The organism is Sulfitobacter sp. W002 (assembly GCF_025142135.1).
In the GTDB taxonomy this organism is placed as follows: Bacteria; Pseudomonadota; Alphaproteobacteria; order Rhodobacterales; family Rhodobacteraceae; genus Sulfitobacter; species Sulfitobacter profundi.
On record NZ_CP081126.1, the window covers coordinates 1,166,152 to 1,255,000 of the forward strand.

Sequence of the window (88,849 nt, forward strand, 5' to 3'; positions counted from 1 at the left end):
ACTAAAATAATCGGATTAAGTAGCCGTTATAAGAGCCCGGTATTTTGGCCGGGGTATGAACGACTTTACGCCGAAACCGTCCAAGCCACCGCGCGTCGGAAGCCCGGATGTCAATGGAAAGGAGCCCGCCCCCGTGAGGACACCCGTGACCACGCCCGAGCCAATGGCCCATGCCCGGCTACAGACGCAATCCAACAACAGCTGGCGCGATATCGCGCTTGGTAGCAACGATACTGCGCCCTGCGATGGCTTTGGCCTTGAGCACCTCATCGATCTGCAACGCGCCCGCCAGATGGGGGACGCAGGATGAGCCTGATGCAAAAGCTGCCCGATCCCTTGCCCGCAGGCCAACCGGTCGAAGACGCCGTGCATGATGCGCGTGCCTTGGTGCCCAATGGCTCGACGGCCAATATTGTGCTGGACGGCCAAACCTATACGCTGCGCATCACACGGGCAGGGAAATTGATCCTGACGAAATAGGCCGCGCGGCTGCCCAACTGCGGCGCGGAACGCCTAAGGCGCGGCTGCGGCTTGCCCTCACGCCACGGCGTCTTTACTGACGCGCCATGCCCGGCCTTTTCGCCTTTTCCGTCCTTCGCCGCTGACATGCTGGCCCTGCTGAGCCTGTTCTTCGCGGCGCTGCTGGCGGCGACGCTGATACCCGCGCAATCCGAAGCGGTGCTTTTGGGGCTGATGTGGTCGGGTGCCCATGCCACGGCGCTGTTGTGGCTGGTGGCGACGCTGGGGAATGTGCTGGGCTCGCTGCTGAACTGGCTGCTGGGGCGCTACCTCAGCCATTTTGCCGATCACCGCTGGTTTCCCTTCTCGGCGCGGCAGATGGGGCGGGCCTCTGGCTGGTATCAACGCTGGGGGTATTGGAGCCTGCTGGCCAGTTGGGTGCCGATCATCGGCGATCCGCTGACCTTGGCTGCGGGCATGATGCGCGAACCGCTTTGGCGCTTTTTGCTGATTGTCACCCTTGCCAAAGGCGGGCGCTATCTGGTGCTGATCCTGCTCGCGCGCGGGGGTCTGTGACGCTTAGAGCGGGGTGATCCCTTCGAGGGGCGGCAGCGGGTTGGGCGTGGTCACAAGGGCCGGGCGGCGCTTTTCGTAAAAGGCATTGCCGCCTGCGGTCACCACGTAATGCATGTTGTTGTAATTGGCATTGTACCACGCGGCGTGGAAGAATTTCGCGCGGGTGACCTTGGGGTGACGCTCACCTTGAAGCACCGCCAGCGCGGTGGCGCGGGCCAGCGGGGCCCCGCGATCGCTCATCGGTTTCGTCATCACGCCCGGTGCGAACTGATTGCGCTGGCCGACCACCCCGCAGACCGTATCGGGGAAGGCTTCGGAATGGACTCGGTTCAACACCACCGTGCCCACGGCGACCATCCCGTCGCGGCTGGAGCGGTTGGATTCGAAATACATCGCCCGCGCCATACACTCCACCTCACCCACCGGGACCGCGACCACTTCGGTCTGCTTACCGCCACAAGCGGCGAGCAGGCCAAGGCCCAGCATCAAAGCGGCGGTGCGGATTTTCGGGGGCTGAACGCGCATGGGCGGCCTTTCTGGGTGAGGGGGCAGGTGGCGGGCAATTTTCCAGCAAACGCGGGGCGAGGCAAGACCCGCGCCCCGGCTCAGGCGGTTTCTCTCCGGGTGGGGCGCGCGGGGGCGCTTGGGCTGACGATTGATCTAGTGTAATGCTTGATAAAACAGTCATGAACCCAGCAGGGCCGTTCTTATGAAAGTCACCTACCGGGATGTGAAAACCGACATCCTGTCAAAGATCACCAAGGGGGAATGGCCTCTGGGCAGTCTTGTGCCCAATGAAGTCGATCTGGCCGAGACCTATGGCTGCGCCCGCGCGACGGTCAACCGTGCCATGCGCGAATTGGCCGACGAAGGGTTTATCGAACGCCGCCGCAAAGCCGGGACGCGGGTGCGCATGGCCCCGGTGCGGCAGGCGCGCTTCGACATTCCGCTGGTCCGGGCCGAGATCGAAGAGAAGGGCGCTGATTATCGCTATTCGCTGGTCAGCCACGCGGTCGAGCCTGCGCCGGACTGGCTGCGCGCGCGGCTGAAACTGACCGCAGGCAGCGAGGCGCTGCATCTGGTCTGTATGCATTACGCCGATGGCGATCCCTATCAATACGAGGATCGTTGGATCAACCTTGCGACCTTGCCGCAGGCACGAGAAGAGGATTTCGCAGAGGTGGGGCCAAACGAATGGCTGATCTCGGCAATACCTTTTTCGGATGTTGAGATCAGCCTCTCCGCCGGTTTGGCCGATCAGCGGCTGAGTGAGTATCTCGGCTGCGCTTTGGGCGATCCGGTTTTCACGGTAGAGCGGTCAACTTGGTGGGAGGGGCAGGCGGTGACCTATGTGCGCCTGTCCCATCGCCCCGGTCACCGGCTGACGACCCGCTATTGATGCGCCGCCGCCCGAGGGCAGCGGCACATGGCGCTCAAAGGATGCCCGGCAGGTTCAGCCCATGTTCGCGCGCGCAATCAAGCGCCGCGTCATAGCCCGCATCCGCATGGCGCATCACGCCCGTCGCCGGATCGTTCCACAGCACCCGTTCGATGCGACGGTCGGCGTCTTCGGACCCGTCACAGCAGATCACCATGCCGGAGTGCTGCGAAAAGCCCATGCCGACCCCGCCACCGTGGTGCAGAGATACCCATGTCGCGCCCGAGGCGGTGTTCAAAAGCGCGTTCAGCAGCGGCCAATCCGACACGGCATCCGAGCCGTCTTTCATCGCCTCCGTCTCGCGGTTGGGCGAGGCGACGGAACCACTGTCGAGGTGGTCGCGCCCGATCACAATGGGCGCGCTTAGCTCGCCAGTGCGGACCATCTCGTTGAAGGCGAGACCGAGCTTGTGGCGCACGCCGAGACCCACCCAGCAGATCCGTGCGGGCAGACCTTGGAAGGAAATACGCTCGCGGGCCATGTCGAGCCAGTTGTGCAGGTGCGTATCTTCGGAGAGGATTTCCTTCACCTTGGCATCGGTCTTGTAAATATCCTCCGGATCGCCCGACAGCGCCGCCCAGCGGAACGGCCCCACACCCCGGCAGAACAGCGGACGAATGTAGGCAGGGACAAAGCCGGGGAAATCAAAGGCGTTCTCTAACCCTTCCTCCAGCGCCATCTGGCGGATGTTGTTGCCATAGTCGACCGTGGGGATGCCCGCCGCGTGAAAATCGACCATCGCTTTGACTTGTACCTTCATTGAGGCGCGGGCGGCGCGTTCGACCGCCTTGGGGGCACTCTCGCGTTTCTTGCGCCACTCGGCCATGCTCCAACCCTGCGGCAGATAACCGTTCACCGGGTCATGGGCGCTGGTCTGATCGGTGACGATATCGGGGCGCACGCCGCGTTTCACCAGTTCGGGAAAGACATCGGCGGCATTGCCCAAGAGGGCCACGGATTTCGCTTCTCCAGCAGCGGTCCAACGCTCGATCATTGCCAGCGCTTCGTCGAGCGTTTCGGCTTTTTCATCGACGTATTTTGTGCGCAGACGGAAATCGATGCTGTCGGGATTGCACTCCACCGCGAGGCAACAAGCCCCGGCCATCACCGCCGCCAAAGGCTGGGCACCGCCCATGCCGCCAAGCCCGCCGGTGAGGATCCATTTGCCGGTCAGATCGCCGCCATAATGCTGGCGGCCCGCCTCGACAAATGTCTCATAGGTGCCCTGCACGATGCCTTGGGAGCCGATGTAGATCCACGAGCCCGCGGTCATCTGGCCGTACATCGCCAGACCCTTTTTATCGAGCTCGTTGAAGTGGTCCCAATTTGCCCAATGCGGCACGAGGTTGGAGTTGGCGATCAGCACGCGCGGGGCGTCTTTGTGGGTCTTGAATACACCGACAGGCTTGCCCGATTGCACCAGCAGCGTTTGGTCGTCTTCGAGCGCGCGGAGCGAGGCGCCGATCTGGTCATAGTCCTTCCACGTCCGTGCCGCACGGCCGATGCCACCATAGACGACCAGCTCATGCGGGTTCTCGGCCACGTCCGGGTGCAGGTTGTTCATCAGCATCCGCAGGGGCGCTTCGGTGAGCCAGCTTTTCGCCGAAAGCTCGGTGCCGGTGGCGGGATAGATGTCACGGGTGTTCTTGCGCGGATCGCTCATGATGTGCCTTTCAGGGTCGGGGCCATCGCGGCCAGAGTTGTCAGGATGTCGGTCAGATGGGCGCGCAGTCGCGCGGCCTTGTCAGGGTCATAGGGCCAGGGCGGGGCTTCGGCGCTGAGGTAGCTGCTCTGCGCCAGTTCCATCTGGATTGCGTGAAGCCCTTCGGCGGGGCGGCCATAGTGCCGGGTGGTCCAGCCGCCTTTGAAACGCCCGTTGGTGACGGAGGTATAGCCGGGCGCGGTGGCGCAGATATCCGCGACGGCGGCTGCGATTTCGGGCGCGCAGGTGGTGCCGAGGTTCGTGCCGATGTTGAAATCGGGCAGGGGGCCGTCAAACAGGAAAGGGATCAGCGAGCGGATCGAGTGGCAGTCATAGAGGATCGCCACGCCATGCAACGCGCGGACGCGGGCCAGTTCCGCCTCAAGCGCCGCGTGATAGGGCGTGTGGAATGTCTCGCGGCGGGTCTCGATCTCGGCGTCGTCGGGCGGAGTTGTCCAGATGTCCTGCCCGTCGAAATCGGTCAGCGGCACCAGCCCGGTGGTGTTTTGGCCGGGGTAGAGCGATGCGCCCGAAGGGTCGCGGTTGGCGTCGATCACATAGCGGTGAAAGGTCGCGCGCACGGTGGTCGCGCCGGGCAGCAACCCTTGGTAAAGCCGGTGAATATGCCAGTCGGTATCCGCCAATTCGCGCCCACGCGGGTTCAGATCGCGGCGCACCGTGTCGGGCAGATCGGTGCCGGTATGCGGCAGGCCAAGCACGATGGGGCTCTCGCCGCGGGTGATCTCTACCGGGGTCATGTGGAAAGCTCCGGCATGTCGAGGGAGGCCGCGCGGGTGATCTCGCCTTCGGCCACCATCTGTGCCGCGCGTTCCAGATCGGGGGCGAGGTAGCGGTCCTCATCCAGCGTCGCGACATCCTTGCGCACCCGTGTCACCACACGCTGCAAGGTCTCGCTGGTCGTCAGCGGCGCGCGGAAGTCGATGCCCTGCGCGGCGCAGAGCAACTCGACCCCCAAGATACGGTTGAGGTTGTCGATCATCCGCCCCAGCCGCCGCGCGCCGTGGGCGGCCATGCTGACGTGATCCTCTTGGTTGGCCGAGGTCGGCGTGCTGTCGGTGACACAAGGATTGGCGAGGTGTTTGTTCTCGCTCATCAGGGCGGCGGTGGTGACTTCGGCGATCATATAGCCGCTGTTGAGGCCGGGGTTTGGCGTGAGGAAGGGCGGCAGGTTGAAGCTGAGCACCGGGTCGACGATCAGCGCCACGCGGCGCTGCGCGATGGCGCCGATCTCGGCCACGGCCAATGCGATCATATCGGCGGCAAAACCCACCGGCTCGGCATGGAAATTCCCGCCTGAGACGATCAGGTCCGCGCCGACCAGCACCAGCGGGTTGTCGGTGGCGGCGTTGGCTTCGACCTCAAGCGTGCGGGCGGCCATGCGCAGCACGTCCATCGCGGCCCCGGTCACCTGCGGCTGGCAACGGATGCAATAGGGGTCTTGCACGCGGGCGTCATTCGCCACATGGCTTTCGCGGATTTCCGAGCCGTCGAGAAGGGCGCGCATCGTCTCGCCCGCCTCGATCTGGCCCCGATGGCCGCGCAGGGCGTGGATTTCGGGTTGCAGCGGCGCGGTGGAGCCCATGATCGCGTCCGTCGACAGGGCCGATATCACCAACGCCGAGTTTGCCGCCCGCCATGCGTCAAACAGCCCCGCCAGCGCGAAGGCGGTCGAAAACTGCGTGCCGTTGATCAGCGCCAGCCCTTCTTTGGGGCCGAACTCCAGCGGGGTGAGACCAGCGGCGGCCAGTGCCGCGCCGCCCGGCATGACGCGGCCCTCAATTTCCGCCTCGCCGTGGCCCATCATCGCGGCGGCCATATGGGCCAAGGGGGCCAGATCGCCCGAGGCACCGACCGATCCTTGCGCCGGGATCACCGGGGTCACGCCACGCTCCAGCATGGCTTCGATAAGACCTACGACCTCAAGCCGCACGCCCGAGGCGCCGCGCCCAAGGCTCAGAAGTTTGAGCGCCATCAAGAGCCGCGCATGGCCGCGCGGGATCGCCGGGCCGACGCCGCAGCAATGCGACAGGATCAGGTTGCGTTGCAGGGTGGCCGTGTCATCTGAGGCGATCTTGACCGAGGCGAGCTTGCCGAAACCGGTGTTCACGCCGTAGACGGCATCCTCGCCCGCCACCGCTTTGGCAATGCGCGCATGGGCCAGTTCAATCGCTGGGCGGCAGGCGGGGTCGAGCCTCACCGATGCCTCTTCGCGGTAGATGCGGGCCAGATCGTCCAAGGTGGCCGCGCCGGGGGTGAGGGTCAGGGTGGTCACGATTGGCCTCCGAAAATGCGAGAGTGAAGCGGGTTGAAGCCGATGCGATAGGCAAGCTCGGCAGGGTGTTTGATATCCCAAACGGCGAGGTCGGCGCGCAGGCCGGGGCGGATCATGCCGCAGCCGTCCAGCCCAAGCGCGCGGGCGGCATGTTGCGTGGCACCGCGCAGCGCCTCTTCGGGCGTCATGCGGAACAGGGTGCAGCCCATGTTGAGCGTCAGCAGCAGGGAGTTCAGCGGCGACGACCCGGGGTTGATATCCGTCGCCAGCGCCATCGGCACGCCGTGTTTGCGCAGCAGATCAATCGGGGGCGCTTGGGTTTCGCGCAGGGTATAAAACGCGCCGGGGAGGATGACGGCGACGGTGCCCGCCTTGGCCATCGCTTTCACGCCGTCCTCGTCGAGGTATTCGATATGATCCGCCGACAGCGCGCCATAGGAGGCCGCGAGTTTCGCGCCGCCAAGGTTCGACAGTTGCTCGGCATGGAGTTTCACCGGCAGCCCCAATTCCCGCGCCACGTCGAAAACGCGGGCGATCTGGGCAGGCTGAAAGGCGATGCCCTCGCAGAACCCGTCGACCGCATCGACCAGCCCCTCGGCATGGGCGGCGCGCAGGGCGGGGAGGCAGACTTCGTCGATATAGGCGTCAGCGCGGCCTGCGTATTCGGCTGGCGTGGCGTGCGCACCGAGGAAGGTCGTCCGCACTCGGATCGGGCGCTGCTGGCCCACGGCGCGTGCGGTGCGGAGCATGCGCAGCTCGGTGTCGATATCCAGACCGTAACCGGATTTGATCTCGATCCCCGTGACGCCTTCGGCGATCAACACATCGACGCGGCGCAGGGCATCCGCCAGCAGGTCGGCTTCACTGGCGGCGCGGGTGGCGGTGACGGTTGAAACGATGCCGCCCCCGGCGCGGGCGACTTCTTCGTAGCTGGCTCCTTCGAGGCGCATCTCGAATTCCCGCGCGCGGTCGCCGCCGTGGACAATATGGGTGTGGCAGTCGATCAGACCGGGGGTGACGAGGCGGTGGCCGAGCGATTCTGTCGGCTGGTCGCGGTAGGTGCGTGGCAGATGAGCGCGTGGGCCGACCCATGCGATCTGGCTCCCGGCAATCGCAATCGCTGCATTCTCAATCATTCCATAGGGTTCTGCGCCGTCTAGGGTCGCGGCGGTGAGGTCGATCAAGACCCGTTCGTGCTCTGCCATCTCTATCGCCTCCTCCTAAGGTTTCACTTTTCTAACGCGGTTTTAATTGTTATATGTCTATACATAAAAAACCGAAAGGCCGTCAAATGATTTTCGCAAAACACGCAAAACTGCCGCAGGGCTGGGCGCGGGACGTTCGGATTACGGTTGCCGAGGGCCGCATCACGGCGGTGCAGACCGGACAAACGCCGCATCCTGACGACAGCCGCGTCGAGACCCTGCTGCCCGCGCTCGCCAACCTGCACAGCCACAGCTTTCAACGCGCCATGGCTGGGATGACCGAGGGGCGGATGGCGGGGAAAGACAGTTTCTGGACCTGGCGCGACCTGATGTACCGCTTTACCGCCCATCTCACGCCCGCGCATATTGAGGCCATCGCCGCCTTTGTTTTCCTTGAGATGCAAGAGACGGGTTTTGCCAGCGTGGGCGAGTTTCATTACCTGCATCACCAGCCCGGCGGCACGCCCTATGATGATCTGGGGGAGCTTTCGACCCGGATCGCGGCGGCGGCGGCGGAGACGGGGATCGGGCTAACGCATTTGCCGGTGCTCTATACCTACGGCGGCGCGGGGCAGGTGCCCTTGCAGGCGGGTCAGGCGCGTTTTGGCAATGGGGTGGCGCAGTTCAACGCGCTGGTGGAGCGGGCGAAACGGGCGGTGGCTGATCTCCCCCCAGACTGCCGGGTGGGCATCGCGCCGCATTCGCTGCGCGCCACAGCCCCGGCGGAATTGGCCGAGGTGCTGGCCGCGCATCCCGAGGTGCCGACCCATATCCACATCGCCGAACAGCCCAAGGAGGTCGCAGACATCTCGGACTGGCTCGGCGCGCGGCCGGTGGACTGGTTGCTGGCGAACGCTGAGGTGAACGAGAACTGGTGCCTGATCCATGCGACCCACATGACCGAAGCAGAGACGGCGGCCATGGCCCGCACCGGCGCGGTCGCGGGGCTCTGCCCGGTGACGGAGGCGAACTTGGGCGATGGGCCGTTCAACGGGCCGGGCTACCTCGCTGCTGGGGGGCAGTTTGGCATTGGGTCGGATTCCAACGTGTTGATTTCATTGACCGAAGAGTTGCGCACTTTGGAGTACTCCCAACGCCTGCGCGATCTGGCGCGCAACGTGATGGTGCCGGGCGAAGGCTCGGTCGGGGAGACGCTTTATATCGGGGCCGCGCGCGGTGGTGCGCAGGCGCTTGGCCGGGGAGCGGGCGAGATTGCAGTGGGCGCATGGGCCGATCTGATGGCGATCGACAGCCAAGACCCGGCGCTTTGTGCGCTGCGGCCCGCGCAACTGCTCGACGGTCTGGTCTTTGCCGCGAAGGATCGGGTGGTGACGGATCTGTGGTCGGCGGGGCGTCATGCGGTGACGGGCGGGCGGCACCGGCAGCGTGACCGGATCGTGGCGGGCTACCGGCGCGCCATGGCAGAGTTGACGGCGCTTTTGTGAAACCTTCCAGCTTCCGGGAACTTTGCCGCGGCCTGCCGGGTTTGCCCCCTAACAAGGGCCGCGCGCGGCGTGGTGTTGCGCGGCATAGCCCGAAGCCAGCGAAAGGGAGCGGATCATGAGTCCACCAGACACAAATCTGAAAAAGCAGGAAAGCCGTCACAAGTGGCCGCTGATCGGCATGGCGATTGTCGTGATCTTTGGCATCGGCATCATTGTCTTTTGGACGGGCGAGGAAGTCGCCACCGCCCCCGGCACCGAAGACGAGGTGATCGTCGACGATGGCACCGCGATTGAGGGCGATGATACGGCAACCGTGCCTGTCGCACCCGATTGACCCCCAGCCAACAGCATTGACCGCCAAGACCCGGAAGCCACTGCTTCCGGGTTTTTTGTTGTTTGCCTTGGTCGCGCGGGCGGGCCATCTTGCACCGGAAACAAGGGTAACGGGGCAGACATATGTGGTATCTTGTAGGGGACATCGGCGGCACCAACCTGCGGCTTGCGGCGGTGGACCCGGCGGGCGCGGTGGTGCGGCGGTGCACGCATCGCACCGATGGGCTGACCACATTGCCAGACGCCTGTGCGGCGCTTTGTAGCGAGATGGGCGGCGCGCCCGAGGGGGTCGCGGTGGCGGTGGCCGGGGTTGTTGTCGATGGGCAAGTGCGCATGACCAACGCCGCGCGCAGCGTCTCGCGCGATAATCTGGCGCGGGCCTGTGATGTGGCCTCCTGCAAGGTGCTGTTGCTCAATGATTTCGAGGCGGCGGCCTGGTCCTTGGCCACGCTGGACGCGGCCAAGGTGAGCTTTCTTCAGGGCGGCCCTGCGCCGCAACCGGGCGCGCGGGTGATCATCGGACCGGGGACGGGCTTGGGCGTGGGGTCTTTGGTCTGGCAAGGGGCGCGGCCCACGGCGGTGCCGGGCGAAGGCGGGCATCTGCGGCTCACCCCCCATAGCGCCGAGGAAGTGGCCTATTTCGAAGCCCTGATCGCGCTTTGGCCCGAGGTCCAGATGGGCGACGCGCTGGCGGTCGAGGCCGAGGCGATCCTGTCGGGCACCGGCATCCCCTATTGGTACCGCGCCATCGCAACCGCACGCGGCGAGGCGGCGCATCTGGAGGGGGCGGCGGCGATCTTTGCCGCGGCCAAGGCTGAGGAGGACGCGAGTGCCTGCCGGGCGGTGGCCTTGATGGCGCGATATCTTGGCGGAGTCGCGGGGGATTTGGGGCTGGTCTTGGGCGCGCGCGGTGGGGTTTTCATCACGGGGGGGGTGGCGCAGCAGAACCCTTGGATGTTGGATAATGCTTTCCTCGCGGCCTTCAACGCGGGCGGGCGGCACAGCAAATGGCGCGCGGCGCTCCCCTTGGGCCTGTGCAATGACCCCGACTTTGGCCTCATGGGGGCGCGCAACTGTCTGTTTGTGCAGCACGATCGCCCCCTGCCGGATTGACAGCAGGCTCCGCGCCCCCATGATCGCCGCAGCAGCCGGAGTGCCCTATGTCCAACCTCAATGATCCGAAACGCCAGTTCTTGGCCAACCTGTTCGACACCGCCGTCGCCGCCGCCGATCCGCGGCTGATCTTGAAAGACAGGCTGCCGCCGCCCCCCAAGGGCCGCACGGTGGTGATCGGCGCGGGCAAAGGGGCGGCGCAATTGGCGCAGGCGTTCGAGGCGCTCTGGCCGCATCCCTATGATGGTGTCGTGGTCACCCGCTATGGCTATGGTGCGCCCTGTGAGCGCATCAAGGTGTTGGAGGCCGCCCATCCGGTGCCCGATCAGGCCGGGATCGAGGCCGCCCGCGCCTTGCAGGATGCGCTGCGCGGGCTGGGGCCGGAGGATCAGGTGATCGCGCTAATCTGCGGCGGCGGGTCGTCGCTTTTGCCCGCCCCACCCGAGGGGCTGACGCTAGAGGATTTGCAGGCGTTGAACTCGGCGCTTCTGGCCTCAGGCGCGCCAATCTCGGTGATGAATGACATCCGCAAACAGTTCAGCACGGTGAACGGCGGGCGTCTGGCGGAACTGGCCTATCCCGCGCAGGTGGTGAGCCTTGTCGTCTCGGATGTGCCGGGGGATGATCCGGGGGCCGTGGCCTCTGGCCCTACGGTGCCGGGGCGACGGGCCGCGGCGGAGGTGTTGGAGGAGGTGGCCGCGCGGGGGCTGGAACTGCCGCCCCGTTGCATGGGTTTTCTGCAAAAGGCCGCGCAGCAGCCTGCGCAAGACGCGCCCAGCAAGACAGCCACGCATGTTATTGCTTCTGCGGGTCTGTCCCTCAGCGCGGCGGCCAAGGCGGCACAGGCGCGGGGGGTGACCGCATGGATACTGTCGGACGCGATCGAAGGCGAGGCGCGCGAGGTGGCGCTGGTGCATGCCGCACTCACCCGGCAGGCGCAACAAAGCGGTTTCCCGCATCCCGCGCCGCTGGTGCTGCTCTCAGGCGGAGAGACGACGGTCACCCTGCGCCACAAGGGGCGCGGCGGGCGCAACAGTGAATTCGCGCTGTCCTTGGCGCTGGCGCTCGACGGGCAAGAAGGCATCACCGCCTTGGCGGCGGACACCGACGGCATCGACGGGTCAGAGGATAACGCGGGCGCATTCGTCGCGCCGGGCACGGCGGGCGCGATGCGCGCGGCAGGGGTGGACCCGCGCCGCGCCTTGCAACACAACGATGCCTACGGCGCGTTTGCGGCGGTAGACGCCCTGTTTCACACCGGCCCCACCGGGACCAATGTGAATGATTTCCGCGCCCTGCTGATCGGCGATCTACCCGAAAGCTGAGCCGGTTCTGCGCCAGCCTAGGTGCGGTCGAAGACAATCACGTTGCGTTTCGCAGCGCCGGTCTTGGTGTCGGCAATCGCCTCGTTGATCTGATCCAGCCGCCAGCGCCCGGAGATCAGGCTGTCGAGTTGCAAGCGGCCCTGAAGGTAAAGGTCGACCATCCACGGGATATCGCGCTGGATCACCACGTCGCCCATTTTGGAGCCGACCATACCTTGCCCCAAGGCGGCTAGGACCACCGGCTCATAGCTGGCCTCGGCCCCGCTGTGGGGCATGCCGACCATGATCACCCGGCCCCCGGCCGCAAGGTAGCGCGGCGCGGTTTCATAGGCGGGGATCGCGCCGACGGTGACGATCACGGCATCCGCCCCGCGCCCCATGGCCTTGAAGGCCGTGCGCCACGGTTTTTCCTCGGTCGCGAGCACGGTGTCGGTCGCGCCGAATTCGCGGGCGATGGCGAGCTTTTCTTCGGTCATGTCCACCGCCACGATCCGCCGTGCGCCCGCGATGCGCGCCCCTTGGATGGCATTAAGGCCGACCCCGCCCGCGCCGATCACCACCACATCTTGGCCTGCGCGCAGGCCCGCTGCATTGACCACGGCGCCCACGCCGGTGATCACGCCGCAGGCGATCAGACAGGCGGCGTCTTTGGGGATGTCATGCGAGATTTTCACGGCCTGCGAGCGGTCGACCACCACTTTTTCGGCGAAACCGCCGGTGTTCATGGCTTGAAAAAGCGGTGCCCCCTCTGCGGTCTGAAGCGGCCCTTCGGGCGCTTGCGGTGTTTCGCAGATCGTCGGCTGACCCGAGGCACAGTTGGGGCAGCTGCCGCAGGCGCGGATCAGGGTGACCACCACGCTGTCGCCCTCGACCAGCCCCTGTACATTCGGCCCCACGGCGCTGACCCGACCTGCGGCCTCATGGCCATAGACGGCAGGCAGGGTGCCGCCCCAGCCGCCTTCGGCAAACAGGATGTCGGAGTGGCAGATCGCCACGGCATCCAAGGTCACTTCGACCTCGCCGGATTGTGGTGCCTGCAGGCGGATGTCTTCGACGCTCAGCGGGCTGTCAAAGGCATGGCAGACGGCGGCTTTGATGGTTTGCAATGGCCTGTCCCTTTCACTTGGTTTTCGCCAGCCTGACGCGGAAGGGCCGGTGGCGCAAGGCGGGGAATGGGCCTAATGCGGCGAAGTGCCGGTTTGTGACGTGAGGGGAGGGCGGCTGGCAAAGATCACCAGCCCGCCGAGGGTCAGAAACAGCGCCAGCAGGAAGGGCGCGCCGGGCAGGTAGAGCGCGGTATCGGGGGCCGTGAAATACGCAAAGACCGCGGTCATCGCCAAGGGAGAGATGATCATCGCCAGCGCGGTGGAGGAACTGAGCGCGCCGTGCAGCTCGCCTTGGGCATCGGCGCTGACGCGGGCCGACATGATGCCTTGAAGCGCGGGGGGGATGACCCCGGCAAGGGCGGCAAGCGGGGTCATGATCAGCGCCCAGGTGCCTGAGGTCAGCACAGTCAGCGCGGCAAAGGCGGCAAGGGCAAAGACATGGCCCAAGATCACGGTGGCACGCGCGCCCAAGCGGCGGATCACGGGGCCGATCAAGGCGCCTTGGACAAGCGCCATCTGCACGCCAAAAAGACCCAGCGACAGGCCGATCATCGTGGGGGACCAGCCAAATCGCTCAACCCCGAAATATGCCCAGACCGCCGGATAGGCGGCAAAGCCCACGTGGTAGATGAAATAGACCGCCAGAAGCCTGCCGATCTCGGGCAGGCGGCCAAGGGCACGCAGCGCACCCAGCGGATTGGCCCGCCGCCAATCAAAGGCGCGGCGTTGCGTCTGGGGCAGGGTTTCGCGCAGCACAGCCCAGCCGAGGGCCGCATTGCCCGCCGCCAGCACCGCCGCCGCCCAAAACGGCGCGCGGGTGCCATATTCGCCCAAGATGCCGCCCATCAGCGGCCCCAGAACAAAGCCCGCGCCAAAGGCTGCGCCGATCAGTCCGAAACGCGCCGCGCGGTCCTGCGCCGGAGAGATGTCGGCCATATAGGCCGAGGCCGTGGCATGGGTTGCCGCCGTCACACCGCCCACCAGCCGCCCGATCAGCAGCAGCCAGACGCTGCCCGCCAGTGCCATGACGCCGTAATCCACCGTCATCACGACCAGCGCCAGCAGCAAGACCGGACGGCGGCCAAAACGGTCGGACAGGCCACCCAAAACCGGGCCGAAAAGGAATTGCATCGCGGCAAACCCCGTGGCCAGCACGCCGCCCCAAAGGGCTGCATCACTCAGCCCCCCGCCGCGCACTTCGCGGATCAGGTCGGGCATCACGGGCAGGATCAGACCGACGCCCATGGCATCGATCATCACCGTCACAAGAATAAAGATCAGCGGCAGCGGCATCCGGTCAGATGTGGTCCGCGTGAGGGGCAAAGGCAAGGGCGCCCGGTGCAAGGTGACGCGGCTGCGCATCGGTCCGGGTGCGGTTGGGGCCAGTCAGCTGGGCGCGATTGGCCTGCCCGTCGCGGAAAGCCGGGGTGTCGTGATCGCATGGTGCCATGCTCAGCCCTGCGCCTTGGGAATATGCCCGACGTTGGCGAGGAATTCGTTCAGCACGTCGGCGTATTCTTGCGGCTGCTCGACACAAGGCAGGTGCCCCGCGCGGCGGATCAGTTTGAATTTTGAGGCGGGGATCAGGTCCATCAACTCGCGCACCAGATCGGGCGGGGTGGAGCCGTCCTCGGACCCTGCGATGCCAAGCGCGGGCAGGCGCAGGCCGGAGGTGGGGGTCATGAAATCGCTGTGCGAAATCGCCGCCGAACAGCCCGCATAGCCCGCGTCGGGCTGGCGGGTGAGCATGTTGCGCCAGAGCGCCAATTCCGGCGTGGCGCGGAATTGTGCGGAGAACCAGCGCTCCATCACCGCGTCGGCGAGGCTTTCGATGCCGCCCTGTTCCACGGCGGCGATGCGCGTGTCCCAGATGTCGCGGTTGCCGATCTTGGTGGCGGTGTTGCTCAGCACCAGCGCGCGGATCATGTCGAGCCGTTTGACAGCCAGCCCCTGCGCGATCATGCCGCCAATCGAGAGCCCGACAAAAACGCAGTTGCGCACCTGCAGGTGATCGAGCAGCCGTTCGGTATCGGTAATCAGCGACCCCATCGAATAGGGTGCGGGCGGGCAGAACGAGAGGCCATGGCCGCGTTTATCAAAACGGATGATGCGCAGACCGGGGGCGAGGAGCGGTAGGATCGGATCCCACAGGCGCATGTCGGTGCCGAGCGAATTGGCAAAGACCACAGGCGCGCCGTTTTCGGGGCCCTCGACGCGGTAGTGAAGTTGGACGTCACCGGTGTCGAATATCTGCATGGGTGGTCTCCTGTGAGCGGCGGTGGTGGCCAGCATATCGCGCGAGGGGCGCAGGTCAAAGGCGGGACAGATCAAAAATGCCCCCTAGACCGGCCCTGCCCTTGTCTTTACCCCAACGTCTGCAGCGCCCGCGCGAACATATCCGCATCCACGTTCCCGCCAGAAATAGTGACGATCACATCGTCGCCCTCAATCTCAGCCCCACGGAACAGTGCCGCCGCCAGCGCCACGGCACCGCCCGGCTCGGCCACGACCTTCAGCCGGTTAAAGGCATGGCCCATCGCCTGCAGCGCCTCGTCGTCGCTCACCACCAGCCCCGGCCCGACAAGCCGTTGCATGATCGGAAAGGTCAGCTCGCCCGGCGCGGGTGTGACGATGGCGTCGCATATTGATCCCAAGGCGCTCGGATTTTGCTCGATCTTGCCAGAGGCCAGCGACCGGGCCGCATCGTCAAAGCCTTCCGGCTCTGCCGGGCGCACGCGAAAGCCGGGGGCCTCGGCCTCCAACGCCAAGGCGATGCCAGAGGTCAGGCCACCGCCGCCGCAGCAGACGATGACTTCGGCAGAGTTGATCCCCGTCTCGGCTGCCTGCTGCGCAATCTCCAGCCCCGTAGTGCCTTGGCCCGCGATCACCTGCGGCTCGTCATAGGGTTTGATCAGCGTGAGGCCGCGTTCTTCGGCCAGTTGCGCGCCAATTTCTTCGCGACTCTCATTCGCGCGGTCATAGAGCACGACCTCGGCCCCATAGGCGCGGGTGTTGGCGATTTTCAGGCGCGGGCTGTCTTTGGGCATGACGATCACGGCGGGGGCACCGTGCATTTTCGACGCCAGCGCCACGCCCTGCGCGTGGTTGCCGCTGGAATAGGCGATGACACCCTTCGCCCGCGCGTCAGGATCCAGCGATGACAGGGCCGACCACGCGCCGCGAAACTTGAAACTGCCGGTATGTTGCAGGCACTCTGGCTTGACCCAAATGCGACGGCCCGCGATCTCGTCCAGAAAGGGCGAGTTCAACAGGGGCGTTCGGCGCACATGGCCCTCTGCCCGGGCGGCGGCGGCGCGGATCATATCGATGTTCATTGCAATTGTCCTATCCATTCGTGCAGCGCGGCCAGCGCCTCGGGTTCATCGAGAAACGGCACATGGCCACGATCCGGCACTTCGGCCACGATCATATCCGGCCGTCGCGCCTGCATCTGCATCAGCGTTTCGCGGCTGAGCAGGGTCGAATTGGCCCCCCGGATCGCGGCCAGCGGCATGCCCTGAAGCGCGTCGAAAAACGGCCAGAGGTCGGGCGTCGGCTGCCCCGCTGTGGCGATGGCATCGCGCAGATGCGGGTCATAGGTGATTTTCAGCCCGCCGTCGGTGGCTGTGTAATGGCGCTGCACCTCTTCCAGCCAACGGCTTTCCGGCACGCCGCGAAATTCGGGAAAGGCCCGGGCCATGGCGGCGGCGGCCTCTTCATAGGTCTTGGCGGCGGGGTTGCGGCCCAGATATCCCATGATGAACTCGATCCCCTTGGCGTCCAGCTCCGGCCCGACATCATTCAGCGCCACGCCCAGCAGGTGATCATGGGCGATCATCGCCAGCCCCATCGCATTGAGCCCGCCGCGCGAGGTGCCGATGATGGCGACCTTGCCCAACCCCAGATGCGCCAGCAGTTCCAGCACATCGCGGCATTCCACCGGCAGCGTGTAGTTCTGCCAATTCTTGTCGAAATCCGAACGCCCTCGGCCCCGGTAGTCCATGCGGATCAGGCGGTGATCGGCCAAATGGGGGGCTAGAAAATCGAAATCCGCGCCGGTGCGGGTGAGGCCAGCGAGACAAAGTATGGGCAGCCCGTCGCCCTCATCCGTATAATGCAGGGACAGCCCGTCGGAGGTGGTGAACCGCGCCATCAGAGGCCGGCCAATGCAGGGATGCCGCTGAGGTCTCGCAACTGATGCGCCGGTTTCCATGGCAGTCGGTCCACCGGATCGCCGCCCCGGTTCACCCATGCGGTCGTGAAACCATAGCCCGTCGCCGCTGCTGCATCCCAGCCGTTGGAGGAGACGAACAGCACCTCGTCCTTGGCGCAGCCGTAGTGCTGCCCGACAAGATCATAGACCGATACATGGGGTTTGAAGACCCCGACACTTTCGACCGAGAGCGACACATCCAAAAGGTCACTGATCCCCGCAGATTGCACCGCCCCGTCCAGCATCGCGGGCGAGCCGTTGGATAAGATCGCGGTGTTCAGGCCGCCGTCTTTCAGCGCGCGCAGCATGGCGGGAACCTCCGCAAAAGCCTGAAGCTCCCAATAAAGCGCTAAGAGGCGCTCGCGTAGGGCAGGGTCGTCAGCGACGCCCATCTTCTCCAACGACCAGTCCAGACCCTCTTGGGTGACCTGCCAGAAATCGTCATGCGCCCCGGTCACGGCGCGCAGCCATGAATACTGCAACTGCTTGAGGCGCCAGTGTTCTGCCAGCTGCGGCCAAGTCTCGGCGATGGCGGCAAAGGCGGGCTCCCGCGCGGCCTCGCGGGCGGCGGCGGCCACGTCGAACAGGGTTCCGTAAGCGTCGAAAACGCAGGTGGTGATGGGCATCTGACAGGCTCTCCCTTTCCGTGTCGCGGCAGAGTGGCACGCGGGCGCAGCGGCGGAAAGGGGCGAATTCCCCAATCGGCCGGGACTGGGGGTTTACTCTCGGGGTCACAATCTTCATGCTGTCGCGGAATTTGGAGCACCCGCGCAGATACGCGGCCTCCTTCCCTTTTTCCCCTGACAAATTGGAGACGACAATGGCTGAGGTCAAATCCGGCGACACAGTACAGATTCACTATACCGGCACGCTGCAGGACGGCACCACATTTGACAGTTCCGAGGGTCGTGACCCGCTGGAGTTCGTTGTGGGTTCGGGTCAGATCATCCCCGGCCTCGACAGCGCGCTGCCCGGCATGACCGAAGGCGACAAGAAGGTCGTTCAAGTGCCCAGCGAAGAAGCTTATGGCCCGGTGAACCCCGAGATGCGCCAATCGGTGCCGCGCGAAGGCATCCCGGCGGACATCCCGCTTGATCCCGGCACGCAGTTGCAGATGCAGACCCCCGAAGGTCAGGCGCTGCCGGTGACCGTGGTGGAAGTGGACGAGACCACCGTGACCCTCGACGCCAACCACCCGCTGGCGGGCAAAGACCTGCAGTTCGACATCGAACTGGTCAAGATCGCCTAAGCGATCTGACACTGCCCGCCGGGGGGATGTCTCCCCGGTGGGCCTACAAGGCGCGATGTGCGTCTTTTTCCCCTCGCACCGCAGCGCGCAGGCGCTTATGCAGGGGCCATGGATACCCCAGATACATTCGAGATTTTCCTTGTCTGCCCGCCCGGGCTTGAGAATTTGCTCTGCGCCGAGGCGCAGGAAAAAGGTTTTGCCGACGCGCAGGCGCAGCCCGGCGGCGTAACCGTGCAGGGCGGCTGGCCCGAGGTCTGGCGCGCGAACCTAGAGCTGCGCGGCGCGGGCCGGGTGCTGGCGCGGATCGGCGGGTTTATGGCCTTCCATCTGGCGCAGTTGGACAAGCGCTGCCGCAAGTTTCCCTTTGGTGACGTGCTGCGCGCCGATGTGCCGGTGAAGGTGCAGGTGACGTGCAAGGCGTCGAAGATTTACCATGCCGGGGCGGCGCAGCAGCGGGTTGAGACGGCGCTGCGTGAAAGCCACGGGATTACGGTTGATGCGGAGGCGGCCTTGGTCTTGAAGGTGCGCATCCACGACAATGCGGTGATGTTCAGCCTCGATACCTCCGGCGAGGCGTTGCACAAGCGCGGCCACAAGGAAGCGGTGGGCAAGGCGCCGATGCGCGAGAATATGGCAGCGCTAATGCTACGGTCATGTGGGTACAGGCCGGGAGAGCCGGTGGTGGATCCAATGTGCGGCTCGGGGACGTTTCTGATCGAAGCGGCAGAGATTGCGGCGGGGGTGAAACCGGGGCGCAGCCGAAGCTTTGCCTTTGAGGACTTGGCGAGTTTTGATGCTGGGGTTTGGGAGGAGATGCGCGGCGGCGGGGATGTAACGGTACCTACGGCGCGGTTCTACGGCTCGGATCGGGACGCGGGCGCGATCCGCATGAGCACCGCCAATGCCGAGCGGGCGGGTGTGGGTGCGTGGTGTCATTTCGCCTGCCACGGGGCAGGGGAGGTGCAGCCGCCCGAAGGCCCGCCGGGTTTGGTGATCGTGAATCCGCCTTATGGGGGGCGGATCGGGAATAAGAAGCTGCTTTATCCTTTGTATGGGACGCTGGGTGAGACGCTGAAGACGCGGTTCCGCGGCTGGCGTGTGGGGCTGGTGACGTCAGAGCCGCCTCTGGCGCGGGCGACAGGGCTGCCGTGGAAGCCGCAGGGGTCAGCGATTGCGCATGGCGGGATGAAGATATGGCTCTGGCAAACGGATGCGCTGCGGTAAAGACTAAGGGCCAGCGCCTGCCCGTGGGGTGGCGATTGCAGCGGTGATCCGTGCCACTTTATGGTGCAGCGGTAACACGCCCTCGCGAAGGCGCGCCCAGTCTTGCCAAATCGCCTCCCCGTGGGGACGGGCAGGCGATGGCCCGGCGCCTACGGCTTGATTCCGGGCCGAGGATGTCAAAACCCTTTAAAGATGATCCGCCTGCGGCATCCCCAACACGTGGAAACCACCATCAACGCGGACAATCTCCCCCGTCGTACAGGCCCCCGCATCCGACGCCAGATAAACCGCCGTGCCACCAACCGCTTCCAACGTCGCATTCGACCGCAGCGGCGCATTCTGATCCGTGTGCTTATAGGTCTTGCGCGCGCCGCCAATCGCAGCCCCTGCCAGCGTCTTCATCGGCCCCGGTGAAATCGCGTTCACGCGGATCCCCTCCGGCCCCAGATCATTCGCCAGATAGCGCGTGGCACTTTCCAACGCCGCCTTGGCCACGCCCATGACGTTGTAATTCGGCGTTACGCGGTTCGACCCCATGTAGGTCAGCGTCAGCAACGTGCCGCCATTCTCAACCATCAGCGGATGCGCCCGGCGCGCCACGTCGATGAAGGAATAGGCCGAGATATCCATCGAGTTCTTGAAGTTCGCCCGGCTGGTGTTCAAGAACCGCCCCGTCAACTCGGATTTGTCCGAGAAAGCAATGGCATGCACGACGAAGTCAATCGTCGGCCAGCGCGCGCCCAGTTCCTCAAACGCCCGGTCGAGCGAGGCGTCATCGGTCACATCGACATCGACCATGAAGTCGGACCCGACACTCTGCGCCAGCGGCTCAAGACGCTTGCCAAAGGCCTCGCCCTGATAGGTAAAGGCCAGTTCGGCCCCGGCCTCGGCCATCGCCTTGGCGATGCCCCAAGCGATGGACCGTTCATTGGCCACACCCATGATAAGGCCGCGTTTTCCTGCAAGCATTCCTGACATATCGCGCCCTCAGCCCTTATACTTTGACAGGATCATCGACCCGTTGGTGCCACCAAACCCGAAGGAGTTGGTCATCACGGAATCGAGGCCCGCGTTATCGACGCGCTCCAGCGCGATTTCCGACGGATCAAGCGCCGGGTCGAGGTTTTGCACGTTGATCGAGCGGGCGATGAAATCATTGTCGAGCATCAGCAGGCTAAAGATCGCCTCCAGCGCGCCCGCCGCGCCCTGCGCGTGGCCGGTCATCGACTTGGTCGAGCTGACCGGAGGCGTGCTGCCCTGGCCGAAGACGCGACGAACCGCTTCGATCTCGCCCACATCGCCGACGGGGGTGGAGGTGCCATGCGCGTTGATATAGCCGACCTTGCGGCCCTCGGGCAGCGTGTCGAGCGCCAGACGCATGGCACGCTCGCCGCCTTCGCCGGAAGGGGCCACCATGTCGTGGCCGTCGCTGGTGGCGGCATAGCCGGTCACTTCGGCATAGATTTTCGCGCCGCGCGCCAGCGCGTGGTCGAGGTCTTCGAGCACCAGCATGCCGCCGCCGCCGGAGATCACGAAACCATCGCGGTCGGCGTCGAAAGCGCGGCTCGCGGTCTCGGGCGCGTCGTTGTACTTGGACGACATCGCGCCCATCGCGTCAAAGAGGCACGACAGCGTCCAGTCCAACTCTTCGCCGCCACCGGCAAACATCACGTCTTGCTTGCCCAGCATGATCTGCTCAGCCGCGTTGCCGATGCAATGCAGCGAGGTGGAGCAGGCGGAGGTGATGGAATAGTTAATGCCCTTGATCTTGAAAGCGGTCGAAAGGTTCGCACTGACAGTCGAAGACATGCATTTCGGCACCGCGAAGGGCCCGATACGCTTGGTCGCCCCGGTGTCTTTCACAATGTTATGCGCGGCGAACATGGCGGAGGTCGATGGCCCGCCGGAGCCTGCCACCAGACCGGTGCGCGGGTTGCTGATCTGGCTCTCATCCAGACCCGCATCTTTGATCGCCTGATCCATCGCGACATAGGCATAGCCCGCGCCCGGCCCCATGAAGCGCAGGGTACGCTTGTCGATGTGATCGGCCAGATTGATCTTGAGCGTGCCGGCGACGCGGCTGCGGAACCCGTGTTCGGCCATCTCCGGGCTGGCTTCGATCCCGGATGTGCCGTTCTTGAGTGCTTCGAGCACTTCTTCGGCGTTATTTCCGATGGATGAGACAATCCCCAACCCTGTGACGACGACGCGGCGCATGCGCAGCACTCCTTTGTTTTATCAGCCCCGGTGTATGACAGCACGGCGGGATGGCGCAAGCGGTTTGCCGAAACCACCCGGGCGGAAGTTGCCGGTCAAGGTTCTGTGATGGAACGCGCGATGGACGGGCAGTGTTTGCCCAGCGAGACATAAAGGAGAACAGAATGCCCGAGATCAAGACGGTAAACCCCGCCACCGAAGAGGTACTGAACACCTACAACGTCATGTCCGAAGCCGAGGCGCTCCGCGCGGTCGAAGCCACGCATGAGGCCTTTAAGGATTGGCGTAAGCTCTCCCATACTGAACGCGCCCCCTATTTGAAAAAGATCGCCGAAAAGCTGCGCGATAATAAAAAGGAACTGGCCGAGTTGATGACCCGCGAAGTGGGTAAGCTCTATCAAGACAGCCTTGACGAAGTTGACCTCTGCGCCGCGATCTTCGACTGGACCGCCGATGCGGGCCCGGAAAAGCTCAAAGACGAGACCCGCGAGTTGATGGATGGCAAGAAAAACGGCGTGGTGACCTATCAGCCGATTGGCGTGATCTATTCGGTTCAGCCGTGGAACTTCCCTTTTTACCAGCCGGTCCGCGTTCTGGCGGCAAACCTGATGGCAGGCAATGGCAACGTGTTGAAACACGCCCAAATTTGTACCGGCAGCGCGCTGCGTCTCAAAGAAATCTGCGAAGAGGCGGGCCTGCCGAACGACCTGTTTAACGTCGTCATTATCGACCATGACACCAGCGACAAGCTGATCGCCCATGATCTGGTACGCGGCGTGACCATGACTGGGTCAGACAAAGCGGGCAGCCATATTGGTTCGCTGGCGGCAAAGCATCTCAAGAAATCGGTGCTGGAGCTGGGCTCGAACGATGCCTTTATCGTGTTGGATGATGCAGATATCGACACGGCGGTGAAATTCTCTGCTGCTGGCCGGATCTACAACAATGGCCAGACCTGCATCTCGGCGAAACGCTTTATCGTGACCGACAAGAATTACGATGCCTTCGTGAAAGCCTTTGTCGAGCAGATGAAATCGATCGAGATGGGCGACCCGATGGACAAGAGCACCGGCCTAGGACCGCTGTCGAGCCAAGAGCAGTTCGAGACGGTGCGCGATCAAGTCAAGGAAAGCGTCGAAAAGGGCTGCGAACTGCTCTGTGGCGGCGAAGTGCCTGACCGCACGGGGGCTTACTATCCATCGACCGTGTTGGGCAATGTGAAGCCCGGCTCGCCTGCCTATGACGATGAAATCTTTGGCCCCGTGGCTTCGGTGATCCGCGCCAAGGATGACGAAGATGCGATGCGTATTGCCAATGACAGCCGCTATGGTCTCGGCGGCGGTATCTTCTCGAAAGACGAGGACCGCGCGTTGGAGTTGGCCCGAGCCGAGTTTGACACTGGGATGATCCGGATCAACGGGTTTGGTTTGGCTGATCCAAATATGCCCTTCGGCGGGGTCAAGAACTCCGGTTATGGCCGCGAACATGGCGGCTTTGGCATGAGCGAATTTGTCAACGCCAAGGCGATTTTTCTGCCGTCCTAAGTGGTAAAAGGCGGGCGGTGCTGTACGTCGCTCGCCGATTTGAACGATAGATTGCAAGAGGTTCTAGATGACTATGAAAGTACTTGTCGCCGGTGCGACCGGCAAAACCGGGCGTTTGCTCGTCAGTGAATTGAAAGACCGGGGGGCCGAGCCCATCGCGCTGGTGCGCGACAGTTCAGACACTTCGGTTCTGCCTGAGGGCACCGAGCAGCGGAAGGGTGATTTGACCAATCTGCAGTCGGGCGTCTGCGACGGCGTCGATGCGGTGGTCTTTGCTGCCGGGTCTGGCGGGAGCACAGGGCCCGAGATGACCGAGAAGGTTGACCGCGAGGGCGCGCAACATCTGGTCGATCTGGCGCGCGAGGCGGGTGTTGAGCGTTTCGTCATGCTGAGCTCCGTCGGTGCCGACAATCCGCCGGAAGACCATGAGATGACCCATTACCTGAAGGCGAAGCAGGCGGCAGACGCGCACCTGCAAGCCTCTGGGCTGACCCATTCGATCCTGCGGCCCGTTGCGTTGACCGATGACCCAAAGACCAATGGGATCAATCTGGGCGAAGGGGTGGACCAAAAAGGCGAAGCGCATCGCGCCGATGTCGCCGCCGTATTGGCCGAGGCGGCAGTGACCGGGCGCCACGATGGCAAGGTGCAAGAGATGCAGACGCTTTGAATGGGTGACGCAAACGCAAAAGGGGGCCACGCGGGCCCCCTTTTTCTTGTAGGAATGTCGCCTCGGCTCAGCTTTCGCTCAGCGCGACTTTCATGTCTTTTACCTGATAGATCACCTCGCCATCGGCTTCGACGACGCCATCGGCCACGCCCATGGTCAGGCGGCGGGTCTGGATCGCCTTGGTGAAATCGATTTTGTAGGTCAGCATCTTGCGCTCAGGGCGTACCATGCCCGTCAGCTTCACTTCGCCCACACCAAGCGCATAGCCGCGCCCCTGCCAGCCGCGCCAGCCGAGGTTGAAACCGGTCAGTTGCCACAGACCATCAAGGCCCAGACAGCCGGGCATGATCGGGTTACCGGGGAAGTGACATTCGAAAAACCACAGGTCGGGCGTGATGTCGAACTCGGCGGTGATATGGCCCTTGCCATGGGCGCCGCCATCGGCCGAGACATCGGTGATCCGGTCCATCATGAGCATCGGCGGGGCGGGAAGCTGTGCGTTCCCGGGGCCGAAAAGCTCACCGCGGGCGCATTTCAGCAGATCTTCCTTGTCGAAACTCGTGGGGTAGTCGGCCATCCTGCGGCTCTCCTGCTGCTCTGTTATAACATCGGCCCCGTTTAACATCGCGTTCCGGCATGCTGCAAGGCCCGCGCGCGGGGGGCTGCGACGATTGGCTTGAGGTTTTCAATTGAAAACCGGGGATTTCCTCCTTTATATGACCCTGAAAGGCAGGGAACTGATGTCCGAACAGGAACAAGAGGTCGGAACGCGCTGGCTGGCTCAGGCCGGGCTGCGCCCTACGCGCCAACGTGTCACGCTGGCGAGCCTTTTGGTGGGCGATGGCCAAGACCGCCATGTCACCGCCGAAAGCCTGTTCGAGGCCGCAAAGGGGCAGGGCGATGCCGTCTCTCTTGCCACCGTCTACAACACTTTGCGCGCCTTTTGCGACGCGGGGCTGTTGCAGGAAGTGACCGTGGATGGCTCGAAAAGCTATTTCGACACCAACACGCACGACCACCCGCATTTCTTTTGGGAAGACGACAGCAAGCTGACCGACGCGCCCTCTGAGCAATTGGTGATCGCGCAGCTTCCCGATGCGCCCGATGGGGCCGAGATTGCCTCGGTCGATGTGGTGATCCGCCTGCGCCGGAAATCCTGAACGGGCGGGGCACGCCCCGCCGCGTGAGCGATCAGCCGCGTTTGCGCAGCACCAGAAACGTCATCATGCCCATTGGCGGCAAGGCGCGTTCGTCTTCGACCTGCAGCGCGTCTTGTTGCAACACGGTCTCCATCTCGAAATCTGAATGCCAGCCAAGCGTATTGGCGAAGGGGGCCGAGACCTTTTCAAGAAAGCCTAGCACGCCGGTGGTCCGCATGAAGTGGTTGGCGATGACCACCTGACCGCCGGGTTTGAGCACGCGGGCGATCTCTTCCATGACGCGCTCAGGTTCGGGCACGACCGACAGCACATGCATGGCGGCGATGGTGTCGAAGCTGGCGTCGGGGAAATCAAGGGCGCGCGCATCCATCTGGCGCAGGTCTGTCACATGTTTCACCCCTTCCCGCGTCACGCGCTGGCGGGCCTTGGCGAGCATTTCATCGCTGAAATCAATGCCGGTGACCGATAGATGCGGCGCGTAGTGGGGCAGGGAGAGGCCCGTGCCAACGCCGACTTCCAGCACCGAGCCCGCGCCCTTGTTGATATGGGCGACCACATGGCGGCGACCACCGCTGGTCAGCGCGCCAAAGGTTTTGTCATAGATCGGCGCCCAGCGGGCATACGAAGTCTCGACCGCCTTGATATCCATCTTAAATCCTTTTGGTTTTATTCGTTTTCTTCGCCCGCAATAGGCCCCAGATCACCATGCCGATATAGGCCACACAGAGCACAACAAGCGTGGTCCACGCATAGGTCGCCAGTGCGGCGGCAAAAATCGCCACGCCCACCAGCAGATATTTCACATGGCGCCGCGAGACTTTGGTGGTTTTGAACGACCATGTGGGGATGCGGCTGATCATCAAAAATCCGATCAGCACCATATGCAGGCAGATCAGCCAATCCGGCACGATGGGCCGGTTGTGAAAGGCAAAAGAGGCGGTCATCGGCAGCAGCACCAGCAACGCACCGGCAGGCGAGGGGATGCCGGTAAAGAACGACCCGCTTTCACCCACCGCGTCGCCGTTCTTGGCCTTTTCGGCTTCGGCTTTGTCGTTCACGTTGAACCGCGCCAGCCGCACCACGCAGCAGACCGCATAGATCAGCACGGAAATCCACGCCGCGCTGCGCATGTCTTGCAGCGCCCAGAAATAGAGGATCAGTGGCGGGGCCACCCCGAAGTTCAGGAAATCGGCCAGCGAATCCAGTTCCGCGCCCATCGGGCTGGAAGAGCGCAAGAGCCGCGCGAGCCGTCCGTCCAACCCATCGAGCACACAGGCCAGCAAGATCAGCTGTACCGCCAGCACATAGTTGCCCTGCACCCCAAAACGGATCGCCGAAAGCCCTGCGCAAATCGCGGTGATCGTCAGAGCGTTCGGCAGAAGCTGGATCAGCGCAAGGTCTGCGCCGGTCTTTTCAGAAGGGGGGCGCATGGAGGCTTTCCTAAAGTGGGGCGGTGTCGATCACCGGTTGTTTCAACTCGGCCAGCACGGTTTCCCCGGCGACCATGGTCTGCCCAATGCGCACCATCGGGTCGACGCCTTCGGGCAAGTAGACATCTAGCCGAGAGCCGAAGCGGATCAAGCCAAAGCGTTCGCCGGTTTCCAGCCCGTCGCCGGATTTGACGAAACAAACGATGCGCCGCGCCACAAGGCCCGCGATTTGCACCACGGCCAGATCGCGCCCGTCGTCCATGCGGATGCACAGGCTGTTACGCTCATTATCGGCGCTGGCCTTGTCGAGCGAGGCGTTGAAGAATTTGCCCGGGCGGTAGGCCACGGCCTGCACCTTGCCCGCAACGGGGGCGCGGTTGATGTGGCAGTTGAACACGCTCATGAAGACGCTGACGCGGGTCAGCGGCACATCCGGCATGCCCAGTTCAGCGGGCGGCACGGCAGGTTCAATGAGCGAAACGATGCCGTCGGCAGGGCTGACGATCAGGTCGGGCCTATCCGGCGTGACACGCTCTGGGTCGCGGAAAAAGTAGTAGCACCAGATGGTGAGACCGACGCCGATCCAGCCCAGCACCTCTTCGATGGCGAAGAGCACCAGTGTGACGGCGGCGAAGATCGCCACGAATTTGATGCCCTCGCGGTGCATCGGTTTGATGAATGTGTCGAGCAAGTTGACGGACATCGGACCCTCCCGTTCAGGCTGTCATCCGTCATAGGTGCATGGCGGGTGAGTGCAAGGAGGTTTTGGGCAGGCGCGGGTTTTGGGCGGTTGCGAGCTGAACGGTGAGAGCACCGGATACAGGCGGCGTCCTGTCCGAGCGTCGAAAAGGTTAGCTGCCATGCGCTGAGGGTGTCGCCCTCCCTGGTGGGCGATGAGCGGTCGCGTGGTGTGGGGCGGTCATTCTGGACCCTGACTGGTCCGTCTGCCCAAACGTTGCAAGATCGCCCTCCGGGGGGAGGGAGGGCGATGCCCGGTGTGCCACCGGGCGGGACAGTTTGAATAGAACGCGGCTCCAATCGGCGCCTTTAGAACCGGCGGCTCCCGCTCAAAACCACTGCCCCGGCTCCATCAGACCCAAATCCATCAACTGCCGGGAATGCCACTCGAACGGTTCGGAATTATGCCACTGGAATGTCGGGATATCATAACGGCTGCCGGGATTGCTTTTCAGTGCCTTGGCCGTGCGGAAAGAGCAGACCGCCGCGGTGACATTGTGGTGCCATTCGCAGGCGTAGGTATTGTATTCCTCGTCGTCGAACGTGTGATCGCCGCGCAGCAGCAGCCCCGGTTTGGCGCGAAACAGCGGGATGCGGTCGATCTTGCGGCTCTGCGGTGGCACATGTTCCTCAAACCGCCAACGCAGCCCGCCAAAGAAATCAAGCTGCCGTTCCTTGGGATGCCCCTGCCGCGATGGATCCTTGCGCGCCAGCGCGTAATAGCCCGAGCGGTCCAGATGCGCCTGATCGAGTGAGACGGCATCGGGATGCCTTTGGAGGTCCAGCGCATAGAGGTCGACCACATAGGCCAGCATGGCATCGCGCCGCTCTTTTCCGTGAAAGGCCAGCAATTCCTTGACGTTGCGCGTCTCGCTGAAGGGGTGGAATAGATATTCGGCGTTGTAGCAGTAATAAAGCCATTGCCCCGGCACCGCGGCGATCATGCGGTTCACGGCCCCTTCCAGCGCGGCTTCGGCGGTGGTGTCATAGTCCACCCGCAGCACGCTTTCCTGCAAGTCGCGGGGCAGGTCAAAAGCGGGGGGCATCAGCGCCACCACACTGTCAAAGCCCGCTTGCTGGTGGTGGCGCAGGGTGGTGTCGACCTCGACCTCATCCTCGACCAAGATCATGGCGATGGGGCCTGCCTCCAGCGCCGGGCGGGCCTCTTTGATAAGATGATCTAGATCGCGATACCGCATAGGCCCCCGCTGGTATTTCCGTGCCGCAAGGTCGGTCAATTCCGGGTCCATTGCAAGACGCGGCCACCGCTGTTAGACGACGCCATCTGCCCGAAATCCGTCAAAACCCTTGGATGCCCGCCATGACACAACCGAAAAAGCTGTTCATCAAGACCTATGGTTGCCAGATGAACGTCTATGACAGCGAACGCATGGCCGAGAGCCTTGGCGGTCAGGGCTATGTCACGACCGACCGGGCCGATGACGCGGATATGATCCTGCTCAACACCTGCCACATCCGCGAAAAGGCCGCAGAGAAGGTCTATTCCGAACTGGGCCGCCTGAAGCCGTTGAAAGACGCGCGCCCCGATCTGAAGATCGGCGTGGCGGGCTGCGTGGCCCAAGCCGAGGGCGAAGAGATCATGCGCCGCCAGCCGGCTGTCGATCTGGTGGTTGGCCCGCAAAGCTATCACCGTCTGCCAGAGATGGAGGCGAAGGTGCAGAGCGGGCAGAGCGCGCTCGACACCGATTTCCCGGCAGAAGACAAATTCGACCACCTCAAGGGCCGCCCTAAGATGAAACGCGCGCCCGCGGCCTTCCTCACCGTGCAAGAGGGCTGCGACAAGTTCTGCGCCTTCTGCGTGGTGCCCTATACGCGGGGGGCCGAAGTTTCTCGCCCCGCCGAGAAGGTGCTGGAAGAGGCCCGCGATCTGGTCGAACGCGGCGTGCGCGAAGTCACCCTGCTGGGCCAGAACGTCAATGCCTACCACGGCGGTATGACGCTGGCCGGTCTGATCCGCGCGCTGGCCAAGGTCGACGGGTTGGAGCGTATCCGCTACACCACCAGCCACCCCAACGACATGGGCGACGATCTGATTGCGGCCCATGGTGAGGTGCCCGAGCTGATGCCCTACCTGCACCTGCCGGTACAGTCGGGCAGCGATCACATTCTGAAACGGATGAACCGCAGCCACACCGCCGAAAGCTATCTGAAGCTGCTCGAACGCATCCGCGAGGCGCGGCCTGATATCGTGCTATCGGGCGATTTCATCGTCGGCTTCCCCGAGGAAAGCGATGCCGACTTTGAGGCGACGATGGAGCTCGTCCGGCAGGTGCGCTACGGCTATGCCTATTCGTTCAAATATTCCACCCGCCCCGGCACCCCGGCGGCCGAACGCCCGCTGGTCGATGCAGCCGTGGCCGACGATCGTTTGCAGCGCCTGCAAGGGTTAATCACCCAGCACCAACGAGAAATCCAGCAGTCAATGGTGGGGCGCGAGGTGTCGGTTCTGGTGGAGAAGAAGGGCCGTTTGCCCGGTCAGATGCTTGGCAAGTCAGAGTATCTGCACGCGGTTCATATCGAGAACTGCACGGCGCAGATAGGTGACATCCAGCACGTAAGGGTCACCGAAGCCAAGACGAACTCTTTGGCAGCTGTCTTGGTCTAACGGGCCGCCACTAGGGCCGTTGCGGGTGCGCGTCGCCGCGCACCCTTGGCTTGTCAGTAGTTGTGTTTGCGGTGCGATGCGGCATCCGCAAAGATCCGCTTCATCGTCGCTTTCAGCCCCTCAGGGTTGCCGACGAGTGTGTGATCCCGGCAGACCCGTTCGGCCACGGCATGGGCGGTGGCAAAGTCATAGCCGACGGCCACGAGGCTATCCACGAAGACCGAGTTTGGCCGGTCCCAGATCACATCATTCCACGGGCCGCGGTAGCAGCTGACGTGGATCACATTGCCCGTTGGATGCGCCTTGCCTTGGTTGTGGTAGGCGTATTTCACACCCCCGGCAAAAGTAGGCATGGCAAGCAGGCCGGTGACGGCGGTGGCGAGTAGCATTTTCATCATGAGTTGGTCCCCCAGTTATCATTGCAGCAATCAAGATCGGCAAAGCCGCGCGAAGTCCCACCCTCGCGATCCGATGGATAGAGGTTTAGGTCTAAAGGTGCGCGTTTCAAGAAGATTCGAAGGCACTGTCAGGGGGTTGAGAACAATCTCGAGGGCTTGCCGGGGATTGTCGCCAAGGCATAGGCAATAGGGTAATTTTGGCCTTTCCGGTGAACAGAAAACGGCCGCCGCAGTCATCGATTTCACCGTTATTGCGCGAAGGATTCGTTGTAATCGGTCAAGGCTCGGCCACAAAATGTTGATTTCACAGCTTCACAGCAGGGCAGTTTTTACCTAACCTAACCCTATACTAATAAGGCGCGGGTCCGGGGAGGGGTCGCATTTGCCAAAAATAAGAACCAATATTTAGAATAGGACAAAAGCTGTGGGACCCACTATTTCCAAAGCACTGCGCGCCATGGCCAGCCTGACGATGGCGGCGGCGCTGACTGTGGCCAGCACGTCGGCCGATGCGCAGACACCCTCGCAACAGGGCCGTGACAAGGGCGTCTACACGCCGACCATCTGGGTCGATCCCGATGGCTGTGAACATTGGGTCATGGATGACGGGGCCGAGGGGTATATGACCCCGCATACGACCCGTCAGGGTATCCCGGTATGCCGCCGTGGCGATGTCTGCGGTGTGATGGAGGCGGACCAGTTCTTTGCCACCGACAAATACAACATCTCCGCTCAGGGTCGCGCGCGTTTGGCGAATTTCTTCCAGTCGACCGGGGCGGTGTCTTACATCATCACCGGCCATACTGACAGCCGTGCCTCGGATGCCTATAACATGCGTCTGTCCTACAACCGCGCAAACTCGGTGGCGCGTGTCGCCAACCAAGTCGGGGCCAAGATCGCCGATGTGCGTGGCTACGGCGAACGGATGCCCGCCGTGCCGAACAATTCCGCTGCGAACATGGCCAAAAACCGCCGTGTCGAAATTATCTGCATTCGCTGAAGGGACCATAAAAGTGATTAAGACGAAACTTCTCATGGTCACCGCCTGTGCCGTCGGCCTGTCGGCCTGTACCGATTACGAAGGCAGTCTGGGCCGGGGGTATCCTTCGGACAAGACCGTTGACCGCGGCATCGACACAAAGCACCTCAGCACCCTTCAAGCGGGCATCTGGGTTGATCCAAACGGCTGCGACCACTGGATCATCGATGACGGGGTCGAGGGCTATCTCTCGGCGCGGCTTGATAAATTCGGCAAGCCGGTCTGCTCGGGCGTGGCGCCGCCGACACATACCGCGGGCCACTTCAAAGGTGGCTCCAAGATCAAAGACCCGAACTGACCTTGGCGGGCCATATCAAACACACCGGGCCGGAGCGCGTTGCGCTTCGGCCCTTTTTGTCGCTACGGGTTGGTAAATCCTGCCCGCCTGACTATCTCACCATTTAGTGCTTCACAAAGGATACGCGCATTGCCTTCAACTGATCTGATGACACCGGAAACCGCGGCCGAACGGGTGGTGGAATTTCCCGATAACCGCCTTTTGATCGACCTCTGCGGCGCCTATGACGCGCATCTGGCTGCCATCGAGAAATCGCTCGAGGTGCAGATCATCCGGCGCGGCAATCACCTGCAGATCTTGGGTGAGGGCGAGGCCGTCGAAAAAGCAGAAAGCCTGCTCAACGCGCTTTATGTGCGGCTGGAAAGCGGGCGCTCGGTTGAGCCTGCGGATGTGGACGGCATGTTGCGCATGGGCAATTCCAGCGCGGGCACTGGCGTGCGTCAGGGCGATCAGTTGGAAATGCCGATGGGCGACGCGATTGAGATCCAGACCCGTAAAAAGCGGGTCGAGCCGCGCACCGATGCGCAAAAAGCCTATGTGCAATCGCTGTTCGACAATGAACTGGCCTTTGGCATCGGTCCTGCGGGCACCGGCAAAACCTATCTGGCCGTGGCGGTGGGCGTGTCGATGTTCATCGGCGGCCATGTGGACCGGATTATTCTCAGCCGTCCTGCGGTCGAAGCGGGCGAAAAGCTGGGCTATCTGCCCGGTGACATGAAGGACAAGGTCGATCCCTATATGCAGCCGCTCTATGACGCGCTGAATGATTTCCTGCCGGGCAAACAATTGGCCAAGCTGCTGGAAGAAAAGCGCATCGAGATCGCGCCGCTGGCCTTTATGCGGGGGCGGACATTGTCGAATGCTTTTGTCGTGTTGGATGAGGCGCAGAACGCCACGTCGATGCAGATGAAGATGTTCCTGACACGTCTGGGGCAGAACTCCCGTATGGTGATCACCGGCGACCGCACCCAGATCGACTTGCCGCGTGGCGTGCAGTCTGGGCTTCAGGATGCCGAACGGCTGCTAAAAACGATCCCGAGTATCAGTTTTAATTACTTCACCTCCAAGGACGTTGTGCGCCACCCGCTGGTTGCGGCAATTATCGAGGCTTATGAGGCGGATAGCGGTGCCGCTTGACGTAATGCTTGAAGATTTCGATATCGTGATTGAGGACGACCGCTGGGAGGCGGTCGACCTTGAGCCGCTGGCGCATGCCGCAGCGCACGCCACGCTAGGGCACCTGGGGCTGGACGCGGAAACCGCTGAAATGACCCTGCTGGCCTGCGATGATGCGCGTATTGCTGTGCTGAACGAAGATTTTCGTGGCAAGGCGCGTGCCACAAATGTGCTCAGCTGGCCTGCGGAGGAACGCGGTGCCGCCGCGCCGGGCGGCGATCCGCTGCCCGTCGCCCCCGGCATTGACGGAATGCTTGAACTGGGCGACATCGCCATGGCTTATGAGACATGTGCTGCCGAAGCCAATGCGGCGGCCAAGCCTTTGAATGCGCATGTGACCCATCTCATCGTACATGGGCTGTTGCATCTTCTGGGCTATGACCACGAAAATGACCCCGACGCTATGTTGATGGAGGGGTTAGAGCGCGAAATACTTGGCAAAATGGGTTATGATGACCCATATAAGGAAAATGGCCCTTAGGGGGCTTGTAACACAGACGGGACCCAATGGGCGATACAGACGGATCATCTGAGGCGGCGCAGAGCGCGCTTGCGGATGAAGATAGACATGAGCTGCCGGACGAGAGCGCAATGCGCACCGGCAATTTCTTTTCTCGGGTGTTCGAGGCATTAAGCCCATCGGACAGCGAGGATGACACCCCCGAGGCATCGGCAGAGGCCGAGCGGCCCTCGGGCCACGGCATGATCAACCTGCGCCGGATGCGGGTTGATGATGTGGCGGTGCCCAAGGCGGATATCACCGCCGTGCCGGTCAGCGCCACGCTGGATGAGCTTGTGGCGGTGTTCAAGGAAAGCGGGATGACCCGCCTCCCGGTTTACGATGGCACGCTGGACACGCCCGTGGGCATGGTGCACCTTAAAGACCTTGCGCTAAACCACGGGTTTAATGGCAAAAACACCAAATTCGATCTGCGCGCCATGCTGCGCCCCTTGGTCTATGTGCCGCCGTCGATGACCATCGGGGTGCTGCTGACCAAGATGCAGGCGGAGCGGCGCCATATGGCCTTGGTGATTGATGAATATGGCGGCGTTGACGGCCTGGTCACCATCGAAGACCTGATCGAACAGGTCATAGGCGAAATCGAAGACGAACATGATGTCGACGAGGGCACCTATTGGACGGTCGAAAAACCCGGCACCTATCTGGCACTGGCCAAGACACCATTGGGCGATTTCGAGGCTGAGATCGGCCATTCCCTGACCGACCATGAGACCGTCGACGAAGAGGAGATCGACACCCTTGGCGGGTTGGTCTTCATGCTGTCCGGCCGGGTTCCGGCACGCGGCGAAGTGGTTTTGCACCCCGATGGCCCTGAGTTCGAAGTGATCGACGCCGATCCACGCCGCATCAAAAGGTTGCGGGTCCGCACCCAAGGGGCCGGGGGATGAGGCAGCGGCTGGCGATGCGGGGCCGGATGTTGCTGGCTCCGATCGCCGGCGCCATTGCCGCCTTCGGGCAAGCACCCTATGAACTGCCGCTTTTGCTTTTCGCCGGGCTGGTGGCGGCGTTTTGGCTGTACCGTGCGCAATCTGGCGGCCCGTTCCGCGCGGCGCTTTTGGGCTGGGGCTTTGGCTTTGGCTATTTCCTGCACGCGCTGCAATGGATCGTGTCGCCCTTCTTGGTCGATGTGGCCCGCCACGGCTGGATGGCGCCCTTTGCGCTGATCTTGCTGGCGGCAGGCATGGCGCTGTTCTGGGGGTTGGCCTTTGGTCTTGCCCGCTGGATTGCGCCACGGCGCGGGCTGGCCTTGGCGCTGGCGTGGGCGGCGGTGGAACTGCTGCGCGCCTATATTTTCACCGGTTTCCCATGGGCCATGCCCGCGCAGGCGCTGGTCGGCGTGATGGCCGGGCAGGGGTTGGCTTGGGTCGGCCCCTATGCGCTGAACCTCTGGCTTTTTGCCATTGCCACGACCTTGTTGCTGCGTGGCCCTTTGGCGCTGCGATTGGGGCAGGGGACGCTGGCGCTGTCGACCGTTCTGCTCTTGCTGCTGCCACCGCAAGCGCCGCCAGCGGTTCTGACTGATCATGTGGTGCGGTTGGTGCAGCCCAATGCGACCCAGCGAGAGAAGTGGAACGCCGACAAATTCGAATTCTTCTTCACACGGCAACTCGACTATACCGCCGCCGCGCCGCAAGACGGGGGCCAAGCGCCTGATCTGGTAATCTGGCCCGAAACCGCGATCCCATGGGCGCTGGATATGGCGGGCAGTGCGCTGGCCGAGATTGGAGCCGCCTCTGACGTGCCGGTGGTTCTGGGCGTGCAGCGCCGGTCGAACATGCGCTATTACAACTCGCTGGTGGTGCTGGATGCCGATGGAGCGGTCGGACAGGTCTATGACAAACACCATCTCGTGCCCTTTGGCGAATATATGCCGCTGGGCGATCTGATGGCGCGTTTCGGGATCCACGGGCTCGCGGCGCAGGAGGGCAACGGCTTTTCCAGCGGGCCGGGCGCGCAGCTTTTGGATATCGGACCGCTCGGCGCGGCATTGCCGCTGATCTGCTATGAGGCCGTCTTTGCCCATGACGTGAACGCCGCCCCGGCGCGGCCCGCGTTTCTGATGCAAGTCACCAACGATGCGTGGTTTGGCAAGGCCGCGGGTCCGCGCCAGCACCTTGCCCAAGCGCGGATGCGCGCGATTGAGCAGGGGCTGCCGATGGCCCGTGCGGCCAACACTGGCATCTCGGCGATGATCGACCCACAGGGGCGTGTGACCGCATCGCTGGCGCTGAACACCGAAGGGTTCATCGACGCGCCACTGCCCGCGCCCTTGCCGCCCACACTCTATAGCCGGAGCGGAGATTTGCCGCTTTCTGTGCTCTTGGCGCTGTGCCTTGCGGGGCTTGCCGTGGCCCGCCGCCGCAGCCCCGGGAATGCCGATTGACCATCCACTAGCGGTTGTCTAAGCCATTGGCAGAGCACCACAACGGCTTCCTGACGTGGTGCGTAATTTTTATTGGAGCACTACATGTCCCGTCAGAACTACACTTTCACTTCGGAATCCGTTTCCGAGGGGCACCCGGATAAGGTCTGCGACCGGATTTCCGATGCGATCCTCGACGCTTTCATCAGCGAGGAACCCGAAGCGCGGGTCGCCGCCGAAACCTTTGCCACCACCAACCGTGTTGTAATCGGGGGCGAGGTCGGTCTGGCCAACAAGGCCAAGCTTGACGAATATCTGGCCGGTGTCGAAGACATCGCCCGCGCCTGCATCAAAGACATCGGTTATGAGCAGGATGAGTTCCACCACGCGACATGTGAGATCACCAACCTGCTGCACCCCCAATCCGCCCACATCGCCCAAGGCGTTGATGCGTCGGGTGAAAAGGAAGAGGGCGCAGGCGATCAAGGCATCATGTTCGGTTTCGCCACCGACGAGACGCCCGAGCTGATGCCCGCTCCGATCCACTACGCTCATGCGGTGCTGCGGCGTCTGGCCGAAGTGCGCAAGGACGGCACCGAGCCAACCCTGCGGCCCGACGCCAAAAGCCAGCTTTCGGTGCGCTATGAAAACGGCAAGCCAGTGGGGGTCAGCTCCATCGTGCTCTCGACCCAGCATGAGAGCGAACGCCAGACCAGCGCCGATATCCGCGACATCGTAGAGCCTTACATCCGCGAAGTGCTGCCCGAGGGCTGGATCGACGATGACACCGTCTGGCACGTGAACCCCACGGGCGTCTTTGTCATCGGCGGGCCGGATGGCGACGCGGGCCTGACTGGGCGTAAGATCATTGTCGACACCTATGGCGGCGCGGCCCCGCACGGCGGCGGTGCGTTTTCGGGCAAAGACCCGACCAAGGTTGACCGCTCAGCCGCCTATGTGGCGCGCTATTTGGCCAAGAACGTTGTGGCAGCGGGGATGGCCAAGAAATGCACCATTCAGCTTAGCTATGCGATTGGCGTGAGCGAGCCGCTGTCGATCTATTGCGACACCCATGGCACCGGCGACGTGCATGATGCGGCGATTGAAAAGGCGATCCGCCAGATCATCGACCTGACCCCGCGCGGCATTCGCGAGCATCTGCAGTTGAACAAGCCGATCTACCAGCGCACGGCGGCCTATGGCCACTTTGGCCGCGCGCCTGATGCCGATGGCGGTTTCAGCTGGGAGCGCCGTGATCTGGTCGATCAGCTTAAGGCGGCAGTATAACGATATAGGGGTGGGCGGTCGCGCCCACCCTCTCGGCTTCGCGGCGTTTAGCCCCGCTCGGCCTGTTTGGCCTCAATGAGAGCGACCGCGGCGGCCACCGCATCTTCAATCGCCATCTCAGTCGTGTCGATCTGCTTGGCTTCGTCGGCCGGTTTCAGCGGCGCTTGGTCGCGGCTCATGTCGCGAAGGTCGCGCTGTTTGACGTCTTCCAACACGGTTTCATAGGTGATCTCAATCCCCTTGCCCGCAAGCTCTGCAAAGCGGCGCTGCGCGCGCACTTCGGGGCTGGCGGTGATAAAGAGTTTCACCGGCGCATCTGGGCAGATGACCGTGCCGATGTCGCGCCCGTCCAGTACGGCACCGCCCGCGCGGGTGGCAAAGCTGCGCTGGAACCGCACGAGGGCAGCCCGTACCGCGGGGATCACCGCCACTTTGCTGGCTTCCTGCGCGACATCCGGGTTGCGCAGGCTGGGGTCTTCGAGATCGACAGGGGCGAGGGTTTGCGCGGCCTCTTCGGCGTCCATCCCGGTAAGGGTTTTCGCGGCCACCGCGCGGTACAAAAGCCCGGTGTCGAGATGCGCAAAGCCGAAATGCGCCGCGACGGCCTTGGCGACCGTGCCTTTGCCCGCCGCTGCGGGGCCGTCGATGGCGACGGTCATGCCGCCGCTGGTGTTCTTCGTCATTGCAGGTTCCTTTCGTTGCGCGCCCGTAGGCCAAGCAGCAGGGCCGCTCCGAAACAGGCCGCCAGTATCATCCATTTCGCCTGCGTAAACAGGCTGGCGGTCGCGACCGCTTGTCCCGTCAGCCGTTCTGGCCCCAGTTCAATGAGCCGCCCGATCAGCATGTTCTCGGTGTAATCCGCCCCGAGGTAGAGCGCGACGGCCAGCGTCAGCGCCAGTCGAAGCCCGCCCGCCGACCAACGCCGAAACCACAGCAACAGCGCCAGCGCCAAAAGCGCAGGGAAGGCCGTGTCAGCCAGCCGGAACTGGCCGAGGTAGAGTGCGGTCTGCCTCGGGCTGAGGGCGGCGAAATAGGCGCGCGCCTCGGCCAGATCATAGCCCAAAAGCCGCCCGTCCAAGACCCCCATGCCCCCCGCGCGCAGGTAGGTTTCGGCAAAGCCCGCAAGGGCTGCAAAGGCCAGTGCGGCGCAGAGGCTGAGCCAGATGAGCCGGTCGCCTATCACGCAGGCAGCCGTTCGACCTGTGCCCCCAAGGACGCCATCAGCGGCTCGAAAATCGGGAAAGACGTGGCAATGGGGCCGCCGTCATCCACCTGCACCGGGTTTTGCGCGACCATGCCGAGGATCAGGAACGACATGGCGATGCGGTGGTCCAAATGGCTTTGGCAGGTCGCGCCCCCGGGGATATTGCCATGGCCCCGCCCTTTGACGATCCACCAATCCGGCCCGTCTTCGACTTCGATACCATTGGCGCGCAGCCCCGAGGCCATGGCCTCGATGCGGTCGCTTTCCTTGACGCGCAATTCCTTGACGCCGCGCATCACGGTGTCTCCCGTGGCACAGGCCGCCACGACCGAGAGCACGGGATATTCGTCGATCATGCTCGCCGCGCTTTCGGAGGGGACTTCGATGCCACGGAGGTTGGGGGAGAATTTCGCCCGCAGGTCGGCCACAGGCTCGCCGCCTTCGGTGCGCTCGTTTTCATAGGTCAGGTCCGCGCCCATCTCGCGCAGGGTGGTGAACAGCCCCGCGCGCGTGGGGTTCAGCCCGATGCCCGGCACCAGCACGTCAGAGCCCGGCACGATCAGCGCCGCGCAAACCGGAAAGGCAGCAGAGGAGGGGTCGCGCGGCACGTCGATATGTTGTGGTTTTAGCTCGGGCTGGCCGGTCAGGGTGATGACGCGGCCTTCCTCGGTCTCTTCGACCGTGATCTCGGCGCCGAAACCTGCCAGCATCCGCTCGGTATGGTCGCGCGTGGCTTCCGCCTCAATCACGACGGTTTTGCCGGGGGCATTCAACCCCGCCAGCAGCACGGCGGATTTGACCTGCGCCGAAGGGACCGGGACAGTATAGCGCACCGGCACAGGTTCAGCCGCGCCCACGAGGGTCATCGGCAGGCGGCCCCCGGCGCGGCCCACGGATTGCGTGCCGAATAGCGCCAGCGGGTCGGTCACCCGTGCCATGGGGCGGCTGTTGAGGCTGGCATCGCCGGTGAATGTCACGCTGATCGCAGATGTCGCCATCGCCCCCATCAAAAGCCGCACGCCGGTACCGGAGTTGCCGCAATCGATCACATTCTCAGGCTCGGCAAAGCCGCCAACGCCGACGCCATGCACGGAGTAAGAGCCGCCGCCGTGGTCGATCACCTCGGCCCCGAAAGCGCGCATGGCTTTGGCGGTGTCGAGCACGTCTTGCCCCTCCAAAAGCCCGGTGATCGTGGTCTCGCCCACGGCCATGGCACCAAGGATCAGGCTGCGGTGCGAGATCGACTTGTCGCCGGGCACCTCGGCGGTGCCGCTAAGCGGCCCGCAGGCGCGCGATGACATGGGAATGGGGCTGCCGTGACTGGACATGAGGTACCTCTAATCTGCTTGAGGCCCCTATTATCGCAGGCGGGCGGCAGCGTCCATCGCCGCGCGTGCAATGGATTGTAATCAGGGTGGTATCAGGCGCTCGGGCTCAGCGTTTGCGGAAGGTCAGGTAATGCGGGGTGCGCCCTTCGCGCAGCGCTTTTTGCTCGTAGCGAGTAGAAATCCAATCGTCCCAAGGCGCACGCCAATCGTCCGGCCCTTCGGCCAGCCAATCAAACCCGTGCTGCGGCACCTGTTCGAGGGTCTGGCGCACGTAGTCTTCGATATCCGTCGCCACGCGGAAAATCGCACCGGGTTTCAACACGCGGGCCAGAGGCTGCAGATGCTCGGGCGTGACAAAGCGGCGGCGGTGGTGGCGGGTTTTTGGCCAAGGGTCGGGATAGAGCAAAAACGCCCGGTCGATGGAGGCTTCGGGCAGCACATCGAACATATCGCGGACGTCACCGGGATGAATGGCGAGGTTATCGACGCCCGCCCGCCGGATTTTGCCCAGCAGCATCGCAACACCGTTGATGTAAGGCTCACAGCCGATGATGCCGACGTCCGGGTTTTGCCCCGCCTGATGCACCAGATGCTCACCACCGCCAAAGCCGATTTCCAGCCAGACCTTGCGCCCGTCAAAGAGCGTGTCGAGGTCCAGCGGTGTGCGGTCGGGATTGCTCTCCCAATCAACGGCCCCCGGCGACAATGCGTCGAGATCCTCGTCGATATAGGTCTTTTGCGACTTCTTCAGGGATTTGCCTTTGAGGCGGCCATAGAAGTTGCGGCGGGGGCGTTCTGTTTCACTCATGGCGGCTCATGTAGCCGCCCCGCCGCGCCACCGCAACATTCCTCTGCAGGGGCGGTGTCGAATAGGTGGGGGTTAATCATTTGTTAGGCTCCATGCGCATAGATGTCGGGGCAATGCAGGGAGACAGCTGATGAGCGTGGCAAGGCATGAGGCCGGCGCGGGCGATACGGCAGGCGGTACGACTACGCCGGGCACTGTGGCGCGCATCCTGATTGTGGATGATCAGCGGTTTGATCGCATGCGGATCAAACGGCTTTGCGGTGGGCTCGACTTTCCCATCCGAATGTCCGAGGCGGAGAGTATCGCCGCCCTTGCCCAGCAGTTGGATGAGGGGGAGTTTGACCTGATCCTGCTGGATTACAACCTGCCCGACGGGGACGGGTTGTGCGGGCTGCAGATGATCCGGGCACATCCGCAGAACGGTGCCGCGGCAACCGTGATGGTCACCGGGACGGATCAAACCGAGGTGGCGATCGAGGCGCTGCGCGGCGGGTGTAGCGATTACATCGCCAAGGATGAGCTTTCGCAAAGCACTTTGCGACGCTCGGCTTTCAACGCCCTGCAAAAGACAGCACTGCAACTGGGCATCACCACGCAGGAGCAGAAACGCTCTGAGGTTCAGAGTGTTCTGCGGCGCTTTGCCGGTGAATGTGCGCAGGAGATAAAGCCGATGGTCGGCGACGTGATGCGCGACCTGCGCGCGCTCGACCGGTCGAACCCGGCGCTGGTGGAGGAAGAGCTGGCAAAGGTCGATTATACTTTCCTACGCCTGTGGGAGTTTGTAGAGGATCTGGCCAGCTTTCAAGGCAGCGAGCTTGCTGAAGGCGATCTTGCCGATCCGCCAAAACCGACACCGGGTCTGGGTGCCGGATGGGGCGGGGCAGTCGGGTGACGGGGTTGCCTACGGTGAGGCTGTTCGCGCAGGCGTCGTAGGGCGCGCTTGGTGCGCGTCGGCGGGGCGGGCCCCGTCTGTCTTTTCCGCTCGCGTGGATCGTGCCGTGCATCCCTGATTTTTGCCACTCCTCGCAGCGCCACCACCCGGCAGACCTCCGCATATCACCGGCCAAACGCACGCATAGCCCTTGCAGGAGCGATAAAATTAGCCTATACGCGCCCTGTCTAAGGGGCGGTTACAGCTTCGGGCGCGATATAACGGGCAGGGTCGGTACCAACCGGCCCTCTTTTGTTTGCGTTCGGCTGCGGGTTTACCGCTGTGCCTTTGCTTCGGAGTTTCTCCGGCGTGATCTGCACGGTGCCACCACGACGACCAATTGCAACTCCAGACCGGCGGAGACAACCGCGCGGCCAGAAACATTTGATAAGGATACGAAAAGCTACATGACTAAAGCAATGGACGAATTCGAAGCGCTTCTGAACGAAAGCTTCGAAATGGACACGCCCCAAGAGGGCACAGTCGTCAAAGGCAAGGTGATCGCTGTCGAAGCGGGCCAAGCCATCATCGACGTCGGCTACAAAATGGAAGGCCGCGTTGAGCTTAAAGAATTTGCTGATCCCGGCGAATCCCCCAAAATCGAAGTTGGCGACGAAGTCGAAGTTTTCCTTCGCCAAGTCGAAAACGCGCGTGGCGAAGCTGTCATCAGCCGCGAAATGGCCCGCCGTGAGGAAGCCTGGGATCGTCTGGAAAAAGCCTATGCCGCAGAAGAGCGTGTCGAAGGCGCGATCTTTGGCCGTGTCAAAGGTGGCTTCACCGTCGACCTCGGCGGCGCAGTTGCGTTCCTGCCCGGTTCGCAGGTCGACGTCCGCCCCGTGCGCGACGCGGGCCCGCTCATGGGTCTCAAGCAGCCGTTCCAAATCCTCAAGATGGACCGCCGTCGTGGCAACATCGTTGTATCGCGCCGTGCGATCCTCGAAGAGTCCCGTGCCGAACAGCGTGCCGAAGTCATTGGCAACCTGACCGAAGGTCAGACCGTCGATGGTGTGGTCAAGAACATCACCGAATACGGTGCGTTTGTTGACCTTGGCGGCGTTGATGGCCTGCTGCACGTCACCGACATGGCATGGCGTCGCGTGAACCACCCCTCTGAGATCCTGTCGATCGGCGAGACCATCAAGGTCCAGGTCATCAAGATCAACAAAGAGACGCACCGCATCAGCCTCGGCATGAAGCAGCTGCAAGAAGATCCGTGGGATCTGGTTGGCGCGAAATACCCGCTTTCCTCCGTGCACAGCGGTCGTGTGACCAACATCACCGATTACGGCGCATTTGTTGAGCTGGAGCCGGGCGTTGAAGGTCTGGTTCACGTGTCCGAGATGTCTTGGACCAAGAAGAACGTGCACCCCGGCAAGATCGTGTCCACCAGCCAAGAAGTCGAAGTCATGGTTCTGGAAATCGACAGCGCCAAGCGTCGTGTTTCCCTTGGTCTCAAGCAGACCATGCGCAACCCATGGGAAGTGTTCGCTGAAACACACCCCGAGGGCACCGAGGTCGAAGGCGAAGTCAAGAACATCACCGAATTCGGTCTGTTCGTTGGCCTGCCCGGCGACATCGACGGCATGGTTCACCTCTCCGACCTCAGCTGGGACCAGCGCGGCGAAGAAGCGATCCAAGACTACCGTAAAGGTGACGTGGTTCAGGCCGTTGTCTCCGAAGTCGACGTTGAGAAAGAGCGCATCTCGCTCTCGATCAAGAACGTTGGCGGTGACAAGTTCGCCGAAGCCGTTGGCGGCGTGAAGCGCGGCTCGATCGTGACCGTGACCGTGACTTCCATCGAAGAAGGTGGCATCGAAGTCGAATACGAAGGCATGAAGAGCTTCATCCGTCGTTCCGACCTCAGCCGTGACCGTGCCGAACAGCGCCCTGAGCGTTTCTCGGTCGGTGACAAGGTTGACGTGCGCATCACCAACGTCGACGCGAAAGCACACCGTCTGGGCGTCTCCATCAAGGCACGCGAGATCGCAGAAGAGAAAGAGGCAGTACAGCAGTACGGTTCCTCCGACTCCGGCGCGAGCTTGGGCGATATCCTTGGTGCGGCGCTGAAAGGCGACGACGAGTAAGCACATTCCACGTTGAATGTGTGATCTTAACGAAGGCCCCGCATGGCAACATGCGGGGCCTTTTTGCCTTCGCCCCCCGCAGTCGAATCGCAAAGCGGGATTAGGGATGTGCGCCCAATCCCTGTGCATCAGGGCCTTCGCGGGCAGCAAGCGGCGGAAAAAAGCCGAAATAACAGGGGTTTCGCTGCGAAAAATCTATCGCAGCGCTGGTGGAACACCTTCCCGTGTGGGGCGTTATTTCCTATAGTCGGTTAAGACATCAATAAATTCTCGGGGGACGTGCCATGATCCGGTCGGAACTGATCCAGAAGATCGCTGACGACAATCCGCATCTTTATCAACGTGATGTTGAGCGGATCGTAAACACGGTCTTTGACGAGATCACGGGCGCCATGTCGCGTGGGGACCGGGTCGAACTGCGCGGCTTTGGCGCTTTTTCCGTCAAAAAACGAGATGCCCGCGTGGGGCGCAATCCGCGCACCGGTGAGACAGTGAATGTCGAAGAAAAGCACGTGCCTTTCTTTAAGACCGGCAAGTTGCTGCGTGACCGGCTGAACGGGAAAAGCTGATGCGTTACATTCGTTATGCCTGCATCGCGCTGTTCGCGGTGGCGCTGGTTTCCGTTGCCTTGGCGAACCGAAATATCGTGACACTTCAGGTACTTCCAGCCGAGATTTCAGGTTGGTTTGCGGTGAACCCATCCGTGGAACTGCCCCTGTTTATCGTGATCCTTGGCGGGATTATTGTGGGTCTCTTGGTCGGTTTTGTCTGGGAATGGATCCGAGAGCACGGCCACCGGGCAGAACTGGCGCGACAGGCCCGCGAGCGGCGTCGCCTAGAGCGCGAAGTGATCCGCCTTAAGGAAGAGAAGCATCAGGGCAAAGATGAGGTGCTGGCGTTGCTGGACGAAGCAGGCTAAACCCCTCCCATGCCCGAGAATGTTAACGTAAAAATTTGCGGTTTGACCGACCCCGCGGATGTGCCCGCCGCCCTTTTGGCGGGCGCACGGACGCTGGGCTTTGTCTTTTTCGAAAAATCCCCGCGCCATCTGTCGCTTGAGGCCGCAGCCCATATGACGGAAGCGGTGCCAGATGGCATTTGCAAAGTCGCGCTGACCGTCAACGCGGATGATGCAGCGCTTGATGCGCTGCTCGCGGCGGTGCCGTTTCTTGACATGCTGCAGCTTCACGGCAGCGAAAGCCCCGCGCGGGTGGCCGAGGTCAAGGCCCGCTATGGGCTGCCGGTGATGAAGGCCGTCGGCGTGGCGGATCGCGCTGATTTGGCGGTGCTGACCGACTATGTGACGGTCGCGGATCAGCTTTTGGTCGATGCCAAACCGCCGAAAGACGCGGTCCTGCCCGGTGGGAATGGTTTGGCCTTTGACTGGCGGCTGATCGCAGGGCGGCGCTGGCCGAAGCCTTGGATGCTCGCCGGTGGTTTGAATGCCGACAACGTCGGAGAGGCGATTGCCCTTACCGGGGCGCGGCAGGTCGACGTATCCTCTGGCGTTGAAACTGCGCCGGGGGTGAAGGATGCGGAGCGCATACGCGCCTTTTGCGAAGCGGCATTGAAGTAAGCCCTTTCAGATCAAAAGAAAAAAGGCCCGGTGGCAATGCCCCGGGCCTTTCCTATTCATGCCGTCGAAGGGCCGGATCAGATCGATTGATCGTAGTCGCCCACGCTCGGCTCAGTCCGGATTACTGCGTCGATATCGGCAAAGATGGCGCGCATTTCGGCTTCGGATTCGGGGCTTTCGCAAACCACGACGAGGTTCGGCGTGTTGGACGACGCCCGCACGAGGCCCCAGCCGCCGTTGTCGAGCATGACGCGCGCGCCGTTCACGGTGATCACCTCGGCAATCGCGCGCCCGCCGATCTTGTCTCCGGCCTCTGCTTTGGCGACCAGCTTTTCAACCAGACGGTCGAGGATGTCGTATTTCTCGGTATCCGCGGCGTAGGGCGACATGGTCGGCGTGGCCCAAGTCTGGGGCAGGGCGCGGCGTAGGTCGGACATGGACATGTCCGGGTTGCGGTCCATCAGCTTGCAGATTTCCACGGCCACGCGCATGCCGCAGTCATAGCCCCGGCCAATCGGCTCGGCCAAGAAATAGTGGCCGGATTTCTCAAAGCCCGCCAGCGCGCCAAGTTCTTTAACGCGGCGCTTCATGTGGCTGTGGCCGGTTTTCCAGTAGTCGGCCTTGGCCCCGTGTTTTTGCAACTCAGGGTCAGAGGCAAAGAGCCCGGTGGATTTCACATCCGCGACGAAGGTGCTGTTGGGGTAAAGTTTCACCAGATCGCGGGCCATAATAACGCCCATTTTGTCGGCGAAGATTTCTTCGCCCTCGTTGTCCACCACGCCGCAGCGGTCGCCGTCACCATCAAAACCAAGCGCCAGATCGGCGCCGGAGGCGCGCACGCTGTCGGCCATGTCATGCAGCATTTCCATGGCTTCGGGGTTCGGGTTGTAATGGGGGAAAGTGTAATCCAGCGTGTTGTGGCTATCGACAACCTCGACCCCCAGCCGGCGGAACAGCTCAGGCGCGAAGGCCGAGGCGGTGCCGTTGCCGGTGGCGCAGACGACCTTGAGCTTGCGGGTCATTTTGAAGTCCCCCACGAGGTCGTCGAGGTATGCTTCGCGCACACCGTCGACGAATTCATAGGCACCGCCCGGACGCCGCTCGCCCCGGCCATTCAGCACGATGTCGCGCAGCTCGCCCATCTCATCGGGGCCGTGGGTCAGGGGGCGTTGGAAGCCCATTTTAACGCCGGTCCAGCCGTTCGGGTTGTGGCTGGCGGTGACCATGGCGACCGCCGGAGCATCAAGGTAGAACTGTGCGAAATAGGCCATGGGGGAGAGGGCGGGGCCGATATCCTTGACCGTGATCCCGGCCTGCATCAGCCCCAGCATCAGCGCATTCTTGATCGACAGCGAATAGTCGCGATAGTCATTGCCCACGGCGATGACAGGCTCGATCCCGCGCGCGTGCATTTGCGTGCCAAGGCCAAGGCCAAGCGCGGTGATGCCGGGCAGGTTGATGTCGTCGGGATATTTCCAACGCGCGTCATATTCGCGAAAGCCTGTCGGGGTGATCATCGCATCGCGGAGAAATTCCCAAGTGTTCGGGGTCACGGTGGAGGCCGGTTTACTCACGTCAAATACTCGCTTTATAGAATAAATTTAGAAAGTCAGCGGATGGCTTTTTGCCAGCGCATCGAATTGCATCAACAGGTTGATCAGCCCCGGCATCTGGTCGAGGTAAATCATGTTTGGCCCATCGCTGGGGGCGCGATCGGGGTCTTCGTGCGTCTCCATAAAAATAGCGGCGACGCCAATGGACGCGGCGGCACGGGCCATGACGGGCGCAAACTCGCGCTGACCGCCCGAAGAGCCGCCCTTGCCACCCGGCTGCGCGACGGAATGTGTCGCGTCCATCACCACCGGATAGCCGGTTTGGGCCATCTGCGGCAGGCTGCGCATGTCGGCAACCAACGTGTTGTATCCAAAGGTCGTGCCGCGCTCGGTCAAGAGGATGTTTTTATTGCCGGTGCTTTCGATCTTGTCGACGATGTTCTGCATTTCCCAAGGGGCAAGGAACTGGCCCTTCTTGACGTTCACGGCCTTGCCCGTCTCGCCAGCGGCCAGCAGGATATCGGTCTGGCGGCAGAGAAACGCAGGGATCTGCAGCACGTCGACCACTTCGCCAGCCTGGGCGCATTGCGCTTCGTTATGCACATCCGTCAGCACAGGCACATCATTGGCGCGGGCCACGGATTGCAGTACCTGAAGACCCTTTTCGATGCCCAATCCGCGCTTGCCCGAGAGGGAAGTGCGGTTGGCCTTGTCATAGCTGGCCTTGAAGATGAACTGCGCGCCAGCCGCGTCGCAGGCTTCTTTCAGGATGCCTGCGATCATCTGCGCGTGGTCTTCGCTCTCTAACTGGCAGGGGCCAGCGATCACGGTGAGGGGACGGTCGTTGCCGACGGTCAGGTTGCCAATGCGCAGCTGGGTCATGAAGTTACCTGTTCTCTTAGAATGGACGCTGTCAGGGACAACATCAGGTAGATGCCTGCAAAGATAAGGAAAGCCAATATCGTGTTTTCGAACTTGCGGGGGTAGGTCGCCTCGTCCGGGGCCACGGGGTTTACGGCCACGGTAAGGTAGCGCACCTGCCGCCCGGCCTCGGTTCGGGCTTGCTCCATTGCGGTTTGCGCGCTTTGCAGCACCATGTCGGCGGCGGCCAGATCGGCCTGCGCAAGCTGCGCCGCGACCGCCTGTTGCGCCAGCGAGTTTTCGCCTTCGTTGGCGGCGGTCATGCGTTCGCGCAGTTTGGTCAGCTGTTCGCGAAGCCGCCGCACATCGCCGCGCGCGCCGTCGACCTTGGCTTGGTTCGGGCGCTGGTTGTCGAGCAGAGCGGCGAGTTCGAGTTCTTTCTCAATCAACAGGGTTTCGTAATTGGTGATCTGGGTCCGGATCGAGGCGATCATCGCTTCGGGATCGACGTTGTTGTCGACCTGCAATTTGATCAGCGCCTCCTGCGCCGCGCGGCGGTTTGTCTGCGCGGTCTCATAGCCTTCGAGCGCGTCACGCATGCCGTCTTCGCGCTTTTGCTTGCTCAGGTCGTTGACCCGCTCTTCGGCATAGGTGAGCAGACGTTTCGAGAACTCTTCCGACACCTCTGGATCGGCGGCGATGACCTCCATCCGGATCACGCCTTCGGTCGGGTCATAGCCGATTTTGACGTTCTTTTTGTAGGTCTTGTAGGATTCCTCATTTGTGGGGTTTTCCGAAAGTCGCTGGATCGCGTCGATCTGCGGGTCTGCGAAATGCATGCGAAAGCCTGCGTCTTCGTCAAGGCGCAGCATCGCGTCTTTCGATTGAAGATAGGCCTGCGTGGCGATGCTGTCTGCGCTATTGGCGAATTGCGTGGGCAGTAACCCGCCAAAGGGGCTGGTGCCGCCGCCGCCTTCGTTTTGGATGATCAGAAACTGGCTTTCAGTGGCATACATCGGCGTGGCGATTTTGTAGAAATAATAGCCGGCTGCAAAGGTCGGCAGCATGACAAAGAAGGCGAGCCGCACCATCAGCATGGCCGCTTTACGGCGACGGCGGCGGGTGATGTCGCGCTGAATATCCGAAATCTCGCGCTGGCGGCGCTCTGCGGGGCTCACATCGGTCGAGGGCAGGCCGCGGGGGCCGCGCGGGGTGGTCTGCGGCAGCTGCACCTTTGCGTCGCCGGGCTGCCCACGGGTGGCGGGCAGATCGCTGCCGCCCTGATCGCCCGATTGCGGCACCACAAGTTCCAGCATGTTGGACCGTTGAAACGGGTCGATCCCCTTGGCGCGCAAAAGGCGCACGGCGTCGAAATCCGAGGTCGGTGCCAGCCCGTGTTTCTGCGCCACGCGGCGCGCCATGCGCAATTGGCGGCCCGTCAACCCTTCGCGGCGGATCGCGTCGATATCCTGCTCGGCCGACACTTCCTTGGCCGAGGATACCTCTCCGCTGCGGGGGCTTTCAGGCTCAGAGGTTTTGCCGCTGCGCGCGGCATGTTCCAAGGCTTCCTTGCTGTACGATGGTTCTACCTGCGTTGCATCGGCCACGGCGCGCAGCTTGGCCGTTCGCTCGGCCTTTTCGGCATCGGTCTGCGGTGCCTGCGCTTTCGCGGCACTGCTCGGCGATGCGCCGGATGCCGCGGGCGGCGGTGCCTTGCGGATGCGGAATTTCCTAGCCTTGGGTTTCGTAGTCATAGAGCTGTTTCGCTTCTTCCAAGGTGTCGAACATATGTAATTTACCATCCAAAAGGACAGCGGCGGAGCGGGCGAACTTTTCAAGCGTATGGGCCTGATGCGAAACGATGATGATCGTCGTGGTTTGCAGCCGTTCTTTCAGAATGTCGCCCGCCTTGCGGTTGAACTCTACGTCTGTCGTGCCGGGCATGCCTTCGTCAATCAGATAGATATCAAAATCCAGCGCCAACATCAGCGCGAAAGAGAACCGCGCCCGCATCCCCGCGGAATAGGTGCCAAGCGGTTGGTCGAAATATTCGCCCAAGCCGCACAGCCAGCGGCAAAAACTTTCGACGTAATCCGGGTCGAGCCCATAGAGCCGCGCGATATAGCGGGCGTTTTCCATGGCTGAGACTTTGTTGACGACGCCGCCCATAAAACCCAATGGAAACGAGATGTTACAGCTACGCCTGATCTCACCGTCATCCGGTTTCTCAAGCCCGGCCATCATATTGATCAGGGTGGTTTTGCCGGTGCCGTTGGGGGCCAGAATGCCCAAGGACTTGCCAAGTTCCACGCGAAAAGACACCCGGTCAAGGATGACCTTGTGCTGCGATCCCGTCCAAAAGGACTTGGACACATTTTCAAATTCCAGCATTCCCTGCTCCGGTTGGTGCTGAGCGCGGCCTCTCGGCGCCTCTTGTATCAGAGGTACCTTAACCGTTTATTCGCCGAATTTGACCACAATATGTCGAAATGCAGGCGATGGCCGCCGCAAGTCGCCGTGCGGGCAGGGCGCGAGCAGGGCTGCGGAGGCTCAAACCGCCGCCTGTAGCGCGGTTGCTGGGCAAGCCGCCGGGGTGATGTCGGCTTGCCTATCTGCGCTGCGGTCGGTGCGGTGGTCAGTGCAGCGTGTGGGTGCTTTCGGTCGGGGTCATCTCGCCGATATAGCTGACGTTCATCAAGGCCGCCTGCGTGCGGTCGCCGTCGATGTTTTGCACAGGGCCCACGGGCACGGCGCTCATCAGGCCAAGCCGGGTCATCCACCGGCTAAAGGTGGCAGGCACAATGCCTAAAACGTGGCTTGCGCCCATGGCATAGGCGGCACCGGCCATCTGGTTCATGAGCATACGTTGCACGGCAATGCGGCGCTGTGCGGGGACCGCGCTGGTCAGGAAAAGGCGGGTGGCTTCCCAGATGTCATCGCGGACGGGCGCTTTGAAAAACAGCACGTCCTGCGGAATGTCCGGCAGCATCCCGAGCTGCGCATCGCGCAGCATGTAGCTGTACTGCGCGCAGGTCGAGGTGGTGGGCATCAGACGCACGCCGCCCATGACCTCTCCATACTCGTGCAGAACGATCCAGCGCGCACGGGGCGTGTCGTATTGGTCAAACTCCATTCCATCAACCTGAGGGAGATCCCATTGCTTGTCATCGATAAAGATTCGGCGTCGGGCCCGGAGGAAATTGACGAATAATTCACCGTGCTGATGCATGTTCAAAAACGACAAAGTTGTGGCACGCATGTATGGATTGGCCCGGGCGAGGGCCTCTGGGCTGTAGGGATCAGGTTCAGCCGCTTTGGGGCCAAGGAGTTTACGGGGAAAACGATTATTTTTAATTTCCAACGCTTTAGCGTCTTGTGGCGTCAGTTCGGGAAGAACATCCTGCCAAGATTTCCCACTGAAGCTCCGTCCTTGCAGACTCATGTTTGACCTCGAAAATTCGCTGTAAAAATAACTCTTATCAAGAGGCTAACCTCTAGTTGCATGAAATGGCCATACTTATGTCCCATTTCCGGGTGTAGAATGGGGGATGATCGCGTCTAACATGTGCGACGATGCCGAAATGCAACATGTTAAGGGCGTTTGTCGGCAGAATGCTGACATTCGAGCAGCCGACCGAAGAAAACGAGAGCGATGTCGCAGGAAAAAGTAACATACGGGCCGATTCATACGCCGCATCTCGCTGACGCGACTAAGGTGCAGCAGATGCGGGATTATTCCCAGGTCGGCGTTAACCTGTTTTGGCAGCGGCAAATGATATTTGCGGCGGCCATTTGCCTGTCCGCTTTCTACTACGAGCTCTGGCTGTCGATCACGACGTTGATCCTGATCGCGATTTCCGAGACCTACGACTACCTTTTGTTCCTGCGCATCACCCGGTGGCGCGGGCGCAGCCCCCGTTTGGCGCGGTTGTTCCTGAACCGCATCTACATCGGGACAGTGCTAAGCGCCGGGGTGATCAGCTATTTCGCGCTTGGGATTGCGCTTCAGCAGGGGGCGACGACCCATTTCCTGCCGCTGTTCTTCCTATTCGCGGCAGCGCTTTTTGCGTCGATGAACAACCATCATATCCTGCCAGTGCTGATGCTGCGGCTTGCGATCTATGGGGCGACATTCCTGTTCATTCCAATCTGGGACATCGTCCGCACCGGGGCGAGCATAGAGTCCGAGCTTTGGACCCAGTTGTTCACCGTGGTCTTCGTGCTTTATTTCATCGTCGATTGCTCGCGTATTTTCATGAAAATGTACCGCACCAACCTGCGCCAGTTGGAAGAGTTGAAAGCAGAGCATGAGAAAACCAAGATCGCGTTTAAGGTAAAAACCGAATTCGTTTCGACCATTAGCCACGAGCTGCGCACGCCGATGACATCGATCAAAGGGTCGCTCGATATGGCCTGCGCCGGGGTTCTGGGTGAAATGACCCCGCAGATGGAGAAGGTCTTGAAGATCGCGCAGCGCAATTCGGCGCGGCTCACGTCGATCATTAACGAGATTCTCGACCTGCAAAAGTTCGAGGCGGGCAAGGTGAGCTTTGATATCGAACCGCTTGAAGTGCAAACGATTATCGAAGACGCGATTGAGCTTAATCAGGCCTTTGCGGGCAACTTGGGTGTGACGCTGCGCTATGCCAAGCCTTCGGACGCAGCGGGCATTGCCACCGATGAAAAACGCCTGCAGCAGGTGATGTCCAACCTTCTGTCCAATGCGGCCAAATTCTCGCCCGCGGGGTCAACGGTGAAGGTCACCTCCGTCAAGCACGAGGATAAGGTGCGGATCAGCGTGATCGATGAGGGGATCGGCCTTGCGGAATCCGAGCGGGAGAAGGTCTTTGACGAATTCTCGCAGATCGACTCGTCTGACCAGCGCGCCGTGGGTGGCACCGGTCTGGGCATGAACATCTCCAAGCGGATCATCGAAGCCTTGGGCGGTCAGATCGACTACTTCAAAAACGCGGGTCCCGGCACGACGTTCTATATCGATATGCCGTTGGGCAATGGGTCCGGGCGCGAGTTGGCGCATGGGATACATGTCAAAGATATGGTGAACGGGGACGGGCCGATCGGCGATGAAGAGCCCCAGAAGCCCTCCGGGGATCGGGCCGCGGCCTAGGTTCGCGGCGGCCCGGCCCGTCGTCAGTGGCCAATCACTTTCGTCTCGGCGCAGCATTGCTGTGCGTTTTTCGTGGCCTGCGTGCCGTGGTGCGGATCAAAGCGGTCTGCCAGCACCGCTTTGATCTGATCGCGGATATGCGCAGGGGGATGCCCGTGCCCCATTAGGCCACCAATTGCCAAGCCATGCCCGCGAAGATGGCTCCGACAAAGGCAAAGGCAAGATAGGCGGCAAAGACATGCGGTTTGACCAGCGCCCAGACAGCGATGGCCGCCGGGATGCAGCTGACCCCGCCAGCGATGACAAAGGACATGGCCGCGCCTTGGGTCATGCCTTGGGCCAACAGCGCGTCGATCAAGGGGACCGCAGCATAGCCGTTGAGATAGGCCGGTGCCCCCACCAAAGCGCCGAGGATAATGGGCATGATCCCGGTGCCGCCCAAGATATTGGCGATCCATTCTGCGGGCACGTAGGTCAGCATCAAGGCTTCGACCACATAGGCGAGCGTAAGCCATTTCACGAGGAAAACCGCGTTGGTCAGCGCCGTGTCGCTAAAGCTCGCGCGGCGCTCGGCCTCTTGCCAGAACTTCCAAACCGGCGCGCCGGAGAAGGGTTTGGCCGAAGAGCAGCAGCTGCTTTTCGCGGGCTGGGCGCGCAGCGGATCATTAAAGAGCGGGGTCCGCGATAGGGCCAAGACGGTGAAGCCGCCGACCATGCCAACGCCGAGTGCTGCGATGGTTTTCGCCACTGCGAAATCGAACCCCAGCGTGCCGGAGGTGATCGCGAACATCGCCGGATCCATCAAGGGGGAGGCAAGCCAGAAGGCCATAACCGCACCCAGCGGGGCGCCAACGGCGAGCAGGGCAGCGATAAAGGGGATCACCTCGCAGCTGCAAAAGGGCGACAGCCCGCCAAGGGCGGCGGCCATGAACACCATCCGGGCCGGATTGCCCTCAAATGCGCGGGCGAGCAGGCTCTCGGCGCCGCTGGCTTTGAGATAGGCCACGGCCAGCACGGCGAAGGCGATGAACGGGGCGGTGCCCAAAAGCGCTTCGGCGGTGAAGATAACGGTCGGCACGATTTGCGGGGGATCCAGCAGGGCGATGAGGGCAAGAAGAGCCAAGGTGATGCCCCAAGCGCCTTTCAAGAACGCCAGTCGATGGAGCACGGGAGGGGATTGCGTGGTTTCAGCCATGATCATGCTCCGTACATTCGTTGATTGCGTCTGCGCAGCATTCGGTGAGCAGGAAATTCGCCAGCGCCTGCACTTCTTCATAGGCGACGGCGGCGCAGATTGTGCTGCGGCCTTGCTTTTCCTGTTTCACCAATCCGGCGGAGGCCAAGAGTTTCAGGTGATGCGTCAGGGTCGAGCCGGTCACCCCGGTGCGTTCGCCCAGCGTGCCAATGCTCAGCCCCGCCGATCCGGCGCGCACCAATGTGCGCAGCACCAAGAGACGTTGTTCTGATCCAAGTGCTGCAAAGCTGCTGGCTGCGAGGGTGAGGGCGGGGGTTGCGGATTCTTGTTTCATGATTATAGAAATATCGAAATGACAGCCCAACGCAAGCTTTATTTCGATATTTGTCGAAGTGATCCGCCCTTTATCTTTCGGCCCTACCGCTTATCTCCTCCTCATGAAGGATATCCGAGATGATCTGGCGGCCTGCCGCCTTTGTGCCGAGCGTTTTGCCGTGACGGCGACCCAGCATCGCCCACGGCCCATCGTCTGGTTCAAACCCGGCGCGCGGCTGCTGATTGCCAGCCAAGCGCCCGGCAAACGGGTGCATGAGGCGGGCAAGCCGTTTTGGGACATGTCCGGCACCCGTCTGCGCGACTGGTTGGGCTTGGACGAGGCGACATTCTATGACCGCAACCGTGTTGCCATCGTGCCGATGGGCTTTTGCTTTCCGGGCTATGACGCCAAGGGCAGTGACCTGCCGCCGCCGCGTATCTGTGCCCAAACTTGGCGCAAGCCCGTGCTTGAGATGCTGCCCGATCTGCGGCTCACGGTCCTGATCGGGGCCTATGCGATGAAATATCACCTGCCCGGATTTCGCAATGTGACCGAGGCCGTCGCGGGGTGGCGGGATCATCCACCGGGGGTCTTTGCCTTGCCTCATCCGTCTTGGCGCAATACCGGATGGTTGAACAAGAATCCCTGGTTCGCGGAAGAGGTCTTGCCCCGTCTGCGCGCCGCCGTGTCCGAGGTGATGAATGACCGACCGCCAAACTGACCCCCAAGCAGACCCTAAGACAGCCCGGCTGATTGAGCCGACCCCGCTGGACCAAGCCCATGCCGCGATGATGGCCGCTCCCGACGATGATGCCGCCCGCCTGCGCTTTTACGAGCGGATCGCGGATGTTGAGCTTTTCATGTTGTTGGAGGATGAGCCGCAGGGCGATCAGGTCAGCCCGGTGCTGCTTGAGGACAGCTATGTCATGGTTTTCGACCGCGCCGCGCGGCTCTCGGCCCATGTGGGGGAGGCGTCTCCCTATGTGGCGCTTTCGGGTCGGGCAATTGCCGCGATGTTGGAGGGCCAGCCGCTTGGCATGGCGGTGAACATCGGCGTGGCCCCGTCGGAAATCCTGTTGCCTGCCGAGGCGTTGGACTGGCTGCGCAGCACCTTGGCCCATGCGCCGGGCGAAGTGGAGGCGGGCATCGATCAGGTGTTCCCCCCGCAGGGGCTGCCAGAGACGCTGATCGCCGCGATTGACGCCAAGCTGGCGACAGCGACCGGCATGGCGGCGGGGGCTTTCCTTGTTGGAGTTGAATATACCGGCGGCGGGCGCGGGCATCTGCTGGCCTTCGTCGGGGCGATCCCCCGCGCGCAGGACGCGCTTGTGCGGGCAGCCTCAGAGGCGCTGACCTTCTCGGGGATCGAGGCGGGGGCGATGGATGTGGGCTTCTTTGGTCCCAACGATGCGGTGGTCGAAAAACTGGCCCGCGTTGGCCTGCGCTTTGACCTGCCGCAGATGGAGCCTTTGCAGAACACGCCCCGGATGGCCCCCGGCAGTGATCCGGCAAAGCCACCGAAACTGCGCTGATCTTACCTTGAGGCAAAGAAAAGGCGGGCAGGGCAATCACGCCCACCCGCCTATTTCATTTCATCTTGCCAGTCTTAGCGGCGGCGGTCGCGCCGCGCGCTCATCGGCTGGAAGGCGACGCCGACATGGGCCTCGCAATAGGGTTTGCCCTGTTGCACGGGCAGGCCGCAGAACCAGAAGTCATCGGTCGCGGGGTCGCCGACGGGCCATTTGCAGGTCCGCTCGGTCAGTTCCATCAGGCCGATCTTCTTGGCCTTCTTCTCAACTTCGCTGACCTTGGCGAGCGCCTCTGGGCTGATCTCATTGGCCGAAGGCTGCGGCGGCAACGGTTGGCCTGCGGGGATGATCTGCTTGCGCGCGGGCAGGTTGGGCTTGGGCGCCGGGGCTGCGGCGGGCTCTTCGGCTTCGGGCGCAGGGGCGGCTTCGGCCTCGGGTTCCGCGGCTGGCTTAGCGGCGGGCTTTGGCTTGGCCTCGGCCTTGGGCGCTGCGGGCTTGGCCTTGGGCTCTGGCTTGGCGGCCGCTGCGGCGGCGGGTGCCCCGGCGGTGCGGTTCGACAGGCCCAGACGGTGCACCTTGCCGATCACGGCATTGCGCGTCACCCCGCCCAGTTCTTTCGCGATCTGGCTGGCGGACTGGCCTTCGCCCCACATCTTTTTAAGTGTCTCTACGCGCTCATCAGTCCAGGACATACGGGGTTCCCCAGTTAAAAAGCGGCCCCATAGCCCGGACCGCTTTGTCAGTGTATCGGCCCCCATTTTATCTTCTGGGGCCGCAGGTGCAAGCGCCGATGCCCCTTAAGGGCGGCGCGCTGCGATTGGGGCTTTACGTGGGGGATGAAGGGCGGCTATGCAAGGCCCATGATCAAATGTGCCACATATTCCATCCGACGACGCTTCGTTCGATAAACATGGCGCCCTTTAGGGGGCGGCGTGATGGCCTGATCTCGCAGCAGACATGCTGCACCCTTTCAAAAACAACCAAATCCCATTGACCCTGCGCCAGCCCCATGCCCTTTTACCGGCGTGACGCGGCCCTCTTTCAAGGACAAACAGATGATCCCTTCCGTTCTGCCAACCTACAATCGCGCCCCTTTGACCTTTGTCAAAGGCGAAGGCACATGGCTGATCGAGGCGGATGGGCGACGTTTTCTCGACCTTGGCGCGGGGATCGCGGTGAACGCGCTTGGCCATGCGCATCCAGCGCTGGTGAAGGCGCTGACGGATCAGGCGCAGGCGCTTTGGCATACGTCAAACCTTTACCACATCCCGCAGCAAGAGGCGCTGGCTGACCGGCTGGTGGCCGAGACTTTTGCCGACACGGCATTTTTCTGCAACTCGGGGACCGAGGCTTGCGAGTTGGCCGTGAAGATGGCGCGCAAGTATTTCTATGAAGCAGGCCAGCCCGAGCGGGTTGAGATCATCACTTTCAGCGGGTCGTTCCACGGCCGTTCATCTGCCGGGATTGCCGCGGCGGGGTCTGAGAAAATGACCAAAGGTTTCGGCCCGCTGCTGCCGGGTTTCGTACATCTCGACCTCGGCGACAGTGATGCGCTGGAGGCCGCCATCACCGATAAAACCGCCGCAGTCATGGTGGAGCCGGTTCAGGGCGAAGGCGGTATCCGCGCCGTGCCGGATGCCGAGTTGCAGCAGATGCGCGCGCTTTGTGACCAACATGGGCTGTTGCTGATTATGGACGAGGTGCAATGCGGCGTTGGCCGGACCGGACGGCTCTTTGCCCATGATTGGGCCGGGGTGACGCCCGATATCATGATGGTCGCCAAGGGCATCGGCGGGGGATTCCCGCTGGGCGCGGTGCTGGCGACAGAAAAGGCCGCCTCGGGCATGACCGCTGGCACCCATGGGTCGACCTATGGCGGCAATCCGTTGGGCTGCGCGGTCGGCTGTGCGGTGCTGGATGTGGTGGCCGATAAGGCGTTTTTGGCCGAAGTGAATCGCAAGGCCGGGCTGATGCGTCAGCGCCTTGAGGGGCTGGTGGCCGAGCATCCGGGTGTCTTTGAAGAGGTCCGCGGCGCGGGGCTGATGCTGGGGTTGAAATGCAAAGTGGCGAATGCGGATGTGGTCGCCTCGGGCTATGACAATGACCTGATCACCGTACCCGCCGCGGACAATGTGATCCGCCTTCTGCCGCCGCTGACCATTTCCGACGATGAGATCGCCGAGGCCGTGACCCGCCTTGACGCCATCGCGCGTGCGCTGACCCCGGCCTGAACGCCATTCACCTAAAATATTCCTCGGGCACCGGAGGCCGTGGCCTTAGACCCGCAAGACAGAGACGACAGATGAACCATTTTCTTGATATCCACCAAACCGACCCCGCCGATTTGCGGCAGATCATCGACAACGCCGCCGCCATGAAGGCCGCGCGCCAAGGCCGCCCGCGCGGCGCGCCGGATGAAGATCAGCCGCTGAAAGACCACATGGTTGCGCTGATCTTTGAAAAACCGTCGACCCGGACGCGCGTGTCTTTCGACGTGGGCGTGCGTCAGATGGGCGGTCAGACCATGGTGCTCTCGGGGGCCGACATGCAGCTTGGCCATGGCGAAACCATCGCCGACACCGCCCGTGTGCTGTCGCGCTATGTCGACATGATCATGATCCGTACCTTCGAAGAGCAGACCCTGCTTGATATGGCCGAACATGCCACCGTGCCGGTCATCAACGGGCTGACCAATCGCACCCACCCCTGCCAGATCATGGCCGACATCCAGACGTTTGAGGAACACCGCGGCCCGATCAAGGGGCGCAAGGTGGTCTGGTCGGGCGACGGCAACAATGTCTTTGCAAGCTTTGCCCATGCGGCGAAACAGTTCGACTTTGACCTCGTCTTTACCGGCCCCGAGCCGCTGGACCCTGAAGCGGCGCTCGACGGGCTTTATACCGTCGAACGCAATCCGCAAAAGGCTGTCGAGGGCGCCGATCTGGTGGTCACCGACACTTGGGTCAGCATGCATGATCCGCAATCGGCCCGCGAACGGCGGCACAACCAGCTGCGTGGCTATCAGGTGAACGACGCGCTGATGTCGCTGGCTAAGCCCGACGCGCTCTTCATGCATTGCCTGCCTGCGCACCGTGATGATGAGGCGACAAGCTCGGTCATGGATGGCCCGCATTCGGTGATCTTTGATGAGGCCGAAAACCGTCTCCACGCTCAAAAAGCCGTCATGCGCTGGTGTCTGGGGGCATGAGCGACGGCCCCCGCATCGTTGTCGCGGGCGCGGGGGCGATCGGTTGTTTCATCGGCGGGTTGCTGGCCGGGGCGGGGCATTCCGTAACCCTGCTGGCTCGGCCTCGTATTCAGGCCGAGATCCGCACCCACGGGCTGACGTTAACCGATTTTGGCGGCATGGCCCGCTACCTCTCGGCGGATGATCTGACCCTCGCGAGCGATGAGACCTGCCTGCGCGATGCCGATATCGTGCTGGTCACGGTTAAATCGCGCGACACCGAAAACATCGCCCGGCAGATCGCCCGCCACACGGCGCAGGGCGTGCAGGTTATTAGCTTGCAAAACGGCATGGGCAACCGGGCGATTTTGGCGCAGCACCTGTCGCAGCATGATCTGCGGGCGGGGCTGGTGCCCTTCAACGTCGTGGCCATGGGGCAGGGGTGCTACCACCGGGCAAGCTCGGGCGATCTGGTGATCGAGGGCGGACCGGCGGATCTGGCGGTCCGGCTGTCGCAGCCGGATCTGAAGGTGGTGGAACACGCGGATATCACTGCCCTGCAATGGGGTAAGTTCCTGATGAACCTCAACAACGCGCTGAACGCGCTAAGCGGCTTGCCGTTGCAGGCCCAGTTGCAGGATCGGGCGTGGCGGCGGCTGATGGCCGATCAATGGGCCGAGGCGCTTGCCATCCTGCGGGCAGAGAAGATCCGCCCCGCTATGACCACGCCAATCCCGGCGCGTCTGGTCCCGGCGCTGTTGCGCCTGCCGACACCGCTGTTCACACGCATCGCCTCGGCCATGTTGCAGATTGATCCGCAGGCGCGCACCTCCATGGCACAAGACCTCGCCGCGCGCCGCCCGACCGAGATCGACGCGTTGCAAGGCGAGGTGCAGCGCCGCGGGCAGGCGCTTGGCCGGGCGACGCCTGTGACGGATATGGTCTTGCGGGTGATGGGCTGGGCAGAGCTTGCAGGCGAGGGGCTGCCGCATTTGCCGGTCACCGCCCTGCGGGCCGAGATGGCAGCAGGGCAGGACCAGCAAGAGGGGTAAGGCGCAGGCGCGCCTGACCTCAGTTCACGAGGGTGTTGAGCACCCAAAAGACCATGGCAGAAAGCAGGGCCGCCGCGGGCACGGTAATCACCCAAGCCGCGACGATGGTCATGAAATGCGACCGGCGCACCAGCTTGCGGCGGCGGCGCTCTTCCTTGGCGATGCGTTTCACTGCGCTGGTTTGGCCGCCGATCCGACGCAGACGCCGCTCCATGTGCCATTCGCGGTAAAAGCCCACGCCAAAGACCCCGCCCACGGCGATATGGGTGGAGGACACCGGCAGGCCCAGCCAGCTTGCCACGATCACGGTGATTGCCGCCGAAAGGGCCACGCAATAGGCGCGCATAGGGTTCAACTTCGTGATCTGACTGCCGACCATGCGGATCAGTTTCGGCCCAAAAAGGAACAGACCAAAGGAGATGCCGAAGGCGCCGATGATCATGACCCATGTCGGGATGCTGACCTTATCCTCAAAGCCGCCGAACTCTGTCGCATGCACGATCGCCGCCAGCGGCCCCACCGCATTGGCCACGTCATTGGCCCCATGCGCAAAACTGAGAAGGGCGGCAGACAGCACCAGCGGCAGGCCAAAAAGCGTTTTGACCGAGCGGTTGCGGTTCTCCATCCCCTCGGACGCGCGGCGGATTAGCGGGGCGGAGATGGCATAGACCACCAGCCCCGTCACCAGCCCGATGATCAAGGCCATCGGCATGTCGATGCTGATGATTTTCTTAAGGCCCTTCAGCGCCAAATAGGCCGCAAAGACCCCGGCCATCAGACCCACGAGCACCGGCACCCATGTGCGCGCGGCGGCGATTTTGTCGTCTTGGTACAGGATCCGTGCCTTGATGAACGCAAGGAACATCGCCGCCACGGCACCGCCCAATACGGGAGAGATTACCCAGCTTGCGGCGATCATGCTCATCGAGCTCCAGTTGACCGCGCCAAGGCCCGCAGCTGCGATGCCCGCGCCCATGACCCCGCCCACAACCGAATGGGTGGTCGACACCGGCGCGCCGACCCATGTGGCAAGGTTTACCCACAGCGCGGAAGACACCAGCGCTGCCATCATCGCCCAGACAAAGATGCGCGTGTCGGCCACGCTGGCCGGGTCGATGATGCCCTTGGAAATGGTCGAGACAACATCGCCCCCCGCCAGCAAGGCGCCGGCGGATTCGCACAGGGCGGCAATCACGATCGCCCCGCCCATGGTCAACGCATTGGCCCCCACGGCGGGGCCCATGTTATTGGCCACGTCGTTCGCGCCGATGTTCACCGCCATATAAGCGCCGAAGATCGCCGCCGCGATCACGACAAAGCTAGAGGGCTGATGCCCGAAGAAGACCGCCGCAACGGCACCTGCCACCACGATAAAGGCCAGCGCGATGCCCGGCGCCACGAGGGGGCGGGCGACATAGGTCGCGGCCAGTTCGACTTGCGAAATACGGTTGAGGTCCTTGTCCAGCGTCTTCCACTGGCTGCCCTGCGGTTCCGTTGCCATTCCTGTATGATCTCCCAACGATCCTAACGTTCAGCGGGGGGGTGACATAAGGCTATCGAGGGCGCAAGTCACCCTGTCACAAAATTGTAACATTCGGCGGGGGGCGTCAGTGGCTGTAGGAGAGGGGCAATGGGGCACCGGGCCGAGACCCGGTGCCGTTAGGCTTTAGTGAAAGGCGGATAAGATTGCTTTAAGATCAGGCTCATCCACGAGTTCTGATGCCTCCTGCGGGGTGAACCATGCACGCTTGCGCATGCCCGCTTCGGGGTATTCCTCGCTCAGATCGCGCACGCGGGTAAGATAGACCTGTGTGGTCACGGGCACGGTCAAGCCTTCGCCGAGACCCTTGTCATAGTCGAAAATGCCCATCGGATCGGATTCGATGTCGGCTTTTGTCACCCCGGCCTCTTCCCACGCTTCTTGCAAGGCGGCTCCGGCACCGTCCAACCCGTCGATCGGCCAGCCCTTGGGCAAAATCCAGCGGCCCGTGTCACGGCTGGTGATCAGCAGCACCTTTTTGCCCGCCTCGGACTCGCGGTAGCAAAGGGCCGCAACCTGCACGCGGCGGGGACGTTTCAGAATAGGAAGGACCATATCCTCCCAAGCGCGTCTAAATACTTGTGTCATTACAGAACTATGCCTCGGTCGGGTGTTTTTCTTGTTATCCCCGCATTATATAGTGTTCCCGAACGCAAATCAAACTGCGGCGCGCCGGATCGGCGGGCTTGGCAGTATGACCGGCTAGAAATGAGGCATGATCGTTATGGCAACTGGCACGCAGGCGGACGGGGGCGCGGCACGGGGGGCAGGCGCAGATATCGGGGTATACGGGCTGGGCACCATGGGCTCGGCTCTGGCGCTGAACTTGGCCGACAATGGCTTTACCGTGGCGGTGAGCAATCGTGAGGCAGAGTGGATCGCGCCTTTCCTTGACGAGGCCGGACCGCTGGCCGAGCGTCTGATCGGGGCCGAGCGGCTGGAAGGTTTCGTCGCCGCCATCGCCCGCCCGCGCAGCATCCTGTTCATGATCCCCTCTGGCGCGCCGGTCGATGCGATGATCGAGACGATCAAACCGCTGCTGGATGAGGGCGACACCTTAATCGATGGCGGCAACGCCGATTTCCACGACACCCGCCGCCGCAGTGCCGCATTGGACGGCACGGGGCTGCATTTCGTCGGCATGGGCGTGTCGGGCGGAGAGGCCGGGGCGCGCAATGGCCCGTCGATGATGGTCGGCGGCAGCGAACATTCGTGGACCCAGTTCAAACCGATGGCCAAGACGATTGCCGCCCATTTCGAAGGCTCCCCCTGCGTGGCGCATCTGGGGCCCGACGGGGCGGGGCATTTCGTCAAGACGGTGCACAACGGCATCGAATATGCCGACATGCAGATGATCGCCGAAGTTTACGGCCTGCTGCGGGATGCAGGCGGGCAGGGCGCGGTGGAGATCGGCAACCTTTTCGCCGACTGGCGCAAGGGGCCGCTGAATTCCTATCTGATCGAAGTGTCGGCAGCCGCGCTTTTGTCGGTCGATGCCCAAAGCGGCACGCCGATGGTCGATGTGATCCGCGATCAGGCGGGGCAGAAGGGCACCGGGCGCTGGACCTTGATCGAAGCGCTCAAGATGGGGCAATCGGCCAATACCATCGAAGCCGCCGTCGGCGCGCGTGGCTGGTCGAGCGAAAAGGCCGTGCGCGAGATGGCCGAACCGTTGCTGGCCGAAGGCGTGCAAGACGCGCCACTGCCTGAGGTGGACGATCTGGAAATGGCGCTTTTGGCGGGGCGGATCATCGGCCACGCGCAGGGCTTTCGCATTCTTTCTGCGGCCTCGGAGGAGTTCGACTGGTCCCTCGACATGGCGCGGATTTCCGAGATTTGGCGGGCGGGCTGCATCATCCGCTCGGCGCTGTTGGACGAGTTTGCCGACGCCTTCCGGGGTGAGTTGCCGGGCGGGCATCTGATCCTTGCCCCCGCCATGCGCAAACGGCTGGAAGAGAGCGTTCCCGCGTTGCGGCGTGTGGTGGCGGCGGGCGCGCTGCTCGGCGTGGCGCTGCCTGCGCTGTCGGCGGCGCTCGCGTGGTACGACAGCATGCGCCGGGCGCGCGGCACGGCCAATATGATCCAAGCTCAGCGCGATTTCTTCGGCGCGCATGGGTTCGAGCGGATAAGCGAAGAGGGCAAGTTCCACGGGACGTGGACGCCTTTGCCGTAAGGGTGCTTACGGGTCCGGAAACAAGCCGAAGGCGCCGGACCATCGCCTGCCCGCCCGGTCGGGGAGGCGATTTAGCAACGGGCGGAACACGACGAAAAGCCTACCCATGGTTGCGCCATAAAGTGGCATGAAAATAGCGTAGCATCGCCACCCCGCGGGCAGGCGATGGTCCTCGTCACACCTTAGCGAACGGGTCCACCGGATAGCTCACATGCGCCAGATAAAGCCCCTGCGGCGGGCAGACCGGCCCACAGGCCGCACGGTCCTTTGTCGCAAGCGCCGTCCCCATATCCGCCACGCTCCAAGAGCCCGCGCCGACACGCTCTAACGAGCCGACGAAGCTGCGCACTTGGTTGTGTAGGAAAGACCGCGCGCGCACGTCGAAATGATATTCCGTCCCGGCCATGGTCTCGACCTGAGAGACCTGCAAGCGGTCCAGGGTTTTCACCGGGCTTTCCGCCTGACAGACGGTTGAGCGGAAGGTGGTGAAATCATGTCTACCCACCAAAAGATCCGCCGCCGCCTGCATCGCCTCTACATCCAAGCCATGTTTGATCTGCCAAACCAGCCCCGCCTGATGCACCGCCGGGGCACGCCGACTGAGAATGCGGAAGTGATAGCGCCGCTCATGCGCCGAGAAACGGGCATGAAAGTCCTCGGGGGCCAGCACGCAATCGGTGATCGCGATGGGCTGGGGTTTCAGGTGATAATTCAGCGCCTCGCCCAGACGAAAGGGCCGCCAGTCGCGGGCCATGTCGCAATGGGCAACCTGCGCCAGCCCATGCACGCCGGTATCGGTGCGCCCGGCGGCGGCGATGGTATGCGCGCCGGGCTCCAACTTGGCTAAGGCGGCCTCGATCGCGCCTTGTACTGTGGGTTGGTCAACCTGACGTTGCCACCCATTGAAGGGCGCACCGTGGTATTCGATTTTCAAGGCATATCTGGGCATGAACGGGGCCTTAGCGCGGGCGGGCGCTTCTGGCAATCCCCGGCTGCCGCCCCTATGTTAACGGCAAAGACAAAGGGACGGGCGCAGCTTTGGGTATCACAGGCATTGCCGACGGCATTTGGCGGCAGTTTGAGACTGTCACCGACACGGTTGGAGAGACGTTTTTCGAGCCGGTGATCCGGCTCGGGGTCACGGGTCTTGCGCGCTCGGGCAAGACGGTTTTCATCACCTCGCTGGTGGCGAACCTGCTGGACCGGGGGCGGATGCCGGGGCTGCTGGCGGCCTCAGAAGGCCGGATTGAGGCAGCGTTTTTGCAGCCACAGCCCGATGATACCGTGCCGCGTTTTGACTATGAGAACCACCTCGCCGCGTTGACCGGCAAGACGCCGCATTGGCCGGAAAGCACGCGGGCGATCTCGGAATTGCGGCTGTCGCTCAAGGTGCGGCCCAATGGGCTGCTGGCGGGGCTGCAAGGGCCGCGCACCCTGCATCTGGATATCGTGGATTACCCCGGCGAATGGCTGCTTGATCTGGCGCTGATGGATGTCTCCTACGCCGAATGGTCGGCGCAGGTGATTGAGCGTATCGCCTCGCGTGAGGAGGCGGCGGGCTACCGCGCGCTGGCCGAACAGACCGACCCCCATGCCGAGTTGGAGGAGACCACCGCCCGCAGGCTTGCCGACAGTTTTGCCGACTACCTGCAAACCGCCCGCGCCAATGGCTATTCCGACTGTACGCCAGGGCGGTTTCTGCTGCCCGGTGACCTTGCAGGCTCACCGGTGTTGACCTTCGCGCCGCTGCCGGGCTCCGAGGGGGCACCGCGTAAATCGCTGATCCGCGAGATGGCGCGGCGGTTCGAGGCCTATAAGAAACAGGTGGTGCAGCCCTTCTTCCGGGATCATTTTTCTAGGATCGACAGGCAGGTGGTGCTGGTCGACGCGCTTGGCGCGATCCACCAAGGGCCGCGGGCGGTCGAAGACCTGCGCGGCGCGATGGCCGATATTCTGGGCGCCTTCCGTCCGGGGACAAACAACTTCCTGACCAGCCTGCTGCGCGGCAAACGGGTTGAGAAAATTCTGTTTGCGGCCACAAAGGCGGACCACCTGCATCACAGCCAGCACCCACGGCTAAGCGGCATCATGCAGGCGCTGATCCGCGACGCGCGGGACCGGGCGCAATACGCAGGCGCGGGCACGCGAGCGATGGCCATCGCCAGCCTGCGCGCCACGACCGAAGACGTGATGACCCATGGTGGTGAGCCGCTCGACGTGGTGCGCGGCACGCTTTTAAACGACGATGAAACACGCGGGCGGCAAGCGGCATTCTACCCCGGAGAGTTGCCCGAAGACCCGGCGCATTTGCTGACCCCCGCCCGGCAGGGCGCGCAGGAATGGCTGGGCGCGGATTACCAGATCATGCGCTTTGCCCCAGCGGTGTTGGACCTGCGCCCCGGCGACGGCCCGCCCCATATTCGGCTCGACCGCGCGGCTGAATTTCTGATCGGGGACCGGCTATGACCGCGGTGCTGACCCGCCCCGCCACCCTGCGCCCGGCGCAACCCCTCGACGCGGGTGCCGTGGGCGGCATCATGAGCGATTTTGCCCGCGATACCAAATGGTTGCCGCGCATTCATACGGCGGCTGAGGATATCGCCCACGCTGACGCAATGATCGCCCGCGGCTGGGTCACGGTGGCCGAGCAGGCGGGCCGGATCGCCGGTTTCGCGGCCTGTGAAGGCGGCGAGTTGGATGCGCTTTATGTGTCGCAGGCGGCGCGGGGACGGGGCATCGGATCGGCCTTGTTGCGAAGGTTAAAGGCGCGCCATAAGACACTGACTTGCTGGACATTTCAGGCCAACGTTCAGGCCATCGCTTTTTACCGTCAACATGGGTTTGCCGAAACCGCACGCGGCGATGGCAGCGCCAATGACGAAGGGCTGCCCGACCTAACATTACACTGGCAAAGGGAGGCCGCCTGATGGCCCGGGGACCGATCCTGTTTGACCTAGAAGAAGACGCCAAGCCCCAGCCCTCGGTCGCCGACGCGCCAGCCGTGCCGGAGTTGGACGTGGAAGCGCCGCCGCCCAAGGGCCAAGCGATGCAGATCGCGGCACGGCTCGCCGCGCGCAAACCCTCGCGGCTGGTGCGGATGTTCTGGGCCTTGGCCGGGGCGCTGGTGACGGCGCTGGTGTCAATCGCGGCTTGGACCTTCGTGACCGACCTGATGGCGCGCTACCCGCTGCTGGGCTGGGCGATGACGCTGCTGATCGGGGCGTTCTTGCTGGTGCTACTGCTGCTGTCGCTGCGCGAAATGGCAGCCTTTGGACGGCTGGCGCGGCTGGACGGGCTGCGCCACGACGCAGGCGAGGCGCTGGCGCAGGGGGATTTGGCCGCCGCACGCAGCGTGACGGACCGGCTGGAAACGCTTTACAAACACCGTGAAGACACCCGCTGGGGCCGCGACCGGCTGACCGAACTGCGCGGCGATCAATTTGATGCCGAGGCGCTGCTGGGGCTGGCCGAGAGCGAGGTTCTGGCCCCACTGGACCGCGCCGCCACCCGCGAGGTCGAGGCCGCTGCCCGGCAGGTCGCCGCCGTGACGGCATTGGTGCCTTTGGCGCTGGCTGATGTGGCCGCGGCGCTCAGCAGCAACCTGCGGATGATCCGCCGCATCGCCGAGATCTATGGCGGGCGTTCGGGCTTTTTCGGCTCGTGGCGGCTGACCCGCGCAGTGCTGTCGCATTTGGTCGCCACCGGGGCCGTGGCGGTGGGCGACGACCTGATCGAGCCGCTTTTGGGGGGCTCCATCGTGGCCAAGCTGAGCCGACGTTTTGGCGAAGGGCTGGTGAACGGCGCGCTGACAGCTCGGGTCGGGGTGGCCGCGATCGAGGTCTGCCGCCCACTGCCCTTTGCCCGCGAAAAACGCCCCGGCGTGCGGGGCATCGTCAAACGCGCGCTGACCGGGGTGTTTGGCAACGGGTAAGGGATCAGGCCGCTGCGACCGCCTCCCGCACGGCGCGCAGCGGGTGTTGGATCAGGCCGGGCCAAGGTGAGACCTGCAACCCGGGGGCATAGCCCCACCGCGCGGCTTCCTCCGCCTGTTCCGCCGTCATCTGCGGGACCCCGGTATAGCTTTGGTTGCCATCCGCGATCCCTTCGGGCAGCGCCGCCTCGGAGAGGTCAATGAAACGCGCGATTTGGCGCAGGGCGCGGGGGGCGTCGGCGACGATATCCTCGTAGCGCAGCACCATCACCGCATGAAGATAGGGCAGGTCGCCCAACATCTGCGCTTGTGCCGCGATCCAGTGATCGATCAACGCCTGTGGCGGGGCATCGACCCATGCGGCGACGGAGGCCGCGACCGCTTCGGGGTGGCGCAGGACCACGATGAATTGCGACATCGGAAAGAGGTGCTGCATCAACCGCATGCGGGTCAGGTTCACCGGCGATTTCTCAACCCGCCAGCGCAGGTCGGGGGCGAACCACGGCGCCCAGTCCTGCGCCAGCCGGGTCTTTGTCTCCAAGGTGTTGAGCGGGTGGGCCTCGGTCAGATGTTCCTGTGGATTGGTGGCGAAATGCATGGGCCGTCCGGATTGCGCCGTATGGGGGATGGCCCCTTGCAGGTAGACGCCTTCATTCTCAGGCGCTGCCGAACCGGTGATGCCGCCTGCGCCGGGCAGGGCATTGGCCAGCCGATTAACCAGCGAGGTGCCAGAGCGGTGCAGCCCGCCGATGAACAGATAGCGCGGGAGGATCTGTGAAGGCATTGGCGGGCTCTGATTGGGGCTGGGCAGGGTGCAGTGGCTAGAAGCTAGGACCGCCATGCCTGCCGTCGAGAAATGAAAGCATTAACATTTGTTATCGGAACGGAGAGGGCGCGAGGGGGGTCACCTTTCCATAAGGAGACCCGTTCATGTTCATTTGCCACATTGCCCTTGGGGGCTGCCTCACGGCGCCGTCTGTCAACTATGGCGTGACCGAGGATACCGGCGGTCACATCGCCTATATCTTGGGGGCCGCCCGCGCGCAGGCGGCACGGGGTGATGTGGATTTGGTGCAGATCGTGACCCGTGCTTTCGATGAGCCGACACTCGGGCCCGTTCACGCGCAGACCGAACAACAGGTCAGCCGCAGCCTGTCGATCCGGCGGCTTTGGACCGCGCAGCGGGGGTATCTGAGCAAAGAAAACCTCACCGCGGAAATTCCCGCACTGGTGGATGCGTTTCTAGAGGATTTGGCGCAGGCGCAGCGGCTGCCGGATGTGATTCACGCGCATTTTGCCGATGCGGCGCAATTGGCATTGGCAGCGCGTGCGCGGTTCAGGATCCCGGTGATCTATACCCCGCATTCGCTGGCGCTGAGCAAATTGGGGCCTGCGGTGGATACGGACCGGATCGCAGCGGAACGGCGCGCGCTGCTAGAGGCCGATGCGGTGGTGCTGTCTTCGCGCGATGAAGCAGAGGTACAGGTCGCCGCCTATGGGGCGGATGCGCAGGCGCGGGTGCACCGCGTCTCTCCCGGCGTATCGCTGCGCCGCCCGGCAGAGACCGGGGCAGGCCGCGCCTTGCTGGCCGATAGGCTGAGCGATCCCGACCGCCCGACGCTGCTGGCCGTGGCGCGCCCCGTCGCCCGCAAGAACCTCGCGACCTTGGCGCGGGTCTATGCGGACAGTCCTGCGCTACAGGCGCGGGCGAACCTTGTGATCCTCGCCGGGCAGCACGGTGATGCGCTACAGGCGAATGCAGAGGCGCGCGCGGAACTGCTCGGCCTGCGCGAGACGCTGGGGGTGCCAGCGTTGCGGGGCAAGGTGGTATTGCCGCCGAGCCATACTCAGGGCGATGTGGCTGCACTTTATGACCGCGCGGCGCAAACGGGCGGGGTCTTCGTGAATCTCGCGCTGCATGAACCCTTTGGCCTGACCATGTTGGAGGCGGCCTCTCATGGGTTGCCGGTGGTGGCGACGCAAGAGGGCGGACCTGCCGATATCGTGGCGGACCTTGGCCATGGCATCTGCGTGCCGCCCCGCGATGTGGAGGCGATAGAGGCGGCGCTGTTGAAGCTTTTGGACGAGCCTGCGTTCTGGGCCGAGGCAGCGCAAGCCGGTCGTGCCCATGTCGGGCGCTACGATTGGTCGAAATGGGCCGAAGAGGTGCAGCATATCTGCGAGGATATCTGCAACCCCGCGCCAATGACGGCGCAAGCGTCGGTCATGCTGGCCAGCGACATCGACAACACGCTGACCGGCTGCGCGCCTTCCGCTGCTTTGTTCAACGCATGGATCGCCCGCGACCGTCCGATGTTTGCCGTGGCCACGGGCCGCAGCCTGCCGGAGGCCCGCCGCATCCTGCGCGATTGGAACCTCCCAAGCCCGCGTGTTTTCATCACCTCTGTCGGCACCGAGGTCTATCTACCCGATGCGGAAGGGCGGCTTTGTCTGGATGAGCGTTTCGCCCAGAAACTTGACGCCGGATGGCAGCGCGACCGGGTGGAGCGCGCGCTGAAGGAGTTCGGCTTTAACTGGCAGGCGCGGGTCGAACAGCGGCGCTGGAAGCTCAGCGGCTTTGGCGACATGCGCACCGCGCGCCGGTTGGAACGGCATCTGGCACGGCGCGGCGTGGCGGCGCAGATCGTGGCCTCCCACGGGCGGCTGATCGATGTCTTACCTCTGGCCGCGGGCAAGGGCCCTGCGGTCTGTGCCGCGGCGCGGCGGTTGGGCATGCCGATGGACCGGGTCGTGGTGGCCGGGGACAGTGGCAATGATTTCGATATGTTGCAGGCCGTGGAGGATGGGCCGGGCCGTGGCATCTTGGTCGGCAATGCGATGGACGGGCTGCGCGAACGTCTGAGCGGCAGACGGCTCTACCATGCCCGCGCCGCCCATGCGGCGGGGGTTTTGGAGGGGCTAGAGACCTTTGGTTTCGCCCTCAACGCGATGGAGCCGCCGGTCAAGATGGTGGCGCAATGACGCGGCCCATCGGTTACTTCGTCCACCATCAGGGCCGGGGCCATGCGGAACGCTGCGCCGCAGTGGTCAACGCGCTGCCGGAAAGTCAGCCAGTGACTGTCTTTTGCGCCAAGCCCGATATCTTTCCCGCCTTCACCCGGCAGGTTGAGGTTATTGCCCTGCCGTCGCTCTTTGAGCCCACAGGATACGAAGATATCAACGACACCACCAGCGCGCCGGACACGGTGCATTGCTCGCCGCTCGGTTGGCCGGGCATTCGGCAGGCCATGGCGCAACTGGCCTCTTGGTTTGCCAGCGCCAACCCGGTGCTGATGATCAGCGATGTCTCGGCGGAGGTGGCCCAACTGGCACGGATTTGTTCGGTGCCGCATGTAAAAGTGTTGCAACACGGCCAGCGCAGCGATCCGGGGCATCAGGCGGCCTATGACGGGGCGGTCGGGTTGCTGTGCCCCGCTGCAAAGGCGCTGGCGCAGCCTGATTGGCCCGCACGACATATGGAAAAGACGCATTTCGCCGGGGGCTTGGGGGTCGAGGTAACAAGGCCCGATCCCGCACGCCGAGCCCTGTTGCGTGAAAAACTTGGCATCGCACCGGAGGAGCGCATGGTGGTTGTCATGTCAGGCGGGGGCGGCACTGGATTTGCCTCGGCGCCCTTTGGCATCGCGGCGCGGGCGCTGCCTGAGACGGCATTCGTCACCATCGGTCGGATGGCGCGGGATTGGCACGCGACCGAACCTGCGAACCTGCACCATCACGGTTGGGTCGATAACGCGGCGGATTATCTGGCGGCGGCGGATATGGTCGTGGCCTCGACCGGGAACACCACCTGTCATCAAATCCTCGCCGCCGAGACGCCGTGGCTAGCCGTGCCGGAGTGGCGCTATTTCGATGAACAGATCGAAAAGGCTGCGGCGCTGCACCGCGCGGGGGCGGCGCATCATCTGCCGCATTTCCCATCCTCTGCCGGAGCATGGCGCGCGGCGATCCAACGCACGTGCGATACCCATGATCCGGCCCTGCAACGCGCTTTGGTCGATAAAGATGCCGCGGCTGAGACCACCCGTTGGCTGACCGGCCTGACCGATCAGTTGCTTTCAGAAACACCTAAAGAAACCGGAGATTTACATGACGTCCTTCACCCCATCCGTGCCTGAAAACACCACAGTCAGCGCGCTGACGCTTGCGCGGGGGCGGGCGGCGCATCTGCGCAATGTGATCCTTGGCCTGACCCGTCAGACCCAGCAGCCGGATGAACTGGTGATCGGGGTCATGCAAGACACGCTTTATGACGATCTGCCGCAGACCGATTTCCCGATCCGGCAGGTGCAGGTCACGGGCCGCGAACTGCCGCTGTCACGCGCGCGCAATACCGTCGCGGCAGAGGCCATGGGCGACTGTCTTGTTTTTCTCGACGTGGATTGCATTCCGGCCCCAGAGTTGATCGCCGACTATATGGGCTATGCGGTGCCGGGCAACGGGCTGATCATGGGCGAGGTCAATTACCTCCCCGCGGGCACGGCGACCGAGGGATGGAGCTATGACACGCTCAAAGCCGTGGCCGTGCGCCATTCCGACCGCCAAGGCCCGCCCGCCGAAGGGCTGAAGCGCTGCAACGATTACCGCTGCTTTTGGTCGCTGAACTTTGCCATCCACCGCGCGGATTGGGACCGCTCCGGCGGGTTTGATGAGCGTTTCACCGGTTACGGGGGCGAGGATACCGACTTTGGTCGCGAATTGGACGAACGCGGCGTCCCGATCCACTGGGCGAAGGGGGCGAAGGTCTTTCACCAGCATCACCCGCATTGCATGCCGCCGATCCACCACATCCCATCAATCCTGCGCAATACCGAGATCTTTGCCGACAAATGGGGCCACCGTACCATGAACCACTGGCTCACCGCTTTTCGCCTGATGGGGCTGGTGGGGGCTGATGGCGATGCGCTGGTGCAGCTGCGCGAACCGGATGCAGATGACTTTGCGCTTTGTGAGCAGCAGTCAGACCAGCCCTATGCCAATACCGCGCGTGTGCTGCGCTATCTGCGGGGCGAAGAGCGGATCGCGGCGGAATGACCCTGCCCATCGCCATCGTCGGCCATATTCGGCACCCCATCGCCCCGCCGTTTAAGGGCGGGATGGAGGCTTTTACCCATAGCCTTGCCCGTATGCTGGCCGAGCGGGGCCATGACGTGACCCTATTGGCCAGTGGCGATAGTGCAACGGGTTTGCCGCCGGGGGTCAAACTGCTGCCGATTTGCGAAACGCATTACGACGCACGCTATCCGTGGCATGAGTTTCACGGCACCGATGCGCTGAACGACCACCTTGATGCCTGCTACGCCCGCGCTGCGCGGCTGCTGCTGGAGGGGCGATTTGACGTGGTGCACAACAACGCGCTGCACCGCTACCTGCCGCGGCTGTCGCGGGCAGAACGTTTGCCGATGGTCACTTCTTTGCATATTCCGCCCTTCAAGGTGCTGCGCGGCGCGCTGATGGATGGGGCGGCGCCATGGCATCTGTCTTCTGTGGTGTCGGCCCGGCAGCGCGGTATCTGGTGGCCCGAGGGCGCGCCGGAAACGGCGCATGTGGTACACAACGGGATCGACCTTTCCGAATGGCCCCAAGGCGGGCCGGGCGATGGCAGCGCTGTCTGGGCCGGGCGCATTACCCCGACCAAGGGCACCCATTTGGCGGCAGCGGCGGCGCAGATCGCAGGGATGCCGCTGCGCATCTACGGCGTGGTGGAGCATCAGGACTACTTTAACGATATGGTAACACCGCATCTTTATGACGATGTGGCCTATGTTGGGCATTTGAATACACAGGCCCTTGGGCAGGCCTATGGCGGGGCGTCGGTGGCGCTTTTTACCCCGCAGTGGGAGGAACCCTTTGGCCTCGCGGCGGTAGAGGCGATGGCGACGGGCCTGCCAGTGGCCGCAACGCCGCATGGGGCGGTTGAAGAAGTGTTGGGCGAAGCGGGTGTCATTGCTGTGGATGACAGCCCCGAGGGCTTGGCCGAAGCACTGCGACAGGCGCTTGCGATCCCCGCCGAGGTGCCGCGCGCCCGTGTGGCGCGGCTGTTTGATGCGCAGGCGATGGTGACAAAGTTCGAGCGGCTTTATCACGCGGCCCTAGCGCAGGGCGACGTGGCAGTGCCGCACAGAACATATCCGGCGATCGCCCTGCATGTGGAGGGGGCGGATCGGCCTCTGGCAGAGGCAGGTTAAAGGGCCGCTTCGGACTGCGGCATATAGAGGTAGGCAGGCTCGAACTGGCCGACCTTATGCAGCCCTGCGCGGTCATGGATCAGCAGTTTGCCGCCCGTTACGGCACAGCAGCCGTGTTCGCGCAATTCGCGCAATGTCCGGCTGACATGCACCGAGGTGAGGCCGGTAGCATCGGCGATGTCGGTCTGGCGCAGGTCGAAGGGCAGGCTTTGACGCTCCATACCGTAGGCGGCGGACATGCGGGCATCAAACTCGCTCAGGAAATTCGCGACCCGGGCGAGCGCGCGCATGGCGCTGTTGCGCATCACCCAATGGCGGTGGATGGAGGCATCGACCAAAGTCATGAGCCAGAGGTTCCGGGCCATTTCGACATCGCCATTCAGCAATTCGCGCAGCGGCTCATGCGCGATCATGGCGACCCGCGTATCGGTCAGCGAAATGACATCATGGTCTAGCCGTTTGAGCGGGAAGGCATGGAGATCGACAAACTCTCCGGGGAACTGCAGGGCGACGAACGTGCTCCGCGCGCGCTGCCCGCGGGGCACGCTGCGGGCGATGAGCCCATCCAGCAGCAGCAGGCTATAATCCAAGAAATCACCCCTGCGGCTGATCACGGCGCCCGGCGTAAATTGCTTGTGCTGGGTCAACAGCGGCGCAAGCCTAGCCCATTGCGCACCGTCTAGATGGTCCACCATGCCACAGGGCTTGACCGACATATCGTTGTAAAATGAGTCTTTGATCGTCACACGTAAGTCTTTCGCCCAATGAAAATGACGCGGGTCCTTAAATGCAGGGTCCGCGGGCTATATGCATTATCGAAAGGCCTATGATGCTGTTTTTGCCGAAAAATTCAAGGGAAGGCCGGGGATCATAAAAAATGTTAAGTTTGGCGGGCGGTGCAAGTGGCAGGATTTTCGGCACGGATTGTTGCGCTTCTTCCGGGGCTTGTCGGGGCAGGGGGGGCTGTTTATAAGCGCCCCTATGACACGCCTCACCGCGATCATTATTCGAATTATATCCCCGGCGCTCTGAGCAATTGAGACGCCGGGCCGAGGTGCTTGAGCCATTCGCACCGACCGAGATTGAATAACCCCCATATGCCTAAAGGACGCTCCCCATGTGCGCCGAGACCCCCGACTACAAAGCCACGCTGAACCTGCCCAAGACCGATTTCCCGATGCGCGCCGGACTGCCCAAGCGCGAGCCCGGCTGGCTGGAGCGGTGGGAGAAGATCGGCGTCTATGACCGCCTGCGCGAGAAAGAGGGGCGCCAGCCTTTCACGCTGCATGACGGCCCCCCTTACGCCAACGGCAATCTGCACATCGGCCACGCGCTGAACAAGACGATCAAGGACATGATCGTGCGCAGCCATCAGATGATGGGCTATGACGCGCGCTATATCCCCGGCTGGGATTGCCACGGTCTGCCGATCGAATGGAAGATCGAAGAGCAGTACCGCAAGAAGGGCCGCGACAAGGACCAGGTGCCGATTAACGAATTCCGCGCCGAGTGCCGCGAATTCGCCCGCGGTTGGGTCGACGTGCAGCGCGAGGAATTCAAGCGTCTGGGCATCACCGGCAATTGGGAAAACCCCTATCTGACCATGGATTTCCACGCCGAGCGTGTCATCGCCGAGGAATTCATGAAGTTCTTGATGAACGGCACGCTTTATCAAGGCTCCAAGCCTGTGATGTGGTCGCCGGTTGAGAAAACCGCGCTGGCCGAGGCCGAGGTTGAGTATCACGACAAGGAAAGCCACACCGTTTGGGTGAAGTTCAAGGTCGTCGGTACCGAAGGCGATCTGGACGGCGCGCAGGTGGTGATCTGGACCACGACGCCTTGGACCATGCCAAGCAACAAGGCCGTGGTGTACGGCGAGGGCATTTCTTATGGCCTCTATGAAGTAACCGCCACACCGGATGAGTGCTGGGCCAGTGTCGGCGAGCGCTTCCTGCTGGCCGATGATCTGGCGGCGGATGTCTTCGCCCGGGCGCGTCTGGAAGACGGTATGTGGAGCCGTGTGCGCGGTGTCGAGAATGACGAATTGGCCAAGATTTCGCTTTTGCACCCGCTGGCCGGCGCCGAAGGGGCGGAGGGCGAGTGGGATGATCCGCGCGATTTCCGTGCCGCCGATTTCGTGACCTCGGACGAGGGGACTGGCTTCGTGCATTGCGCCCCGTCCCACGGTCTTGAGGAATACGAGCTCTATCGCGATCTGGGCATGCTGCCGCAGGTCATCACCTATAACGTCATGGAAGACGGGCGTTTCCGCGACGATCTGCCGTTCTTTGGCGGCAAGGCGATCCTCAAGCCGAACGGCAAAGAGGGCAACGCCAACAGCGCGATCATCGACAAGCTGGTTGAGGTCGGCGGGCTGCTGGCGCGTGGCAAGATCAAGCACAGCTACCCGCACAGCTGGCGCTCCAAGGCGCCGGTGATCTACCGCAACACGCCGCAGTGGTTTGCCGCCATCGACAAGGAGGTCGGCGACGGTCTGGACCAAAACGGCAAGACCATCCGCGAACGCGCATTGACTTGCATCGACAAGGTTAACTGGGTGCCGAAATCTGGCCGCAACCGCCTGCATTCGATGATGGAAGCACGGCCCGACTGGGTGCTCAGCCGCCAGCGCGCCTGGGGCGTGCCGCTGACCTGTTTTGTGCGCAAGGGCGTCGCTCCGACGGATGAGAGCTTCCTGCTGCGCAACACGGATGTCAATCAGCGTATCGTTGAGGCCTTCGAGGCCGAAGGCGCGGATGCCTGGTATGCGGAAGGCGCGAAAGAACGCTTCCTTGAGGGCATCGTCGATCCGGCAGAGTTCGATCAGGTGACCGACATCCTCGACGTTTGGTTTGACAGCGGCTCGACCCATGCCTTCACCCTGCGCGACCGTGAAGACGGGACGGAGGACGGCATCGCGGATGTCTATATGGAAGGCACCGACCAGCACCGGGGCTGGTTCCACTCCTCGCTGTTGCAGTCCGTGGGCACCACGGGCCGCGCGCCTTACCGCAACGTGGTGACGCACGGTTTCACGCTGGACGCGAAGGGCATGAAGATGTCCAAATCCATCGGCAACACCATCGTGCCCGAGAAGATCGTGCAGCAGTATGGCGCGGATATCCTGCGGCTCTGGGTGGCGCAGACCGATTACACCGCCGACCAGCGGATCGGGGATGAGATCCTCAAAGGCGTGGCCGACAGCTATCGCCGCTTGCGCAACACCATGCGCTATATGCTCGGCGCGTTGAATGATTTCAGCGAAGCTGATCGTGTCGATCCTGCGGACATGCCAGAGCTTGAGCGTTGGGTGCTGCACCGGGTGGCGGAACTCGACAAGGTCGTGCGCGATGGCTTTGCGCGCTTTGACTTCCAAGGCGTGTTTCAGGCGGTCTTTACCTTTGCCACTGTGGATCTCTCGGCCTTCTATTTCGACATCCGCAAGGACGCGCTTTATTGCGATGGCGACACCCTGCGCCGCCGCGCCGCGCGCTCGGTGCTGGATATCCTGTTCCACCGTTTGACCACATGGCTGGCGCCGGTGTTGGTTTTCACCATGGAGGAAGTCTGGTTGGAGCGCTTCCCGGGCGACGCATCTTCGGTGCATCTGGTGGATATGCCCGAGACGCCCGAGGCATGGCTGAACCCGGAGCTGGCCGCGAAGTGGGCCAAGGTCCGTGCCGCGCGCCGTGTGGTGACGGCGGCGCTGGAGGTGCAGCGGACCGAGAAGATGATCGGTGCCTCGCTTGAAGCCGCGCCCGTAGTGCATGTGGCCGATGAGGCGCAGCGCGAGGCGTTGCAGAGCGTGTCTTTCGAGGATGTGGCAATCACTTCGGACATCACCGTAACCGGCGATGCCGCCCCGGCTGAGGCGTTCCGCATGCCCGAGGCGCAAGGCGTGGCTGTGGTGTTCGAAAAGGCCGAAGGCGCCAAATGCGAGCGTTGCTGGAAGGTGCTGCCGGATGTCGGCACTCATGAGCATCCCGGCGTTTGCGGGCGCTGTGATGAGGCGGTGCGTGAGGCTCTGGCGGACGCCTGAGGTTCGCATTAGCGCTGATAAAGGCGGGCGGCGGTTTATCTGTCGCCCGTTTTTCTTTGCGCGACCCTGATCATATGTCCTGCCCGGTGGCACACCCGCTGGAGGGCAATTTTGCAGCGTTTCCACAGATCGCACCTTCAGCGCCTCTTGCACGCCCATGCCCGCCGGAAAGGTAGGAACGCCCCCCTAGGGAAGGCGATGCCCTCAGCGCTCTTTCGCACGTGTGATTTCTGGCGCAGAGTGGGGCGATGAAACAAGTCTCCCTCTCCACGCCCTTCGGCGATCTGACCCTGACCGAAGAGGACGGGGCGATCACGGCGCTTGGGTGGGGGCAGGCAGCGCGGCAGCAACGCTCGGACCTGCTTGATGCCGCGCTGCGCCAACTCAAGGAATACGCGACCGGCGAGCGTCAAAGCTTTGACCTACCGTTGCGCGTTATGGGGAGCGATTTTCAGCGCGCGGTCTGCACCGCGATTCTTGCGATTCCCTTTGGCCACACCCGCACCTACGGAGAGATTGCCCGCGACCTCGGCGTGCCTGCGCAAGCCGTTGGCGGAGCCTGTGGCGGCAATCCGATCCCGGTCATTATCCCATGCCACCGGGTGATGGGGGCGAAGGGGCTGACCGGCTTTAGCGGGGCAGGCGGGGTCGAAACCAAGGTCGCATTGCTGCGCCATGAGGGCGCGGCGGGGCTGCTGATTTAACCCTGCGAGGCGGGCTCAGTCTTCGGCGAGGGGGATCAACTGCTGCGCAGCACCAGCGCAGATCAGGTAGATCGAGGTGATCACCAGACCCCAATGGGCCCAGCTTTCGGGGTGAAAGTTCACCCAAGCCGACCAGCCCGCGAAGAAGGTCCATGCCAGCGCCATGGGCAATGTCACGGGGCGCCAACGCTCGGTCCGAACGGGGTGCACGAATTTGATCGGCAGAAACATCGCTGCGGCAAGGATCGTGACCACAATCAGGCTGATCCACCATTCGGGCTGCAACGCAAAGAGCACCAGCACCAGCATGTTCCAGCAGCCGGGAAAACCTTTAAAGGAATTGTCCTTTGTTTTCATGCGGGTGTCGGAGAAATACATGACGCTGGCAAAGGTGATGATAATGATCATCGCCCAACCGCTCCAGCCATCCATCAGGCCCGAGGTGAACAGCGCGAAGGCCGGGATGAAAACATAAGTGAGATAGTCGATGATGAGGTCCATCAAGACACCATCGAATTCGGGGGCGTTGGTCTTCACATCGTATTTGCGCGCCAGCGGGCCGTCGATACCATCGACGAAGAAGGCGATCACCAGCCAAAGGAACATCAGGTCCCATTTCTCTTCCACGGCGGCGAGCATGGCAAGCATTGCCAGCACCGCACCGGTGGCAGTGAAAAGGTGAACGAAGAGGGCGCGCATCTGTATGGTCATGTGTCTGCATCGCAAATCCGCCGGGGGGATGCAAAGGAAACTCTGGCGCGGGCGGCAAAAACCAGCGTAGCAAAGGCGGGTCAGCGGGGGCGCAGTTGACGGGGCCGGGCGTTGCGCAGGAAATATGCCCAAGTCCCGCGCTTCGGGTTGACGGCTACCGCGATTCCCCTTAAAGCCAGCGAACCAATTCAGGGTCGGCTCTGCGCGGCCCCCACGTTATGTGTTTTTCCGGATCGCTGGAAGGACACAACAGCAAAAGGATGAACCCATGTCGCGCCGTTGCGAATTGACCGGAAAAGGCCCGATGACGGGCAACAACGTAAGCCACGCTAACAACCGTACACGCCGTCGGTTCCTGCCGAACCTCAACGACGTGTCGTTGCAGTCCGAAGCACTGGGCCGCGCGTTCAAGCTGCGCATCTCTGCCGCAGCCCTGCGCAGCGTCGACCACCGCGGTGGTCTGGACAAGTTCCTGGCGAAAGCCAAGGACGTTGAACTGTCCGACAATGCGTTGAAAATCAAAAAGGCCATCGCGAAAACCAGCGCGACCGCCGATGTGCTGAGCTAAGGCTTACCACAGACCAGATTGGGGCCTCGATCCGAAAGGATCGGGGCCTTTTTCGTTTTGGGCTTAGGTCTTTCTTAAGGGTTTCCCGGCTATCAGGATGGCACCCCGCGCTGCAATTAGCGGTTTTGTTGCGCAGGGGTATGTTTTTATTTGGGAAACCTTGGAAATGCGCGCTAATTGATCCTCTGACATTTGTTGTTCTGGCCATGCTACCTGCCAAGCGGGGCTCAGACCGTGCATCAAGATCGGAGATTTCATGACTGACCCCACCCCCGGCACGCCAAACTCTAGCCCGCCCTCGGGCACGCCCGCCGACACGAATGAGATCGAAACTGATTTCGAGGTTGGCCAAGACAACATCGACGGGACATTGGGCCTGCTGGGCTTTGACATCCATAACCCGGTCTTCATGGTGTCGGGGCTGACGGCGGTGGCCTTTGTGCTGCTGACGATGCTTTTCCCGGATCAAGCCGGGGTGGTCTTCCTTGCCGTTCGGGATTTTGCCACCACCAAGCTGGACTGGCTGTTCATGATCATCGTGAACATCTTCGTTATCTTTTGTATCGTGCTGATTTTCTTGCCCATCTCCAAAGTCAGGCTTGGCGGGAAAGAGGCCGTGCCGGAATATTCCTACCTTGCTTGGTTCGCCATGCTTTTTGCCGCGGGCATGGGCATCGGGCTTTTGTTCTTTGGCGTGCTTGAGCCGGTGTATCATATGAACGTCTCTGGCCCGTTGGGGGTGCCCCTGCCGATTGCCGAAGATGGGTCGATCATACCTGAGAATGTCGAGGCCGCCCGCGCCATGGGGCTCGCGGCGACCTTTTACCACTGGGGCCTGCATGGCTGGGCGGTCTATGCGATCATGGCGCTGGCCTTGGCCCTGTTTACCTATAACAAGGGGCTGCCCTTCTCGATCCGGTCTTGTTTCTATCCGCTTCTGGGCGATCGGGTTTGGGGCTGGCCGGGACATATCATTGATATCTTGGCGGTTTTTGCGACACTCTTTGGTCTTGCTACATCGCTTGGCTTGGGCGCCCAGCAGGCCAACGCAGGGTTCAACTTTGCCTTCGGACTTGAGATTTCGACCAACGTGCAGGTGGTCATCATCCTTTTGGTTACTGCCGTAGCGCTGGTTTCGGTCTGGCGCGGGTTGGATGGCGGGGTGAAGATCCTGTCGGAGGTGAACATGATCGTGGCGGTCCTGTTCTTCCTCTTCGTCCTGTTCGTCGGCCCGACGTTGGTGGGGCTGGATGGCTTCTGGACCGGTTTGGTGGCCTATACGCAAGAGATCATTCCGCTTTCCAACCCCTTTGGCCGCGATGACGATGCCTACCGCGAAGGGTGGACGGCGTTCTATTGGGCGTGGTGGGTCTCTTGGGCGCCTTTTGTGGGCATGTTCATCGCGCGGGTGTCGCGCGGGCGCACGGTGCGGGAATTTATCATCTGCGTGCTGCTGATCCCCTCCCTGATCATCTTTATCTGGATGGGCGTCTTTGGCGGAATCGCGATTGAACAGATCCTCACCAGCCCCGAAACATCGTTGGTGAAGGCCAATGTGATCGACAGCTATTCGCCGGAACTGTCGCTTTTCGGGATGTTGAATGAGCTGCCTTTCACCAAAGTGGCCTCGACCATCGCCATTCTTCTGGCGCTGGTGTTCTTTGTCACCTCATCGGATTCCGGGTCGCTGGTTGTCGATACGATCACGGCGGGGGGTAAGATCGACGCGCCGGTGCCGCAGCGTATCTTTTGGTGCATTGTCGAAGGGTTGATTGCCATCGTGCTGTTGATCGGCGGCGGGCTCTCGGCCCTGCAGGCCGGGGTCACGGCGACGGGTGTGCCCTTTGCAATCTTGATGCTGGTGATGTGCTACACGGTCTACAAGGGTCTGCGCAGCGAACCGCGCTGAGGCTATCTGGCGCGCCGTTTCTTAGCGGCGCGCCGCCAAAACCTCTGCCACCCATTCGGGCACAGTCTGGCTGGCTGGCCCGATGCGATGTTCGGCGAACTGATTGCCCACGGCAGAGCGTTCGAGATTGAATTCAATCGTATGCGCCCCGGCGCGGCGGGCCTCGGCGACGAAACCGGCGGCGGGGTAGACGTTGCCCGAGGTGCCAATAGCAGCAAAGACATCCGCCTCGGCCAGATGATCAAAAAGTGCGTCCATCTCATAGGGCATCTCGCCAAACCAGACGATATCGGGTCGCGCGGCGGGGGCGTTGCAGGCGGGGCAGGGATCGCCCGGTGCCATGACCATGGGCGCAGGCCAGCGGTGATCGCAGGCGGCGCAGAGCGCGCCTTTGAGGGCGCCATGCATGTGCATCACCTGTCGCGAGCCGCCCTGTTCGTGCAGATCATCGACATTCTGGGTGATGACGACCACCTCGCCGTCAAGCTCGGCCTCTAGCCGGGCGAGGGCGCGATGCGCGGCGTTGGGCGACACCTCGGCCGCCTGTGCCCGGCGGGCGTTGTAAAAATCGACCACCAGTTTTGGATCGCGGGCGAAGCCTTCGGGGGTGGCCACGTCTTCGACGCGGTGCTGCGCCCAAAGGCCATCGGAAGCGCGGAAGGTTTCGAGCCCGCTTTCGGCAGAAATGCCCGCGCCGGTAAGGATCACGATCTTGGTCATGGGGTATTATTCTCCGATCGGGTCTTCGGCTTCAAGCAGGTGAAACCCATCCGCCAGCCACGGCAACTGCGCGATGGCAGGGGCGATCATATGCGTCTGCATCAACTGCCGCATGGTCTGGGCAATGTCGCGCGGCACCGGGCCGGACCATTCGGCCCCGGCAAAGAGCGAAATGGTTCGCGCGGGCACGGGGGCACCCACAGGGGCGGGCAGGGGGTGCGCGGCCAGCCGGTCGTGGAAGCGGGCGGCGCGCATGTAGCCCAAAGGCGTGGTCATCGCCCAGCCGATGCCCCGTGCCACCATGGCCATCAGCGCCAGATGGCTGCCGATCTCGAACCGTGCGCGCAGGTTGTGGCCCTGCGCGGTAAGATGTGCCTCGATCTGTCGTGCGATCAACTGGTCAGCGGCGTAGCGCAAAAAGGGCAGTTCGGTGCTGTCGCGCAGCAGGGCCTCGGGGGCATAGGGCGCGCCCGCCGGGGTGACGAGGATGAAGGGATCGCGGGCCAGTGGGTATTCCAAAGCCCCGTCAATCGGCCCGTCGATCTGCGCCGAAAGCGCCATATGCAGGCTTTGATCGCGAAGGGCCTGGGCCAGTTCGTTGCTGCCTGCGGTGATCATGCGAAAGCGGCACCCGGTCAGGCTGTCGCCAAGGATCGTGGCGAGGCGCGGGGTCAGGTCATCGTCGAAATCATCGATCACACCGAGGTTCAGCGCCTCTAGATGGGCCAAATCCATCACCGTGACTTCGCTCTGCGCTTGCCGCAATTCGCTGAGCGCCTGTTCGGCCCGGCGCAGAAACATCTGCCCGGCTTGGGTCAATCGCATGGGGCGGCGGGTGTGATCGACCAGTTCCGCCCCGATGGCGGCTTCGAGGTTGCGCATCTGCTGGCTGACGGCGGGCTGGCTGAGCCCCGTAGCCTCTGCCGCCTGCGCCACCGATCCGCTGCGCGCGAGCGCCTCAAACACTTCGATGCCCCGAAGGGTGATGCCTTTGTTCAGCATGTGGTCCCAACTCTTTCGGATCTTGTGAAACCACGGGCGGCTCAGGTCAAGCATTTGCCCATCGAAGTGGCAGCATATCTGTTGATTTCGGGAAAGCGACGGGAGGCGCTTCGGGCTCACGGGTCGCCCCCTTGAAGCCGCCGCCAAAGCTGCGCAGACTGCGGGCAAACAGCCCTCAGGAGCCTCTCCGAATGAAAATCGCCACAGCTGCCTATCCGCTCGATGTTCTGACCTCATGGGCGCAGTACGAAGACAAGCTGGCCCATTGGGTCGCCGAGGCCGCGGTGCAGGGGGCGGAACTGCTGGTCTTTCCCGAATATGCCGCGATGGAATTGGCCACGCTGGATGGGCCCGAAGTGGCCACCGATTTGGAGCGGTCGCTGTTCTCGGTCTCGGACAAGCTTGAGGAAGCCGACCGGCTGCATGTGAAGCTCGCCAACGAGCACAATGTGCATATTGTGGCAGGCTCTGGCCCCGCGGCGACCGAGAGCCGTCCGGTCAACCGCGCGCGGCTGGTCACGCCTACGGGGCAGGTGGGCGTGCAGGACAAGCAGATCATGACCCGTTTCGAGCGTGAAGAGTGGGGCGTGATCGGAGGCAACGCGCTTCAGGTTTTCGAGACCGCGATTGGCAAGATCGGGATTTTGATCTGTTATGACAGTGAGTTTCCCCTGCTGGGCCGGGCGCTGAGCGATTGCGATGTGATCTGCGTGCCCAGTGTCACCGAAACGCTGGCGGGCTATTGGCGGGTGCGCATCGGATCCATGGCTCGCGCGTTGGAGAATCAGTGCATCACGGCGATGTCTTCGGTGGTGGGCGCGGCGGATTGGTCCGAGGCTTTGGGGCAGTCTTTTGGCGCGGGGGGGATTTTCTGCCCGCCGGATCGCGGCTTCCCGCCGACGGGCATTTTGGGCCTGCGCGAGGTGAACGCCCCCGGCTGGACCATTGCACAAGCTGATTTGGCGCAGGTCGCCGAGGTGCGCGCAGATGGCATCGTTTTGAACCGAAGGGACTGGCAAGACCAGATTGGCCGCGACGGAAAGGCAATAAACGTTGCTTTGCGCTGAATCCCCCTTGAAAAAGCGCAAAAATGCGCCCATTTAAGCCTGCGCCCTCAAATTGGAGGGTTTTGTGCTCAAGGAGAGACCATGGCCAAGGAAGATACGCTCGAATTTCCCGGTGTCGTGAAGGAACTCCTGCCTAACGCGACGTTTCGGGTCGAGCTGGAAAACGGCCATGAGATCATCGCGCATACGGCAGGCAAGATGCGGAAAAACCGCATCCGTGTTCTGGCTGGCGACAAAGTTCAGGTGGAAATGACACCCTATGATTTGACCAAAGGTCGGATCAACTATCGCTTCAAGTAAGCGGCACCGCGTTCGCGCGTTGCGCGGCGCAGGCGGGGCCGTGCGCGGCCCCGACCGGGCTGCCGGCCTCAGGCAAAGAGGCCCATAAGATGCAGTTCATTCTCGGATCAGGATCACCGCGCCGGTTGGAGCTTTTGGCCCAAATCGGCGTGGTCCCTGATGCCATCCGCGCCCCCGATATTGACGAGACCCCCCAGAAGGCCGAATTGCCGCGCCCCTATTGCGCCCGCATGGCGCGTGAAAAGGTGGCGGCCGTGTCCGCTGGAGCGGATGACATCGTGCTCTGCGCGGACACCACTGTGGCGCTCGGGCGGCGCATCCTCGGCAAACCCGAGGATGAGGCTGAAGCCGAAGCTTTCCTGCGGTTGATGTCGGGCCGTCGGCATAGGGTGGTCACTGCCGTTGCCGTGAAGCGGGGCGACAAGCTTTGGCAGCGCGATGTGCAAAGCAGCGTGAAGATGAAATCTTTATCCGAGCCTGAGATTCGCCGCTACCTCGCCACCGGCGATTGGTGCGGCAAGGCGGGTGGATATGGCATCCAAGGCCCCGCCGGCGCGCTGATCCCATGGATCAGCGGCTCATTCACCGCAATCGTCGGCCTGCCATTGGCCGAGGCTGCGAACCTGCTGCAAGCGGCAGGCTACCCATTTGACGGAGGTGCCGCATGAAGGGCCGTACGATCATTCTTGACCATCTTGGCGATGTTGAAGCCGCAGCCCTCATGGTGGACGGCAAGTTGGACGATTTTCTGGTCGACAGCGACGCGCCGCGCGTTGGCACCGTGTATCGCGCGATTGCCGACCGCCCGGTAAAGGGGCAGGGGGGGATGTTCCTCAAGACCCCCGATGGGGCGGCTTTTCTGCGCCAGATCAAAGGGCTGGCCCCCGGCCAGACGATCCTCGTGCAGGTCTCGGGCCATGCCGAGCCGGGCAAGGCGATCCCGGTGACCAATAAGCTGCTGTTCAAATCGCGCTATGCCATCGTAACGCCAGATGCGCCGGGGCTGAACATCTCGCGCTCTATCAAGGACGAAGAAGAACGTGACCGATTGCTGGAAATCGCTCATGAGGCCGCAGGCGGTGCTGATCTGGGTCTGATCCTGCGGTCCTCCTGCGCCGGGGCCGATAGCGAGGATATTGCCGAGGATATCGCGAATATGTTGGCGCTTGCGGATACCGTGGCCAATGACGACGCGCAGGAGATGGAGGTGCTGAGCGAAGGCGATGGGCCGCATCTGCTCGCATGGCGCGATTGGACCGCGCCCGCCGAGGTAGTAACCGAAGCCGGGGGCTTTGCCGATCATGGGGTATTGGAAGAGCTTGACCGCCTGTCCTCCTCCCAAGTGCCGCTCGGTGGCGGGGCGTCGATTTTTGTCGAGCCGACCCGCGCGTTGGTGGCCGTGGATGTGAACACGGGCAGCGACGCCTCGCTCGCGGCTGGGGTGAAAGCCAATATGGCCTGCGCCAAGGCGCTGCCCCGCGCGTTGCGCCTGCGCGGGCTGGGAGGGCAGATCACGCTCGATCTGGCCCCCATGCCCAAGAAAGACCGCCGCACCTTCGAAAGCGCGCTGCGTGCGGCCTTCCGCGCCGACGATGTGGACACGACGCTGGTCGGTTGGACGCCTTTGGGTCACTACGAATTGCAGCGTAAACGCGCCCGTCCGGTGCTGGCGGAGGTGCTTGCAGGGGCAGGGCAATGAGCTGTCCGATCTGCAAAGCCGAAACCATCAAGGCACACCGCCCCTTCTGCTCGCGCCGCTGCGCCGACATCGATCTGGGCCGCTGGTTCAGCGGAAGCTACGCCGTCCCCTCGCTTGATCCAGAAGACGTTGAAGCAGCCATCGAGGCCGCCGAAGCAGCACAACATCGCCCTGCAAAGCCCCATTAAGACAGGAGAATTTGCGTTTTGTGAAAAGAAGTGGGTTTCAGGGCAAAATGGGGCTGGACACCCCGCGCTACAGGTCCTAGAACCCGCTCACCCGACCTCGAAAAAGGTGACCCGTGCCCGGGTAGCTCAGGGGTAGAGCAGTGGATTGAAAATCCTCGTGTCGGTGGTTCGATTCCGCCCCCGGGCACCACTTTTACCAAATCAAACAAATCGCACCCTTTGCCCCCGCGGAGCGCGCGACTTCCGCAGCCGGCCCGGAACCTCCGCCAGCTTTCTGACGTTGTCCCTCTACCCATATAGAGGAGAGCAACCATGGCGAATGACGACCAAGCTAAAGGCAAGGCGAAAGACATCGGTGGCAAGCTGAAAGAAGAAGCTGGCGATGCCACAGGCAACGACGACCTCAAGCACGAAGGTCAGGCCGATCAGGCTGAGGGCAAGGTGCAAAAGGGCGTCGGCGACGCCAAAGATAAGCTATCAGACTAACCGCAAAAGCGCGCCTCTTATCGGAGGCGCGCTTTTCTGTCTGAGCTGCAAGGCTAGGCGTACTCACCTCTTAATAAGGATATAGATCGCATGGACGATCCCGGGGATGTAGCCCAGTAGCGTTAGGATGATATTAATCCAGAAGTGTTTTCCTAGACCTTCCTGCAAGAACACCCCCAGAGGGGGCAATAGAATAGCGATGATAATGCGAATGATGTCCATAGTGTCACGCCGGGGCCGCCGGGCTCCTTTCTAGGTGGGTTAGTGGCTGGTCTAAGCTAGCCCTTATCGGCCAAGCGGCCAGGGATGGCGTGACAGCCGCGGGCAATTAACACTCGCCGCAGCAAGGGTTTTGCGGCACTCTATCGAAAAACAGGAGGGGCAGGGTGGAGCCAATCAGGATTATGTGGCGCCAGATCATGGAGATGGCGCGGGATACGATTGCGCTATTGCCGCAGATTGCCATTGCCACCCTTGTATTGATACTGACTTGGGCGATCGCCGCGCTTGGCCGTTCGCTGGTCACTAGAACCCTGTCGCGAACCAAGCTCCGCCCAAGCCTCCAAGACCTCTTTACGCTCCTGACGTCTATCCTCATTTGGGTCTTTGGCATCATGGTCGCAGCCGTGATCGTCTTCCCCGGCCTTACTCCCGCCAGCATTCTGGCTGGCCTCGGCATCGGGTCGGTCGCCATCGGCTTTGCCTTCAAGGATGTCTTTGAGAACTTCCTTGCTGGGATCATCATCCTCTTTCGCCGCGAGATGCGTATGGGGGATCATATCGAATGCGAGGGGATCGAGGGCAAAGTCGCACATATCGCCATCAGAGAAAGCCACATTCGCCAGACGGACGGGCAACTTGTGATCGTCCCGAACGCGATGCTGTTCAAAAACCCAGTTTATGTTCGCACGGATCAAAAACACCGCCGTCAAACAGTGATCTGCGGCGTGGCCTATGATGTGGATTTGAATGAGGCGCGCACTGTCATCTCCAAAGCGGTCGAGGGCTGTGAGACAGTAGAGCAGGGGGATCATCCCATTCAGATCTTCGCCCAAGAGTTTGGGGATTCCTCGATCAATTTCGAAGTGACTTGGTGGACAGGCTCGGCTCCGGTGGAACAGCGCCGCTCTCGAGATGAGGTTGTGACAGCAGTGAAGCGGGCGTTGGATGACGCCGGGCTTGAGATACCATTCCCTTACCGTACGCTCACCTTCAAGGAACCTCTGCCGCTCAGCCGCTCAGAGGATGATGAAGCAAAGGGATGAGGACGACGGCATTATGAAGGGGTGCTCGCATTCCATTTGATTCACCAAATAGGGGCTTCGTGGCTCTGAAATGTGGGTGATTCACTGGACTCTGGCCGATCTCCGTCGGAGGCGGGGCAGGGAGGCCGGGTCCTGCCCTTCGGAAGCTCAAAAATAGGGCGTCATTTCAGCCACTTGCCCAAAGTTTCCCCGAAACCCTCACTTTTCTCAACTTTCCGCTTGCGGGTTTCTGTCACTCGCCTTAGAACCCCCTCTACCGGCGGCGCAGAGATGCAGCGACGGGGCGCCAGACGGGGCGGACGGGAGCGGAGACGCTAGGTTCGGTTCGGAAAGCGGATAAAAATTCGAGGTACTAGAGGCGGGGCGCGCCAAGAAGTTAGGGCGCATCTCAGTTTCTTTTGTCTCAACGCTGTTTGAAAATTTGATATCTGAAGAGATAT

93 protein-coding genes, 1 tRNA gene and 1 riboswitch are annotated in these 88,849 nt (G+C 62.7%); of the genes, 52 read left to right on the forward strand and 42 right to left on the reverse strand.

What is annotated here, in order from left to right; genetic code table 11:
• The first annotated feature begins 133 nt into the window (after window positions 1–133).
• The 3 genes from K3758_RS05745 to K3758_RS05755 all read left to right on the forward strand — a co-directional run bounded on the left by K3758_RS05745 (window position 134) and on the right by K3758_RS05755 (window position 1,035).
• Window positions 134–310 carry a hypothetical protein gene (locus K3758_RS05745; protein WP_161487453.1) on the forward strand — a complete coding sequence of 59 codons (177 nt, stop codon included), beginning with the start codon at window positions 134–136 and terminating at the stop codon, window positions 308–310.
• Window positions 311–315: 5 nt separating this feature from the next.
• A complete protein-coding gene (locus K3758_RS05750) occupies window positions 316–480 on the forward strand; it encodes a hemin uptake protein HemP (protein WP_259948564.1) in 165 nt (54 codons plus the stop codon).
• A 126-nt stretch (window positions 481–606) separates the two neighbouring features.
• Window positions 607–1,035 (forward strand): YqaA family protein, encoded by a 429-nt coding sequence (locus tag K3758_RS05755; protein WP_259949985.1) that lies wholly within the window; start codon window positions 607–609, stop codon window positions 1,033–1,035.
• Window positions 1,036–1,038: 3 nt separating this feature from the next.
• On the opposite strand, the gene K3758_RS05760 is transcribed toward K3758_RS05755, so the two are convergent.
• On the reverse strand, window positions 1,039–1,560 hold the full coding sequence (locus K3758_RS05760; protein ID WP_240791631.1) for a cell wall hydrolase: 522 nt from the start codon (window positions 1,558–1,560) through the stop codon (window positions 1,039–1,041).
• Between the two features lie 184 nt (window positions 1,561–1,744).
• On the opposite strand from K3758_RS05760, the gene K3758_RS05765 reads away from it, so the two are divergent.
• The gene (locus K3758_RS05765; RefSeq protein WP_259948568.1) at window positions 1,745–2,434 is read left to right on the forward strand and encodes a GntR family transcriptional regulator; all 690 of its coding nucleotides are present in this window, start codon (window positions 1,745–1,747) and stop codon (window positions 2,432–2,434) included.
• Between the two features lie 34 nt (window positions 2,435–2,468).
• Here K3758_RS05765 and hutU read toward each other — a convergent pair whose 3' ends face one another.
• The 4 genes from hutU to hutI are packed head-to-tail and all read right to left on the reverse strand — an operon-like array spanning window position 2,469 to window position 7,673.
• Window positions 2,469–4,136, reverse strand: a complete 1,668-nt coding sequence (gene hutU, locus K3758_RS05770; RefSeq protein ID WP_259948570.1) for a urocanate hydratase — start codon at window positions 4,134–4,136, stop codon at window positions 2,469–2,471.
• Complete coding sequence (gene hutG, locus K3758_RS05775; protein WP_259948572.1) at window positions 4,133–4,933, reverse strand: N-formylglutamate deformylase; 801 nt, start codon at window positions 4,931–4,933, stop codon at window positions 4,133–4,135. The genes hutU and hutG overlap by 4 nt, the downstream gene beginning before the upstream one ends.
• Complete coding sequence (gene hutH / locus K3758_RS05780) at window positions 4,930–6,468, reverse strand: histidine ammonia-lyase (protein ID WP_259948575.1); 1,539 nt, start codon at window positions 6,466–6,468, stop codon at window positions 4,930–4,932. The genes hutG and hutH overlap by 4 nt, the downstream gene beginning before the upstream one ends.
• The gene (hutI, locus tag K3758_RS05785; RefSeq protein ID WP_259948577.1) at window positions 6,465–7,673 is read right to left on the reverse strand and encodes an imidazolonepropionase; all 1,209 of its coding nucleotides are present in this window, start codon (window positions 7,671–7,673) and stop codon (window positions 6,465–6,467) included. Before hutI ends, hutH begins: the two co-directional genes overlap by 4 nt.
• 86 nt (window positions 7,674–7,759) lie before the next feature.
• Here hutI and K3758_RS05790 point away from each other — a divergent pair, with 86 nt between their 5' ends.
• The 4 genes from K3758_RS05790 to K3758_RS05805 all read left to right on the forward strand — a co-directional run bounded on the left by K3758_RS05790 (window position 7,760) and on the right by K3758_RS05805 (window position 11,889).
• On the forward strand, window positions 7,760–9,118 hold the full coding sequence (locus K3758_RS05790) for a formimidoylglutamate deiminase (protein ID WP_259948579.1): 1,359 nt from the start codon (window positions 7,760–7,762) through the stop codon (window positions 9,116–9,118).
• Between the two features lie 115 nt (window positions 9,119–9,233).
• Window positions 9,234–9,452 carry a hypothetical protein gene (locus K3758_RS05795; protein ID WP_067935872.1) on the forward strand — a complete coding sequence of 73 codons (219 nt, stop codon included), beginning with the start codon at window positions 9,234–9,236 and terminating at the stop codon, window positions 9,450–9,452.
• Between the two features lie 122 nt (window positions 9,453–9,574).
• Entirely contained in the window at window positions 9,575–10,564 is a 990-nt protein-coding gene (locus tag K3758_RS05800; RefSeq protein ID WP_259948587.1) for a glucokinase, read from the forward strand.
• Between the two features lie 47 nt (window positions 10,565–10,611).
• Entirely contained in the window at window positions 10,612–11,889 is a 1,278-nt protein-coding gene (locus K3758_RS05805; protein WP_259948589.1) for a glycerate kinase, read from the forward strand.
• 17 nt (window positions 11,890–11,906) lie between these two features.
• Here the strand turns inward: K3758_RS05805 and K3758_RS05810 are convergent, their stop codons facing one another.
• From K3758_RS05810 to K3758_RS05840, 7 genes are all read right to left on the reverse strand, one after another.
• Window positions 11,907–12,995, reverse strand: a complete 1,089-nt coding sequence (locus tag K3758_RS05810) for a Zn-dependent alcohol dehydrogenase (RefSeq protein ID WP_259948592.1) — start codon at window positions 12,993–12,995, stop codon at window positions 11,907–11,909.
• A 72-nt stretch (window positions 12,996–13,067) separates the two neighbouring features.
• Window positions 13,068–14,288 (reverse strand): TCR/Tet family MFS transporter, encoded by a 1,221-nt coding sequence (locus K3758_RS05815; RefSeq protein ID WP_120350563.1) that lies wholly within the window; start codon window positions 14,286–14,288, stop codon window positions 13,068–13,070.
• Between the two features lie 4 nt (window positions 14,289–14,292).
• Window positions 14,293–14,445: a hypothetical protein gene (locus K3758_RS05820; RefSeq protein WP_259948594.1), complete on the reverse strand. Its 153-nt coding sequence runs from the start codon at window positions 14,443–14,445 to the stop codon at window positions 14,293–14,295.
• A 2-nt stretch (window positions 14,446–14,447) separates the two neighbouring features.
• Window positions 14,448–15,251 carry a 3-oxoadipate enol-lactonase gene (pcaD, locus tag K3758_RS05825; RefSeq protein ID WP_259948596.1) on the reverse strand — a complete coding sequence of 268 codons (804 nt, stop codon included), beginning with the start codon at window positions 15,249–15,251 and terminating at the stop codon, window positions 14,448–14,450.
• Window positions 15,252–15,358: 107 nt separating this feature from the next.
• Window positions 15,359–16,330: a threonine/serine dehydratase gene (locus K3758_RS05830; RefSeq protein ID WP_259948599.1), complete on the reverse strand. Its 972-nt coding sequence runs from the start codon at window positions 16,328–16,330 to the stop codon at window positions 15,359–15,361.
• Window positions 16,327–17,148 (reverse strand): alpha/beta fold hydrolase, encoded by an 822-nt coding sequence (locus tag K3758_RS05835; RefSeq protein ID WP_259948601.1) that lies wholly within the window; start codon window positions 17,146–17,148, stop codon window positions 16,327–16,329. Before K3758_RS05835 ends, K3758_RS05830 begins: the two co-directional genes overlap by 4 nt.
• Entirely contained in the window at window positions 17,148–17,834 is a 687-nt protein-coding gene (locus K3758_RS05840; protein WP_120350567.1) for a haloacid dehalogenase type II, read from the reverse strand. Before K3758_RS05840 ends, K3758_RS05835 begins: the two co-directional genes overlap by 1 nt.
• A gap of 194 nt (window positions 17,835–18,028) precedes the next feature.
• Here K3758_RS05840 and K3758_RS05845 point away from each other — a divergent pair, with 194 nt between their 5' ends.
• Both K3758_RS05845 and K3758_RS05850 read left to right on the forward strand, forming a co-directional pair.
• Window positions 18,029–18,457, forward strand: a complete 429-nt coding sequence (locus K3758_RS05845; RefSeq protein ID WP_120350568.1) for a peptidylprolyl isomerase — start codon at window positions 18,029–18,031, stop codon at window positions 18,455–18,457.
• A 108-nt stretch (window positions 18,458–18,565) separates the two neighbouring features.
• Window positions 18,566–19,681, forward strand: coding sequence for a class I SAM-dependent RNA methyltransferase (locus tag K3758_RS05850; protein ID WP_259948603.1), 1,116 nt, complete (start codon window positions 18,566–18,568; stop codon window positions 19,679–19,681).
• A 186-nt stretch (window positions 19,682–19,867) separates the two neighbouring features.
• Here K3758_RS05850 and K3758_RS05855 read toward each other — a convergent pair whose 3' ends face one another.
• Together K3758_RS05855 and fabB are read right to left on the reverse strand one after the other, a co-directional pair.
• Window positions 19,868–20,659 carry an enoyl-ACP reductase gene (locus K3758_RS05855; protein WP_259948604.1) on the reverse strand — a complete coding sequence of 264 codons (792 nt, stop codon included), beginning with the start codon at window positions 20,657–20,659 and terminating at the stop codon, window positions 19,868–19,870.
• Window positions 20,660–20,668: 9 nt separating this feature from the next.
• Window positions 20,669–21,898: a beta-ketoacyl-ACP synthase I gene (gene fabB / locus K3758_RS05860; RefSeq protein WP_259948605.1), complete on the reverse strand. Its 1,230-nt coding sequence runs from the start codon at window positions 21,896–21,898 to the stop codon at window positions 20,669–20,671.
• Window positions 21,899–22,062: 164 nt separating this feature from the next.
• Between fabB and K3758_RS05865 the strand changes: the two genes are divergently transcribed.
• Together K3758_RS05865 and K3758_RS05870 are read left to right on the forward strand one after the other, a co-directional pair.
• Window positions 22,063–23,442, forward strand: coding sequence for an NAD-dependent succinate-semialdehyde dehydrogenase (locus K3758_RS05865; RefSeq protein WP_259948608.1), 1,380 nt, complete (start codon window positions 22,063–22,065; stop codon window positions 23,440–23,442).
• A 67-nt stretch (window positions 23,443–23,509) separates the two neighbouring features.
• Entirely contained in the window at window positions 23,510–24,112 is a 603-nt protein-coding gene (locus tag K3758_RS05870) for an SDR family oxidoreductase (RefSeq protein WP_409202617.1), read from the forward strand.
• Window positions 24,113–24,179: 67 nt separating this feature from the next.
• Here K3758_RS05870 and fabA read toward each other — a convergent pair whose 3' ends face one another.
• Window positions 24,180–24,689 carry a bifunctional 3-hydroxydecanoyl-ACP dehydratase/trans-2-decenoyl-ACP isomerase gene (gene fabA / locus K3758_RS05875; protein WP_259948611.1) on the reverse strand — a complete coding sequence of 170 codons (510 nt, stop codon included), beginning with the start codon at window positions 24,687–24,689 and terminating at the stop codon, window positions 24,180–24,182.
• Window positions 24,690–24,852: 163 nt separating this feature from the next.
• Here fabA and irrA point away from each other — a divergent pair, with 163 nt between their 5' ends.
• On the forward strand, window positions 24,853–25,272 hold the full coding sequence (gene irrA / locus K3758_RS05880; RefSeq protein WP_259948613.1) for an iron response transcriptional regulator IrrA: 420 nt from the start codon (window positions 24,853–24,855) through the stop codon (window positions 25,270–25,272).
• A 31-nt stretch (window positions 25,273–25,303) separates the two neighbouring features.
• Here irrA and K3758_RS05885 read toward each other — a convergent pair whose 3' ends face one another.
• The 4 genes from K3758_RS05885 to K3758_RS05900 form a co-directional block, all read right to left on the reverse strand.
• Entirely contained in the window at window positions 25,304–25,921 is a 618-nt protein-coding gene (locus tag K3758_RS05885; protein ID WP_259948615.1) for a class I SAM-dependent methyltransferase, read from the reverse strand.
• A gap of 1 nt (window position 25,922) precedes the next feature.
• Window positions 25,923–26,702, reverse strand: a complete 780-nt coding sequence (gene pssA / locus K3758_RS05890; protein ID WP_259948618.1) for a CDP-diacylglycerol--serine O-phosphatidyltransferase — start codon at window positions 26,700–26,702, stop codon at window positions 25,923–25,925.
• A 10-nt stretch (window positions 26,703–26,712) separates the two neighbouring features.
• Window positions 26,713–27,405, reverse strand: coding sequence for a phosphatidylserine decarboxylase (locus tag K3758_RS05895; protein ID WP_067627309.1), 693 nt, complete (start codon window positions 27,403–27,405; stop codon window positions 26,713–26,715).
• Window positions 27,406–27,769: 364 nt separating this feature from the next.
• Window positions 27,770–28,639 carry a hypothetical protein gene (locus tag K3758_RS05900; RefSeq protein WP_259948621.1) on the reverse strand — a complete coding sequence of 290 codons (870 nt, stop codon included), beginning with the start codon at window positions 28,637–28,639 and terminating at the stop codon, window positions 27,770–27,772.
• 122 nt (window positions 28,640–28,761) lie between these two features.
• On the opposite strand from K3758_RS05900, the gene miaB reads away from it, so the two are divergent.
• The gene (gene miaB / locus K3758_RS05905) at window positions 28,762–30,066 is read left to right on the forward strand and encodes a tRNA (N6-isopentenyl adenosine(37)-C2)-methylthiotransferase MiaB (protein ID WP_259948623.1); all 1,305 of its coding nucleotides are present in this window, start codon (window positions 28,762–28,764) and stop codon (window positions 30,064–30,066) included.
• Between the two features lie 53 nt (window positions 30,067–30,119).
• Here the strand turns inward: miaB and K3758_RS05910 are convergent, their stop codons facing one another.
• Entirely contained in the window at window positions 30,120–30,464 is a 345-nt protein-coding gene (locus K3758_RS05910; protein WP_259948626.1) for a hypothetical protein, read from the reverse strand.
• Between the two features lie 457 nt (window positions 30,465–30,921).
• On the opposite strand from K3758_RS05910, the gene K3758_RS05915 reads away from it, so the two are divergent.
• From K3758_RS05915 to metK, 7 genes are all read left to right on the forward strand, one after another.
• The gene (locus K3758_RS05915; RefSeq protein WP_386283763.1) at window positions 30,922–31,464 is read left to right on the forward strand and encodes an OmpA family protein; all 543 of its coding nucleotides are present in this window, start codon (window positions 30,922–30,924) and stop codon (window positions 31,462–31,464) included.
• A 34-nt stretch (window positions 31,465–31,498) separates the two neighbouring features.
• Complete coding sequence (locus K3758_RS05920; RefSeq protein WP_409202625.1) at window positions 31,499–31,801, forward strand: hypothetical protein; 303 nt, start codon at window positions 31,499–31,501, stop codon at window positions 31,799–31,801.
• A 147-nt stretch (window positions 31,802–31,948) separates the two neighbouring features.
• The gene (locus K3758_RS05925; RefSeq protein ID WP_067627305.1) at window positions 31,949–32,938 is read left to right on the forward strand and encodes a PhoH family protein; all 990 of its coding nucleotides are present in this window, start codon (window positions 31,949–31,951) and stop codon (window positions 32,936–32,938) included.
• Window positions 32,913–33,458: an rRNA maturation RNase YbeY gene (gene ybeY / locus K3758_RS05930; protein ID WP_259948636.1), complete on the forward strand. Its 546-nt coding sequence runs from the start codon at window positions 32,913–32,915 to the stop codon at window positions 33,456–33,458. The genes K3758_RS05925 and ybeY overlap by 26 nt, the downstream gene beginning before the upstream one ends.
• Before the next feature lie 26 nt (window positions 33,459–33,484).
• Window positions 33,485–34,387 carry a hemolysin family protein gene (locus K3758_RS05935; protein WP_259948638.1) on the forward strand — a complete coding sequence of 301 codons (903 nt, stop codon included), beginning with the start codon at window positions 33,485–33,487 and terminating at the stop codon, window positions 34,385–34,387.
• Entirely contained in the window at window positions 34,384–35,883 is a 1,500-nt protein-coding gene (gene lnt / locus K3758_RS05940) for an apolipoprotein N-acyltransferase (RefSeq protein ID WP_259948640.1), read from the forward strand. The genes K3758_RS05935 and lnt overlap by 4 nt, the downstream gene beginning before the upstream one ends.
• Before the next feature lie 31 nt (window positions 35,884–35,914).
• Window positions 35,915–35,963: riboswitch (SAM-SAH riboswitch) on the forward strand.
• A 4-nt stretch (window positions 35,964–35,967) separates the two neighbouring features.
• The gene (gene metK, locus K3758_RS05945; protein ID WP_067627299.1) at window positions 35,968–37,149 is read left to right on the forward strand and encodes a methionine adenosyltransferase; all 1,182 of its coding nucleotides are present in this window, start codon (window positions 35,968–35,970) and stop codon (window positions 37,147–37,149) included.
• 47 nt (window positions 37,150–37,196) lie between these two features.
• Here the strand turns inward: metK and K3758_RS05950 are convergent, their stop codons facing one another.
• The 4 genes from K3758_RS05950 to trmB all read right to left on the reverse strand — a co-directional run bounded on the left by K3758_RS05950 (window position 37,197) and on the right by trmB (window position 40,489).
• Window positions 37,197–37,832, reverse strand: a complete 636-nt coding sequence (locus K3758_RS05950; RefSeq protein ID WP_259948642.1) for a d(CMP) kinase — start codon at window positions 37,830–37,832, stop codon at window positions 37,197–37,199.
• On the reverse strand, window positions 37,829–38,332 hold the full coding sequence (locus tag K3758_RS05955) for a hypothetical protein (protein ID WP_259948645.1): 504 nt from the start codon (window positions 38,330–38,332) through the stop codon (window positions 37,829–37,831). Before K3758_RS05955 ends, K3758_RS05950 begins: the two co-directional genes overlap by 4 nt.
• Window positions 38,329–39,681, reverse strand: a complete 1,353-nt coding sequence (gene aroA / locus K3758_RS05960; RefSeq protein WP_259948648.1) for a 3-phosphoshikimate 1-carboxyvinyltransferase — start codon at window positions 39,679–39,681, stop codon at window positions 38,329–38,331. Before aroA ends, K3758_RS05955 begins: the two co-directional genes overlap by 4 nt.
• A gap of 106 nt (window positions 39,682–39,787) precedes the next feature.
• Window positions 39,788–40,489 carry a tRNA (guanosine(46)-N7)-methyltransferase TrmB gene (gene trmB / locus K3758_RS05965; protein WP_259948650.1) on the reverse strand — a complete coding sequence of 234 codons (702 nt, stop codon included), beginning with the start codon at window positions 40,487–40,489 and terminating at the stop codon, window positions 39,788–39,790.
• 130 nt (window positions 40,490–40,619) lie between these two features.
• Here trmB and K3758_RS05970 point away from each other — a divergent pair, with 130 nt between their 5' ends.
• From K3758_RS05970 to K3758_RS05990, 5 genes are all read left to right on the forward strand, one after another.
• Window positions 40,620–41,381, forward strand: coding sequence for a response regulator (locus K3758_RS05970; RefSeq protein WP_259948652.1), 762 nt, complete (start codon window positions 40,620–40,622; stop codon window positions 41,379–41,381).
• Window positions 41,382–41,482: 101 nt separating this feature from the next.
• Window positions 41,483–43,504: a 30S ribosomal protein S1 gene (gene rpsA / locus K3758_RS05975; RefSeq protein WP_259948653.1), complete on the forward strand. Its 2,022-nt coding sequence runs from the start codon at window positions 41,483–41,485 to the stop codon at window positions 43,502–43,504.
• A 284-nt stretch (window positions 43,505–43,788) separates the two neighbouring features.
• Complete coding sequence (gene ihfB / locus K3758_RS05980; protein ID WP_067626061.1) at window positions 43,789–44,073, forward strand: integration host factor subunit beta; 285 nt, start codon at window positions 43,789–43,791, stop codon at window positions 44,071–44,073.
• Window positions 44,073–44,423, forward strand: coding sequence for a lipopolysaccharide assembly protein LapA domain-containing protein (locus K3758_RS05985; protein ID WP_259948657.1), 351 nt, complete (start codon window positions 44,073–44,075; stop codon window positions 44,421–44,423). Before ihfB ends, K3758_RS05985 begins: the two co-directional genes overlap by 1 nt.
• A gap of 9 nt (window positions 44,424–44,432) precedes the next feature.
• On the forward strand, window positions 44,433–45,080 hold the full coding sequence (locus K3758_RS05990) for a phosphoribosylanthranilate isomerase (protein ID WP_259948659.1): 648 nt from the start codon (window positions 44,433–44,435) through the stop codon (window positions 45,078–45,080).
• Between the two features lie 77 nt (window positions 45,081–45,157).
• Here K3758_RS05990 and K3758_RS05995 read toward each other — a convergent pair whose 3' ends face one another.
• The 5 genes from K3758_RS05995 to K3758_RS06015 form a co-directional block, all read right to left on the reverse strand.
• Window positions 45,158–46,654 (reverse strand): phosphomannomutase/phosphoglucomutase, encoded by a 1,497-nt coding sequence (locus tag K3758_RS05995; RefSeq protein ID WP_259948663.1) that lies wholly within the window; start codon window positions 46,652–46,654, stop codon window positions 45,158–45,160.
• A 27-nt stretch (window positions 46,655–46,681) separates the two neighbouring features.
• On the reverse strand, window positions 46,682–47,515 hold the full coding sequence (gene kdsA, locus K3758_RS06000) for a 3-deoxy-8-phosphooctulonate synthase (RefSeq protein ID WP_067942157.1): 834 nt from the start codon (window positions 47,513–47,515) through the stop codon (window positions 46,682–46,684).
• Complete coding sequence (locus K3758_RS06005) at window positions 47,512–49,248, reverse strand: capsule biosynthesis protein (RefSeq protein ID WP_259948664.1); 1,737 nt, start codon at window positions 49,246–49,248, stop codon at window positions 47,512–47,514. Before K3758_RS06005 ends, kdsA begins: the two co-directional genes overlap by 4 nt.
• Window positions 49,226–49,885: an ABC transporter ATP-binding protein gene (locus tag K3758_RS06010; RefSeq protein WP_067628983.1), complete on the reverse strand. Its 660-nt coding sequence runs from the start codon at window positions 49,883–49,885 to the stop codon at window positions 49,226–49,228. Before K3758_RS06010 ends, K3758_RS06005 begins: the two co-directional genes overlap by 23 nt.
• Window positions 49,886–50,129: 244 nt before the next feature.
• Window positions 50,130–50,753, reverse strand: coding sequence for an acyl-homoserine-lactone synthase (locus K3758_RS06015; protein WP_240791634.1), 624 nt, complete (start codon window positions 50,751–50,753; stop codon window positions 50,130–50,132).
• 465 nt (window positions 50,754–51,218) lie between these two features.
• Between K3758_RS06015 and K3758_RS06020 the strand changes: the two genes are divergently transcribed.
• The gene (locus tag K3758_RS06020) at window positions 51,219–52,622 is read left to right on the forward strand and encodes a cell wall metabolism sensor histidine kinase WalK (protein WP_259948665.1); all 1,404 of its coding nucleotides are present in this window, start codon (window positions 51,219–51,221) and stop codon (window positions 52,620–52,622) included.
• 23 nt (window positions 52,623–52,645) lie between these two features.
• On the opposite strand, the gene K3758_RS06025 is transcribed toward K3758_RS06020, so the two are convergent.
• From K3758_RS06025 to K3758_RS06035, 3 genes are read right to left on the reverse strand one after another with little or no spacing between them, the layout of a single operon-like run.
• Window positions 52,646–52,786, reverse strand: a complete 141-nt coding sequence (locus tag K3758_RS06025; protein WP_259948677.1) for a hypothetical protein — start codon at window positions 52,784–52,786, stop codon at window positions 52,646–52,648.
• On the reverse strand, window positions 52,786–53,817 hold the full coding sequence (locus K3758_RS06030; protein ID WP_259948680.1) for a permease: 1,032 nt from the start codon (window positions 53,815–53,817) through the stop codon (window positions 52,786–52,788). The genes K3758_RS06025 and K3758_RS06030 overlap by 1 nt, the downstream gene beginning before the upstream one ends.
• Window positions 53,810–54,151 carry a helix-turn-helix transcriptional regulator gene (locus K3758_RS06035; RefSeq protein ID WP_120350593.1) on the reverse strand — a complete coding sequence of 114 codons (342 nt, stop codon included), beginning with the start codon at window positions 54,149–54,151 and terminating at the stop codon, window positions 53,810–53,812. Before K3758_RS06035 ends, K3758_RS06030 begins: the two co-directional genes overlap by 8 nt.
• A gap of 103 nt (window positions 54,152–54,254) precedes the next feature.
• Here K3758_RS06035 and K3758_RS06040 point away from each other — a divergent pair, with 103 nt between their 5' ends.
• On the forward strand, window positions 54,255–54,854 hold the full coding sequence (locus tag K3758_RS06040; protein WP_209217339.1) for a uracil-DNA glycosylase family protein: 600 nt from the start codon (window positions 54,255–54,257) through the stop codon (window positions 54,852–54,854).
• 28 nt (window positions 54,855–54,882) lie between these two features.
• Window positions 54,883–55,665, forward strand: coding sequence for an SseB family protein (locus tag K3758_RS06045; RefSeq protein WP_259949995.1), 783 nt, complete (start codon window positions 54,883–54,885; stop codon window positions 55,663–55,665).
• Between the two features lie 74 nt (window positions 55,666–55,739).
• Here the strand turns inward: K3758_RS06045 and K3758_RS06050 are convergent, their stop codons facing one another.
• Window positions 55,740–56,354, reverse strand: coding sequence for a GcrA family cell cycle regulator (locus K3758_RS06050; RefSeq protein WP_209217338.1), 615 nt, complete (start codon window positions 56,352–56,354; stop codon window positions 55,740–55,742).
• Window positions 56,355–56,717: 363 nt separating this feature from the next.
• On the opposite strand from K3758_RS06050, the gene K3758_RS06055 reads away from it, so the two are divergent.
• The 3 genes from K3758_RS06055 (at window position 56,718) to K3758_RS06065 (ending at window position 59,901) form a co-directional block, all read left to right on the forward strand.
• The gene (locus K3758_RS06055; protein ID WP_259948690.1) at window positions 56,718–57,893 is read left to right on the forward strand and encodes an aspartate aminotransferase family protein; all 1,176 of its coding nucleotides are present in this window, start codon (window positions 56,718–56,720) and stop codon (window positions 57,891–57,893) included.
• 71 nt (window positions 57,894–57,964) lie between these two features.
• Window positions 57,965–58,870: an ornithine carbamoyltransferase gene (gene argF / locus K3758_RS06060; RefSeq protein ID WP_259948691.1), complete on the forward strand. Its 906-nt coding sequence runs from the start codon at window positions 57,965–57,967 to the stop codon at window positions 58,868–58,870.
• Window positions 58,867–59,901 carry a 2-dehydropantoate 2-reductase gene (locus K3758_RS06065; protein WP_259948693.1) on the forward strand — a complete coding sequence of 345 codons (1,035 nt, stop codon included), beginning with the start codon at window positions 58,867–58,869 and terminating at the stop codon, window positions 59,899–59,901. Before argF ends, K3758_RS06065 begins: the two co-directional genes overlap by 4 nt.
• Window positions 59,902–59,920: 19 nt before the next feature.
• Here the strand turns inward: K3758_RS06065 and K3758_RS06070 are convergent, their stop codons facing one another.
• Both K3758_RS06070 and K3758_RS06075 read right to left on the reverse strand, forming a co-directional pair.
• Window positions 59,921–61,402 carry an inorganic phosphate transporter gene (locus K3758_RS06070; protein ID WP_259948694.1) on the reverse strand — a complete coding sequence of 494 codons (1,482 nt, stop codon included), beginning with the start codon at window positions 61,400–61,402 and terminating at the stop codon, window positions 59,921–59,923.
• Window positions 61,403–61,567: 165 nt separating this feature from the next.
• Window positions 61,568–62,029, reverse strand: a complete 462-nt coding sequence (locus K3758_RS06075; protein WP_259948697.1) for an NUDIX hydrolase — start codon at window positions 62,027–62,029, stop codon at window positions 61,568–61,570.
• A gap of 136 nt (window positions 62,030–62,165) precedes the next feature.
• On the opposite strand from K3758_RS06075, the gene gndA reads away from it, so the two are divergent.
• Complete coding sequence (gene gndA / locus K3758_RS06080) at window positions 62,166–63,614, forward strand: NADP-dependent phosphogluconate dehydrogenase (protein ID WP_259949997.1); 1,449 nt, start codon at window positions 62,166–62,168, stop codon at window positions 63,612–63,614.
• A gap of 175 nt (window positions 63,615–63,789) precedes the next feature.
• Here the strand turns inward: gndA and truA are convergent, their stop codons facing one another.
• The gene (gene truA, locus K3758_RS06085; RefSeq protein ID WP_259948700.1) at window positions 63,790–64,563 is read right to left on the reverse strand and encodes a tRNA pseudouridine(38-40) synthase TruA; all 774 of its coding nucleotides are present in this window, start codon (window positions 64,561–64,563) and stop codon (window positions 63,790–63,792) included.
• A gap of 89 nt (window positions 64,564–64,652) precedes the next feature.
• Between truA and K3758_RS06090 the strand changes: the two genes are divergently transcribed.
• Genes K3758_RS06090 through K3758_RS06100 form a run of 3 tightly spaced genes read left to right on the forward strand, consistent with a single transcriptional unit; the run spans window position 64,653 to window position 67,545 of the window.
• Window positions 64,653–66,080, forward strand: a complete 1,428-nt coding sequence (locus K3758_RS06090; protein ID WP_259948701.1) for a YcjX family protein — start codon at window positions 64,653–64,655, stop codon at window positions 66,078–66,080.
• Window positions 66,077–66,541: a GNAT family N-acetyltransferase gene (locus K3758_RS06095; RefSeq protein ID WP_259948703.1), complete on the forward strand. Its 465-nt coding sequence runs from the start codon at window positions 66,077–66,079 to the stop codon at window positions 66,539–66,541. The genes K3758_RS06090 and K3758_RS06095 overlap by 4 nt, the downstream gene beginning before the upstream one ends.
• Window positions 66,541–67,545 carry a YcjF family protein gene (locus K3758_RS06100; RefSeq protein ID WP_067942646.1) on the forward strand — a complete coding sequence of 335 codons (1,005 nt, stop codon included), beginning with the start codon at window positions 66,541–66,543 and terminating at the stop codon, window positions 67,543–67,545. Before K3758_RS06095 ends, K3758_RS06100 begins: the two co-directional genes overlap by 1 nt.
• 4 nt (window positions 67,546–67,549) lie before the next feature.
• On the opposite strand, the gene K3758_RS06105 is transcribed toward K3758_RS06100, so the two are convergent.
• A complete protein-coding gene (locus K3758_RS06105) occupies window positions 67,550–68,329 on the reverse strand; it encodes a sulfotransferase (protein ID WP_259948707.1) in 780 nt (259 codons plus the stop codon).
• Window positions 68,330–68,475: 146 nt separating this feature from the next.
• Here K3758_RS06105 and K3758_RS06110 point away from each other — a divergent pair, with 146 nt between their 5' ends.
• From K3758_RS06110 to K3758_RS06125, 4 genes are read left to right on the forward strand one after another with little or no spacing between them, the layout of a single operon-like run.
• A complete protein-coding gene (locus tag K3758_RS06110) occupies window positions 68,476–70,527 on the forward strand; it encodes an HAD-IIB family hydrolase (protein ID WP_259948711.1) in 2,052 nt (683 codons plus the stop codon).
• Window positions 70,524–71,681 carry a glycosyltransferase gene (locus tag K3758_RS06115; RefSeq protein ID WP_259948714.1) on the forward strand — a complete coding sequence of 386 codons (1,158 nt, stop codon included), beginning with the start codon at window positions 70,524–70,526 and terminating at the stop codon, window positions 71,679–71,681. Before K3758_RS06110 ends, K3758_RS06115 begins: the two co-directional genes overlap by 4 nt.
• Entirely contained in the window at window positions 71,653–72,597 is a 945-nt protein-coding gene (locus tag K3758_RS06120) for a glycosyltransferase family 2 protein (RefSeq protein ID WP_259948716.1), read from the forward strand. The genes K3758_RS06115 and K3758_RS06120 overlap by 29 nt, the downstream gene beginning before the upstream one ends.
• Window positions 72,594–73,751, forward strand: a complete 1,158-nt coding sequence (locus K3758_RS06125) for a glycosyltransferase (protein ID WP_259948717.1) — start codon at window positions 72,594–72,596, stop codon at window positions 73,749–73,751. Before K3758_RS06120 ends, K3758_RS06125 begins: the two co-directional genes overlap by 4 nt.
• On the opposite strand, the gene K3758_RS06130 is transcribed toward K3758_RS06125, so the two are convergent.
• Window positions 73,748–74,497, reverse strand: coding sequence for a Crp/Fnr family transcriptional regulator (locus K3758_RS06130; protein WP_132445830.1), 750 nt, complete (start codon window positions 74,495–74,497; stop codon window positions 73,748–73,750). The genes K3758_RS06125 and K3758_RS06130 overlap by 4 nt on opposite strands.
• A 371-nt stretch (window positions 74,498–74,868) precedes the next feature.
• On the opposite strand from K3758_RS06130, the gene ileS reads away from it, so the two are divergent.
• Window positions 74,869–77,790: an isoleucine--tRNA ligase gene (gene ileS / locus K3758_RS06135; protein WP_259948719.1), complete on the forward strand. Its 2,922-nt coding sequence runs from the start codon at window positions 74,869–74,871 to the stop codon at window positions 77,788–77,790.
• A gap of 248 nt (window positions 77,791–78,038) precedes the next feature.
• Entirely contained in the window at window positions 78,039–78,494 is a 456-nt protein-coding gene (locus K3758_RS06140; RefSeq protein ID WP_259948722.1) for a methylated-DNA--[protein]-cysteine S-methyltransferase, read from the forward strand.
• A 15-nt stretch (window positions 78,495–78,509) separates the two neighbouring features.
• Here K3758_RS06140 and K3758_RS06145 read toward each other — a convergent pair whose 3' ends face one another.
• The gene (locus K3758_RS06145) at window positions 78,510–79,205 is read right to left on the reverse strand and encodes a phosphatidylcholine/phosphatidylserine synthase (RefSeq protein WP_120350612.1); all 696 of its coding nucleotides are present in this window, start codon (window positions 79,203–79,205) and stop codon (window positions 78,510–78,512) included.
• Window positions 79,206–79,473: 268 nt separating this feature from the next.
• On the opposite strand from K3758_RS06145, the gene rpmB reads away from it, so the two are divergent.
• Window positions 79,474–79,773 (forward strand): 50S ribosomal protein L28, encoded by a 300-nt coding sequence (rpmB, locus tag K3758_RS06150; RefSeq protein ID WP_067625199.1) that lies wholly within the window; start codon window positions 79,474–79,476, stop codon window positions 79,771–79,773.
• 256 nt (window positions 79,774–80,029) lie between these two features.
• The gene (locus K3758_RS06155) at window positions 80,030–81,682 is read left to right on the forward strand and encodes a BCCT family transporter (protein WP_259948727.1); all 1,653 of its coding nucleotides are present in this window, start codon (window positions 80,030–80,032) and stop codon (window positions 81,680–81,682) included.
• A gap of 21 nt (window positions 81,683–81,703) precedes the next feature.
• Here K3758_RS06155 and K3758_RS06160 read toward each other — a convergent pair whose 3' ends face one another.
• Together K3758_RS06160 and K3758_RS06165 are read right to left on the reverse strand one after the other, a co-directional pair.
• A complete protein-coding gene (locus K3758_RS06160; protein WP_259948731.1) occupies window positions 81,704–82,402 on the reverse strand; it encodes an NAD-dependent deacylase in 699 nt (232 codons plus the stop codon).
• Between the two features lie 6 nt (window positions 82,403–82,408).
• A complete protein-coding gene (locus K3758_RS06165) occupies window positions 82,409–83,404 on the reverse strand; it encodes a LysR family transcriptional regulator (RefSeq protein ID WP_259948734.1) in 996 nt (331 codons plus the stop codon).
• Window positions 83,405–83,595: 191 nt separating this feature from the next.
• Here K3758_RS06165 and K3758_RS06170 point away from each other — a divergent pair, with 191 nt between their 5' ends.
• From K3758_RS06170 to K3758_RS06200, 7 genes are all read left to right on the forward strand, one after another.
• Window positions 83,596–84,471 (forward strand): carbon-nitrogen hydrolase family protein, encoded by an 876-nt coding sequence (locus K3758_RS06170; RefSeq protein ID WP_259948735.1) that lies wholly within the window; start codon window positions 83,596–83,598, stop codon window positions 84,469–84,471.
• 81 nt (window positions 84,472–84,552) lie between these two features.
• Window positions 84,553–84,771: a translation initiation factor IF-1 gene (gene infA, locus K3758_RS06175; protein ID WP_005978431.1), complete on the forward strand. Its 219-nt coding sequence runs from the start codon at window positions 84,553–84,555 to the stop codon at window positions 84,769–84,771.
• Between the two features lie 89 nt (window positions 84,772–84,860).
• Window positions 84,861–85,439 (forward strand): nucleoside triphosphate pyrophosphatase, encoded by a 579-nt coding sequence (locus tag K3758_RS06180; RefSeq protein ID WP_259948736.1) that lies wholly within the window; start codon window positions 84,861–84,863, stop codon window positions 85,437–85,439.
• Window positions 85,436–86,470, forward strand: coding sequence for a ribonuclease E/G (locus K3758_RS06185; RefSeq protein WP_259948737.1), 1,035 nt, complete (start codon window positions 85,436–85,438; stop codon window positions 86,468–86,470). The genes K3758_RS06180 and K3758_RS06185 overlap by 4 nt, the downstream gene beginning before the upstream one ends.
• On the forward strand, window positions 86,467–86,658 hold the full coding sequence (locus K3758_RS06190; RefSeq protein WP_259948741.1) for a DNA gyrase inhibitor YacG: 192 nt from the start codon (window positions 86,467–86,469) through the stop codon (window positions 86,656–86,658). The genes K3758_RS06185 and K3758_RS06190 overlap by 4 nt, the downstream gene beginning before the upstream one ends.
• Window positions 86,659–86,773: 115 nt before the next feature.
• Window positions 86,774–86,848 (forward strand) — tRNA-Phe (locus K3758_RS06195).
• 122 nt (window positions 86,849–86,970) lie between these two features.
• The gene (locus K3758_RS06200) at window positions 86,971–87,144 is read left to right on the forward strand and encodes a CsbD family protein (protein ID WP_082849461.1); all 174 of its coding nucleotides are present in this window, start codon (window positions 86,971–86,973) and stop codon (window positions 87,142–87,144) included.
• 63 nt (window positions 87,145–87,207) lie between these two features.
• Here K3758_RS06200 and K3758_RS06205 read toward each other — a convergent pair whose 3' ends face one another.
• Window positions 87,208–87,366: a YqaE/Pmp3 family membrane protein gene (locus tag K3758_RS06205; protein ID WP_259948743.1), complete on the reverse strand. Its 159-nt coding sequence runs from the start codon at window positions 87,364–87,366 to the stop codon at window positions 87,208–87,210.
• 182 nt (window positions 87,367–87,548) lie between these two features.
• Here K3758_RS06205 and K3758_RS06210 point away from each other — a divergent pair, with 182 nt between their 5' ends.
• Window positions 87,549–88,409 (forward strand): mechanosensitive ion channel family protein, encoded by an 861-nt coding sequence (locus tag K3758_RS06210; protein ID WP_259948745.1) that lies wholly within the window; start codon window positions 87,549–87,551, stop codon window positions 88,407–88,409.
• Window positions 88,410–88,849: the final 440 nt, after the last annotated feature.

Excerpts from the sequence above, each read along its gene's own strand:
- K3758_RS05750 (WP_259948564.1), top strand. The coding sequence starts at position 316 with ATGCAAAAGCTGCCCGATCCCTTGCCCGCAGGCCAACCGGTCGAAGAC.
- K3758_RS05755 (WP_259949985.1), top strand. The coding sequence starts at position 607 with ATGCTGGCCCTGCTGAGCCTGTTCTTCGCGGCGCTGCTGGCGGCGACG.
- K3758_RS05760 (WP_240791631.1), bottom strand. The coding sequence starts at position 1,560 with ATGCGCGTTCAGCCCCCGAAAATCCGCACCGCCGCTTTGATGCTGGGC.
- K3758_RS05765 (WP_259948568.1), top strand. The coding sequence starts at position 1,745 with ATGAAAGTCACCTACCGGGATGTGAAAACCGACATCCTGTCAAAGATC.
- hutU (WP_259948570.1), bottom strand. The coding sequence starts at position 4,136 with ATGAGCGATCCGCGCAAGAACACCCGTGACATCTATCCCGCCACCGGC.
- hutG (WP_259948572.1), bottom strand. The coding sequence starts at position 4,933 with ATGACCCCGGTAGAGATCACCCGCGGCGAGAGCCCCATCGTGCTTGGC.
- hutI (WP_259948577.1), bottom strand. The coding sequence starts at position 7,673 with ATGGCAGAGCACGAACGGGTCTTGATCGACCTCACCGCCGCGACCCTA.
- K3758_RS05790 (WP_259948579.1), top strand. The coding sequence starts at position 7,760 with ATGATTTTCGCAAAACACGCAAAACTGCCGCAGGGCTGGGCGCGGGAC.
- K3758_RS05795 (WP_067935872.1), top strand. The coding sequence starts at position 9,234 with ATGAGTCCACCAGACACAAATCTGAAAAAGCAGGAAAGCCGTCACAAG.
- K3758_RS05800 (WP_259948587.1), top strand. The coding sequence starts at position 9,575 with ATGTGGTATCTTGTAGGGGACATCGGCGGCACCAACCTGCGGCTTGCG.
- K3758_RS05805 (WP_259948589.1), top strand. The coding sequence starts at position 10,612 with ATGTCCAACCTCAATGATCCGAAACGCCAGTTCTTGGCCAACCTGTTC.
- K3758_RS05815 (WP_120350563.1), bottom strand. The coding sequence starts at position 14,288 with ATGCCGCTGCCGCTGATCTTTATTCTTGTGACGGTGATGATCGATGCC.
- K3758_RS05820 (WP_259948594.1), bottom strand. The coding sequence starts at position 14,445 with ATGGCACCATGCGATCACGACACCCCGGCTTTCCGCGACGGGCAGGCC.
- pcaD (WP_259948596.1), bottom strand. The coding sequence starts at position 15,251 with ATGCAGATATTCGACACCGGTGACGTCCAACTTCACTACCGCGTCGAG.
- K3758_RS05830 (WP_259948599.1), bottom strand. The coding sequence starts at position 16,330 with ATGAACATCGATATGATCCGCGCCGCCGCCGCCCGGGCAGAGGGCCAT.
- K3758_RS05835 (WP_259948601.1), bottom strand. The coding sequence starts at position 17,148 with ATGGCGCGGTTCACCACCTCCGACGGGCTGTCCCTGCATTATACGGAT.
- K3758_RS05840 (WP_120350567.1), bottom strand. The coding sequence starts at position 17,834 with ATGCCCATCACCACCTGCGTTTTCGACGCTTACGGAACCCTGTTCGAC.
- K3758_RS05845 (WP_120350568.1), top strand. The coding sequence starts at position 18,029 with ATGGCTGAGGTCAAATCCGGCGACACAGTACAGATTCACTATACCGGC.
- K3758_RS05850 (WP_259948603.1), top strand. The coding sequence starts at position 18,566 with ATGGATACCCCAGATACATTCGAGATTTTCCTTGTCTGCCCGCCCGGG.
- K3758_RS05855 (WP_259948604.1), bottom strand. The coding sequence starts at position 20,659 with ATGTCAGGAATGCTTGCAGGAAAACGCGGCCTTATCATGGGTGTGGCC.
- fabB (WP_259948605.1), bottom strand. The coding sequence starts at position 21,898 with ATGCGCCGCGTCGTCGTCACAGGGTTGGGGATTGTCTCATCCATCGGA.
- K3758_RS05865 (WP_259948608.1), top strand. The coding sequence starts at position 22,063 with ATGCCCGAGATCAAGACGGTAAACCCCGCCACCGAAGAGGTACTGAAC.
- K3758_RS05870 (WP_409202617.1), top strand. The coding sequence starts at position 23,510 with ATGACTATGAAAGTACTTGTCGCCGGTGCGACCGGCAAAACCGGGCGT.
- fabA (WP_259948611.1), bottom strand. The coding sequence starts at position 24,689 with ATGGCCGACTACCCCACGAGTTTCGACAAGGAAGATCTGCTGAAATGC.
- irrA (WP_259948613.1), top strand. The coding sequence starts at position 24,853 with ATGTCCGAACAGGAACAAGAGGTCGGAACGCGCTGGCTGGCTCAGGCC.
- K3758_RS05885 (WP_259948615.1), bottom strand. The coding sequence starts at position 25,921 with ATGGATATCAAGGCGGTCGAGACTTCGTATGCCCGCTGGGCGCCGATC.
- pssA (WP_259948618.1), bottom strand. The coding sequence starts at position 26,702 with ATGCGCCCCCCTTCTGAAAAGACCGGCGCAGACCTTGCGCTGATCCAG.
- K3758_RS05895 (WP_067627309.1), bottom strand. The coding sequence starts at position 27,405 with ATGTCCGTCAACTTGCTCGACACATTCATCAAACCGATGCACCGCGAG.
- K3758_RS05900 (WP_259948621.1), bottom strand. The coding sequence starts at position 28,639 with ATGCGGTATCGCGATCTAGATCATCTTATCAAAGAGGCCCGCCCGGCG.
- miaB (WP_259948623.1), top strand. The coding sequence starts at position 28,762 with ATGACACAACCGAAAAAGCTGTTCATCAAGACCTATGGTTGCCAGATG.
- K3758_RS05910 (WP_259948626.1), bottom strand. The coding sequence starts at position 30,464 with ATGATGAAAATGCTACTCGCCACCGCCGTCACCGGCCTGCTTGCCATG.
- K3758_RS05915 (WP_386283763.1), top strand. The coding sequence starts at position 30,922 with ATGGCCAGCCTGACGATGGCGGCGGCGCTGACTGTGGCCAGCACGTCG.
- K3758_RS05920 (WP_409202625.1), top strand. The coding sequence starts at position 31,499 with ATGGTCACCGCCTGTGCCGTCGGCCTGTCGGCCTGTACCGATTACGAA.
- K3758_RS05925 (WP_067627305.1), top strand. The coding sequence starts at position 31,949 with ATGACACCGGAAACCGCGGCCGAACGGGTGGTGGAATTTCCCGATAAC.
- ybeY (WP_259948636.1), top strand. The coding sequence starts at position 32,913 with ATGAGGCGGATAGCGGTGCCGCTTGACGTAATGCTTGAAGATTTCGAT.
- K3758_RS05935 (WP_259948638.1), top strand. The coding sequence starts at position 33,485 with ATGGGCGATACAGACGGATCATCTGAGGCGGCGCAGAGCGCGCTTGCG.
- lnt (WP_259948640.1), top strand. The coding sequence starts at position 34,384 with ATGAGGCAGCGGCTGGCGATGCGGGGCCGGATGTTGCTGGCTCCGATC.
- metK (WP_067627299.1), top strand. The coding sequence starts at position 35,968 with ATGTCCCGTCAGAACTACACTTTCACTTCGGAATCCGTTTCCGAGGGG.
- K3758_RS05950 (WP_259948642.1), bottom strand. The coding sequence starts at position 37,832 with ATGACGAAGAACACCAGCGGCGGCATGACCGTCGCCATCGACGGCCCC.
- aroA (WP_259948648.1), bottom strand. The coding sequence starts at position 39,681 with ATGTCCAGTCACGGCAGCCCCATTCCCATGTCATCGCGCGCCTGCGGG.
- trmB (WP_259948650.1), bottom strand. The coding sequence starts at position 40,489 with ATGAGTGAAACAGAACGCCCCCGCCGCAACTTCTATGGCCGCCTCAAA.
- K3758_RS05970 (WP_259948652.1), top strand. The coding sequence starts at position 40,620 with ATGAGCGTGGCAAGGCATGAGGCCGGCGCGGGCGATACGGCAGGCGGT.
- ihfB (WP_067626061.1), top strand. The coding sequence starts at position 43,789 with ATGATCCGGTCGGAACTGATCCAGAAGATCGCTGACGACAATCCGCAT.
- K3758_RS05985 (WP_259948657.1), top strand. The coding sequence starts at position 44,073 with ATGCGTTACATTCGTTATGCCTGCATCGCGCTGTTCGCGGTGGCGCTG.
- K3758_RS05990 (WP_259948659.1), top strand. The coding sequence starts at position 44,433 with ATGCCCGAGAATGTTAACGTAAAAATTTGCGGTTTGACCGACCCCGCG.
- kdsA (WP_067942157.1), bottom strand. The coding sequence starts at position 47,515 with ATGACCCAGCTGCGCATTGGCAACCTGACCGTCGGCAACGACCGTCCC.
- K3758_RS06005 (WP_259948664.1), bottom strand. The coding sequence starts at position 49,248 with ATGACTACGAAACCCAAGGCTAGGAAATTCCGCATCCGCAAGGCACCG.
- K3758_RS06010 (WP_067628983.1), bottom strand. The coding sequence starts at position 49,885 with ATGCTGGAATTTGAAAATGTGTCCAAGTCCTTTTGGACGGGATCGCAG.
- K3758_RS06015 (WP_240791634.1), bottom strand. The coding sequence starts at position 50,753 with ATGCGTGCCACAACTTTGTCGTTTTTGAACATGCATCAGCACGGTGAA.
- K3758_RS06020 (WP_259948665.1), top strand. The coding sequence starts at position 51,219 with ATGCGGGATTATTCCCAGGTCGGCGTTAACCTGTTTTGGCAGCGGCAA.
- K3758_RS06025 (WP_259948677.1), bottom strand. The coding sequence starts at position 52,786 with ATGGGGCACGGGCATCCCCCTGCGCATATCCGCGATCAGATCAAAGCG.
- K3758_RS06030 (WP_259948680.1), bottom strand. The coding sequence starts at position 53,817 with ATGGCTGAAACCACGCAATCCCCTCCCGTGCTCCATCGACTGGCGTTC.
- K3758_RS06035 (WP_120350593.1), bottom strand. The coding sequence starts at position 54,151 with ATGAAACAAGAATCCGCAACCCCCGCCCTCACCCTCGCAGCCAGCAGC.
- K3758_RS06040 (WP_209217339.1), top strand. The coding sequence starts at position 54,255 with ATGAAGGATATCCGAGATGATCTGGCGGCCTGCCGCCTTTGTGCCGAG.
- K3758_RS06050 (WP_209217338.1), bottom strand. The coding sequence starts at position 56,354 with ATGTCCTGGACTGATGAGCGCGTAGAGACACTTAAAAAGATGTGGGGC.
- K3758_RS06055 (WP_259948690.1), top strand. The coding sequence starts at position 56,718 with ATGATCCCTTCCGTTCTGCCAACCTACAATCGCGCCCCTTTGACCTTT.
- argF (WP_259948691.1), top strand. The coding sequence starts at position 57,965 with ATGAACCATTTTCTTGATATCCACCAAACCGACCCCGCCGATTTGCGG.
- K3758_RS06065 (WP_259948693.1), top strand. The coding sequence starts at position 58,867 with ATGAGCGACGGCCCCCGCATCGTTGTCGCGGGCGCGGGGGCGATCGGT.
- K3758_RS06070 (WP_259948694.1), bottom strand. The coding sequence starts at position 61,402 with ATGGCAACGGAACCGCAGGGCAGCCAGTGGAAGACGCTGGACAAGGAC.
- K3758_RS06075 (WP_259948697.1), bottom strand. The coding sequence starts at position 62,029 with ATGACACAAGTATTTAGACGCGCTTGGGAGGATATGGTCCTTCCTATT.
- gndA (WP_259949997.1), top strand. The coding sequence starts at position 62,166 with ATGGCAACTGGCACGCAGGCGGACGGGGGCGCGGCACGGGGGGCAGGC.
- truA (WP_259948700.1), bottom strand. The coding sequence starts at position 64,563 with ATGCCCAGATATGCCTTGAAAATCGAATACCACGGTGCGCCCTTCAAT.
- K3758_RS06095 (WP_259948703.1), top strand. The coding sequence starts at position 66,077 with ATGACCGCGGTGCTGACCCGCCCCGCCACCCTGCGCCCGGCGCAACCC.
- K3758_RS06100 (WP_067942646.1), top strand. The coding sequence starts at position 66,541 with ATGGCCCGGGGACCGATCCTGTTTGACCTAGAAGAAGACGCCAAGCCC.
- K3758_RS06105 (WP_259948707.1), bottom strand. The coding sequence starts at position 68,329 with ATGCCTTCACAGATCCTCCCGCGCTATCTGTTCATCGGCGGGCTGCAC.
- K3758_RS06110 (WP_259948711.1), top strand. The coding sequence starts at position 68,476 with ATGTTCATTTGCCACATTGCCCTTGGGGGCTGCCTCACGGCGCCGTCT.
- K3758_RS06115 (WP_259948714.1), top strand. The coding sequence starts at position 70,524 with ATGACGCGGCCCATCGGTTACTTCGTCCACCATCAGGGCCGGGGCCAT.
- K3758_RS06120 (WP_259948716.1), top strand. The coding sequence starts at position 71,653 with ATGACGTCCTTCACCCCATCCGTGCCTGAAAACACCACAGTCAGCGCG.
- K3758_RS06125 (WP_259948717.1), top strand. The coding sequence starts at position 72,594 with ATGACCCTGCCCATCGCCATCGTCGGCCATATTCGGCACCCCATCGCC.
- ileS (WP_259948719.1), top strand. The coding sequence starts at position 74,869 with ATGTGCGCCGAGACCCCCGACTACAAAGCCACGCTGAACCTGCCCAAG.
- K3758_RS06140 (WP_259948722.1), top strand. The coding sequence starts at position 78,039 with ATGAAACAAGTCTCCCTCTCCACGCCCTTCGGCGATCTGACCCTGACC.
- K3758_RS06145 (WP_120350612.1), bottom strand. The coding sequence starts at position 79,205 with ATGACCATACAGATGCGCGCCCTCTTCGTTCACCTTTTCACTGCCACC.
- rpmB (WP_067625199.1), top strand. The coding sequence starts at position 79,474 with ATGTCGCGCCGTTGCGAATTGACCGGAAAAGGCCCGATGACGGGCAAC.
- K3758_RS06155 (WP_259948727.1), top strand. The coding sequence starts at position 80,030 with ATGACTGACCCCACCCCCGGCACGCCAAACTCTAGCCCGCCCTCGGGC.
- K3758_RS06160 (WP_259948731.1), bottom strand. The coding sequence starts at position 82,402 with ATGACCAAGATCGTGATCCTTACCGGCGCGGGCATTTCTGCCGAAAGC.
- K3758_RS06165 (WP_259948734.1), bottom strand. The coding sequence starts at position 83,404 with ATGCTGAACAAAGGCATCACCCTTCGGGGCATCGAAGTGTTTGAGGCG.
- K3758_RS06170 (WP_259948735.1), top strand. The coding sequence starts at position 83,596 with ATGAAAATCGCCACAGCTGCCTATCCGCTCGATGTTCTGACCTCATGG.
- infA (WP_005978431.1), top strand. The coding sequence starts at position 84,553 with ATGGCCAAGGAAGATACGCTCGAATTTCCCGGTGTCGTGAAGGAACTC.
- K3758_RS06180 (WP_259948736.1), top strand. The coding sequence starts at position 84,861 with ATGCAGTTCATTCTCGGATCAGGATCACCGCGCCGGTTGGAGCTTTTG.
- K3758_RS06185 (WP_259948737.1), top strand. The coding sequence starts at position 85,436 with ATGAAGGGCCGTACGATCATTCTTGACCATCTTGGCGATGTTGAAGCC.
- K3758_RS06190 (WP_259948741.1), top strand. The coding sequence starts at position 86,467 with ATGAGCTGTCCGATCTGCAAAGCCGAAACCATCAAGGCACACCGCCCC.
- K3758_RS06200 (WP_082849461.1), top strand. The coding sequence starts at position 86,971 with ATGGCGAATGACGACCAAGCTAAAGGCAAGGCGAAAGACATCGGTGGC.
- K3758_RS06205 (WP_259948743.1), bottom strand. The coding sequence starts at position 87,366 with ATGGACATCATTCGCATTATCATCGCTATTCTATTGCCCCCTCTGGGG.
- K3758_RS06210 (WP_259948745.1), top strand. The coding sequence starts at position 87,549 with ATGTGGCGCCAGATCATGGAGATGGCGCGGGATACGATTGCGCTATTG.